This is a genomic window from Streptomyces sp. NPDC040622 (assembly GCF_055593965.1).
Genome location: NZ_JBVIXD010000010.1, coordinates 315,068 through 428,669, shown reverse-complemented (window position 1 = coordinate 428,669; position 113,602 = coordinate 315,068). Strand labels below are relative to the sequence as shown.

Sequence of the window (113,602 nt, the reverse complement as noted above, 5' to 3'; positions counted from 1 at the left end):
TGCTCCTGCCGGGGCGGTGGCGTGGCCGCCGGGGCCTGCTCCTGCCGGGGCGGTGGCGTGGCCGCCGGGGCCTGCTCCTGCCGGGGCGGTGGCGTGCCGGTTGGGCCTTGGTCCTGCCGGGGTACGGGAGCGCCGGTCGGGCCTTGGCCCTGTCGGGGTAGGGGAGTGCCTGTCGGGGGCTGCTCCCGCCGGGCCGTCGGCGGTCCCGCCGAGACCTGTCCCCGTCGGGCGGTCCGCGTTCTCGTCGAGTCTCGCTTCCGCCGGGCCGCCCGTGGCGCTACTGGCCCCCGCCTCCGTCAGGCCACCGGAGTGCCTGCTGCTCCCCGCTCCTGCCGGGTGGTTCGCGTTCTCGACGAGTCCCGCTTCCGCCGGGCCGTCGGCGCCCCCGCCAGGGCTCGTGCCTGCCGAGTTGTCGGTGTTCCTGTCAGGGCCCGTGCCTGCCGGGCTGTCGGTGTTCTTGTGAGGGCTCGTGCCTGCGGGGCTGTCGGTGTTCGTGTCAGGGCCTGTGTCTGCGGGGCTGTCGGTGTTCGTGTGAGGGCTCGTGCCTGCGGGGCTGTCGGTGTTCGTGTCAGGGCCTGTGTCTGCGGGGCTGTCGGTGTTCGTGTGAGGGCTCGTGCCTGCGGGGCTGTCGGTGTTCGTGTCAGGGCCTGTGTCTGCGGGGCTGTCGGTGTTCGTGTGAGGGCCCGTGCCTGGCGGGCTGTCGGTGCCTCTGCCGGAGCCCGCCCTCGCCGGGTTGTCGGTGTTCCTGTGAGGGCCCGTGCCTGGCGGGCTGTCGGCGCTCCCGCCAGAGCCCGCGCCTGCCGGGCGGTCGGTGTTCGTGTCAGGGCCCGTGCCTGGCGGGCTGTCGGCGCTCCCGCCAGAGCCCGCGCCTGCCGGGCGGTCGGTGTTCGTGTCAGGGCCCGTGCCTGGCGGGCTGTCGGCGCTCCCGCCAGAGCCCGCGCCTGCCGGGCCGTCGGCGCCCCCGCCAGACCCCGCCCCCGCCGAGACCTTCGTGGCTCCGTCGGACCGCTTCACCTGATGCCCCCTCCCGTTCGATTCCGCCCCGCCGCTCACCGTACGACCGGTTCCGGTGACGGGCGTACCTCCGGCCTTCTTGTGCTTCCCGTCATCGTTTCCCCTTGTGTTCATCAAATCCACGTTACATATTGAGTTTTGCGCGTTAAGTGGGCGTAACTCAAGAGTGAATGACACTTAACTGACGAGCCGTCGGCCATCGAGTGCCCCGGGCAGAGCGGAGATCCGTGTGGAGCGCAGCACCGCCACCACTCAGCAGACCGCCCCGCGAGCCGGCCCCGGACGGCGTGCGCTGCGCGGGCGGGCGGCCGAGGTGCTGTGGGCCAACTGGACGGGAACCTCGACCGTGCCCTCGCGGGAGCTGTATCCGCACCAGTGGTCCTGGGACTCCGCCTTCATCGCGATCGGCCTGCGCCATCTCTCGCCGCTGCGCGCCCAGTTGGAGCTGGAGACGTTGCTGTCCGCCCAGTGGGGCGACGGTCGCGTCCCGCACATCGTGTTCAACGACTCCGTCCCGCTCGACGCCTACTTCCCCAGCCCCGACTTCTGGCGCTCCACCACGGCGGGGCGCCGCGCCGGGGCCCCCGGCGACGTGCAGACCTCCGGCATCGTGCAGCCTCCCGTGCACGCGCTCGCCGCCTGGCTGGTGCACCGCGCCGACCCCGGGCTGTCCCGGGCCCGCTCCTTCCTCGCCCGGCTCCACCCGCGCCTCGCCGCCTGGCACCGCTATCTGCTGAGCGCCAGGGACCGGGGCGGCGCGGGCCTCGCAGCCGTGCTGCACCCCTGGGAACAGGGCATGGACAACAGCCCTTGCTGGGACGGTCCGTTGAGCCGCGTCGAGCCGGCCGCACCGGGCGACTTCCGCCGCGCGGACCTCGATCACGGCGCCCGCGAGGACCGCCCGACGGATCTGGACTACGGCCGGTACGTACGGCTCGCGGCGGAGTACCGCGACCGGCGGTACGCGGACGGCGGGGAGGCCGCGGAGGACAGGGAGGGCGCGGAGGGTGGGGAGGGTGTAGGGCGTGCGGATACCGCGCGGGCCGGTGGCGGGTCCGGGTCCGGGCCCGGTTCCGGCTTCCGCTTCCGGCTCGGCTTCTGCGTCGAGGATCCCTCCTTCAACGCCCTGCTCATCGCGTCCGAGTACGCCTTGGCCCTGATCGAGGGCGAGTTGGCGTCCGCCACCGTGCCCCGCCCCGCGGCCCGGCGGGCCCGCGCCGAGGCGCTGACGAAGACGCTCGTGGACCGGCTGTGGGACCCCGAGCGGCAGCTCTTCCTCTGCCGCGATCTGCGCTCGGGGCGGCCCGTCGCCGAGTACGCCGTCACGGGGCTGGTCCCGCTGCTGCTGCCCGCGCTGCCGCACACCGTCGCGGCGGGCCTGGTGCGCACCGCCCGAGGGCCGCACTTCGGGCTCGGCGGCGTGGCGCGTCTCGTCCCGAGCTACGACCTGACGGGCCCCGCGTTCGACCCGCACCGCTACTGGCGCGGGCCCGCGTGGTTCAACACCAACTGGCTCCTGGTGAAGGGGCTGCGGCTGCACGGCGAGCGGGCGCTCGCGGACCGGCTGCGGGAGGAGCTGCTCGACGTGGCGGGCACCTCCGGTTTCGCCGAGTACGTGGACCCGTACACGGGCCGGGGCCGCGGCGCGCGCGGCTTCGGATGGACGGCCGCGCTCACGCTCGACCTGCTGCTCGACGGGCGGGACGACGCGTCGGGCGGGGTGCGGAAGGCGCGCGCGGTGAGCGGGGCGAGCTCTCTGGAGGAGAGGTATGGGCATGGGTGATCGGCATCGACTGCTGGTGCGGGGGCGGACGTTCGCGGCCGTCGGCACGGGCGGCGACATCAGCGGTGTCGGCGGGGTGCGCGGCGGCGGCGCCGGCCCGGACGGCCTCTTCGTACGGGACGCCCGCCACCTGAGCCGCTGGCAGCTGACGGTCGACGGGGCCGTCCCCGAGATCCTCACTCCCGTGGACACCTCGGCCGCGGCCACCGGCGCCGCCCGCTGTGTCCTGGTGCCGCGCGGCGGACGTCAGGAGCCGCCCGCGTACACGCTCTTCCGGGAGCAGGCCGTGTCCGACGGCGCGTTCATCGAGTCGCTGCGGGTCGTGAGCAACCGGCCGGTGCCGACCCGGGTGCGGATCGTGCTGACCGTGGACGCCGACTTCACCGACCAGTTCGAGCTGCGCGCCGATCACCGTACGTACGCGAAGCCCGGCGCCGTGCGGTCCCGGCGGCCGCTGGACGGCGGCGGGCGCGAGGGCGCCGGGCGGGGCGGCACGGGGGACGAATGGCGCGAGGACGGCGGCAGGGGCGAGGGCGTCGCCGGGGTCGAGTTCGCCTACCGGCGCGGCGACTGGTGTTCGCGTACGACCGTCACCTCCGCCCCCGCGCCTGACGCCGTCGAGGAGACCGGTGCCGGCGCGCGCCGCCTCGTATGGAACCTGGGGCTCGACGCACACGGCTCGACACAGGTGGCACTGCGTGCCGCCGCCGATCCGCACGGGGAGTCCGCGGCGCGGGTGCCGGACTCGCCGGCCGAGGCGGCCCGCCAACTGGCCGCGTTGGAGGAGGACTTCGTGTCCTCGGTCGCGCTGCCCACCCGGTGGCCCGGCCTCGCCGACGCCTGTACGCGCGGGCTCGTGGACCTCGCCGTCCTCCAGGTGCCCGCCGTGGGCCCCGACGGCGAGGAGCTGAGCGTCCCGGGCGCGGGCGTGCCCTGGTTCCTCACGATGCTGGGCCGCGACGCGCTGCTGACCTCGCTCTTCGCGCTGCCCTACCTGCCGCGCCTGGCCGCCGCGACGCTGCCCGCGCTCGCCGCCTCGCAGGCCACGGAGGCCGTGCGGGGCGCGGTCGCCCAGCCCGGCAAGATCGTCCACGAGGTGCGGCAGGGCGAGCTCGCGCACTTCGGGCAGGTGCCGTTCGGGCGCTACTACGGCTCGGTCGACGCGACGCCCCTCTTCCTCGTACTCCTCGGCGCGTACACGGAACAGACCGGGGACAGCGCGACGGCCCGCCGCCTGGAGGCGCAGGCGCGGGCCGCCGTCGGCTGGATGCTCGACCACGGCGGGCTCACCTCGCGCGGCTACCTCGTCTACCGCGCGGACGAGGGTGGCCTCGCCAACCAGAACTGGAAGGACTCGCCCGGCGCGATCTGCTCCGCCGACGGCAGCGGGGCGACGGGGCCGGTCATGGCGGCGGGCGCGCAGGGGTACGCGTACGACGCGCTGCGGCGCACCGCGTGGCTGGCGCGGACCGTCTGGGACGACGAGGTGTACGCGGACCTGCTCACGCAGACGGCGGCCGACCTGCGCGACCGCTTCCAGCGGGACTTCTGGATGCCGGACCGCGACTTCCCCGCGCTCGCGCTCGACGGCGAGGGGCACCAGGTCGACGCGCTCGCCTCGGACGCCGGGCATCTGCTCTGGTCGGGGCTGCTCGACAAGGAGTACGGAGAGCGGGTGGGCCGCCGGCTCATGGAGCCCGACTTCTTCTCGGGCTGGGGCGTACGGACGCTCGCCGCCGGGCAGCCCGCGTTCCACCCCCTGTCCTACCACCGCGGGTCGGTGTGGCCGCACGACAACGCGCTCATCGCCCTCGGCCTGGCGCGCTACGGCCTGCACGACGAGGCCCGCGCGGTGGCCCGGGGCCTGGTCTCCGCCGCCGCCACTGCCGACGGCCGCCTCCCCGAGGTCCTGGCCGGCTACGACAAGACGGCGTATCCGGTGCCGGTGCCGTACCCGCACTCGTGCGTACTGGAGGCGCGGTCGGCGGCGGCGCCCTTGGCGTTGTTGACGGCGGTGGGCGGGGCGTGACGGTGTGACTACCGGGTGGACCTTAACCAGTCAATACAGAAAAGAAGTTCGAGTATTCACCCGTGTGTGATCCGCTGTTGTTTTTCCTAACGCGCCCATGGTGGCGTTGAGTTGCCCTGACGTGCGGGTGTCACGGACGGCCTGCTCCTGTCGTCGAAATGGTTCAGGAGTTCGTCCCTTCATCCCTTTGTGGTGCGTTCATGAGATGAGATGCGGTCGCGTGCGGTGCGATGCCACCATGATGCCGGATTCCCCGACCCACCTCTGCGGAACGGGCGTTGGCCGAAGGGTCGACGGCGGCCGCGCCTTTCCGAAGGGCCTCTCAGTCATGCCTTCATTCTCCCAGTCGGACCCCCCTGGTGACGAATCCTCCGAGGAACTCCGGCGCAAGGAACGGGAGCTGGCTGAAAAGGAGCAGGAGCTGACCGAACGGGAGGCGAAGCTGGCGCGCCGTGAGCGGTGGGCGAACCGGCTCCTGCTCATGAAGGCCGGTTTCGCCGCCGCCGAGGCCGCGACGGGCAACTCGGCCTACCGGGCGGCGCGTCACGCCGTCCAGTGGGCCGTCGACCATCTCCAGGACGAGTGATGCGAGGCAATGCATGAGCGAGGCCACAGCCGATGGGCCGTTCCCGATCCCGGTGTCCCGAGAGCTTCAAGAGGCATGGATCGAGGCCGTGTTGGCCACCGAGGGGGTGAACCTCCCACGCGGCGCCCTGGAGAACATCGCCCCCTTCATCGTCGACCCCGATGACATGCTGGGCGAGCCAGACGACCGGGGGCTGCGCAGGCTCAAGAGCGGCGCGGTCCGCCGTGTCCGGACGGACGCCGGTGACATGGTCGTCGCCGTCGTCAGGATGCACGGCGTGGGCGGCGTGCAGTGGGGGCACAACGAACGGATCAGCTCGATCTGGCGCTCCGTCGCGGACCCCACCGTCGGGCAGGGGACCGAGCGGACGCTGGCCGCGGTCCGGCCGTGGGCGGAGGTCGGCGACGACGGGCGCGAGACGTACTTCGCCGCGCTGGAGAGCACCGTGGCGGACCGGTGGGCGCTGGTGATGAACGCCGAGGACGCGGCGGACGCGCTGAAGCGGCGGGACCGGGTCCGCCCGTACGACCTGGAAGAGGATCTCGTCCTGAACGGGCAACAGGATCCCGGGATGTACGTTCCCCAGCAGGTGCGCCTCGAACAGAATCCGGAAAAGGACGCGGACGGCAATCCGCTGTACCCGGACGCCTATTGGGGATGGATGGCCGTTCGAGGGAATAATCGAACACAGAAAAGGCAATCGATTTTTCGTTTGACTTCCGGTGAGGTGCTGGCCGGTGTTCCGGCGGAGAAACTGGAGCGGGACGGGGACGAGGTGGTCTGCGACCCGCGGGTCTGGCTCCCCGAATTCTCCGCCGTACTCAACCGGGAATTCGCGGAGACCGCCGACAGCGAACTCGACCCGACGAGCGGTTCGAGGGCGCGGCGGGCCGCCGCCATCGCCGTGGTGGACGCGCATCTGGTGATCGGCACCCCGACCCCGCAGCGCCTCTACCGCATCGTCCAGATGAACAACCGGCGTGACCACGTCCACCCGCCGCTGGAGTTCGACGCCCTGGACCGCTCCCGCGCGCTGGGGCGGAGCGTGCTCGGCATGTACGTGGCCCAGCGGGTCATGGACGAGAAGACGGCCGAGGTCCTCTCCGGTCTCGCGCCGATCCGTGAACTGCCGGACGCGTCACCGGACATGACGGTCTCCGAGCTCCGCGACCTGCGCTCCATGCGCCTGCTCCAGGAGCTGTTCCCGGTTGATCCGCACAAACGCCACCTGTTGCGCCGTGCGCTCAGCGAGAACCCGCCGTCTCAGCTCAAGACGGGGGAGATCAACCAGCGGGCGCGCACCTGGTCCGCGCTGACGTCGGAGAGCTATCCGACGCCCTGGAACCCACGCGTGGGACAGGTCTTCTCCACGCGGGCCCGCGAAGGGTTCCTTCTCTCCGGGCGCAGGCTGCCGGACCTGCTGGCCGCCGCTGACGCCGACGACACGGCCTTCGACGAACTGGTCTCCTTCCGGGCGGCCCACTGGCTGGCGTCCTTCGGCATCATCGAGGCCGACCGCGGCTCGCTCGACGGACAGGAGGCGATCGGCGACACGGGGGAGCGGGTCCGCCGGTCCCGCAGGACCGTCATGAACTGTCTTCAGGCCCTGCGCCACGAGAAGAGCCGGCAGTCGGCGGTCGGCCTGCTGAGGTCACTTGCCGCGGCCATGGACGACGGCGACCGAAGGCCTTGGCGGGTCAGCAGCAACGGCAAGGAGACGCCGGGCCGGGAGATGACGCCTCTCTGGTTCGACTCCGAGTTCCCCAAGGACACCGGGACGAGGCCCCGAAAGACCGCCGCGCCGGCGCTGCCCCAGACCGCGCCCTCGGCCTCCTTCCTGGCCGCCCCCACGCCCGCACTGCCCGTGGGCGCGAGCGTGCCCTCCCCGGCGCCGTCGGCCCCGGCGGTGTCCGCGCCCGCCGCCGCGGCGCCCCTGCCCGCGCTGTCGCTCCCGGTCCGGGTCCCGGCACCGGCCTCCGGGAAGACCGAGGCCTCCGACACCGCCGGGGAACCACTCACCCCGAAGGATCTGGTGGACCGGGTCGAGGAGCGGATCCGACGGCTGCACGCGGCCTCCGGCGAGCTGGGCGACCTCCTCGGCGCGCTCGCGGAGCAGAGCCGGGCGGCGTCCGTCTCCCGGCCCATCGCCCGGCAGCGGGCCGACGTGGCGGTGCGCCTGCTGAACCAGTCCCTCTCCAGGCTCCGCAAACTCCCCGAGGTCATGGAGGACATGACGGAACCGGAGTGAACCGCCGCACCGCCACCCCTCAGTCGTCGATCCCCGACCGCTCCACCCCCGCCACGATCCACCGCTGGAAGAACAGGAACACCACGAGCAGCGGCACGATCGACACCGCCGCCGCCACGAACAGCTCGTGCAGGCGGATGACCTGCGACGTCGTGAAGGTGGCCAGGGCCACCTGGACCGTCCACGCGTCGCGGTCCTGGCCGATGACCAGGGGCCACAGGAAGGAGTTCCAGGCGCCGATGAAGACGATCGTGCCGACGGCCGCGAAGACCGGCCGGGAGTTGGGCACGACCACCCGCCAGTACGTGCGCCAGTAGCCGAGCCCGTCCACCCGCGCCGCGTCCTCCAACTCCCGCGGGAAACCCAGGAAGTACTGCCGGAAGATGAAGCAGGCGAAGGCCGAGAAGAGGGTGGGCACGATCAGGCCGCGCAGGGTCGAGACCCAGCCGAGCGAGGAGACCAGGACGAAGCTCGGCACGAAGGTGACGGCGGCCGGGACCATCATCGTGCCGAGGATCGCGTAGAAGACCTGGTCCGCGTACCGGTAGGGGATGCGGGCCAGGCCGTACCCGGCGAGCGAGGCGAGGACCAGCGTGCCGAGCGTCGTCGCGACCGCGATCAGCGTCGAGTTGAGCAGGGCGCGGGCCATCGGCACGGTGGGGTCGTCGAAGAGCTCGGAGAGGTTCGACCAGTGCAGGCTCGAGGGGAAGAACGTCCAGTCGGGGGACGTGATGTCGTCCTCGGACGCGAGCCCGTTGCGTACCAGGAGGTAGAAGGGGATCAGGAAGAGCAGCGCGAGGGCGACGAGCAGGACGACGCGCAGGGCGCGGCCCACCCGGACCATGGCGTCGTCCAGGGGCCTCTTCGCGGGTGCGGTCACGGTTCTTTTCGGGGGTGCGGGCGTGGGTGCGGTCACGGTTCTCAGTCCTCCTTCCTGCCGAGGCCGAACCAGGTCGCCTGGCCGACCGTCACCACCGCGATGATCAGCGCGAGGATCACCGCGCCGGCGCTGCCGAGGCCGAGGTTCTGCCCCTGGCCCAGTGCCGTGTAGTAGAGGTAGACGAGCGGCGGGCGGGCGTAGGGCGGGTAGCCGCGGGAGTCCGAGAGCAGGTTGTAGAACTCGTCGAAGGCCTGGAAGGCGTTGATGACGAGGAGCAGCGTCACGGCGACCGAGGTCGCGCGCAGCTGGGGGAGTGTGATGTGGCGCAGGACCTGCCAGCCGGGGCGGGCGCCGTCCACGGCCGCCGCCTCGTAGAGGGTGGGCGAGATCCGCTGCAGGCCCGCCAGGAACAGGATCATGTAGAAGCCCGCCTGGAGCCAGAGCCGCACGGTGACGATGACCAGCCAGTACCAGGGCGGGTCCGTGGTCGAGAGCCAGGCGGTCTGGTCGGCGCCGAACCAGCCGAGGACGGTGTTGGCGAGCCCGAACCGCACCCCGTTGAAGATCGACAGCTTCCAGACCAGGGCCGCCACGACGTAGCTGCACGCCGCCGGGAGGAAGAAGACCGACCGGAAGAACGCCTGCGCGCGGCGCATGCGGTTCACCATCAGGGCGAGCGCGAGCGACAGCACGAACGTCGTCGGCACGATGCACACGGAGAAGACCGCGAACGTGACGAGACTGTCGGTGAACGCGTCGTTCCGCAGCATCGACGTGTAGTTGTCGAAGCCGATGAAGTCCGTGGGCGAGACCGTGTTGTGGGCGTCGAAGAAGCTGAGGTAGACGCTCCAGCCCAGCGGCACGTACGTGAAGAGGACCAGGCCGAGCAGGAAGGGGCCGACGAAGACCCAGAACCAGAGCGTGCGGTTCTGGGTGCCCAACAGCCGCCTCACGACTTCTTCTTGACCCGGTCCAGCTCCGCCCGGACCTTCCGCACGACGGACTTGAGCTCGCTCTCCGGGTTCGCGCCGGACTTGATGATCCGGCTCAGCGCGTCCTGGTACGCGGTGCGGCTCGCCGGCGTCCACAGCAGCGGCTCCGCATAGCCGTAATCGGTGGAGTAGCGCACGGCGTCCGCCGCCGGCCCGTCCTTCAGCTTGTCGGCCTTCTCGGCGAGGGAGAGCCTCGCCGGGATGTGGAAGCCGTACGAGAGCGCGAAGTCCTCCTGGTACTCCGTGCGGTCGATCCACAGCCACTTCAGGAAGTCCTTCGCCTCCTTCTTGTGGTCGCTGCGGGCGCTCACGGCCGCGCCGTACGAGCCCACGGGCAGCGCCGGCTTGCCGCCGGGGCCGTCGGCGGGCAGCGCGAGCACGCCGAAGTCGTCGCCCAGCTCCTTCTTCACCGCGGGCAGCGCCCACAGGCCGCACCACTGCATGGCGGTCAGCTCCTGCACGAACGCCGACGGGTCCGACCAGTCCGCGGGCGCGCCGAGCAGCAGCGACTTGTCGGCGTACAGCTGGTGCAGCTTGCCGAGGGCGCGGGCGGCCGCCGGGTCGTCGAAGCCGACCTCGCCGTCCTCGGTGACGGAGGACAGGCCCGCCGCGTACAGCGGGGTGATGCCGAGGGCACCCGCGCCGCCGTCGTTGCCGAGGAAGAGTCCCTTCACCTTCTTCGTGGTGAGCGCCTTCGCCGCGTCGACCAGCTCGTCCAGGCTCTTCGGCGGCCGCACGCCCGCGTCGGAGAGCAGGCTCTTGCGGTAGTAGAGCAGGTGCATGTCGACGACCTGAGGGACGGCCCAGATCTTCCCGTCGTACGTCTTGGGGGCGAGGACCGACGGATTGAAGTCGTCCTTCACTCCCTCGAACAGGTCGGTGAGGTCGACGACCTGACCGCCCCGGATCTGGTCCAGGGACGGGCCGTTGACCTCGAAGACGTCGGGGCCGGAATCCGTGAGCAGGGCCGCTGCGGTCTGCTCGTCGTAGTTGCCGGGACGCCACTGGACGCTGACGTCGGCCTTCTCGTACGCGGCGGCGTACCGCTTCACGGCCTGCTCGGTGCCCGCCTCGCCGTACTGGTGGTACCACTGCGCGAGCCGTGGGCCCTTGCCGTCCGAATCGCCGCCGTCGCGCCCGGTGTTGGACCCGCACGCGGTGAGCAGGCCGAGCGCGGCGCCCGTCCCGAGCAGTGTCCTGCGGCTGATGGTCATGCTGGTCGTCCCCCTGCGTGATGTCGGAGCGTGCCGCCGTGGACCGGCGTCACCGCTGTACACGTCGGTGTGTGCCGGGCCCAACGATCAACCATGCAGAGGGATTACGACAGGGGTGTTGCGGCCGAGTGTCGCCCTCGGGGAGGCGGGGTCCCGTCCTTGGGGGAAGCCGGGTCCCGCCCACCGGGACACCGGGGTGCGGGGCTCCCGGAATCCCGCGTGCCGCGTCAGAGGTCCATCAAGGCGCACCCGACGCATGTATGCACCACGTCAACAGTGGTGACGCGGTCGGGCGAAGCGGATTACGGTGCCGCACATGGGACACAACAGGACGAGACGCGTCGCCGAGCGGCGGGGCCGGGCGCGGGTCGACGGCCTCCGGGGCCGGTCTCCGGGCGGCGGCCTCCGGGGCCCGCGGGGCGGGGCGCGCGGCTCGGGGATGCCGGGGGAGATCACGTCGGACCGCACCTGGGCGGCCGACGTGCGGACCGCCGTCCGCTGCGCGGTCGCGCTCCTCGTGCTCGTCCTCTTCGTCGACGGCGCCAACGGCACGCTCGACCCCCTGCGCGGCTGCCTGTGGGCCGCGCTCTCCGGCCTGCTGTACCTGGTGCTGCACCCCGTACGGGTGACCGCGGGGCCCGGCTGGCTGGCCGTGCGGGGGCTCGGGCGCCGCAAGCACGTCTGCACCGGCCTGCTGACCGCCGTACGGCACAGCGAGGGCGTCGCCGCGCGCCTGGTGCTGTGCGACTCGCTCGGCAACCGGGTCGAGCTCGACCCGCAGATCCTCCTCGACAACCCCCTGCTCCTGCACCGCCTCGACAAGGGTGCCCGTGCCGCCCGGGAGGCCGGGCTGCTCAGGACGGGCTGCACCGAGTTGGGCCGGCTCACCCGGCGCATCGACGACGCGGCGGCGAAGGCCGTCTTCGAGGCCTCCGACCTGCACTGAGGTCGCGCACTGAGTTCTCGCACTGAGTTCGAGGCCTCCGACCTGCACCGAGGGGGACCTTCGGCCCTGGGAGGGACCCGGTGGCGGGCGGACCGTGGAGACATGGACGCCCCACATCCCCCACATCCCCCGAATTCCCCGCATCCCCAGCATCCCCAGCACCCCGGACACCGCGAGGACATCACCTCCCGCGCCGACCTCGACGTACTCCTGCGCCGCTTCTACACCGCGGCCTTCGCCGACCCGCTGATCGGCCCCTTCTTCACGGAGATCGCCGGGACCGACCTGGACGTCCACCTGCCGCGCATCACCGACTTCTGGGAGCGCGCGCTGCTGCGCACCGCCGAGTACCGCCGCAACGCCTTCGCCCCGCACGCCGCGCTGCACTCGGCACGCCCGCTCACCGCCGAGCACTTCGGCCGCTGGACACAGCTCTGGCACGCCACCGTCGACGGACTGCACCGAGGGCCGAACGCGGACCGCGCCAAGGCGCAGGGGGAACGGATCGCGCTCGCCATGCTGCGGCGCCTCGGCGGCAAGGACGCGTCGACCGCCGGGGAAGGGCCCGGGTTCGTGCCGCTGGCGGCGGTGGAGCTGCGCGCGGCCGCGTGAACCTGAGGCGTCCGCTCAGTCCCGCACGGACTTCAACGCGTCGTAGCGCACGCCCGTCAGGTCCTCCGACGCGGCCCAGAGCCGTTCGCCGGCCACGTCGTCGCGCGTCCACTTGGCGCGCCAGGCAGGCGCGGGCGCCCCGCGGAGCCCGAAGCGGCCGGGCCCCGTGAACCAGTCGGGCCGCACCCCCGGCGCCGTCGCCGCGTACAGCGTGGGCAGCGCGCCGGACGCGGCGGACTGCGCGATGAACCGGTTGCCGAGCTCCACGACGCGCTCGGCGGCCTTGCGGCCCTCCATCCGTACGCCCGCGGTCTGCAGGTTGGTCGAGGCGTAGCCGGGGTGGGCCGCCGCCGCGACGACGTCGGAGCCGGTCGCGGCCAGGCGGCGCGCCAGCTCGTGGACGAAGAGGAGGTTGGCCGTCTTGGAACGGCCGTACGCGATCCAACGGCGGTAGCTGCGCTCGCCGTTGAGGTCGCCGATGTCGATGTTGGCGAGCGCGTGCAGCCCGGAGGAGACGGTGACGACCCGCGCCCCGGGGGTCTCCAGGAGGCGGGGCAGGAGCAGCCCGGTGAGCGCGAAATGCCCGAGGTGGTTGACGCCGAACTGCGTCTCGAAGCCATCGGCGGTGCGCCCGTGGGGCAGCGCCATCACGCCCGCGTTGTTGATCAGCAGGTCCAGGCCCGTGCTCTCGAACGACGCGGCGAACTTCCGTACGGACGCCAGGTCGCCGAGGTCGAGGCGGCCGAACTCGACGTGCGCGGCCGGCACTTCGGTCAGCATCCGGGCCACGGCCGCGCTGCCGCGCTTCTCGCTGCGGCACGCGAGGATCACGCGGGCCCCGCGACGGGCCAGCTCCCGTGCGGTGATGTAACCGAGGCCGCTGTTCGCCCCGGTGACCACGGCCGTGCGGCCGCTCTGGTCGGGGATGTCGTTCGCGGTCCATGCCGGCATGGCGGTGCTCCCTCTCCGTCGGTTACTTACCGCAGGGTAAGTCGCAAGAGGGAGCCCGCGACAGGGCACGCCGCTCAGGCCGCGGCGCCGCCGTCGATCACCAGGTCCGCGCCGACCACCGAGCCGGACTCGTCCGATGCCAGGTACAGGACGGCCGCGGCGACCTCCTCGGTCGTCGACACGCGGCCCAGCGGCGTGGCCTCCTTCATGCGGGCCGCCCGGTCGGCCTCGGTCTCGCCCGGACGGAACGACATGGTGGTGTCGGAGGAGCCGGGGCTCACGGTGTTGATGCGGACGCCGTCCCTGATGTGCTCGGCGGCGGCAGCGCGGCTCAGGGCGGAGACGGCGGCCTTGGTGGCACCGTAGGCGGCCGTGCCCGCCACGCTGGTGTGGGCGCCCAGGGTCGAGCCGATGTTCACCACGGCGCCGCCGCCGGGCTGCGTGCGCATCTGCTTCACCTCGGCCTGCAGGGCGAGCAGGACGCCGGTGACGTTGATGTCGAGCATCGTGCGCCAGTCCGCCTCGGGCAGTTCGGCGACCGGCCGGCCTGCCCGCAGGATGCCCGCGTTGTTCACGGCCACGTCCAGGGAGCCGAAGCGGTCGACGGTGGCGGCGACGAGCGCGGCCAGGTCGGCCGAGCGGGAGACGTCGGCGGTGACGGCGAGGGCGGTGCCGCCCGCACGCTCGATGAGGTCGACGGTCTCCTTCAGAGGGCCCTCGGAGCGCCCGGCGACGACGACGTTCGCGCCCTCGGCGGCGAACGCGAGGGCGGTCGCGCGGCCGAGCCCAGAGCCACCGCCGGTGACGAGGGCGGTGCGGCCGGTGAAGCGGGAGCGGGAGGAAGCAGTCATGACGGCAACTCTTTTCTTGACCGATCGGTTCAGTATGGAGACAGGAATGTGACGGCAGGTGTGTGACGGCGGGTATGTGACGGCAGGAAGGTGGCAGCGGGAAAGGGCAGGGAAGCGGCACGCGGGGCGGGCGGCGGGGCCGAAGCCGGGTCAGTCCAGCAGGGTCAGCGCCTGCTCCACCGCGTCCCGCACCCGCGCGGGGTCCTTGGAGGCCTTGCCCACCACCCGCAGCCCTTGCATCACGACGAGCAGCATGCGGGCGAGCGTCAGCGGGTCGCGGTCCGCGGGCAGCTCGCCCTGCGCCTGCGCCCGGACGAGCGCGGAGTGCAGCAGGGTCTCGATGTGGTCCCAGCTGCGCTCGACGCTGCGGGCGGCCGCCTCGTCGTGCGGGGCCAGCTCGGCCGCCGTGTTGGTGATGAAACACCCGGTCAGGCGGTCGCCTTCGGTGGTGGACTCCGCGCCGAAACGGCGCACCACCGCGCGCACGGCGGGCAGTGCGGGACCGGGTCCCGAAAGCTCCCCGAGCAGCAGCGGCTGCTGGATCTCGCCGTACCGCTCCAGCGCCTTCAGGTACAGGTCGTGCTTGTTGCCGAAGGTCGCGTAGATGCTGGCGCGCCCGATGCCGAGCGCCTCGACGAGATCCGCCATCGACGTCGCCTCGTAGCCGCGCCGCCAGAACAGCTCAAGGGCCGACTGCAGCGCGGCGTCCGGATCGAATTCCTTGGTCCTGGCCACGAGGGGAACGGTACGTCTTTCTGGAACGCTCGGTCAAGAGTAATTCTGGAACGAACGGTCAAGCGCGGCCCCCCGGATGCTGTCAGGCGATGCGCACCGGGTGCACCGCGACCGACACCTCCTCGTCGTCGAGGCACCGCCCCGTCTCCAGGTCGAACCGCTGCTTGAGCAGCGGCGAGGCGACGAACGGCCGCCCCCGCTCCGTGCCGAGCAGGCCGCGGGAGAGCACGGCGGCGCCCGTGAACGGGTCGCGGTTGTCGATCGCGTACGTACGGCCCTCGCGGTCCAGGAAGAGCGCCGCCTGGCGGCCGTCGGGCAGCAGCGCGGCCAGGCCCCGGCCCGGCATCAGCTGCGTGCGGTCGCAGATCGCCAGCCAGTCGTCGGCCAGGCGCAGATGGACGCGGGCGGCGGACGAATCCGCGGTCGAGGGGGCGGTGGTCGAGGGGGCGGTGGTCGAGTCGCTCATCGGGCGGCTCCTTCCAGGGGGCGGGGGCCGATGGAGAGAAGGGGGAGGTCCGGCTTGATCTGGTCGCGCTCCGGGACGAAGCCGACCGTCGGGTCCGGCACGCCCGGCGCGTTCACGAAGGACACGAAGCGGGCGAGCCGCTCCGGATCGTCCAGGGTCTCGGCCCACTCGTCGCGGTAGTGCGTGACGTGGGCGGCCATCAGCGACTCCAGCTCGTCGCAGATGCCCAGCGAGTCGTGGACGACGACGTCGCGCACGTGGCCGAGGCCGCCGTCGATCCGGTCGAGCCAGGCGGCGGTGCGCTCCAGGCGGTCGGCGGTGCGGATGTAGAACATCAGGAACCGGTCGATCAGGCGCACGAGCCCGGTGTCGTCCAGGTCCTGCGCGAGGAGGTCGGCGTGGCGCGGGGCGGCACCGCCGTTGCCGCCCACGTACAGGTTCCAGCCGCTCGCCGTGGCGATCACGCCGAAGTCCTTGGACTGGGCCTCGGCGCACTCGCGCGCGCATCCCGAGACCGCCGACTTCAGCTTGTGCGGGGCGCGCAGGCCGCGGTAGCGCAGCTCCAGGTCGATGGCCATCCGCACGGAGTCCTGGACGCCGTAGCGGCACCAGGTCTGTCCGACACAGGACTTCACGGTGCGCAGCGCCTTGCCGTAGGCGTGGCCCGACTCGAAGCCCGCGTCCACCAGGCGCGTCCAGATCATCGGCAGCTGTTCGACGCGCGCGCCGAACAGGTCGATGCGCTGGCCACCGGTGATCTTCGTGTAGAGCCCGAAGTCCCGTGCCACCTCGCCGATCACGATCAGCTTCTCCGGGGTGATCTCGCCGCCGGGAATGCGGGGCACGACCGAATAGGAGCCGTTCTTCTGGAGGTTGGCGAGGAAGTGGTCGTTGGTGTCCTGGAGCGCGGCCTGCTCGCCGTCCAGGACGTAGCCGCCCGCGCCGATCGTCGGGGCGAGCGACGCGATGATCGAGCCGACCGCCGGCTTGCACGTGTCGCAGCCCTCGCCGCCGCGCGCCTCCGGCCGGCCGTGCCCGTCGAGCAGCTCGCGGAACGAGGTGACCCGCAGGGCGCGGACGACCTCGTACAGCTCCTGGCGGGTCTGCGCGAAGCAGCCGCACAGCCCGTCGTCACCGCTCTTCGGGAGCAGCTGCCCGATCACCTTCAGGCAACTGCCGCAGCCCGTACCTGCCTTGGTGCACTTCTTCACCTCGGGCAGCGTGGCGCAGGCGCAGATCTGGTCCTTGGTGACGTTGTGGCAGTTGCAGATCACCGCGGATCCCGGCAGCGCCTCCGGGCCGAGCGCGACGGGCGCCCCCGCCCCGGCGGGCAGCACCAACTGCTCGGCGGGCACCGGCGGTACGGACCCGGTGAGCGGGCGCAGCACCCCGTACGCCTCCGCGTCCCCGACGAGGATCCCGCCCAGCAGCTCCCCGCCCGGCGCCATCACCAGCTTCTTGTACGTCCCCGAGCGCGAGTCGGTGTAGACGACGTCGAGGCTGCCCTCCGCCGTGCCGTGCGCGTCACCGAACGAGGCCACGTCGACCCCGAGCAGCTTCAGCTTGGTCGACAGGTCGGCGCCGGTGAAGCGCGCCTCCCGCGCGGCGATGGAGGCGGCCGCGGTCTGCGCCATCTCGTAGCCCGGCGCGACCAGGCCGTAGACGCGGCCGTCCGCCGCCAGCGCGCACTCACCGATCGCGTACACGTGCGGGTCGCTGGTGCGGCACCGCTCGTCCACCGTGATGCCGCCGCGCTCGCCGACCGACAGGCCGTGGTCGCGGGCGAGTCGGTCGCGCGGGCGCACCCCGGCGGAGAACACCACCAGATCCGTGTCGACCGTACTCCCGTCGGACAGCTTCATGCCGGTCACGGCGCCGTCCTCGCCGGTCACGACCTCCTGCGTGCCGGTGCCGGTGTGCACGGTCAGGCCCATGCCGGTGATGGTCCGCAGGAGTGCGGCGCCGCCGCCCTCGTCGACCTGCACCGGCATCAGGCGCGGCGCGAACTCCACGATGTGCGTGGCGAGTCCGAGCCCCTGCAGCGCGCCCGCCGCCTCCAGGCCGAGCAGCCCGCCGCCGACGACCGCGCCGGTCGTGGCGCGCCGCTTCGCGTACTCCTCGATGGCGAGCAGGTCCTCGATGGTGCGGTAGACGAAACAGCCCGTCGCGTCCTTGCCCGGCACCGGCGGCACGAAGGGGTAGGAGCCGGTGGCGAGCACGAGGGTGTCGTACGGGAAGACGGTGCCCGAGCGCGCCGTGACGGTCCGCGCCGCGCGGTCCAAGCCCTGTGCCGCGTCGCCCACGTACAGCTCGATGCCGTGCTCGTCGAGGAACTCCCGGTCGGTGAGGGAGAGGTCGTCGGGCGTGCGGCCCGAGAAGTACGAGGTGAGCTGCACGCGGTCGTAGGCGGGGCGCGGCTCCTCGCAGAGCACCACGATGCGGTGGCTCGCCGTGAGGCCCTGCGCGGCGGCGGCCTCAAGGAACCGCTGCCCGACCATGCCGTGGCCGACGAGCACGAGGGTGGGGCGGGGGCGCGGGGTCTGTCCGGGCGTTGGCATGTCAGTGGCCTCCGATGGGGGTCTCCCCTGGGCGGGCGAAGTCGAGGGTGCGGGGATGGGTGAGCAGGTGGAGCAGCGGGCTGTCGTCGTCGGGCAGTGGGTCGTCGGCCTCCCAGGCGCGGGCCAGCGCGCCGACCGCCGCGAGCTCGCCGAGCAGCACGCCCCCGACCAGGCGGCCGTCGCGGACGACGACCTTGCGGTACGTGCCGCGGGTGGCGTCGGCGAGCTGGACGACGTCGTCGTCGGGGCGGGGCTCGGGGTCGCCGAAGGCCGCCAGGTCCAGGGGGCCCGGACCGGCCAGGGTGAGGCGGGTGAGCGTGCGGGTGCCGGTGTAGGGCCGCGCGGTCGGGCGTGCGCGGCCGTCGGCGGGGGAGGCGGCGAGTGTGGCGCCGAGGGCGTCGGCGAGCGCCTCGGCCTGCTCGACGGCGGGCGTCGCCAGGCCGTACACCCGGCCCGCGTGCTCCGCGCAGTCGCCGACGGCCCGGACGCGCGGATCGGAGGTGCGCAGGAGGTCGTCCACGACGACGCCCCGGCGCACGTCGAGGCCCGCGGCCCGCGCCAGCCCGGTGCGGGGGCGGACGCCGCAGGCGAGGACGGTCAGATCGGTGTCCAGGAGAAAGCCGTCGGCGAGCTCGACGCGGCGTACCGCGCCGTCGGTGACCCCGACCCCGCGCACCCGGCACTCGGTGTGCACCTCGACACCGAGCTCCGTGAGGTGTCTGCGCACCAACTCCGAGGAAGCCGGGTCCAGTTGACGCTCCATGAGCCGTTCGGCCTGCTGGGTGAGGACGACCTGGGCGCCGCGCCGGGCGAGGGAACGGGCCGCCGAGACGCCGAGGAGACCGCCGCCGATGACGACGGCACGCACCCCCGGCGCCACCGCGGCGGACAGGGCGAGGCAGTCGTCCATGGTCCGGAAGGCGTGCACACCGCCCGGGAGTTCGCGGGCGTCCGGTGCGAAGAGCCCGCGCAGCGGGGGCAGGACGGGGTTCGAGCCCGTCGCGAGGACGAGGGTGCCGTACGGGACGACGCTGCCGTCGGCGCAGTGCACCCGGCGCTCCGCCCGGTCGACACGGACGGCACGAGTGCGGAGCACGGGGCCGGGTGGGCTCGGCAGGGCGATCACCTCCGGCCCGTAGCGGCCCGCGAGGACCTCGGCGAGCAGCACGCGGTTGTACGGGGCGTGCTCCTCCTCGCCGATCAGCACGGTCCCCGCGCCCAGGCGCTGCGCGACGCGAGTGCCGGCCAGGCCTGCGCCGATCACCACGACGGCGTCGGCGTCGGCGCCGGCGTCGGCGCCGGCGGTGGCCGGTGCGATGCCCGTGCCGGTACCGGTGGCCGGCGGCTGCGCTGAGGAGGTCATGTCCCGCAGCGTGCGGTGCCGGTGTTACCCGGCAGGATCGACGCTGTTTCCCTCGGGGAACGCTGCCCTCAGCGGAGGTGGGCCCCGGCTGTGAGGGCCCGTTGCTTAACCCCCGTTGAGCCGATCCTCAAGGGCGCCTTAAAGAACGGGCGAACGCCGCTGACCAGGAACTTCCGGCCCCTCACGGCGCCTAGTGTGCGGCCGTGACCACCGAGGCAGCCGACCCCCGACTCGACGCGTACCCCGCCCTGGCCGCGTACCTGCGCCAGACGGACCCCGCGGCGACAGCGCCGAGCGCGCGTACCCCGCAGGTGCCGGGTACGCGGACTCCGCGGACCTCCGAACCGTCCGGGCCCCGGACCCTGTGGGCGCCGGAGGCGCCCGACGCCCCCGCGGCCGAGGTGCCGCCGATGCCATCGGTGCCGCCACGCTCGGCGGCGTCCGGCGGGCGGCGCCGTGGGGGTGGGCGCGCCGACCGGAGCCGTACGGTTCAAAACCGCGCCGCCCGGGACCGCGCAGACCGATACCGCCCCGGCCAGCAGCGCCCCGCCCGGAACCGCGCCGCCCGGAACCGCCCCGCCCGGAACCGCCCTGACCGGAACCGCCCCGTCCCCCCGATCCGCGTCTCCCCCCGCGCCCTGCGCACCGGAGTCCTCGTCGGCGGCCTCGCCGTCATCGCGCTCTGGGCCGTCCAAGTGGAGCCGTCCGCCCGGCTCGACGTGCTCTTCGCCACCGGAGCGCACCTGACGGGGCTGCTCGCCGGGTACGGGATCCTCGTCATGCTGTTCCTGATGGCCCGCGTCCCCGGCGTCGAGCACGGCGTCGGCGCCGACCTGCTCGCCCGGCTGCACGCGCTCGGCGGACGGTACGTGCTGAGCCTCTGCGCCGCCCACGCCCTCCTCGCCCTGTGCGGATACGCCGTCCACTCCGACACCGACCTGCTGCACGCCGGCCTCGACCTGCTCGGCTACCCCGGCCTCGCCGCCGCCGCCGCGGGCACCGCGCTGTTCGCCGCCGTCGGCGTCACCTCCGCCCGCTCCCTGCGCCGCCGCGTCCCGCACGAGACCTGGCGGGCCGTGCACCTGCTCACCTACCTCGGCGCCGCCCTCGCCTTCGCGCACCAGCTCGCGGGCCCCGACGTCGCGGGCAGTGTCCTCAGTCTCTGGCTCTGGTCGCTGCTGCACGCCACCGTCGCCGTCCTCCTGGTCTGGTACCGCGTCGTCGTCCCCGTACAGCAGGCGCTGCGGCACAGCCTGCGCGTCATCGACGTGCGCGACGAGGGGCCGGGCGTCGTCTCCGTGGTCGTCCAGGGCATCGGCGTCGATCAACTCCGCGCCGAACCGGGACAGTTCTTCCGCTGGCGCTTCCTGCAGCGCAGGCTCTGGCGGACCGCGCTGCCGTTCTCGCTCTCCGCGCCCGTGCGCGACGACACGCTGCGCATCACCGTCAAGGCGGCCGGCGACCACACGCGGCGGATGCGGCGCCTGCGGCCCGGCACGCGCGTCCTGGCCACCGGCCCGTTCGGCGCGCTCACCGCGCACCGGCGTACCCGGCGCAAGGTGCTGCTCCTCGCGGGAGGCGTCGGCATCACCCCGATGCGGGCCCTCTTCGAGACGCTGCCGGGCGGCCCCGGCGACGTCACCCTGCTCTACCGCGCGGGCAGCGCCGAGCAACTCGTCCTGCGGGCCGAGCTGGAGGCCATCGCGGAGCGCAGGCAGGCCGGGCTGCACTACCTGCTCGGCCGGTCCGACGCCTCCTTCGACCCGCTCGCCCCGCAGGCCCTGCGCAACCTCATCCCCGACCTCGCCGAGCACGACGTCTATCTGTGCGGCCCGCCCGGCATGTCCGCGGCGGCGACGACGGCGCTCGTGCGCGCGGGCGTCCCCGAGGAACGCATCCACGCGGAGTGCTTCACCTTCTGACCCGAGCGTCTCGCGTGCGCCCCTGCCCACGCCCCCGAGCCACCCCCCGTCATCCCACCCCGAGTCCGAGTCCGAGTCCAAGTCCGCCCCGAGTCCAATCCGACCCGAGTCCGAGAAAGCTGGTCAGCAGGTCCATGGGACGCCACCGCAAACCCGTCGCCACCGCCCCGGGCCCCACCCTCCGGGCCCGCCGCAGGCTCGCCGCGAGCCTGGCCGGGGCGAGCGCGCTCGTCGCCACGGCCCTCTCCGTAGCCGTGGACCCGGCGGCGCCCCCGGCCCCCGACCGGGTACCGGCGGGCGTCCCCGCGCCCCAGGCCGCGCCCTGAAGCCCCCCGGGCCCCAATAGGGCCCCAGCCGTCCCACTGTCCCGACCGCCCCCCACTGCCCTCCCCGACCTCAGAAGACGCTCAACTCTCCGCGATTTCGTGGACGGCGTGATCACCGTGTCCATAAGGTCGCGATCATGCCTGACATATCCCTGACCACGGTCGTCGTCCTCTGCCTCGCCGCCCTCGCGGCCGGCTGGATCGACGCCGTGGTCGGCGGCGGCGGACTGCTGCTGCTCCCCGCCCTGCTGCTCGGCCTGCCGGGCTCCACCCCCGCCGCGCACGCCCTCGGCACGAACAAGGCCGTCGCGATCGTCGGGACGACCGGCGCCGCCGCCACGTACGTCAGGAAGACCCCCGTCGACGTGCCGACGGCCGTGCGGATCGGTCTCGCCGCGCTCGCCGGTTCGATGGGCGGCGCCTTCTTCGCGGCCGGGATGAGCACCGACGTCCTGAAACCCGTGATCATGGTGGTGCTGCTCGCCGTCGGCGCCTTCGTGATCCTGCGGCCCGCGTTCGGCACCGCGCCCTCGGCCCGGCCCGCCTCCCCGAAGCGGATCCTCGCCGCGATCGGCCTCGCGGGCCTCGGCATCGGCTTCTACGACGGTCTCATCGGCCCCGGTACCGGCACCTTCCTCGTCCTCGCCCTGACCGCCGTGCTCCACCTCGACCTCGTCGCGGCCTCCGCCACCGCGAAGATCGTCAACTGCTGCACCAACGCGGGTGCCCTCGCGATGTTCGCCTGGCAGGGCGCCGTCCTGTGGCAGCTGGCCGGTCTCATGGCCGTCTTCAACCTCGCGGGCGCCATGTTCGGCGCGCGCACCGCGCTGAAGAAGGGCAGCGGCTTCGTCCGGGTCGTGCTCCTGACCACGGTCTTCGGCCTGGTTGTGAAGATGGCGTACGAGCAGTGGCTGGCGTGAGGGGGCGGTGGCCGGCGTGAGACGGCGTGCGCGGGCCGGCGGCCGTCATGCGGGCGTCGGCGGTACTCAGCGAACCGCGGTGAGGTGGGCGAAGACCACCACGTTGCCCTGGTAGCCGGTCTGCTTCGAGTACTTCCCGCCGCAGGTGATGACCCGCAGCTCCGGCCGGGACGCGGGACCGTACACCCTCTCGTCGGGGAACCCCTCGGCGTCGTACACCTCGTTCGCGTAGACGGTGAAGACGGCCACGCTGCCGTCCCTGCGCTCCACCTCGATCGTGCGGCCCTTGCGCAGCGCGCCCAGCTCGTAGAAGACGGCCGGGCCGTCCTTGTTGTCGACGTGCCCCGCCACGATCGCGGTGCCCCGCTCGCCGGGCGTGGTGCCCGCCTCGTACCAGCCCGCGAGGTTCTTGCGCTCCGGCGGCGGCACGTCGAGGCTGCCCTGCGGGGTCAGACCGAGCCCCATCAGAGGCGTGTCGACGCCGATCGCCGGGATCCGCACGCGGTCGGGCGGGGACGGCGGCAGCGGCGCGGTGCCCGGGTCGTGGGCGCTCGCGGGTTCGTGGTGCGCGCCGGGGGACTCGTGGTGGCGGGTGCCGGGGCCCGCCGACGCGGCCTGCGCGGCCGAGGGCTGCGGGGGCGGGTGCGACTCGGTGCCGCTGGCCAGCAGCCACGCGCCGGCGCAGAGCGCCACGGCGGTGACCGCGCCTATGACGGCGTTGCCGGTCCTCCTGCGGGCACGCGGTCGCGTACGGGTGCGCGTACGGGACGTTCGCGCACGGGACTGGGATGCGTGGCGTGTACGGCGCATGCGGCGTCCCCCTCGGGTTCGGTCGGACCGGTCCCTCGTCCCCCTCCCGGCCCGCGAGGGGACACGGGCCGGGAGGGGGCAGGGGTGGCGGTACCGGTGGACAGCGGAGGGTGTCCGTCAGATCCTGTCGCCGCTCGCCCGGCGATGCAGGAGCCAGGTACCGCCCGCGGCGGCGACGGCGAGCGCCGCCACTCCCGCCGCGGTCTGTACGGGGTCGGGACCGAGCGCGCCGCCGACCCCCGTCTTCACGTGTCCCTTCGGGTGCCGCTGCTCACCGGCGGCCGCCGTGGAGGTGACGGTGACCATGAGATCGCCCGCCACCTGCTTGTTCTTCGCTCCGGAGCCGCCGGACCCGGAGCACTTCGCGACGATCTCGTACGTGCCGGGCTGTGCGGAGGGCGGCACCTCGAACCGGCCGGTCGCGGCCTCGCTGGTCTCCTGGTTCGGGCGCGGCGCCAGCGTGAACGTGCCCGCGCCCACCGCGCTGGCATCCCCCGTCGCCGTCCCGCCGGAGCCGCAGGCCGTGGTGTGCACGGTGACGGTGGAACCGGGGGTGACGGTGGACGGCTCGATCTCCAGACTCCCGGCGGGCGCGACGGAGACGCCGGAGACACCGGAGCCGCCGGAGACGCCTGACACGGCGGACGCTCCGGACGCGGCGGGGGAGGCGTGGGCGGCGGAAGCGGGGACGGCCACCAGGGCGCCCGCCGCCACGGCGAGGGCGGTACCGGTCAGCAGGCGGACGTTGCGCATGTGCTCGTTCCTCCGAGGGCCTTCGCGCAGGAACGGCCCGCGGCACCCCCAAGTGCCGCTGCGTCGGTCGAACCCCGCTCTTCCGAGGTAAGTGGCACTCGGCGCCCCGCGCCTCCTGATGGGCCATCAGGAATGTGGTGGGGTGGCGGTTTCTGACGCAGCGAAAGGCGCGTTCCAGCAGGTCACCGGCGTATCGGCGGACCGTTCCCGAAGAGCGCGGTCGGCGCCTGTGAATGGGTGACCCCGACCACCGGGCGGCCCAGTGAGCGGGCCGGGGGGCAGGCTGGTGGGTGGGCCGGTGACCTGACCGGTGGAGGGGCTCAGACGCTGTCCCAGGGCACCTCTTCGTAGGCCCCGGCCACCCGCGCCATCAGTTTCTCGTCGATCCCGTACGCCACGTCGTCGATCCGTCGCACGGGCCGCACTCCCCACGCGTTGGTGACGAACGCCGCCGTGTACGAGGGCAGGTCCGCGAGGGTGACCCGGGCGTGCCGGGTGGGGAGGCCCGCGCCGGGCAGGCGCGGCTCGAGCAACTGCATCGTGATGCCGTGCAGGTGCGGCGCGTCCGGCCACACGACCTCCGTGCCGTCGTAGAACGCGACGTTCGTGACCGCGCCCTCGCTCACCTCCCCGTCCGGACCGGTGAGCAGCGCCTCGTCGAAGCCCGCACGCCGGACGAGCTCGGCGTGGCGGGCCTGCGCGAAGCCGCCCAGGTGCTTGATGTGGGCGAAGGGCCGCTGATAGGCCACGGACTTCAGCGACTGCGCGCGCTCCGCGAGACCGGCGGGCAGCTCGGTGGGCGGCCGGACGGTGAGCATGAGGGAGGGTTCCCTGTCGGGGGCGTGGACATAGACGCGTACGGACGCCTCGGTGATGTCTCCCAGGTCGTCCGTGTGGTCCGGGCAGTCCGTGCGGTCCGCGTGACCGGGGAGACCCGCGTGATCCGGGCGGCCGGTGCGGGCGCGCAGGATGTGCCGGACCAGGCCGCGCACCCGCTCGCCGTCGACGCCCTGCCCGAAGAGTTCGCGCGTGGCCGCGTCCAGCCGGGCCAGATGGCGGTCCATGTCGCGCACCTTGCCGCCTCTGACCTGCATCGCGGTGAAGTGCCCCGTCTGGACGAGGGCCGGCCACAGCAGGCTCTCGGCGGTGGCGGGGCGCCCGTCGACCTCGACGCGCTGGACCTGCGTGGTGAGGGTCATGCCGACACGCTACGAGACGGCTTCCGACGCGAGGGCGGCACGGCACCCTTCGGCCTCCCCTTGGGTATCCGGGGCCTCCGGGACCTCCGGGACCTCCGGGACCTCCGGGGCCCCCTGGCCCCCACGGCTCTCCGGCGAGATCGTGCAGGCGTCGGTCGCGCGGGCGTCGGTCGCGCGGGCGTCGGTCGTGCAGGCGTCAGTCGCGCGGGCGTCGATCGTGCGGGCGTCGTCCGTGCACGCGTCGTTCGCGCCGGCGTCGTCCGTGCTGGGGATCTGCCGCTCCACCAGGCGGCGCGGCCCCGGGCCGCGCGTGCCCAGCTCGTCCCACGTGTTGGAGAGCGCGCACCGGGAGAGCGAGAGGCAGCCGCAGCCTATGCAGTCGGTGAGGTTGTCGCGCAGCCGCTGGAGGGTGCGTATGCGGGTGTCGAGGTCCTCGCGCCAGCACTCCGAGATCCTGGCCCAGTCCGCGCGGTTCGGGGTGCGGTCCTCGGGGAGCAGCCCGAGCACCTCGCGGATCGTGGCCAACGGCATGCCGAGCTGCTGCGAGGTGCGGATGAAGGCGACCCGGCGCAGGGTGTCGCGGCTGTAGCGGCGCTGGTTGCCCGAGGTGCGGCGGGACGTGATGAGCCCTTCGCTCTCGTAGAACCGCAACGCGGAGGGGGCGACTCCGCTGCGCTCGGCGAGTTCGCCGATGGTGGCTTCCTTGGCTTTCGGTGCGAGGCGGTGGGTCATGCGGTCAGCGTAGCCACTGAAGTACCCAGTCATGTAAGGGATTTGACCTGGTCAGGGTGGGCTGGTCAGGTGCTCCGGCGGGGCGGGCCGGCCGGGTCGTCCGGCCGGGTCGTCCGGCCGGGTCGTCCGGCCGGGGCGGCCGGGTCCGCTCACGCTCTCGGCAGCCGCATCACCGCGACCGCTCCGCCGTCCGCCGCGTTGGACAGCGACACCTGGGCGCCGATCACATGGGCCTGGCCGAGCGCGATGGTCAGGCCGAGGCCGGTGCCCTGCCCCCGTTCCCGCGCGCCGGTCTGGAAGCGTTGCGGGCCGTCCGCCAGCAGGTGGTCGGGGAAGCCGGGGCCGTGGTCGCGGACCGTGACCTCCAGGCCGTGCACCCGCACCTCGACCGGCGCGCCGCCGTGCCGGTGGGCGTTGCTGACGAGGTTGGTGAGGATCCGCTCCACCCGGCGCGCGTCGGTGCGCACGAACGTGTCGTACGCGGCCTCGGTGCCCCGCGCCGTGAACCCGGCCGCCGAACCGTCCGCGTGCTCCGCGATCGTCTCGACGAGCCGCCCCAGCGGATGCACGTCGAGGTCCGGTTTCTCCACCTCCGCGTCCAGGCGCGCCACTTCGAGCAGGTCCTCGGTGAGGGTGCGCAGCGCGCAGACCCGGTCGCGCACGAGCTCGGTCGGACGGCTCGGCGGCAACAGCTCGGCCGCCGTGTGCAGTCCGGTCAACGGGGTGCGCAGCTCGTGCGCGACATCCGCGGTGAACCGCTGCTCGGCCTCCAGGCGCTGCTGCAGGGAGGCGGCCATCGTGTCGACGGCGGTGGCCAGTTCGGCCACCTCGTCCTTGCCGTGCCGCACCCCGGGCGAACGCGGATGGTCGATGCGGGCGTCCAGATCGCCCAGGCTGATGCGGCGTGCGATGGCCGCGGCGGTGCGCAGCTCGCGGCTGAGCCTGCTGGACAGGCCGGCGCCGCCGAGCGCGGCGAGGCCGACGACGACGGCGCCCCAGCCCATCAGCTGCCGGTCGAACTCGGCCATCTCGTCGGCCTGTTCGCGCAGCGGCTCGCGGACGGACAGCACGTGGCGGGGGCGGTCACCGACCGGCCGTGCCGCCCAGACGCAGGGATCGTCCGACGCCATCTCCAGGTAGGTGGTGCGCTCACCGTCCAGCGCGGCGTGGCGCAGCGCCGTGGGCAGCCGGGGGTCGTCGAGGGCGGAGTCCGTGTCGTCCTGGTCGACCTGCCCGGTCAGCTCGTACAGCTGGCGTACGCGGACGAGCTGCGCGGTCGCCCCCGACCTGGCGTTGTCGGAGACCTGGTCGAGCCGCGCGTGGTGGACGAGCAGGCCGATGGCGAGGGCGACCACGGCGCAGCCCGCGGCGAGCAGGGCGGCGATCTTCCAGCGCAGTCCGAGGCTGTTGAGTGCGGCGCGGATCCCGGCCGTGGCTCCGGAGCGGCGTTCGGCCCCGGGCCCGGCGTCGGGCCGGCGCGGCATCAAGGGCCTCCGGGGGAGGGGCGTCCGGAGGGAACCGTGTCGTCGTTGGGGTCCGTGTGGTCGTTGGGGTCTTTGTGGTCGTTGGGGTCCGTGGGGTGACCTGACGGGTCGGTCCCGGCGGTCCCGGCGGTCCCGGCGGTCCCGTCGGTCCCGTCGGCCTTGCGGGTGGGGCTCGGGTCCGCGGGCGGGGAGGGCTCGCGCGTGTCGGTGGGCTGGGGCGGGCGCTTGTAGTTCTTGATGTCGCTGACCGTGGACATCCGCGCGCCGTCCCAGTGGAAGCGCACGGCCTGCTCGCCGCCCTCCGAGCACGGGGTGCGCACCAGCAGGTCGGGGCCGATCGTCTCCACGCTCACGTTCCTGCCGGAGGTGAACAGGATCGGGTAGACCTTGCCGCGGCGCTCGGTGTAGACGGCCAGGACGGAACGCCCGCTCTCGGTGTCGGCGGCCACCAGCATCTCGGGCTTCTTGTCGCCGGTCACGTCGAGGAACATCGGCGGGCGCAGCCCGGCCTGACCCGGCCGTTCGATCGTCCCCCGGTCGGCGAGCGGCTTGGTGCGCGGATCGGCCCGCAGGATGGCGCGCACGTCCATCGCGGCCAGCCCGCCCTTGCCGGTCTTCACCCCCTTCAGCGCCTTCGGGGGCGGCTGGCGCGTCGCCGCCCGAGCGCCCGGCGCCCGCGACGACTTGCCCGCCCAGGCGGGCCAGACCGGCTCGGGTCGGGGCTGTACGGAAACGGACGGCGCGGGCCCGCCGCGGCCGAGGCCGTCCGTGCCGGAGCACCCGGTCAGCGCGAACGCCGCCAGGGCGGCGAAGGAGGCCGCGCCCAGGAGGAGCAGGCGGCGGAGCATCGGATTCATGGGTGGCTGACCGTCACGTGAGGGGAGCTGGTGGTGGCCGGTCCAGGGGCTGCACCGGGGATTCGGCAGAGAACCGGCCACCGCTCTCGAAGGTAGGAACCATCCATCACAGAAAACGGGAGATTGTGTAACAGCTGCCACTAAGAACGGCGAAACGGAACGCTCGGGACCTTCGGCATGGGCACTCGCCCCTGCACCCCGGGTGGCCACCTCACCCCGGCACCCGCTCCTGCGCCCCGGAACTCGCCCCCCGCACCCCGGCGCACCCCGGCGCACGCGGCCACCGCCATGGCCACCGCCATGGTCACCGCCGCCGCGCCGCTGTGCACAATCGGCGTATGGACCAGGAAGCGCAGAACGCGCGAGTGCAGCACGCGCGAGTACTGACCGTGCTGACCACGACAGACACCGAGGACAAGGCGCGCGACCTCGCGCAGGGCGCGGTGCGGGCGCGCGTGGCGGCCTGCGCGCAGATCGCCGGGCCCGTCACGTCGGTGTACCGGTGGGAGGGCGCGCTGGAGTCGGCCCGCGAGTGGCAGGTGCTGCTCAAGACGGCGACCGGACGCTATGACGCCCTGGAGGCCTGGCTGGTCGGGGCCCACGACTACGACACCCCGGAGATCATCGCCACGCCGGTGGTGCGGGGGAGCGCCGCCTATCTGGAGTGGGTGGAGCGGGAGACCGCCGAGTGACGGGACGTGTCACGGCCCGGCTCCCGTTCTTCGTCTACGGCACGCTGCGCCCGGGGGAGTGCAACCACGGCCCGTACCTGCGCGGCCGCGCCGCGGTCGAAGGGCCCGCCCTGTTGCCGGACGCGGTCCTCTACGACGGGCCCGGCTACCCGTACGTCGTCGAGGAGCCCGGCGGCGGCCCGGTCCGCGGCGAGCTGGTGACCGCGCTGCCCGCTGCCCACGACCGGCTCCTCGTCGCCCTGGACCTCCTGGAGGAGTGCGTTCCGGGCGACCCCCGCAGCCTCTACGCGCGGATCGTGCGCGACGTGGCCCGCCCGGACGGGACGCGGGTGCGCGCCTGGGTCTACGTCGCCGCCCCGCGCGTCGCGGCCGGACTGCGCGCCTCGGGAACGGCGATAGCGGGCGGGGACTGGATCCCACACCGCCTCACGACCGGACCGACCACCGCGACCGGACCGACCAGCACGATCGGACCGACGACCAGCGCGACCGGACCGACCAGCGCGACCGGACCGACGACCAGCGCGACCGGACCGACCAGCGCGACCGGACCGACCAGCGCGACCGGACCGACGACCAGCGCGACCAGACCGACTGGCGCGCCCAGACCGACGACCAGCGCGACCAGACCGACTGGCGCGCCCAGACCGACCGGCGCGGCGGAATGGCTGCACGGGCCGACGGGACCGACCGGACCGACCGGTTCGGGCCGCAACTTCCGCCCCACCGGTCGCTGATCGCCCCACAAGAGCAAACCCGCAGCTCAAACGCTCACGCACTCGATCTGATGGCATGAATCACTCGTGCGAGCGACTTCGCGAGACTACGGACAGTAGCCGCAGCAATGCTCTCCGTGTGCACCTCCTGGTGCACGAGGTGGTGCGCGAGCACCCTGTCCAGAAGGAGTCGCCCCATGCGAGTTCGCCGTTCCCTCCCGGCCCTCATCGGCGCCCTGACCATCGGCCTCGGTTTGTCCCTGGCATCCTCGGCCTCCGCCGAACCGTCGGCCGTCAAGAACCCCTGCGGGTTCTACGAGACCGGCAGCGACGCCTACTACAACCACTGCACGAGCGACGGCTCCAAGATCCTGATCGAGATCGACGACTGGGGCCCCAACACCATCCAGTGTGTGGGTCCGGGCGTCACCTGGATCGGCGAGGCCGGAGACGTGGACGGCGCCTGGTACATCGGACGCACCTGCTGATCCCCTCCTAGGACCCCAGGATCTGCCCCGCTCCGCCGGACCCGCCCCAGTCCGGCCCGGTCAGGCCCTGGTCCGACGTCGGTGGGCCCGGACGCGCGGTGTCCCGGGCCCGCCCCACCTCCGCCACCCGTTCCAGCCGCACCGCGCACACCTTGAACTCCGGCATCCGCGACACGGGATCCAGCGCCGGATGCGTCAGGGAGTTGGCCCGCCCCTCACCCGGCCAGTGGAACGGCATGAAGACCGTGTCGGCGCGGATCGCCGACGTGACCCGCGCCGGGACCACCGCGCGGCCACGCCGTGAGACGACGGCGACCGGATCGTCCTCCCCGACCCCCAGACGCGCGGCGAGCCGCGGATGCAGCTCCACGAAGGGCCCCGGGGCGGCATCGTTGAGCTCGTCGACGCGCCGCGTCTGGGCCCCGGACTGGTACTGCGCGAGCACCCGTCCCGTCGTGAGCAGCACGGGATACTCCGCGTCCGGCTCCTCCGCGGCGGCCCGGTGGACCACCGGCACGAACCGCGCCCGCCCGTCCTCGGTGGCGAACCGGTCGAGGAAGAGCCGAGGCGTCCCGGGGTGCGGCCCCCCGCGACGGGGAACCTCAACACCGCCTCCGGCCGCCATCCCTTCACCGTCCGCACCCAGGTCACCATCCGCCCCCGCCCCCGCCCCCGCCCCCGCGGGACACGGCCAGAAGACCCCCTCGCCCTCTCCCGCCCGCAGCCGCTCGTAGCTGATCCCCGAGTAGTCCGCGGGGCCGCCCGCGCTCGCCCGGCGCAACTCCTCGAAGACCTCCTCCGGGTCGGCCGGGAACCCCTTCCCGTGGCCGAGCCGCGCCGCGAGCCCGTGCAGCACGTCCAGGTCGCTGCGCACCCCTGGCGGCGCGGACACGGCCCGGCGCCGCAACAGCACCCGCCCCTCCAGGTTCGTCACCGTCCCCGTCTCCTCGGCCCACTGCGTCACCGGCAGCACCACATCGGCCAGCCGGGCCGTCTCGGACAGCACCACGTCCGCCACCGCAAGGAAGTCGAGCGAACGCAGCCGTTCCTCCACGTGCGCGGCCCGCGGCGCCGAGACGACCGGGTTGGACCCCATCAGGAGCAGCGTCTTGATGTCGCCGCCCAACGCGTCGAGCAGCTCGTACGCCGACCTGCCCGGGCCCGGCAGGGACATTGGATCCACCCCCCAGACCTCCGCCACGTGCGCCCGCGCCGCCGGGTCGGTCAGCTTGCGGTACCCGGGCAACTGGTCCGCCTTCTGGCCGTGTTCGCGCCCACCCTGACCGTTCCCCTGGCCGGTCAGGCAGCCGTACCCGGACAGCGGCCGCCCGGCGCGCCCCGTGGCCAGGCACAGATTGATCCACGCCCCGACGGTGTCCGTGCCCTTGGACTGCTGCTCGGGCCCGCGCGCGGTGAGCACCATCGCCGCGTCGGGTTCGCAGAAGAGCCGTACGGCCTCGCGAAGTTCGGGCACCGCCACGCCGGTGATCCGCTCGACGTGCTCGGGCCAGTGCGCCATCGCCGCCGCCCGCGCCTCCTTCCATCCGCTCGTCCGCTCCTCTATGTACGCCCCGTCCGTGCGGCCCTCCGCCACGACCAGGTGCAGCAGGCCGAGCGCCAGGGCGAGGTCCGTGCCCGGCCGCGGTGCCAGGTGCAGGTCGGCCTCCTCGGCGGTCCGCGTCCGCCGGGGGTCCACGACGATCAACGTGCCGCCGTTCGCCCGCAGTTCCGTCAGGTACCGCAGGGCGGGCGGCATCGTCTCGGCGAGGTTCGACCCGACGAGGATCACGCAGCCGGTGCGCGGGATGTCCTCCAGCGGGAACGGCAGCCCCCGGTCCAGCCCGAACGCCCGCTGCCCGGCGGCCGCCGCCGACGACATGCAGAACCGCCCGTTGTAGTCGATCTGCGACGTGCCGAGCGCCACCCGCGCGAACTTCCCCAGTGCGTACGCCTTCTCGTTGGTCAGGCCGCCTCCGCCGAACACTCCGCACGCGTCCGCGCCGTGTTCCGCACGGGCGCGGGACAGCTCGTCGGCGATCCGGTCGAGCGCCTCCTCCCAGGTGGCCGGCGTGAGCCTGCCCGTGGCGTGGGACCGGACGAGCGGCTCCGTCAGGCGCACCCGGGAGGAGAGCACGGCGGGTGCCGTGCGGCCCTTGCCGCACAGGGCTCCCCTGTTGACGGGGAACCCCGGGCGCTCCACGACCTCCACCCCTCGGGGGCCCTTGATGAGGCCCATCCCGCATTGCAGTGCGCAGTACGGACAGTGGGTCGAAGTCGCCGTGGAGTGCATACGGTCAGCGTGCGCGGGGCTTGTTACGCGGCCCCGCGTCCGTTCGTTACCCGCGGGGTAAGCCCACCTCATCGCAGCTCGGGGCGCGCGGTGAGGTCCCCTCCTCCTCCGGCCGGTCGCGCAGTTCCCCGCGCCGCTTCAGCGTGTGCCCTCAGCGGTGCGAGGCGAGTGCCCGCTCCACGCCCGGCTCCCGTGGGCCCAGGAAGTGCGGGTCCGGGTGGAACGCCGCGTCGAGTGCCGCCTTGCCCGCAGCGAACACCTCCCGCGCCCCGCCGTAGTACCAGGTCGCGTCGTGCACGGCGTCCACCCCGACCCCGTACGAGGAGACACCCGCCGCGTCGCACAGCGCGACCGCCCTGCGTATGTGGAAGCCCTGGCTGATCAGCACCGCCCGGTCCACGCCGAATATCTTCTTGGCCCGCACGCAGGAGTCCCACGTGTCGAAGCCGGCGTAGTCGCTCACGATCCGCCGGCCCGGCACACCGTGCTTCTTCAGGTAGGCGCGCATGGCGTCCGGCTCGTCGTAGTCCTCGCGGCTGTTGTCGCCCGTGACGAGCACGACCTCTATCCGGCCCTTGCGGTACAACTCGGCCGCCGCGTCCAGCCGGTGGGCCAGATACGGCGACGGCTCGCCCTTCCACAGTCCGGCGCCGAAGACCATCGCGACCCGGGTGCGCGGCGCGTCCGCGACCGTGCCCACCTTGTCGCCCGTCGTCACGAACAGCCAGGTCGCGGGCAGCAGCGCGAGCACGCACAGGACCATCACCGCCTGCACGGACCGCCGCCGTTCCGTCCGCGTGCGCGGCAGGCGCAGCCACGCGGGCCTGCGCGGCCGACCAGGCCTGCGCAGCCATGCGGGTGGCCTCAGCCGCCCGGCCCGCCCCGGCCGCCCCGCACGGTCTCCGCCTTCCTCACGGCCTCCGCGCTCCTGACGTTCCCCATGCTGTTCCACCTGTGATCCGCCCCCGTACCCAGCCCATAGGCCGGCCCCGTGCCCACCGGATCTCCCCTGATCCGATCACTGCCACAACCGTAGACGGCCCCACCGGCGACCTCGGCGGTCCGTGTCCCCGAAACTCCCCCGAGAAGACCCTGACAACATCCCCGGGTCCACCGTGAACCCGGGGAAAACAGCCGTCACGGCCGCGCAACGCCCCCGCAATATGTCCCGGCCATCCTCGGTCCATGACGCCGTCGAACCCTCTGCGCGACGAGCCCGGTCCCACCCACCTCGACAGTACGGCGCACCTCATGGACCACATCACCAGCCAACTCGGCACCCAGCTCCGCCTTGTCTCGCTCAACGGCACCCGCCGCCCGGCCCCGCGGCCCGACCCCGGACCCACCCTCGTCCTGGTCGCCCACGGCAGCCGCGACCCCCGCGCCCTCACCACCGTCCTGGCCCTCGCCGAGCGGATCCGCGAGCAGCGCCCCGGCCTCGCCGTCCGCCCCGGCCACATCGAGCTGAACGAGCCGCTGCTCACCGACACCCTCGGCGAGCTCGCCGCGCACCACGACCGTCAGGCCGTCCTCGTGCCGCTGCTCCTGAGCCGGGGTCAGCACGTCAAGCGCGACATCCCGGCGGCCGCCGCCGACGTGCCGGGCCTCGACATCCGCGTCGCGGGGCCGCTCGGGCCGCACCCGCTGCTCGCCGAGGCGCTGCACGACCGGCTCGTCGAGGCGGGCTGGCCCGCACGGCTGCCGGGCGCGGGCGCACGACCGCGGCACGCGGTCGTCCTCGCCGCCGCGGGCTCCCGCGACCCGGAGTCGGCCGCCGACACACAGAGCGCCGCCGTGCTGCTCGCCGAACGCCTGGGCGTCCCCGTCGTCCCCGCCTACGCGGCGCCCACCGCGGCCTGCCCGCGCACCGTGCCGCAGGCCGTCGAAGCGCTGGCCGCGAAGGGGCGCACCCGCATCGCCGTCGCCGCCCACTTCACCGCGCCGGGCCGCTTCGCCGCCCAGTGCGCGGCCGTCGCCCCGTGGATCTCCGCGGCGCCCCTCGGCGCCCACCCGGCGCTCGCGCGTCTCGTCCTGCACCGCTACGACCAGGCACGCACCGCCCCGGCTCCGGCCCGCCGACGCCGCCTGACCAGCGTCTGACGGAGGCCGAATCCAAGGGGCCAGATCCCTGTTTGTCACTGCTTGCGTCTACTGTCGGTGCATGGAAGGCACAGCACCGAACGTGCGACACGAGGACTGCACCGCCTACAGCGCCTACACCGCCTACGACGAAGCGGCCGGCGAGCGGTGGGACGCCGAGCCCGACAAGAGGCCGGGGCGCACGGCTTTCCAGCGCGATCGCGCGCGTGTCCTGCACTCCTCGGCGCTGCGCCGGCTCGCGGGCAAGACCCAGGTCGTCACGCCCGGCACCAGGAGCCAGGCCTGGGACGCGAGCGCCCGCACCCGTCTGACGCACTCCCTGGAGTGCGCCCAGGTGGGCCGCGAGCTGGGCGCCGCCCTCGGCTGCGACCCCGACCTGGTGGAGACGGCCTGCCTCTCCCACGACCTCGGCCACCCGCCCTTCGGGCACAACGGCGAACAGGCGCTGAACGAAGTGGCGGCCGACTGCGGCGGCTTCGAGGGCAACGCCCAGTCGCTCAGGCTCCTCACCCGCATCGAGCCGAAGCGCTTCGTCCGCTCCGGCTCCACCGACGAGCTCGTCAGCGTCGGCCTCAACCTCACCCGCGCCGCCCTGGACGCCGCCACCAAGTACCCCTGGCCGCGCGGCGCCCACCCCACCGACCCGGATTCCCCCAAGTTCGGGGTCTACGAGGACGACCGGCCGGTCTTCGACTGGGTCCGCAAGGAGTCGCCGGGCCGGCGCACCTGCTTCGAGGCGCAGGTCATGGACTGGTCCGACGACGTGGCGTACTCGGTGCACGACTTCGAGGACGGCCTGCACGCCGGACACATCGATCCGAACGCCCTGCACGCCGAGCCCGAGCGGCAGGACATCTACGCGGTGGCGCGCGGGCGTTACGTACCCGAGGACACCGACCCCGAAGAGCTCGCCCAGGCGCTCGACCGCCTCCTGGACCAGGAGTGGTGGCCGCACGGGTACGACGGATCGGCCGTCGCCCAGGCCCGGTTGAAGGACGCCACCAGCCAGCTCATCGGCCGCTTCTGCCTGGCCGCGGAGACCGCCACGCGCGCGAAGTACGGGAAGGGGCCCCTCACGCGGTACGCGGCCGAGCTCGTCGTGCCCCGCGCCGCCCGGTACGAGTGCGCGGTCCTCAAGGCCGTCGCCGACCGGTACGTGATGCAGCGCCCCGCGCAGGAGCGGCTCCGCGCGGACCAGCGCGTCGTCGTCGCCGAGCTCGCCGAGGCGCTCACCGCGCGTGCCCCCGACGGGCTCGACCCGCAGTTCCGCGCGCTGTACGACGAGGCGGCCGACGACCGCGCCGCCCAGCGCGTCGTCGTCGACCAGATCGCGTCCCTCACGGACGCGGCGGCCCGCGCGCTGCACACCCGACTGACGGCGAGGCCCCAGTGAAACGACGGTGACCTCGCGGCGACCACAGGGCGTGACGAGATGTGGACAGTCGGGGCCGTGCCCCCTTCCCCCATCACGCTGCGTGCGGGACGCTCCCTGTGGCGGCAAAGACCTGTGTCAAGAGTGGCAAAGCTGTGTTCTTCCGGGGGACACCCCCGGTACCCCGGGCAAGGAGGCATCAAGTGGTCGACGCGGATCAGACGTTCGTCATTGTCGGAGGAGGTCTGGCCGGCGCGAAGGCGGCCGAGACGCTCCGCTCCGAGGGGTTCACCGGCCGGGTGATCCTCATCGGCGACGAGCGTGACCACCCCTACGAGCGCCCGCCCCTGTCCAAGGGATACCTCCTGGGCAAGGAGGAGCGCGACAGCGTCTTCGTCCACGAACCCGGGTGGTACGCGCAGGCCGACGTCGAGCTGCACCTGGGCCAGACCGTCGTCGCCGTCGACCGCGACGCGAAGTCCGTGCGCCTGGGCGACAACACCGTCATCCGCTACGACAAGCTGCTGCTCGTCACCGGCGCGGAGCCCCGGCGCCTGGACGTGCCGGGCACCGGCCTCGCGGGCGTCCACCACCTGCGCAGGCTCGCGCACGCCGACCGCCTCCGCCACGTCCTCGCCGCCCTCGGCAGGGACAACGGCCACCTGGTGATCGCGGGCGCGGGCTGGATCGGCCTGGAGATCGCGGCGGCCGCCCGGGAGTACGGCGCGGAGGTCACCGTCGTCGAGCCCGAGCCGACCCCGCTGCACGCCGTCCTCGGCCCCGAGGTCGGCCAGATGTTCGCCGACCTGCACGCCGAGCACGGCGTCCGCTTCCACTTCGGCGCGCGGCTCACCGAGATCGTCGGCCAGGACGGCATGGTCCTCGCCGCCCGCACGGACGACGGCGAGGAGCACCCGGCGCACGACGTCCTCGCGGCGATCGGCGCGGCCCCCCGCACGTCCCTCGCCGAGTCCGCGGGCCTCGACCTGGCCGACCGCGCGGCCGGCGGCGGCATCGCCGTCGACGCGTCCCTGCGCACCTCCGACCCCGACATCTACGCGGCGGGCGACGTGGCCGCGGTCCGGCACGCGCTCTTCGGCGCGAGCCTGCGCGTGGAGCACTGGGCCAACGCCCTCAACGGCGGCCCCGCCGCCGCCCGCGCGATGCTCGGCCGGGACGTCACGTACGACCGCGTGCCGTACTTCTTCTCCGACCAGTACGACGTGGGCCTGGAGTACTCGGGCTGGGCGCCCCCGGGCGCGTACGACCAAGTGGTGGTCCGCGGTGACGCGGGCAAGCGCGAGTTCATCGCCTTCTGGCTGCGCGACGGCCAGGTCCTCGCGGGGATGAACGTGAATGTGTGGGACGTCACGGAGCCGATCCAGCAGCTGATCCGGCAGGGCTCGCGCCCCGATCCCGACGCCCTCGCCGACCCGTCGACCCCCCTGGCGTCGCTGCTGGGGTGACGGCCCGGGCAGGAGTGTCACAGGCGAGCCGTAGTATTCCTACGTGGCCGGAAGGATCAATGACGAAGACGTGAAGGCGGTTCGGGACGCGGTCCCGATCGACGCCGTGGTCTCCGACTATCTCCAGCTGCGCAACGCGGGGGGCGGAAACCTCAAGGGCCTGTGCCCCTTCCACGACGAGAAGTCCCCGTCCTTCCAGGTCAGCCCGAGCAAGGGTCTCTTCCACTGCTTCGGCTGCCAGGAAGGCGGCGACACGATCGCCTTCGTGATGAAGATCGACCACCTCACGTTCTCGGAGACGGTCGAGCGCCTCGCCGCCCAGGCGGGCATCACGCTGCGGTACGAGGAGGGCGGGTACAACCCCGCGCACCAGCGCGGCGAGCGCATCCGCCTCGTCGAGGCCCACCAGGTCGCCGCCCAGTTCTACGTGGACCAGCTGGAGGGCGCGGAGGCCGAGATCGGCCGCAAGTTCCTCGCCGAGCGCGGGTTCGACCAGGCCGCGGCGGCGCACTTCGGCGTGGGCTACAGCCCCGCGGGCTGGGACCACCTCACCCGCTATCTGCGCGGCAAGGGCTTCACCGACAAGGAGCTGACCCTCTCCGGCCTCTCCCAGGAAGGCCGTCGCGGCCCCATCGACCGCTTCCGCGGCCGTCTGATGTGGCCCATCCGCGACATCGGCGGCGACGTCGTGGGCTTCGGCGCCCGCAAGCTCCGCGACGACGACAACGGCCCGAAGTACCTGAACACGCCCGAGACGCCGATCTACAAGAAGTCCCAGGTCCTGTACGGCATCGACCTCGCCAAGAAGGAGATCGCGAAGTCGAGCCGCGCCGTCGTCGTCGAGGGCTACACGGACGTGATGGCCTGCCACCTCGCGGGCATCACGACCGCCATCGCGACCTGCGGCACGGCGTTCGGCGGCGACCACATCAAGATCCTCCGCCGCCTCCTGATGGACAACGGCTCGGCCCGGGTGATCTTCACCTTCGACGGTGACGCGGCAGGACAGAAGGCCGCCCTGCGCGCCTTCGAGGACGACCAGAAGTTCGCCGCCGAGACGTACATCGCCATCGCCCCCGACGGCATGGACCCCTGCGACCTGCGCCTGGCCAAGGGCGACACGGCCGTCGCCGACCTCGTCGAACCCCGTACACCGCTCTTCGAGTTCGCCCTGCGCCAGATCGTCGCGCGCTACGACCTGGAGACCCCCGCGGGCCGCGCCGCCGCCCTGGACGAGGCCGCCCCCGTGGTGGCCCGCATCAAGAACAGCGGCGCGCAGCACGAGGTCGCCGTCCAGCTCGCCGGCATGCTCGGCATCCTCGACACCCAGTTCGTCGTCAAGCGCGTCGCCCAGCTGGCCCGCTGGGCCCGCGACCGAGGCGGCCGGGGCCCCGCCCCCGCCTCCCAGCGCCCCTCCCCGTCGTACGAGACCGCCCCGCAGGGCTTCAGCGGCCCCGCGCTCAACCTCCGCAGCCCCGCCCACCGCACCGAACGCGAGCTGGTCAAACTGGCCCTGCAGTACCCGCAGTTGGTCTCCCCGGCCTTCGACGCGTACGGCCTGGACGAGTTCACCGCCCCGCCGTACGCCGCGGTGCGCCGCGCCATCGAGGAGGCGGGTGGCGCGGAGTACGGCGCACAGGACCCGCAGGAGTACCTCGTCCGGGTCCGCGACGCGGCGCCGGACGACGCGGTCCGCTCGATGGTCACCGAGCTCGCCGTCGAGGCGATCCTGCGCAAGACCGTCGACGAGATGTACGCGGGCATCCAGCTCGTCCAGGTCAGGCTGCGCGCCGTCGACCGCCGCATCCGCGACGTCCAGGGGAGCCTCGCCCGCCTCGGCGCGGGCGGCGACCCCCAGCACCTGGCCGCCGTGCAGAACGAGTTGTGGGTCCTCCAGCAGTACGGGCAGGCGCTGCGCGAGCGGGGCGCGGACGCCCTCTGAGGCAAGCCCGAAGTCGCCCCTGAGGGGGAGTGCGGGGGTTCGCCCGGAGGCCCGGGGTTACCCGCCGGGTAACCACGCGGTCACGGAACGGACTCAAAAAGTCACCGCACGCCCCTCGTGGCGGCCGTGTGTCGTGCCCCACACTGGGTTCCGGTGCCTGAGTCCTCGGAGCGCGGCCGACCCGCAGACAGCGGGTCCGACACCCCCGCGGTTCCACACATCGTGTCCGGGACGGACAGCGGCGAGGCCGTCGTCCCTCTCCCGTTGCCGCACGCCTCAGCTGCGATCACCCTGGAGGTCGCCCCCGTGCAGACCCAGACCCTCACCACGACCGACGCCGCGCCCCGCGCGGAAGCGGATCCCGACGTCCTGGAGGCGGTTCCGCCGCAGAGCCGGGGCGCCCGGCACCCCGAGGCCGCGCAGACGCAGGAGACGGCCCGGGACGAGGCGCAGGCCCCCGGGCCGGCACAGACCTCGGAGGAATCGGCACAGAACCCGGAAACGGCACAGGAGCCCGAGGCGCAAGGGACCCGGGACGAGGCCTCTGACGCCCCCGAGGCCCTGGAGCCGGAGATCCTCGACCTGCCCGCACCCCGCAGCCGAGCCGACACCGGCGGCCCCTCGTCCGACCTGTTCCGCCAGTACCTGCGCGAGATCGGGCGGATCCCGCTGCTCACCGCGGCCGAGGAGGTGGAGCTCGCCCGCGCCGTCGAAGCCGGCCTCTTCGCCGAGGAGAAGCTGAGCAACACCCCCGACCTCGACTCCCAACTGGCCCTGGACCTCGACAAGCTGGTCGTCATGGGCCGGATGGCCAAGCGCCGCCTCATCGAGGCCAACCTCCGCCTGGTCGTCTCCGTCGCCAAGCGCTACGTGGGGCGCGGACTCACCATGCTCGACCTGGTCCAGGAGGGCAACCTCGGGCTGATCAGGGCGGTCGAGAAGTTCGACTACGCCCGCGGCTACAAGTTCTCGACGTACGCGACCTGGTGGATCCGCCAGGCCATGTCCCGCGCCCTCGCCGACCAGGCCCGCACGATCCGGGTGCCCGTGCACGTCGTGGAGCTCATCAACCGCGTCGTACGCGTCCAGCGCCGCATGCTCCAGGAGCGCGGGTACGAGCCCACGCCCGAAGAGGTCGCCGCCCACCTGGACCTGCCGCACGAGCGCGTCAGCGAGGTGCTGCGCCTGGCGCAGGAACCCGTATCGCTGCACGCCCCCGTCGGTGAGGAGGACGACGTCGCGCTCGGCGACCTCATCGAGGACGGCGACGCCACGAGCCCGGTGGAGTCGGCGGCGTTCCTGCTGCTCCGCGAGCACCTGGAAGCCGTCCTCTCCACGCTCGGCGAGCGTGAGCGCAAGGTCGTACAGCTCCGCTACGGCCTGGCGGACGGCAGGCCCCGCACCCTGGAGGAGATCGGCCGGATCTTCGGCGTCACCCGCGAACGGATCCGCCAGATCGAGTCCAAGACCCTCAACAAACTCCGCGACCACGCGTTCGCGGACCAGCTGAGGGGCTACCTGGACTGAGGGGCACCCCCAAGGGGCACCCCTCCCGGTCCCGCCGACTGCCCCGGTCGACCGCGTCAGTCGACCTCGGCGACGGCCTGCGCGAACTGCGCCGCGTACAGCCGGGCGTACGCACCCTCGGCCGCCAGCAGGGCGTCGTGCGTCCCCTGCTCCACGATCGCCCCGTTCTCCATGACCAGGATCGTGTCCGCGTCCCGGATCGTGGAGAGCCGGTGCGCGATGACGAACGACGTGCGCCCGTGCGCGAGGCGGGCCATCGCCTTCTGGATCAGCACCTCGGTACGGGTGTCGACGGAGCTCGTCGCCTCGTCGAGCACCAGGATCACCGGGTCGGAGAGGAACGCCCGCGCGATGGTGATGAGCTGCTTCTCGCCCGCGCTCACGCCCGTGCCGTCGTCGTCGATGACGGTGTCGTAGCCCTCGGGGAGCGTGCGTACGAAACGGTCCGCGTGGGCCGCGCGCGCCGCCTCCTCGATCTCCTCGCGCGTGACGTCCTTCGGCGCGCCGTACGCGATGTTCTCCGCGATGGTGCCGCCGAACAGCCAGGTGTCCTGGAGCACCATGCCGATCCCGGACCGCAGTTCGTCGCGGGACATCGTGGCGATGTCGACGCCGTCCAGGGTGATGCGGCCGCCCGTGACCTCGTAGAACCGCATCAGGAGGTTCACCAGCGTCGTCTTGCCTGCGCCGGTCGGTCCGACGATGGCGACCGTGTGGCCCGGCTCGACGACGAGGGACAGGTCCTCGATGAGCGGCTTGTCCTTCTCGTAGCGGAAGGACACGTGGTCCATGCCGACCTGCCCGCGCAGCTTCTCCGGCCGCTCGCCCGGTACCGGGTCGGCCTCCTGCTCCTCCGCGTCGAGGATCTCGAAGATCCGCTCGGCGGAGGCGACACCGGACTGCACGAGGTTGGCCATCGAGGCGACCTGCGTCAGCGGCATCGAGAACTGCCGCGAGTACTGGATGAAGGCCTGCACGTCACCGATGGACAGCGACCCCGAGGCGACCCGCAGACCGCCCACGACGGCCACGAGGACGTAGTTCAGGTTGGAGATGAAGAACATCAGCGGCTGCATGACACCGCTGTTGAACTGCGCCTTGAACCCGGCCTCGTACAGCTGCTCGTTCTGCTCGGCGAACGCCTTCGCCGACTCCTCCTGGCGCCCGAACACCTTCACCAGGGTGTGCCCGGTGTACATCTCCTCGACGTGGGCGTTGAGCTTGCCGGTGGTCTTCCACTGCTGCACGAACTGCGGCTGCGACCGCTTGCCGACCTTCGTCGCCACGAAGAACGACAGCGGCACGGTGACCAGCGCCACCAGCGCGAGCAGCGGCGAGACCCAGAACATCATCACCAGCACGCCGATGATCGTCAGCAGCGAGTTGATGAGCTGGCCCATCGTCTGCTGCAGCGTCTGGTTGATGTTGTCGATGTCGTTCGTGGCGCGGCTGAGCACCTCGCCGCGCTGCCGCTTGTCGAAGTACGACAGCGGGAGCCGCGACAGCTTCGTCTGGACGTCGCCGCGCATCCGGAAGACGGTCTTGTTGATGGCGCGGTTCGACAGCCGCGTCGCCACGGCCATCAGCAGGCCCGCCACCAGGAACGTGCCGAGCGCGAGCAGCAGGACCTCGCCGACCGCGCCGAAGTCGATGCCCTTGCCGGGCGTGAAGTCGACCCCGGAGAGCATGTCGGCCATGCCGCCGTCACCCTTGGCGCGCAGGGCGTCCAGGGCCTGTTCCTTCGTCGCCCCGTCGGGCATGTCACGGCCGACGATGCCCGCGAAGAGCAGGTCGGTCGCGCGGCCGAGGATCTTCGGGCCGACCACGGAGAGCGCGACGCTCAGGACACCGGCCACGAGCATCGCGTACATCGTGGCGCGCTCCGGCTTGAACTGCGCCAGCAGCCGCTTCCCCGAGCCCTTGAAGTCCATGGACCGCGCGTCGGGACCCATCATCGGTCCACCCATACCACCAGGGGGCATTACGCGGCCTCCGCTTCCGTCAGCTGGGAGAGGACGATCTCCCGGTAGGTCTCATTGCTCTCCATCAGCTCGTGATGGCGGCCCGTGCCCACGACCCGGCCCTCGTCGAGGACCACGATGCGGTCGGCGTCCCGGATGGTCGACACCCGCTGGGCGACGATGACGACGGTCGCCTCGGCGGTCTCGCGGCCCAGTGCGGCCCGCAGCGCCGCGTCCGTGGCGTAGTCGAGCGCGGAGAACGAGTCGTCGAAGAGGTAGATCTCCGGGCGCTGGACGAGCGTGCGCGCGATGGACAGGCGCTGGCGCTGGCCGCCGGAGACGTTGGTGCCGCCCTGCGAGACGGGCGCGTCCAGGCCCTCCTCCAGGCCCTCGACGAACGCCTTGGCCTGGGCGACCTCCAGCGCGTGCCAGAGCTCCTCGTCGGTGGCGTCCGGGTTGCCGTAGCGCAGGTTGCTGGCGACGGTGCCGGCGAACAGGTACGGCTTCTGCGGTACGAGGCTCACGGTCTTGGCGAGCAGCGCGGGCTCGACGGTACCCACGTCCACGCCGCCGACCAGGACCTCGCCCTCGGTCGCGTCGATCAGCCGCGGCACGAGACTCAGCAGCGTCGACTTGCCGCTGCCGGTCGACCCGATCACCGCGGTCGTCTCGCCGGGCCGCGCCACCAGGTGGATGGACTTGAGGACGGGCTCCTCGGCGCCGGGATAGCGGAAGCCCGCGTCCCGGATCTCCAGATGCCCGTGGCTGCGCAGTTCACGCACCGGGGCCGTCGGCGGCACCACGCTGCTGCGGGTGTCCAGGACCTCCTCGATGCGCTCGGCACAGACCTCCGCGCGCGGCACCATCATGAACATGAAGGTGGCCATCATCACGGACATGACGATCTGCATCAGATACGCGAGGAACGCGGTGAGCGCCCCGATCTGCATGCCGCCGCTGTCGATGCGGTGCGCGCCGAACCAGACCACCGCGATCGAGGAGATGTTCACGACGGTCATGACGATCGGGAACATCAGCGCCAGCAGCTTGCCGGTGCCGAGCGAGACGTCGGTCAGATCGGCGTTGGCCTTGCGGAAGCGCTCCTTCTCGTACGTGTCGCGCACGAAGGCACGGATGACGCGGTTGCCGGAGATCTGCTCGCGCAGCACGCGGTTCACCGTGTCCAGACGCACCTGCATGGTGCGGAACAGCGGTCGCAGGCGCCGCACGATCAGGCTCACGCTGATGCCGAGGACGGGCACGACGGCGACGAGCACGCCGGAGAGCGGGACGTCCTGGCCGAGCGCCATCACGATGCCGCCGACGCACATGATCGGCGCCGACACCATCAGCGTGAACGACATCAGGACCAGCATCTGGACCTGCTGGACGTCGTTGGTGGTGCGCGTGATCAGCGAGGGGGCGCCGAACTGGCCCACCTCGCGCGCGGAGAAGGACTGCACCCGGTCGAAGACGGCGGCCCGGACGTCGCGGCCGAGGGCGGCGGCGGTCCGCGCGCCGTAGAAGACGGCGCCGATGTTGCAGACCATCTGCACGACCGTGACGGCGATCATGACGCCGCCGAAGCTGAGGATGTAGCCCGTGTCCCCCTCGACGACACCGTTGTCAATGATGTCGGCGTTGAGGGTGGGCAGGTAGAGCGCTGCGCAGGTCTGCAGGAACTGCAGCAGCACCAACAGGGCGATGGGTTTCTGGTACGGACGCAGATAGGTCCGCAGAAGTCGTATGAGCACGCTCGGTCTCTCGAGGAGTCGGGTGTCGGCCGGTGGGCGAGGTCGCCCCCATACTCCGACACCCCACCCGCCGCCGTGCAACCGATTAACCCATGACCGGGTCAAATTTCAGCCCGGGTACAGAAGTGGGCCGACTTAAGGATCTAGGGCACCCCCGGAAGGCTCCCTTCCGGAAACGGGTGCCCTCCTGGGTGTTCTCCTGGGTGTTCTCCGGATGTCCTTCCGGATAGCGGGTGTCCGTCAGGAGGCCGGTGCCGTGAACGCACCGGGATGGGACTGTTCCCGCACCGTCGCGTACTGCTGGCGCACCGCCTGCCCCACCGTCAGCTCCTCGCCCGGCTCGAACACCTGCGCGGCGGCCCCCTGCCAGAGCGGCAGCTGCCCGGTCAGCGCCCAGGCGGCCTGCCGTGCGGCACCGATCGCCGCGTAGTCCGCGGGCTGCGGCACGACGACCTGCGTACCGAACAGCATCGGCGCCACGGCCTGCACGGCCGGCAGCTCGGCGGCGGCCCCGAGCAGGAACACCCGCCGGACCTCCACCCCGCGCCCCCGCAGTACGTCGAGCGCGTCCCCGAGCCCGCACAGCATGCCCTCGAAGGCGGCCCGCGCCAGGTGCTCGGGCTTCATCGACTCGCGCCGCAGCCCGGTCAGCGTCCCCGCCGCGTGCGGCAGGTTCGGCGTCTTCTCGCCCTCCAGATAGGGGAGGAGCACCAGCCCGTGCGCGCCCGGCGTGGACTTCACGGCCAGCGCGGACAACTCCTGAAGGTCGGTGACCCCGAGCATCTCGGCGGTGCCGCGCAGCACCCGTACGGCGTTCGTCGTCGGAACCACCGGCAGGTGCATCCCCGTGGCGTCCGCCAGCGAGGTGATGCTCCCGCTCGCGTCGGCCAGCGCCTCGTGGTGCACGGCCATCACCGAGCCCGAAGCGCCGAGCGACACCACGGCGTCGCCCCGCTGCACCCCGAGCCCGAAGGCCGCCGCCATCGTCTCGCCCGTGCCGGCGGAGATCAGCAGCCCCTCGGGAGTCGTCCCCGCGGCCTCGGCGGGTCCGATCACCTCGGGCAGCATCGCCTGGTGGCCCAGGGCCAGTTCGACGAGATCGGGACGGTACGAGCCGGTCGCCGCCGACCAGTAGCCGGTGCCGGAGGCGCCGCCGCGGTCGGTGGTGCGCCGGGCGGGCCGGCCGAGCAACTGCCACACCAGCCAGTCGGGCGCCTGGACGAGAGCGGCGACGCGTCGCGCCGCCTCCGGTTCCGTCTTCGCCAGCCAGCGCAGCTTCGTCACCGGCTGCGCGGACTGCGGCACGCACCCCACGGCCTGCGCCCAGGCCTCCCGGCCGCCGAGCCGGTCGATGAGGTCGACGGCGGCCACCTGCGCCCGCCGGTCGTTGCCGACGAGCGCGGGCCGCACGGTGTTGCCGTGCTGGTCGAGCGGTACGAGCGCGTTCTGCTGGGCGGACACGCCGATGGCCTGCACGCCTTCCAGCAGCCCGCCGCCGGCGGCCTCGCCGAGGGAGAGCAGCCACGCCTGCGGATCGACGTCGGAGGGCCTGCTGCCCTCGGCGCTCTCCGAAGGATGCGGGGCATACCCCTGCTTGAGTACGGCGCCCGTGTCCGTGTCACAGACCACGATGCGCGTGAAATCGGGCGAACTGTCCAACCCTGCGACTATCCCCATGTCTGGAATTCTGCCGCACCGCGGGCGACGTCCGTACCTGTGTTCGCTCCCCGTGATCGTCGCCCGCGTCCGCCGCCCGTGTCCGTCGCCCGTGTCGGCCGCCCGTGATCGCCGGCTAGGTGTTGCTGGTGCCCCAGTCGTCCTCGACGCCGCCCTGGCCCCGCTCGCGCAGGGAGCGGACCCGGCCGGCCACCGAGTCGGGCATCTTGTCCCCGACCTTCTCCGACACCGTGTGCAGGGCCTTGCCCGCCACCTCGCGCCCCTGTTGTGTCGCGGACTCGACGGTGTTGCGCACGGCCGGGTTCTGCGAGATCTCCCGGGCGGACTTCTTCAGCTGCTCGTAACGTTCGCGTCCGGCCTTGGTCCCGAGCACGTACCCGAGGGCCAGTCCCGCCACAAATGTGAGCCGGTACCGCATGGCTGCCACCCTTCCCTTGCGTCGGCTTCGCGCGTCTGTCGATCGCCGGTCGCTCGCTTGCTGATCGCTCCGTGCTCGCTCTGTGCCCGGTCTGAGATCGCTCTCGGATCGGCCGGGGGGAACCGATTGGCGGAGCACCCCCCTGCTTGCGCTAATGTATGTGTCGCAGCGAACGCCCGCCGCCCGGAGAGTTCCCAGGTAGGTGCGTTCGATGCAACGAGACGATCCCCTGTAGCTCAATTGGCAGAGCAGCCGGCTGTTAACCGGCAGGTTACTGGTTCGAGTCCAGTCGGGGGAGCTCGGTCTCCTGTAGCTCAATTGGCAGAGCAGCCGGCTGTTAACCGGCAGGTTACTGGTTCGAGTCCAGTCGGGAGAGCTGTACGGAAGGACCCCTGAGGACCCCCTCGGGGGTCCTTTTTCGTGCCTGTTTCGCGCCCGGTGGAACCATGCGGGCAGCGCTGCGGTCCTCATGGTCGAGCGATGCCGACCATCCGAAGCAGGAGATCGTATGAGCGGCTATGCTGCGGCAGACGGCGCGCACAAATGTGCGCGACGCGCCGTTAGGGGCGGTAGCTCAGCCGGTTAGAGCAGCGGACTCATAATCCGTCGGCCGTGGGTTCGAGTCCCACCCGCCCCACCAGAGCGTCGTGGCGCAGGAACGATTCCACCTGCGTCAACTGCGCAAACCCCGCAGGCGTCCTCATCCGGGCGATGCTCGGGTGATCGGCTGCTCGCCCGCTGCTGGCCCGAAGGGCTAATGATCTAGACACGCAGCGGCCCCGGCTGGGGGACATGCCCAGCCGGTGCCTGCTCTTCCACCCACCCCCAGAGCTACGGGGTGCGGGGCGGGCGGAAACCTTCGGGGATGCTGTCGCGCGCTGCCGCCCGCGCCGCCCGCAGTGCCTCGCTCTCGGGCGCCGGCGCCTGGCAGGGGCAGGGGCAGTCCTGTTCGGGGCCCACGATGAGATGCCCTCCGTCGATGGTCACGATCGTCGACAGGTTGCACTCATGCGACTCGGCAACTTTGTCCCGGACGAGCTGCCGCAGACACGGCGGGCACGGCAGGACGGTGATTGCCGGGCATGCCGGGGCGTGGATGAGCCGGGGCTCAGGTCCCCACGTCCGGGTCTCGTAAGCCTCGCCGTCTCGCACCGGGTAGTGGCACAGCCCGCACAGAGGCGAGTCCGGCACGGTCACGGCGCCTCCTGGGGCCGGGACGGCAATGGGTACCGCCGCACGTAACCCGCGGGCCCCGAGCAGCGCTGGTGTCTGACGAAGGTCGCACCTCCGGCGGAGACCGAGACCTTCGCGCCGGTCACCACCGTTTGCCCGGTAAGGATCGGCTCGTCGCAGGTCCAGCAGAGCCGCGTGCCCTCACTCATTTTCAGCCCGCGGTGCCGCCTTGGTGCCGTGTTCCTCGGCGTCCCGGAGGACACGCCGGGTGACCCGGAGCGCGCGCCGGATCCGGGCCGCCTCCGCACAGTCCGACCCGGCCAGGCAGGCGGCGCACTCCAGGGTGTGGGCGAGCTGGATCTCGTAGAGCGTCTGCTCGTGTTGCAGCAGGTCGTCGGTTTCCATCGGGGCGGTCACCGCAGACCTCCTGTGTACACGCTGGAGGCGATGTCGACGAGGGCAGCGACGGCTGGCACCGTGCACAGGTCGCCAGCGGAGCGGGGGCGCACGGCCCAGTGCAGCCCGATGGGACCGGTGAGGTCAGAGGCGGGCACGCTGAGGAACTGACCCGACCCGAGCATGGCGGCCTGGCCCCCGTAGACCCATCGGGCCGGTGGGTACGGCTCGGTGAGCGCGTAGTACATCCGCTGCGGGCTGTGGTGAATCACGGGGCCGTCAAGCAACTCGGCGAGCGTCCGTGTTACGACATCGAGTTCAGTGGTTCCGGCGCCCATATGGACGACCTTCGCGGACAAGCACACCGAGGTGAACCGGGTGCCGAGCGGAAGCAGTGCGGCGCCGTATTCCCGCCACTCCCGGTGCGCTTGCTGCGGCTCCTGCTGGGCGCGCGCCAGCCACTCGAACGCGGCGCCCACCAACGTGGGGGATGCGCCACTTCCCGGCGTGAGGCTTCGGCCCGTACCGTCAGTCATGTCGACTCCATCCAGTCGGCCATGCCCGGGGCCGTTCACGCGGCCGCCGGGATTTGTCGTGTCTACCGACGCTAGGAGTCGGGTGTGCAGGCACTCCACTGTCGTGCGTGGATGTGCACGGATTGAGGCTGCCTGCATCGATGGTGTGTTCGCGGCCTTGACCGGCAGGTGAGTCGAGGCGACGGTGGTGCACACCTGAGCACGGCTCATGAAGAGAGGGCAGCCATGGCCTTAGAGTTCATCGGCATTGACCCGAATACGGGGCAGAGCGGATCCCCGACAGCCTGGGTCGATACGGCAACCGCCGACATCGTTCTGCAGAGTTACACCGCTGACGAGGCGACCCGGGCCGACTGCGTCGAGAACACCGCCCCCGGCCACGCCAAGGGCATCCCCGCCCACGAGACGGTGATCCGGATTCCGGCTCACCTCGTAACGATGTTGAGGGAGGCATGCGATGTCGCCGAGCGCCGAGCTGCGCTTCAACGACCTGCTTGAGGCCAGCACGCGGTCAGCCGTCCACCTGGAAATGCGCGACGCCTACGGCGTTGGTGACGAGGCGGATGACTTTGAACACTGGCGCAGTACCGGCCAGAGGGACACGGACCCGTCCTCGGAGTACTGGGCGCCCTGGGTAGACCTGATCTCCAAGGCGAGCGCCCGCGGTGTGCAATGCCGGCGGGCGCGCATCGTGTCCGAGCCGGTGACCGAGTACATCCGGTACGAACACGCCGGCACGACCGTCAACGTTCAGGCGGGTGAGGATGTCCGCTGGCTGCCCCGCCGGCAGGCCGTCGAACTGCTTGTGCCCGGGTGCGACCTGTGGATCTTTGACGGTGAGCGTGTTCTGTTCAACCACTTCACCGGTGACGGTGGTTGGGCCAGTCCCGGGCTGGAACTGCGCACAGAACCTGACCTCGTTCAGCGCTGCGTCGACGCTTTCGAAGCGGTCTGGGCGCGGGCAATTCCTCACGCCGAGTACAAGATCTACTGACTCGGAACCAGACAGGCCAGCTCATGCCAAACTCGCCGTCATCATCCGCGCAGGACGCACGTGAAGCTGTCTCCGCGCGGCTGCGTGGCATCCGAAAGACCGCAGGGCTCACGGTTGTTGAGCTGGCCAGTCTGTGTGGGTGGCACCACGCCAAGACCTCACGGATCGAGCACGCCAAAACGCCACCGTCTCCGACAGACATCCGGCTTTGGTGCCGGAACTGTGGCGCCCTTGATCAGGTCGACGATCTGATCGCCGCGTCCCTCAACGCGGAGTCCCTGTATCGGGAGTGGAAGCAGCGCACCAAGCAGGGACTGCGCCAGCTGCAGGACGGCTACCTTGATCTGTACCGGGCGACCCGGCTTTTCCGCGTCTACTCGCCCACGCTGGTTCCCGGTCTTCTGCAGACAGAGGGGTACGCCAGGGCTCTGCTGAGTGCGAATGCCCAACTCCTCGACGTACCGAATGACGCAGAGGAGGCAGCGCTGGCGCGGGTCGAGCGGTCGGCCGTCATCCACCGGGCGGGCCGTCGTGTGCTCCTGGTGGTCGAGGAGGGAGCGCTCCGCTACCAGCTGGGTGACCGTGCCGCCATGGCCGCGCAACTCGGCTACCTGCTCACGGCGGGAGCGATGCCCGCCGTGTCCCTCGGCATCATCCCGGCCGCCGTGCCCGCTCGCAGCCTGCACCCGCAGGAGCTCTTCCACGTGTACGACGACACGCTCGTCTCGGTGGAACTGCTCTCTGCGCAGGTGAATGTCACGCAGCCCTCCGAGATCGCCCTGTACCTGAAGGCCTTCGAACAGCTGCGCAGCATGGCCGTGTACGGGCCTGAGGCGCGCGCCCTCATCGTGAGGGCCATTGGCGCCCTCGACCACACCGTCACGTGACGAAGGCCCCCTTCCCGCCCGGAGGCAGGAAGGGGGCCACGTCACGGACGCCACGGTGTGAGGTCGAGGTCCGCCGGGGGTTCCGGTGCAGGGCCTGCCGGAGTATCAGGCCCGACGCGCCTCGCCCATCGCCAGATCTCGATCACGTAGCTGGTCAGGAGGGACCACCCCCGCACGCGCGGGGACCAGCAGGGGCTGAACTGCGGGTTCATTAGGGGGGGTGATTTTGCTTGGTTTGCTTGAGTCTGACATTTGACCTATAGCGCCCTATTGGTTCCGGCCGGGGGGCGGGTAGGTCCTCCCGCCAGTTCTGAATCTAGCCCGGCTTCGGTGGTCCGGGTCGAGAACGAGGTGGGTCGGGGCGTTGCTGCGTGGGAGGGGGGGAGCGTGTGGGTCTCGGGGTTGGGGAATCCTCCAAGGCGGGTCGCATCTGCGATGGAGATCCCGCCCAAGTTTTCCAAATGCGAGCCGATCGGCCGTATCTTGTCGCACATGCAGTCCTACACAATTGGGCAGGCCGCGCGTCTGCTCGGGGTCAGCCCCGATACCGCTCGGCGGTGGGCGGATGCCGGACGGGTCGCCACGCACCGGGATGAAGGCGGACGGCGGCTCATCGACGGGCGGGATCTCGCCGCGTTCTCCGTCGAGGTCGCGCAGAACGGGGGTGCGGGCGAGGAAGACGTCTCGTACACCACCGCCCGCAACGCCTTTCCCGGCATCGTCACCGCCGTGAAGCTCGGTGACGTGGCCGCCCAGGTGGAGATCCAGGCGGGCCCGCACCGTCTGGTCTCGCTGCTGACCAGGGAGGCGGTGGAGGAGCTCGGGCTGGAGGTCGGCATGCAGGCCACCGCCCGGGTGAAGTCCACCAGCGTCCACATCGACCGCGCCTGACGTCCGTACCGACGCGTCTGACAGCTGTAGTGCGTCCACGGTGACGTGCCCGGTGGCTGTGGCGCGTCCGTGACGCGGTCGCGTCGCCTCCCTTCCGCTTCGCCCCGCCCTTCATGAGGAGTCCGTGCCATGTCCCCGAAGCCGACCGCCCGTACCCCCCGCCGTACCGCCGCCGCGGTCGTCACCGCCGCTCTCCTCGTCCCGCTCGCCGCCTGTGGCAGTGACGACGACAGCGACAGCAAGAAGGACGACGGCGGCAAGAAGGACGTGAGCCTCACCGTCCTTGCCGCCTCCTCGCTCACCGACGTCTTCGCCACCGCCGAGAAGACGTACGAGAAGGAGCACCCGGGCACGAGGATCACGGTCTCCGCCGCCGGGTCGCAGGAGCTCGCCGCGCAGGTCAAGCAGGGTGCGCCCGCCGACGTGCTCGTCACCGCCGACACCAAGACCATGGGCGGGCTCAATAGCGAGACCGGTACGCCCACCGTCATCGCCAAGAACCGGCTCGTCATCGCCACCCGCGAGGGCAACCCGGAGAAGGTCACGTCGCTCAAGGACCTCTCGAACAGCAAGCTGAAGGTCGTCCTCGCCGACGACACCGTGCCCGTCGGGCGCTACAGCAAGCAGGTCCTCGACGCTCAGAAGGTCGCCGTGAAGCCGGTCTCCAAGGAGGCCAACGTCCGTTCCGTGCTCAGCAAGGTCGAGCTCGGCGAGGCCGACGCCGGCATCGTCTACAAGACCGACGCCGCCACCGCGACCGACAAGGTGGACGCCGTCGAGATCCCCGACGACCAGAACGCCGTCGCCTCCTACCCGGCCGCGACCCTCAAGGGGTCGAAGAACGGTGACGCCGCCGCCGAGTTCGTGAAGTGGCTCAGCACCCCCGAGGCGCAGAAGATCCTCCGGGACGCGGGCTTCCAGAAGCCGTAGCAGCAGCGATAGCCCTCGCCATGTTCCGCTCACGCTCTCGCGCCCGTACGCGGCCGCCGTTCATGCTCGCCGTTCCCGCTCTGCTCGCCGTCGCGTTCCTGCTGATGCCGCTCGTCGGCATCCTCGCGCGCACCGAGTGGGGCGAGCTCGGCACGCATCTGAGCACCCCCGGAGTCACCCAGGCCCTCAAGCTGTCGCTTGTGGTGTCCTTCTGGGCGCTCGGGCTCTCCCTGCTCCTCGGGGTGCCGCTGGCCTGGCTGCTGGCGCGCGTGGAGTTCCGCGGAAAGGCGCTCGTCCGCTCCCTCGTGCTGCTGCCGATGGTCCTGCCGCCCACGGTCGGCGGTGTCGCGCTGCTCCTCGGGTTCGGGCGGCGCGGGCTGCTCGGGCCCTGGCTGGAGAACACCTTCGGGATCGTGCTGCCCTTCCACACCTCCGGTGCGGTGGTCGCGGCGACGTTCGTGGCGATGCCGTTCCTCGTCATCAGCCTGGAGGGGGCGCTCGGCGGGCTGCGGCCCGGTTTCGAGGAGACGGCCGCGTCGCTGGGGGCCTCGCCGGTACGGGTGTTCCTCACCGTCACCCTGCCGATGGTCGCCCCCGGGCTCGTCGCCGGGGCCGCGCTGACCTGGGCGCGGGCGCTGGGCGAGTTCGGTGCGACGATCACCTTCGCGGGCAACCTGCCCGGCACCACGCAGACCCTGCCGCTCCAGGTGTACCTCCTCCTCCAGGACTCGCCGGAGGCCGCCACCTCGCTGTCCCTCCTGCTGCTCGCCATCGCGATGGCCGTGCTGGCCGGGCTGCGGGGGCGGTGGACGGCTGGGGCGTCGGGGGCCGGGGCCGGGTCCGTACCGGTGCGTGAGCCGTTCTCTGAGGGAGAGGACGACGGCGCGGGTGGGGGTGCCGCTGTCTCTCAGGGGCCGGCAGACCTGGCCGCACCAGTAGCCAAGGAGTCCGCCTCCCGCACGACCTGGGCCCTGCACGCCGACGTCACCGGCCACAACGAGCTCACCCTCGACGCCGAGCCCGGCACCACCATCGCCGTCGTCGGGCCCAACGGCGCCGGCAAGACCACGCTCCTGCGTGCCCTGCTCGGGCTCACCCCGCGCGCCCACGCCCGACTGCGGCTCGGCGAACGCGACGTCAGCGACCTGCCGCCGCACCGGCGCGGGGTCGCCTGGGTGCCCCAGGAGGGTGCCCTCTTCCCGCACCTGAACGCGCTCGGCAACACCGCGTACGGGCTGCGCGCCCAGGGCGTACGACGTGCCGAGGCCCGCCGCGACGCGCAGGCCTGGCTCGACCGGCTCGGCGTCGGGCACCTCGCGCACCGCAAGCCCGCCCAGCTGTCCGGCGGGCAGGCCCAGCGGGTCGCGCTCGCCCGCGCGTTGGCCGCGCGGCCCCGGCTGCTGCTCCTCGACGAGCCGCTCGCCGCCCTCGACCAGACCACTCGCGCACACGTCCGGCACACGCTCCGCCGCCACCTCGACGGGTTCGGCGGCGTCTGCCTCATCGTCACGCACGACCCCGTCGAGGCGGTCTCACTGGCCGACCGGGTCCTCGTACTCGACGAGGGACGTACATTGCAGGACGCGCCGCCCGCCGACGTCACCCGGCACCCCCGCTCGCCGTGGGTCGCCCGCATGCTCGGCCGCAACGCCTGGCCCGGCACCGCGGGGGAGGACGGCACGCTCGCCCTCGCGGGGGAGGGGCGGCTCGTCGTCGCCGATCCGCTGGAGGCGGGGGTGCGGGCGCTCGCCGTCATCGCGCCGGAGGCCGTGTCCGTGCACCGCGAGAAGCCGGAGGGCAGCCCGCGGAACGTCTGGCCGGGGACCGTGCGCGAGATCACCACCGCCGGGAGCCGGCTGCGTGTCCTGATCACCTCGTGCGAGGCGCCCGACCTGGTCGCCGAGATCACCCCGCAGGCCGCGCTCGACCTCGGGCTCGCGGAGGGGGCGCAGATCTGGACGAGCGTGAAGGCGACGGAGGTGTCGGTGGTGGCGCTCTGAGGCTCGGGCGCGGATTCGGGCTCGGGCGCGGGTTCGGGCGCGGGCACGGGCTGGAGCTGGAGCTGGAGCTGGAGCTGGAGCTGGAGCTGGAGCTGTGGGTGGGGGTGGGGCCTGATCTGGGTCCCGGTCTCCCGGTCTGGGTCCGGCCCGGTCCCGGTCTGGGTCCGGCCTGGTCCCGGCTTGGGGCCGGCCTGGATCCGGGGCCGGGTCCGAAGGGGGCGATGCGTCGGTCCCGGCGACCCGTCGTCAGAGTGGTGCCTGCCACGTCGCCGTCGTGCCCGCCTCCACGCCGTCCGTCCGCCCGTCGTCGTACACCGTCAGGCGCACCCCGTCCCTGCCGTCCGGCAGCTTCGCCCGTGCGTCGACCGACACGTCCACGCGGGTCACGCCGGTCCTGCGCGAGGTGGTGGCCAGGGCGCGGCGCAGGGCGGCCAGCAGGTGGCCGTCCGCCGGTTCCGCGATCCGGCTGTCGACGGCGCCGGCGAAGTGCACGGACGGCTGGATGCCGAGCACTGCCGCCGCGCCCGCCGTCTCGCGCAGGACCTTGCCGCGGAAGGTGGCCGGGGCGTCGGCGGGCGGCTGCTGGAGCGCGAAGATCGCGGTGCGGACTTCCTGGATGGTCGACTCCAGTTCGTCCACGGCGTGGTCGAGGGTCGACTCGACCTTCGTCGACCGGGCCCTGCGGCGGGTCGACTCCAGCATCATGCCGGTGGCGAAGAGCCGCTGGACGACGAGGTCGTGCAGGTCACGGGCGATACGGTCGCGGTCCTCGAACACCGCGAGGCGCTGCCTGCTCTGCTGGGCGTCGGCCAGGACCAGGGCCAGCGCGGCCTGCGAGGCGAACTGGGTGGCGAGCAGGCGTTCGGCCGCGGTGTAGGCGGGCGCGCCGCGGCGGCGGGGCAGGGCGAGCGTGCCGATCAGCCGGCCGCCGGCCTGCAGCGGCAGCATCATGCTGGGGCCGAAGCGGGCGCGTACGTGGGTCGTCATGCGGGGGTCGGTCGCCGAGTCGTCGATGTACACCGGTTCGCCCCCGAGCAGCTGGGTCAGGACGGCGCTGCCCGGCTCGATGGTGGTGCCGATGAGATCCGGGTGGTCGGGATGGCCGGGGTGGCCGGGGTGGCCGGCGTGGGGTGCCGGTGCCGCCGGGGCGGTGCCGGGTGTGCGGGCAGGGGGTGCCGGCGGGGAGTCCGGACGAACGCCGTCCCCCGTCCCGCCGGAGGCCGCGGGCCCGCCCGCCGACGCCCCCCACCCGTGCGGCGCCCCGTCCGTGGCCGCCGCCACGATGCGCATGCCGCCCGCCTCCGTGGGCTGCAGGATCACACCCGCCGCCGCGCCCGCGAGGTTCCGCGCGCGGTCCGCGACCGTCATCAGGGCGTCGGCCGCCGCCTCGCCCGTGAGGAGGGCCGTGGTCACCGCCGCCGCCCCCTCGATCCAGCGCTCCCGCTGCCGGGCCGCCTCGAACAGGCGGGCGTTGCCGATCGCGATGCCCGCCTGGCTCGCCAGGACCTTCAGGAGCTGCTGGTCCTCCTCGGGGAAGGGCGCACCCCGCGCCTTGCGCGCCAGGAGCAGGTCGCCGAACGGCTCGTCATGGACGTGGATCGGCACGCGGACGACCGTGCCGTCCGCCGCCGGACGCACCGTCGGCACACCGTCGGGGAAGCGGCCGGGGCCGCCCGCCACGAACAGCTCGGCCGGCCCCTCGTGTCCGGGCGAGCTCACGGCGAGCGTGCCGAGCCCCGCCCCGGTCAGCCGGGCCGCGCTGTCCACGATGTGCTGGAGCGTGGCGCGGAGTTCGAGGTCCGTGCCGACGCTCAGGACCGCCTCGAGGATCGGCTGCATCGAGGGCGGCGGTACGTCCTCTCCTTCGGGCATCTCGGTCACGTACTACGTACTCCGTGGTCGGTGGAGGTGGAGGCGGGTGACTGGTCAGCCGGACAGCGGGTCCAGGACCAGCGGTTGGATCTTGCCCTCCAGCATCGCACCGAGTCCCAGCACGGCGCACACATCAGGTCGTTCCGCGATATGTACGGGCATTCCGGTCGCGTCCCGCAGCATCTGGTCGAGGCCGGGGAGCAGCGCGCTGCCGCCGACCATCATGATTCCGCGGTCCGCGAGGTCGGCCACCAGGTCCGGCGGGCAGTCGCGGAGCACCTTGCCGATGCCGTCGAGGACGGCGGTGAGCGGGGTGTGGATCGCGTCGCGGACCGCGGCCGTGTCCACCTGGACGGAGCGGGCCAGGCCCGTCGCGACGTCCCTGCCGTGGATCTCCGTCGACTCCGGACCCTGCGGTGTGAGGCCGTTGCCCCGCAGCGCGAGCTGGAGCGGGCGTACGGACTGGGACGGCAGCATCAACTCGTGGTGGTGGCGCAGGTGCTGCACGATCGCGTGGTCGATGGCCTCGCCGCCCACCGGGATCCGCTCGGCGGTCACGATCGAGCCCAGCGACAACACGGCGACCTGGGTCGTCGCCGCGCCGCAGACGAGGATCATCGTCGCCTCGGGGCGTTCCACGGGGAGGCCGCAGCCGACCGCCGCCGCGATGAGGGTGTCGACCAGTTCCACGCGGCGGGCCCCGAGCCCGACCATCGTCTCGACGGCGGCGCGCTGCGCCAGCGGGTCGGCGTCGTGCGGGGTGCACGCGGCGGCGCGCAGCCGGGGCTTGCGGCGCAGCGCGCGGCGGAGCTTCTCGCCGAGCAGGTGCCGCAGCATCCGCTGGGCCATCTCGATGTCGACGACGGTGCCGCCGGAGACGGGCCGCACCACACGGATGTACGAGGGCGTACGTCCCGTCATCTGCTCGGCGAACTGGCCGACCGCGATGAGCGCGCCCGTCCTCGTGTTCACGGCGGCGGCGCTCGGCTCGTCGACGACGAGTCCCTGGCCCTTCACGAACACCCGGGTCCTCGCGGCTCCCAGGTCGACGGCGATATGGCAGCGGCGCAACTGCTCCAGACTGACGGTCATGGCAGATCCTCCCGAGAGCGCAGACCGTACGGACCGTCGGACGGCGGTCCTGTCTCGCATCGTGCGGCGGGTACGCGCGTCCCGCGCGCTGAGCTGAGCCGGGCGGGGTGCCGCCGCACGGGTGGTGTTGACGGCGGTGCGATGCGGTGCGGAAGCAGTGCGGTGGTTCCAGTGGACCCGGAGGGCTCGCTACCCCAAAGGCGCATACGCGCCGATCTGACGCGTTTTCATGCGCCCTGCGGGAGCTGGTACGCCGGGGGCTGCGCGCGGCCCGTCGCGCCGGGGCGCCGGCTGGGGGGCCGGGCCTGCCGTGCCGGGGGCTCGACGCCCGACGCCCGGCGCCCGGCGCCCGGCACGCGACGCCCGGCACCCGATGAACGCGGCTCCGGCGGTGTTCCCCGTGCGGGGAGGCCCCGAACCTCGGGCAGCCCGGGGCGCCCCGGCGCGAGCGGGTCAGGGCCGGGCCGGGTCGGGTCGGGTCGGGGTGGGGCGGGGTCGGGTCAGGGCGGGGCTTCCTGGCGGGAAGGTGCCCTGGCGGCTTTCCGCCAGCTCCCGTCAACTCCCTTGTAACAAAAGGCCCCTGACACTCTTCGCAGCACTCGGACATCACCCCCGCCCGGGTCCGACGAAGGACGAAGAGAGGCAGCCTCCATGACCTCCCCCCTGACCAGAGCCCCCGCGACGCCCAAAGCCCCCGCGACGACCAGAGCCCCCGCGCGGCGAAGAGCCGCGCTCGTGGCCGCCGCCGGTCTCGCGTTCGCCCTGCTTCCCGCCGGGCAGAGCGCCGTGGCCGAAGGATCCGCGGGTGGCGCCCCCGCGCCGCCGCCCACCCGTACCGCGCGCTCCGCCCACACCGTCACCCTGATCACCGGCGACCGGGTCACCGTCACCCGGCTCCCCGGCGGCCGGCAGACCGTCACCGTCGACCGGCCCGCCGGGGCGAGCGGGGCGGTGCGCACCCAGCGGTCGGGCGGACACCTCACCGTCGTACCGGACGAGGCGCGGCCGTATCTGCGCTCCGGCGTCCTCGACGAGCGACTGTTCGACGTGACCGAGCTGATCCGGCAAGGGCTCGCCGAGCGGGGAAAGGCGGGTTCAGACAAGGCCGGAGCGGGGAAGGTCCGTGCCGGGCTGCCCCTCATCGTCACCTACGACGACAAGAAGGCCCGGGGCGCGCGCGAGCTCCCCCGCGGGGTGGAGCGGGTGCGCCCCCTGGGGAGCGTCGACGGCGTCGCCGTCAGCGCCGAGCGGCCCGACGCGCTGTGGCGCTCCGTGCGGGACAAGGCGTCCGGCATCGCGAAGGTGTGGCTCGACGGGCGCGTCGAGGCCGACCTGGCGCGGAGCAACGAGCAGATCGGCACCCCGAAGGCCTGGGAGGCGGGGCTCACCGGCAAGGGCGTGAAGGTCGCCGTCCTGGACACCGGGGTCGACGCCGGGCACCCGGACCTCAAGGGCCGCGTCGGCGAGAGCAAGAGCTTCATACCGGGCGAGGAGGTCGCCGACCGCAACGGCCACGGCACCCATGTCGCCTCCACCGTGGGCGGCAGCGGCGCCGCCTCCGAGGGCGGCAAGGAGAAGGGCGTCGCCCCGGGCGCCTCGCTCGCCGTCGGCAAAGTGCTCAGTGACGAGGGCTTCGGCAGCGAGTCGGAGATCATCGCGGGCATGGAGTGGGCCGCCAAGGACGTCGACGCCAGGATCGTGTCGATGAGCCTCGGCTCGCAGGAGGCCAGTGACGGCACCGACCCCATGGCCGCCGCCGTGAACTCCCTCTCCAAGGAGACCGGCGCCCTCTTCGTCGTCGCGGCAGGCAACACCGGCGCGCCCTCCTCCATCGGCTCGCCCGGCGCCGCCGACGCCGCGCTGACCATCGGCGCCGTCGACTCCGCCGACGAGGCCGCGTACTTCACGAGCCAGGGGCCGCGCGCCGGCGACCACGGCCTCAAGCCCGATCTGTCGGCGCCGGGCGTCGACATCCTCGCCGCCCGCTCACAACTCGTCGGCGGCGAGGGCTTCTACACCGAGATGAGCGGTACGTCGATGGCGACCCCGCACGTCGCGGGCGTCGCCGCCCTGCTCGCCGAGCGGCACCCCGACTGGACGGGGGCGCAGCTCAAGGACGCCCTGATGTCCAGTAGTCATGAACTCGACGCTTCCACCTACGAGTTGGGGGCGGGGCGGGTCAGTGTCCCCGACGCCATCGGCGCGAAGGTCACCGCGAGCGGCAGCGTCGACCTCGGTTTCCACGGCTGGCCCTACGAGAGCAACAAGCCGGTCACCAAGACACTTACGTACGCCAACTCCTCGGACGAAGAAGTCGAGTTGAGCCTTGCCGTGCGGGGTGCCGCCGACGGCGTCGTCACACTCGCCGACTCCACCCTCACCGTCCCGGCGCACGGCACCGCGTCCACCACCGTCACCGGGGACGGGACGAAGGCGCCCGTCGGGAACACCAGTGGCTCCGTCGTCGCGAGCGTCGGCGGCAAGCAGGCCGCGCGCACCGCGTTCGGCCTGGTCAAGGAGGAGGAGCGGTACACGCTCACCGTCCGGGTGCGGGACCGTGACGGAGCCGCCTCCCCGGCCGACCTCGTGGTGCAGCAACTCGCCGCGGGAACCGAGCCGTTCCCGGCCGCCGTCGGCGAATCCGGGAGTCTGGAGCTGCGCCTGAAGCCGGGCACGTACGCCCTCTCGACCTTCCTCGACGTGCGCGGCGCCAAGGGCAAGGACTCCTTGGGCCTCGGCTTCCTCGCCGACCCGCAGATCCGCCTCGACCGGGACCGCGAGATCACCCTGGACGGGCGCGAGCTGCGCGAGATCAAGGCCGAGGTGGACCGCCGCACCGAGACCAGGCAGCTCCTGATGGAGTACGACCGCAAGGCCGGCGGCGCCGACCTGATGGGCGCCGTCCAGGTGCCCGTGAAGTACGACAGCATCTTCGCCGCGCCCACCGAAAAGGTCACCGAGGGCAGCTTCGAGTACCGCACCGTCTGGCGCCTCGGCAAGCCCCTCGTGGACGTGAAGGGCCTGCGCGAGGCCGTCGCCCAGCCGGGCGGGACCCTCGCCGAGGGGCGCCGCACGTGGGCGCTCGTGGACGCGGGTGACGGCACCCCGGCCGCGTACGAGGGCAAGAACGTCCGAGGCAAGGCCGTCGTCGTGCGCCGCACGGAAGGGACCACCCCGGCGCAGCTCGGGCAGGCCGCGCAGGACGCGGGAGCCGCCGCCCTGTTCGTGACGGACGATCAGCCGGGGCGGCTCAACGCCTGGTTCGGCACGGACGACAACGCAGACCGGCCGCTGCAGATCGCCACGGTCGACGCGGCCGACGGCGCCCGGCTCGTCGCGGCGGCGAAGGCGGGTCGCCGGACCGAGAGCACGGGCACCCTCAACACCCCCTACCTGTACGACCTCTCCGAGGGGCACGAGGGAGCCGTCCCGAGCGACCTCGCCTACCGGCCCGGCAAGCGTGAACTGGCCGTCGTGGACAGCAGGTTCCACGCCGTGAAGCCGGCCGCGGGCGGCGAGTTCCGGTACTCGATCACCGACTCCTTCCCCATCGGCATCGGCTTCCAGGAGAAGATCGACTACCCGGCCGAGCGGACCGAGTACGTCTCCACGGGCCGGGGCCAGCTGTGGCACGAGTCCGTCTCCACCGGCCCCGGCGCCCTGGAGGAGCGCAGCGGCCTGGTCTCCTACAAGGGTGGCAGGCACACCGCGCTGAACTGGTTCAAGCCGGTCCTGCACCCCTGGCTCGGCACGGGTCTCGGCTGGGGACAGACCCGCAGCGGCAACAACCTGGAGTTCAACGTGCCGGGCTGGGGCGACTCGGGACCCGACCACACCGGCTTCGGCGACGTGTGGAACGAGGAGTCGATGACGCAGGTCAGCGAGGTCTTCGTGGACGGCGTGAGCGCCGACCGGCGCAAGAGCTCGGGCGTCTACGTGTGGGACGCGGACCCCGCCGAGCACACGTACAAGGTCGTGACCGACACGACCCTCGACCCGGCGCGGTGGAAGCTGGGCACGAAGGGGCACGCCGAGTGGACCTTCCGCTCGAAGGAGACCCCGCAGGACAAGAAGACGTTCCTGCCGCTGCTCAACCTCGGCTTCGACGTCGACACGTCCCTCGCGGGCGAGGTCCGGGGCGGCCGGACCCTCCCGGTCGGGATCTTCGCCGAGTACGTGAAGGGCGCGCCGGACACGGGAGCCATCGGGGGCGGAAAGCTCTCCGTCTCGTACGACGAGGGCAGGACGTGGAAGCCGGTCGCCCTGGACCGCGACGGCAAGAAGGCCGCCTGGGAGGGCAAGGTGAAGGTGCCGGGCGGCGCGACCTCCGTGTCGCTGCGGGCCTCGGCGAGCGACGACCGGGGCGGGATCGTCTCGCAGGAGATCGTTCGGGCGGTGGGGGTGAGGTAACCCCCGGGAATCGGTTCGGATTGCCGTCCCGGCCACCGCTCGGGAAAGGGAATCTGCGGCAGGCGCTTACGACCGGCGCCGCAGCCACGGCGTCAACGTGCGCGTCTGCCGCTCGATTCCCTCCTGCGCGGCTTGCCACCCTCGCTGCACCGGAGAACGTGCCCCTTCGGCGGGCCTGACTCCGTGCCCGAGTGCGGCACTCAGGACCACCAGTGAGGTTCCGTACATGCTCACGTTCGGGATGAAACCGTGGATGAGGTACGTCGCGCCGCCGGAAGCGAGGCTCACGGTCCCCGCAAGGATGAAGTGCCGTTCCGGAGCGCCGAAATACCAGAGGACCACCAGGCCGGCGCTGATCAGCGCCTGGACCACGACGATCCCGTCGAACCCGTCGTAGCCCCCGTTCCCGGCCGGAACAATGACACCCGCGAAAGCGACGATCGCTCCGGCGAGAATCGGCGAGTCGTGTCGGTTTTCCAGTACCGCAGCTATACAGAGGAACGTCATCGAACTCTGCAGCAGTCCCTGTTCCGGCGAGTTCAAGCCCACGTGGATCACCGAATACAGCCACAGGAAACCCAAGGCCAGTCCGGTGGAGAATCGGAGTTTCCGTGCACGCCGGGCCCAGCTCGAATCGCTTGCCACGAACGGACCGAGAACGCAGCTCATTGCGATCAGCGCGGCCAGGAACCCGGACCATTGAAAGAAGGACTCCGTCTGTGTGGAGTACGCGAAGCCGTAGCCGTCAGAGACGTCGTCCATCCATGCTTGCCAGGCAAGAACGGAGGACAGGGCCAGCAGGCAACTGGCCAGCAGGAAGATGCGCCAAGCCGCCCGATCGCCGAGTGAGGGCTGGGCGCGGCGCACACCTGAACCGGTGAATCCCAGACCGTGCAGCCAGGTCAGCGGCGGGCCGACCGGCGTTGCCTGTTCCTGCTCCACGGCCTCTGGTCGCGCGGGGCCGAGTGACGTGATGCGGCCCTCCACATCCTCCTCGCTCTGCCGCGACCAGCCTGGCCGCGTCGCGATGGTGGCGTCCCCCGCTCCGTTGAGCCGGCGCTGCGGCTGAGGGAGTTCCTTCGGTAGCGCTTTGACGGCGTAGTGGTACACGTCGTCCACAGTGAGCGCCGCCTCACCGGCGGATCGCGGCTCGGCGTTGCGCAGCCCTTCGACCAGTGCGTGGGTGAAGGGGCTCGGGCTGCCTGCCTTCTCCGCATCCGCTGCCCGTTGGGCGGGGCCCGATGCCGTCATGACGAAGCGGCCCTTGCCTGCGAGATGGTTCGGAGAGATCTGTGGCGGAGCTCCCTTGAAGGCGCCGGCGTGGCAGCAGTCCAGGATGACGATGACGCTCTGCGCCGGACTCGTCTCCATGTAGCTCTTGAGTTCATTTCCGGAGACGCTGGAGGACAGCAGCAGTTGAAGAACAGTGTCCCGGGCGCAGAGATGAAGGTTCGACCTTCCCGACTTGCCGTGACCACTGTAGTAGAACAGCAACACGTCATCCGGGGCGCACTCCTGGAAGAACCGGTTGGCTGTCCGCAGGATTTCGTCTTTCTCGCGCTCGAAGAGGACTTCTACGTTCTCCGGCGCGAAGAGACCTCCCTTCTCGCTGTCGGTCAGCGCGGACCACAGGACCAGACCGTCGCGTATCGGCCCGAGCAACTGCGGCAGATTCACCGGTTCGAACGGATACACCGAGTTGCAGATCAGCAGAGCCCGATACATCGCACCCCCCACGCTCTATGATCGGCCACAGGTTACTCGCTTCACGAGGGGGACGAGGAACACTCATGCGGCGAACGGAAGTTGCGGTGCGACTCGAGGTGGCGGGTGTTGATCCCGATCACCCACTCGCGCAGTACGCATTCGAAGAGTTCCGGGAAGATGCCGAAGCGGTCGCCGGGCTGACCTCCGAGGAACGAGCCACCCCTCTGGCCGGTCAGAAGGGTGCGTGGACGGAACTGGTGCTCATCTTGGGTTCACTGGGCGCCGGGCGCGGCACCATCAACCTGATCCGGCTGTGGCTGGAACGTGATCAGAAGCGTTCCGTCGAACTGACCGTCACGAAGCCAGGGGAGGAGCCCTTCACCGTCCGTGGGTCCGGCGAGAAGATCTCGCTCGGCCTGCTGGAACAGGCGGTGAAGGCCGCCGTCGAGGGTGCCACGGCCCATGGGCCCGCAGACGGAGAAGACGACGGGCAGCCCGTCGACTGAGGCCCTGGGAGCGCGTCTGACGACCTGGTTCTGATGCCTCCCCGCACCGGTCCAGGCGGAAACAGGGCCTGCCTCAGTCGCCGGCCGTGGTTTCGGGCAGCGACCGCTTCAGGATCTTCCCCATGTCGTTGCGCGGCAGCGCATCCAGGTACCGCACGACCCGCGGGCGCTTGTGCGGGGCCAGGCGGGATGCCACATGGTCGGCCAACACGTCCGCCTGCGGAGGGAGTTGGGGGTCTGCGGGGACGATCCACGCCACGACGCGCTCCCCGAGGTCGGGGTCCGGCTCCCCGGTGACCGCGGCCTCCTTGACCCCCTCGTGTTCGAGGAGCGCGTTCTCGATCTCGCCCGCGCCGATCTTGTAGCCGCCGCTCTTGATGAGGTCGGTGGCCTTGCGGCCGACGATGCGGACGTAGCCGTCGGGGTCCCGCACGGCCATGTCGCCGGTGCGGAACCAGCCGCCGGGCGCGAAGGCCCGGGCGGTGGCGTCGGGGCGGTTCAGGTACTCGGTGAAGAGATTGGGGCCGCGCACCTGGATCTCGCCGACCGCCTCGGGGGCGTCCGCCGCGATGTCCGCGTCCGCCTCGTCGACCAGGCGGAGTTCGACCCCCGGCAGCGGCACGCCGACCGCCCCCGCGCGCGGCTCGCCGTCGGCCCGCACGCTGGTGTTCATCAGCGTCTCCGTCATGCCGTACCGCTCGATGACGCGCCGTCCCGTGGCGGCCGCGATGCGCTCGTGGTCGTGGACCGGGAGCGCCGCCGAGCCCGACACCAGGAGCCGCGCCCCTGCCAGCGCCTTCGCGAGGGCGGGATCGTCCGGCAGGGTCTCGGCGATCCGGTGGTACATCGTCGGCACCCCGAACAGCATGGTCGCCCCGGAGCCGAGCTCGCGCGCCACGCCCTCGGTGCTGAACCGCCCCAGGTGCCGCACGGAGCCGCCGCGCCGCAGCGGGCCGAGCGTGCCGAGGATCAGGCCGTGCACGTGGAAGAGCGGCAGCCCGTGCACGAGGACGTCGTCGCCGGTCCACTGCCAGGCGTCCGCGAGGGCGTCCAGTGTGCGGGCGACGGCGCGGCGCGGCAGGACGGCGCCCTTGGGCGGGCCCGTGGTGCCGGAGGTGTAGACGATCAGGGCGGGGGATTCGGGGTCCGGCTCGTCGGGGCGGGCCGGCGGGTGGCCCGCGCCGTCTTCTCGTACGTCGACGTCGTGCCGTGCCAATTCCCGCACGGAGGACGGCAGTTGAGCGGCAGGTTCGGTGAGCACCAGCGAAGGCGTGCTGTCGCTCAGGATGTGTGTGAGCTCGGAGTCGCCCGACTTGGGGTTGAGCGGCACGGCGGGCACCCCGGCGAGCAGGGCGGCGACCACGCCGACGGCCGTCTCCAGGGAGGGCGTCGCCCAGACGGCGACCCGGCCCGCGTCGCGCAGCCGCAGGGCCAACGCTCCGGCCGCCGAGGCGAGTTCGGGGTAGCTCAGTGAGCGGTCGCCGAACCGGAGCGCCTCGCCGTGTGCGTCGTCCAGGGCCGGGAAGAGGGGATCCACGTGTCGTACTCCTTTGTCGTCTGTGCGTCTGCTCGTCTGCTCGTCTGTGCGTCGTCGCCGCGCGGGGCCACGCGCGGCACCGGCGCGGTCTCTGCACCGGCGCGTAATGAGAGTTTTACGCCGCCGAAGGTGCGGTGTCACAGTGATCGCTGAGGCTGATGCGGCGGTCACCGTACGCCTTCGCGCGTCCCGGTGATCCGGTCCTCCCCCCACGATCCGAACAGGACGGGACCACCTTCATGTCCGATCTCCTGAGGCACCCCGGCGCCTCCCCGCCTCCCTCGGCACCCGTTTCGGCCTCCCCTTCGATGCGTCCTTCGACGGTGCTCGTCCCGCACCAGTCCACCACCTCCGGCTCCGCTCCGCCCGGCACCCCCCACGTGCTCGCGGTCGGCGACCCCGGACCCGGCAGGGAACAGCTCACCCGCACCCTGCGTCTCACCGGCCACGAGGTCACGCACGCCGTCCCCGGCGACGTGCACCGCACGGTCCGGCAGGCCACGCCCGACGCGATCGTCGCCCTGGACGACGGGGCCGACGGGCGCAGTCAGGGCCGCGACGTCATCACCGAGGTGCGGTCCGACCCGGCGGGCCAGGCGCTTCCGCTGGTCATGGTCACCGCGGAGCCCGTCCCCGCGACCGTCGCCGAACTCCTGCGGCACGGCGCCGACGACTGCGTGGCGGAGGGCTCGGACCCGGACGAGCTGTCCGCCCGCATAGCCGCCAAGTTGCACCGGGTCCCGGTCCCCGTCGAGCAGTTGCTCCTCGACCCGCGCACCGGCCTGTACTCGGCGCCGCACTTCATGGCCGAGCTGGACCGCGAACTCCAGCGGCCCGCCGCCGCACGCCGCGGCGGCGTCCTCGCCGTGGTGCGCGTCGCCGAGACGGAGGCCCTGGAGACCCGGCTCGGGCCGCGCGTGCGGCGCGAGATCGCCGAGCGCCTCGCCCAGGTCGGCGACGGCGCGTCCGCGAGCCGTGCGGAGCCGGGCGCCGCGCGCCGTCTCGGCGGCGTCTGCGACCGGCTCGGCCGGGACGAGGAGGGTCGCCTCCTCGTCCTGATGCCGGGCGTCGACGAGGAGACGGCGAGCGAGAGCCTGCGGGAGTTCGCGGCCGCCGTGGCCGGCACCCGGTTCGTCGTCGCGGACGAGCACGTCCGGCTCACCCCGGCCGTCGGCTGGACCTCGCTGCCCGCCCGCACCGGCAGCGGCGCGGGAGCGCTCGCCGCCGAGCGGGCCCGGGACGCCGCGGAGGAGGCGCTGCGCCACCGCGACCTGCGGCCCGTGCGCTACGAGCCGTGGATGCGCGCCGCGGCCGCGCCGGGGGACCGCCGCACCCGGCCGGGGCTGCGCGGCCTGCTCTCCGCGTTGACGCCGCTGCTCTCGCCGGTCCTGATGCTGGCGCTCGGCGTGGGCGTACCGTTCCTGCTCTATCAGCAGGCGTACGGGATGGGCTGGGACGCGGCGGCCGTCGCGTACTGGGTGGTGGTCGCGGGTCTGGTGGCGTCCGCCCTGCTCATCGTCCTCGAATGCCTCTTCTCGCTCGACGCGACACCGCGGCCACAGGCCGCCGCGCAGCCCTGTCCGGTGGCGAGCGCGGTCATCGCGGCGTACCTGCCGAACGAGGCCGCGACGATCGTCGACACCGTCGAATCGTTTCTGCGCCTCGACTACCCGAACGAGCTGGAGATCGTCCTCGCCTACAACACCCCGCACCGGCTGCCCGTCGAGGAGACGCTCCGGGAGATCGCGCGGCGCGATCCGCGCCTGGTGCTCCTGCCGGTGGCCGGCAGCACGTCCAAGGCGCAGAACCTCAACGCGGCGGTGACCCGGGTGCGCGGCGAGTTCGTCGGCATCTTCGACGCCGACCACCACCCGGCGCCCGACGCGTTCCGGCACGCCTGGGACTGGCTGTCCCACGGCTACGACGTGGTGCAGGGGCACTGCGTCGTCCGCAACGGCGAGAGCTCGTGGGTCGCCAGGCTGGTGGGCGTCGAGTTCGAGGCGATCTACGCGGTCAGCCACCCCGGCCGCACCCGGCTCTACGGCTTCGGGGTCTTCGGCGGCTCCAACGGATTCTGGCGCACCGACCTGCTCGCCCGCACACGGATGCACGGCTCGATGCTGACCGAGGACATCGACTCCACCCTGCGGGCCCTCGGCGAGGGCGCGCGCATCGCCATGGACCGCACCCTCGTCTCGCGCGAGCTCGCCCCCACGATGCTGAAGCCGCTGTGGAACCAGCGTTCGCGCTGGGCGCAGGGCTGGCTCCAGGTCTCGCTCAGGCACCTGTGGCGCGCGCTGCGGTCGCCGGTCTTCACGCGCCGCCAGAAGGCGGGCCTGTTCGTGCTCCTCGGCTGGCGCGAGGTCCAGCCGTGGCTGACGCTGCACATCCTGCCGGTCCTGCTGCACGCGGCCTGGCGCGCGGGCGGTGCGGACCGGCTCGACTGGGCGGTGCCCGTCTGCCTGATCGCGGCGGCCGTCACGCTGTCGGCGGGCCTGGTGCAGGCGGCGTTCGCCTGGCGGCTCGCGGTGCCCGAACTGCGCCGCCGCAAAAGCTGGTTCTGGCGCTACCTGTTCGTCTCGACGTTCTTCTACACCCACTTCAAGAACATGGTGGCGCGGGCCGCCCACCTGAAGGAGGCGCTCGGCGACCGGCAGTGGCGGGTCACGCCGCGGGCCGCCACCGCTGCCGTCTCCGGTCCGTCCGGTACGGGAGGGGGTTCGTGACCTCGCCCATCGCCCCCGAGACGACGGCACCGCCTGTACCGCAGGAGCGCAGGGAGCCGTCGTCCGGAGGCCGTGCGCTCGAACTCCAGGGTTACCGGGGCCTGGCCGCGCTCAGCACGGTCGTCTTCCACGTGTGGCAGCAGTACGTCACCTACGACGCGGCGGGATCGCACCCGCCGATCGACAACCCCTACGTCGGCGCGCTGCTCTCCCTGGAGGTGATCGACCTCTTCTTTGTGATGTCGGCGTATCTGCTCACCCTCTCGTACGCGCGGGCGGCCATCGACGGTAAGGAGGGCTCGGTCAGGCCGGGCCGGGTGTTCCTCTTCCGGCGCGCAATCCGCATCCTGCCGCTGTACTTCCTGGCGGTCCTGGTCGTCTGGTCGACACGCAACCCGACGCTGCCGGGGGACTGGCGCGACCTGGTCGAACACCTCACGTTCACGCACGTCTTCGACCGCGAACGCATCTTCTACACGCTCGGCCCGACCTGGTCGCTCTCCCTGGAGGTCACCTTCTACCTGGTCCTCGTGGCGCTCGGACCGCTCGCCGTGCGGACCTGCCGGCGGCTGCGGACCCGGCGGGCCAGGGTGGCGCTCTGCGCGTCGGGCTGCGCGCTCCTCTTCGCCGTGCCGCTCGGGTGGATCTCCTGCGCGCACTACGTCTTCGACGTGCCGCACACCGACTGGCCGGTGTACTTCGGCCCGCAGGCCCGCTTCGGCGGCTTCGCGGCGGGCATGGCTCTCGCGGTCCTCCTGACGGCGCTCGGCGACGAGCGGGGCAGGCTGCGGGCCCGGTGGGCGACGGCCCTGTCGGCCACGGCCCTGACCGGCCTGCTCGCCCTGTCGCACCTGTCCGCACCGGAGAACTTCGCGCACACCTTCTACCACCCCATCGCCGCCGTGCTCTGGTTCGCGCTGCTGTACGCGACGCTGCACATCCGGCAGGCGGAGCGGCAACAGGTGTGGTGGCACGGCCTGTTGCGGGCCCGGTGGGTCACGGCGGTGGGGCTGGTCAGCTACAGCCTCTACATCTTGCACGAGCCGGTGATGCTCCGGCTCGACAGGTCCGGGCTGCTGCCGTCGTCGCAGGCGGGCTTCCCGGTCGCGGTGCTCGTCGTGGTCCTGGTGGCACTCGCGGCCGGCGCGGCGAGCTACTGGTTCGTGGAGTACCCGGCGAGCCTGCTCGGCAGGGCGAAGGACGCCGGGGGGAAGGCGCGGGACTTCTACCCGGAGGCCGCCGCGACCCGCTGAACCGGACGCGGACCTGAGCCTGGCGCGGACCGGTCCGGGCACGGAGACGGCGACGCCGCCTCCCGTGGGACCAGGGAGGCGGCGTCGCTGCGGACTGCTGCGGTGACGTCAGACCAGCCAGCCGAGGAAGTGGGCGAGACCGGCGACGACGTCAGTGATGAGGTTCATGGTGGTGCTTCTCCTTGTGGGACTCTCAGGAACGTCAGGACCCGGATGCCCGGGTCCAACTACCCGGCCCTGTATGGGACATGGACCGGGTGCGCGGTCACGGTCTGCAGCCCGTCGCTTGCGCACCGTAAGCATCGTCAATCACAGGGGTCCCGCGCAATTCCTGGCGCGACGATCACCTGTTCCAGGGAACAACTGCGCAGTCGTTCGCATTCGTTGTTCGCATCTTCACCGGACGCTGCTCTACTGACGCCCCGTCAATCAAGAGGTGTCCCATGGGATTTCGCGCGACAGTAAGCCTCGCCGCGAGCGCCGCACTGCTGGCCTCGGGCGCGACCGCGACCGCGACCGCGACCGCGACCGCGACCGCGACCACGGCGGCGGCGACCGCGACCGCGACCGAGAGCGCGATCGAGGCCGCGGCCGTGGGGTCCGCCCCCGTTCCGGCGGGCGGCTCCTGCTCGCCGAGGGTGTCCGTCGCCCGCTACTCGGACGCGCTGGACAAGACGGAGACCGGCGGCCGGCGCGTGGGCGGTCTCTCCGCGCTCGCCGTCGAACGCGACGGCTCGGTCAGCGCCCTCTCCGACCGCTCCGCCCTGTTCCGGATCGACGTGCGGGGCGACCGGCCCCGCGCCACCGGTCACACGCCGCTCGCCGACGGTGCGGGCGCCGCGCCGGACTCGGAGGGCCTGGCCGTCGACCGCGACGGCAGTCACCTGGTCACCGACGAGCGGGGCCCCGCGATCCGCCGGTACGGCCGGGACGGCGCCCTGCTCGGCCAGGTGCCGGTGCCGCGGCCGCTGCGGGTCGCACCCGAGGGCCGCGCCCGCGCGAACCAGACCTTCGAGAGCCTCGCCCTGCTCCCCGGCGGGCGCACCCTGATCGCCGGCATGGAGGGGCCGCTGGCGGACGACGGCACGGACACGGCGGGCCGCGCGCTGCACCGCGTACAGACCTGGCAACGCCCGCAGCGCGGCGGCCGGTTCACGCTCGGACGGCAGTACGCGTACGCCGTAGACCCGGGTCTCGCGCTCGTCGAGCCGGCGCCGACGGGCGACGGACGGCTGCTCGTCCTGGAGCGCGGCTTCACCCCGGAGTTCCGCATCGACGTACGGCTGTACGTGGCGGACCCGCGCGGCGCCGAGGACGTGTCCGGGGCGGCCCGCCTCGGCCCGGCACGCGCGCGGTGCGCAAGACGCTGCTCGCCGACCTCTCCGACTGCCCCTCGATGGGGGCGCCCTCGAAGCTGCCGCCCGGCAACAACCCCCTCGTCGACAACATCGAAGGGATGACGGTGACGGGCCGCGCCCACGGACCGGGCCGCGACCGGCTGCGGCTGCTCCTCGTCAGTGACGACAACGAGTTGCCGCAGCAGATCACGCGGCTGTACGACGTACGGGTCGCGCTGCCCCGCTGTCAGCCGGTCCGCGGGGCTCAGTACGTCAGCACCACGCCCACGTACGAGATCCCCGCGATCACGCCCCACGAGAGGAGCCCGAGCGCCGCGACCCGGCCGCCCGTGCGCGTCAGGGTCGGCAGGTCGACCGCGCTGCCGAGGCCGAACAGGGCGGCGGCGAGCAGGAGTTCCTGGACGGTCTGCGCGACGTCGATCGCGCCGCCCGGCAGCAGGCCGGTGGTGCGCAGGGCCACCATGGCGAGGAAACCGACGACGAAGAGCGGCACGAGCGGCGGCCGCTTGGTGCCCGCGGTGGAGGCGCCCGCGCGTCGCCGCGCCCGCACCGACAGGGCCACCGCCGCGACGAGCGGTGCGAGCAGCGCGACCCGCATCAGCTTGACCAGGACCGCGTCGCCGAGCGCCCCGGCACCCGCGGTCTGCGCGGTCGCCACGACCTGTCCCACGTCGTGCACGCTCGCCCCGACCCAGCGCCCGAACTCCGCGTCGCTGAGCCCCAACGGGTGCTGGAGCAGGGGCAGTACGGCGATCGCCAGGGTGCCGCACAGGGTCACGAGGGCCACCGAGGTGGCCGTGTCCCGCTCGTCGCTCTCGGACACCTCGCTGACCGCGCCGATCGCGGACGCGCCACAGATCGAGTAGCCGGTGGCGATCAGCAGCGGCTGGTCGCCGCGCAGCCCCATCCGGCGGCCCAGCCACCAGGTGCCGAAGAAGGTGACCGCGACCACGCACAGCACCATGCCGACCGAGGCCCAGCCGAGCCCCAGCACGTCGTCCAGGCTCAGCTTCAGGCCGAGCAGCACGACGCCGACCCGCATCAGCCGCTTCCCGGCGAACGTGAGGCCGGCCTTGCCGGGGCCGCGCACGAAGGAGCGTGCGGCGCCCGGCAGATGGGCGGCCACGATGCCGAGGACCACGGCGGCGGTGAGCATCGGGATGCCGGGCACGAGCCGGTGCACGCCCCAGGCGACGGCGACACCGAGCACGGCGAGCGCCAGGCCGGGCACCTTGCCGGGCGGTCGGACGGCGAGCGCGGCGACCGGTGCCGTACGGGACTTGGCGCGCTCCCCGAGCAGCGCCATTACCGGTCGGCCGGGAGCTCGTACACCCGGCGGACGCTGCTGCCCAGGCGGGCTATGTCCGCGCCGTAGACGTGGAGGGATATCGCGCGCGTACCGCAGGCGTTCCACACCCGGTGGATGTCGCCGGGCGGCGCGAAGCCGCAGACCGAGCCCTGCGGGTTGACGACGTCCTCCGTGGCGACGAGACGGGCCGCGCCACCGGTCCCGGCGGCGGGCACCAGGCGGTAGCGCCGCTCCTGCTCCTCGCCCTCGTGCACGCCCGTCACGCACCACGACACGTGGTCGTGGACGGAGGTCCGCTGCCCCGGCAGCCAGACCAGCGCCACGATCGAGAAGCTGCCGTCGTGCTCGGCGTGCAGGACGTGCTGGCGGTAGCGGTCGGGGTCGCCCTCGCTCTGCTCGTCGGTGAGCAGGTCGGCGGAGCCCAGGTGGGGTGCGAGGCGCTCGCCGACCAGATAGGCGGTCAGGTCGGGAGGCAGGCCGCGCCCCACGGCCTCGCGGATGTCGGCGACGAGGGTGTCGAGGCGCTCTGTGGTCCGGGCGGCCCGGTACGCGGTCGGAGTGCTCATACCGGCAGCGTGGCGCCGCGCGATCCATCACGTCCAACGACAGTCTTTTGGCCACCCTCCAAATCCTGCTTATGGAAAGGCGTGGACGATCAGCAGCCGACGCGGTTGGCGGCCACCGTCCTCAGCTCGTCCAGGACCAGGGCGGTGGCCGGAATGCGCAGATGGTCCTTGAGTACGTACGCCGAGACCTGGCGCCGCGACGCGGGATCCAGGGCGCGGCCCGTCACCTTGCGGTGGCAGAGGAAGTTGAGGACGAGCCCCGGCATCATCGCCACGCCGAGCCCCTCGGCGACCAGGCTCTGCACGACCAGATTGTCGTCCGTGGTGAAGGCGATCTCCGGCGCGAAGCCCAGTTCGGCGCACTCGTGCAGGAAGTTCGCGCGGCAGCGCGGGCAGCCCGCGATCCACCGCTCCTCCGCGAGCTCGGCGAGCTTGACCGACCGCTGGCGCGCCATCCGGTGCCCGGAGGGCAGCAGCACGGTCAGCTGGTCCTCCATGAGCGGTATCTCCTCTAGTTCCTCCGGCACCTCGTCGTGCAGACCGGGATACGTGAAGGCCAGCGTGATGTCGCACTCGCCGCGCACCACGCGCCGCAGCGACTCGGGCGGCTCGTCCTCCAGGAGCTCCACGCGCACCCCGGGGTGCCCCGAGGCGAGCCGGGCCAGGGCCTCCGGGATGAGGGTCGCGTTGGCGCTGGGGAACGCGCAGACCCGTACCCGGCCCGAGCGAAGCCGCGTGATCGCGGTCATCTGCTGCTGGGCGGCGGAGATGTCGTCCAGGATGATCCCGGCGTGCCGGGACAGCGCCTCGCCCGCCTCCGTCAGCCGCATGCGGCGGCCGACGCGGGTGAACAGCGGAGTGCCCACGGAGCGCTCAAGGGCCTTCATCTGCTGGGTGATCGCCGGCTGGGTATAGCCCAGCGAGCGGGCGGCGGCCGAGTAGGAACCGGACCGGACCACTTCGTGGAACGTCTTGATGTGCCGTGAATCGAACACGCTGAATCATAAGCAGATGTTGTAGACGTGGGCTGGCCCCTGGGCCTTGAACGGTTTACGTCCGCCGCTTCGCGGCAGGGGTGGGTTCCTCCCTGCGCGTCCGGGTGCGGGTGTGTTGTGGCTGGTCGCGCAGTTCCCCGCGCCCCTTAAAAGCCCACCCGCCGTTGCGGGGCGCGCTGCGTGGGCGGGTGCGGGTGTGTTGTGGCTGGTCGCGCAGTTCCCCGCGCCCCTAAAAGCGACAGCCCGCCGCGCCCGTACCCCTAAAAGCGACAGTCCGCCGCCCCCGCGCCCTGAAAGCAACAGCTCGCCGCGCCCCCCGCGAGGCGCCGCCCGCCGTGCCCCTGAGGCACCGCCCCGCCCAAAGTCCCCCCTGAGGCACCGCCCCGCCCGAGGCCCCCCGGGGAGGCACCGGCCCTGCGGGGCTTGCCCGAAGAAGCCCCACCGGGCCGCAGCCGCACGCGCGCCGGAGGGGGCGCGGGGGTATGTGCGCACGGAGCACCGAGCCAGCCATAGCGTCTTTGTTCGTGCAGCGTGGCGCAGGGATAGCGAGTACGTACATACCCCCGCGACCCCGCCCCACAGACGAACCCCAGGCGACACCGGCCCAGCGCAACGCTCACGTGCCCGCGACCTCGCCCCACAGACGCAGCAAAGGCGACACCGGCCCAGCGCAACGCTCACGTGCCCGCGACCTCGCCCCACAGACGCAGCAAAGGCGACACGAGCCCAGCGCAACGCTCACGTGCCCGCGACCCCGCCCCACAGGCGCAGCAAAGGCGACACGAGCCCAGCGCAACGCTCACGTGCCCGCGGCAGCGACCCGCTGCAGCAGCCCCCACGTGAACTCCGCCACACAGCGGCGCCGCACCCCACCCCCGTCCGGCGCCTCGAAGGCGAGGCCCCAGCGGGTCGGTGCGGTGCCCTCCATCGGCCGCGCCGGAGCGAACGCGCGGGCCGCCTCGTCGACCGTGCACGACCACGGAGTGAGGTCGTCGAGCGTGAGGAGAGAGGGAGGCGGCGACCCGGGCGCGCGTACGAGCCACTCGTTCCAGACCGCCTTGTTCGGCCCGAGCAGCACCTCGAAGCGCAGATCGGACCAGAGCGGCACCGGCCAGAGCAGCGCCTCGCACTCCAGGTCACCGATCCGCCGCCGCGCCGTCTGCGCGGGAGGCCCGAGGACCGAACGGTAGCGCGACGCCGCGCCCCGGGAGCGCGAGGAGCGGGTCATCGCCTGCCAGCGGCGGTTGGCCTCGCGCATCTCGGCGACGGAGACGCCGAGATCGTGCCGGGCGGCGTCCACCAGGTCGGCGTTGTGGTCGGCCATCCGTCGCAGCAGGACCAGCTGGAAGTCCAGCGCGGAGAAGGGGCCGGGGTCACGTGAGCAACTAGCGGGCATGCACCCCATCGTCGCGCACCGCGAGCGCTCCCGGCCGGTCGCCGTCGGGCAGGAAGAGGACCGAGTTCACGTACCGGGGACGGCGGGGCGTGAGCACCCGCCGCAGCAGCCCCTGCGACACGACGTACGACGTACGGGACTGGTGCGACTCCAGGTCGAAGGAGGCGAGCGGCACCCAGGTGGCGTGCGGCAGGACCCAGCCCCGGTAGCCGTACCGGCGGGTCAGGAGCTCCACGATCGGCTCGATCGGCTGGATGCGGGATTCCAGCTCGATGAAGAGCGCGGGACGGTCGCGGGCGATGAGCTCGCGCGCACCCCGCAGCACCCGCATCTCGTTCCCGTCGACGTCGATCTTGATGAAGTGGACGTCCCGCAGGCCGAGCCCGTCGAGGGTGAGGCACGGCACGTCGACGGCGGTGGTGTGGATGTCGCGGCGTACCAGCGAGGACACGCCCCGCTCGCCCCGGTCACCGTGCGGCAGCCAGAGCCGGGCGGTGCCGGGCCGGTCCGTGGCGGCGGCCTGGATCACCCGGACGTTGGCGGGCGTGGAGGCGGCGAGCAGCCGCGCCAGGTGCGGGACCGGTTCGACGGTCACCACGCGCCGCGCGCGGGGGGCGAGGCGGCGCGACCAGGGGCCGTACCAGCCGCCGACGTCCACGGCGGTCCCGCAGCCCGGCGGGCAGAGGTCGCCGAGCCGGGCGAGCTCGGGCTCGAAGCGGGGGTAGACGAGCCGGGCGAGGGAGGCGATCAGACGGTCGGGGACGTAGGGCGCGACGCGCGCGGCGAGAGTCATGGGCACCCTCTCGTCACGGGGACATTCGCTTGAGGAGCTGTTCGTGCTCGCCCTCGGGGACCTGCTCGCCGGAGGACGGCAGGAGCTGCGGGATGCCGTCGACGACCGGATAGCGCCGGCGCAGCCGGGGGTTGTACAGCGACTCCTGCGGTACGAGGGGTTCCTGCGCGGCGATCAGGTGCAGCGGCCCCTTGTCGAGGGGGCACGCGAGGATCTTCAGCAGCGGGTCGTCGTGGTTCATCCGCTGGTCAACTCCTTCGGGGAGGTGGCGGGTCGGGGAGCGGTCGCGTCGTGCTTCGGCATGGCGAGGAGCACGGACACGGCGAGCACCGTGCCCACGATGCGCAGCGTGAGCCGCACCGGCTCGTGCGGCAGCGCCTCGCCGAACGCCAGCGTGCCGAGCACCGCGGTGAACAGGGACGTCACCGTCGTGCACACGGGGACGATGAGCGAGGCCCGGCAGCGCTGCAGGGCGGCCTGCGACATGACCAGGCCGAACGCGCCGGTGAAGAGCAGCAGGTACGGGTAGGGCGAGCGCAGCAGGTCGCCGAGCGCGCCGCCGATGTCCTCCGTCGTCAGATAGCTGGAGACGCCCTTGATGGCCAGCGAGCTCACCCCGTACAGCAGGCCCACGGCCACGCCGTACTCGACGCCCGCCGTCGGCATGCGGTGCCGGTGCCTGGCCCGGCGCTCCGCGGAGCCGTACAGCCAGACGCCCGCCGCGAGCGAGGGCAGGCACACGGTGAGGATCAGCGGGACGGGCGCGCCGTGGCCGACGGTGTCGCTGTCCTCGCTGAGCGAGAGGACCACCATGAGCAGCGCGACGAGGATCGCGCCGACGGCGTACCGCTCGCGCCCCGAGGTCCGCTCGCCGAGCAGCACGGAGGAGAGAAGCAGCAGGAGGACGAGCCCTGAGACGAAGATGCCCTGCGCCGCGGCGATCGGCAGCGTGCGGTACACGGCGAGCTGCGCGCCGAAGCCCGCGGCCAGGGAGAGCGAACCGCCGATCCACAGCGGGCTGCCGAGCACCTGCCGCAGCAGCCGGGCGGGCTTGCGGACGCTGACCGACGGCATCGACGTCAACGCCCGCTTCTCCAGGACGAATCCGGTGCTGTAGAGCAGGTTCGCGATCAGCGCCGCGGCCACGCCCCACCACACGGTCAGGTCCTTCGGGCGTGCAGCAGGAGGATCGAGGCGGCGCTGGGCACGGCGCAGGCCAGCCGGTCCAGGGCGCGCAGCGGACGCGGCACGCCGTGGAAGGGCGCGCCGGTCAGCCGTACGACCTCGAAGCCGCTGGCCGCGACGAACTCCCGCAGCGCGCGGGCCGTGTAGAGCCGCAGGTGTCCGACGACCTCCTTGCCCGGGCGGCCGTGGACGGCGCGCAGGCTCACCTCGGAGAAGACGGGCTGCACTCCGGCCAGGAGCAGGCCGCGGTTGTACCAGGCGGCGAGGTTGGGGGTGGAGAGCATGAGGTGCCCGCCCGGCGCGAGGACCCGGCGCAGCTCGTCGAGGGCGCTGTCCGGGTCGACCAGGTGCTCGACGACCTCGCTGAACAGCACCGCGTCGGCCGCCCCGTCGGCGAACGGCAGCCCGCCGTCGGAGAGTTCACCCCGTACGACGTACGGGAGGCGGGCGTGGGCGCGCTTGAGGGCGTCCTGCGACCAGTCGACGCCGATGACGCGGTGGCCCGCGAGGAGCGGGGCCGCGGTGGCCGCCGCCGTGCCGTCGCCGCAGCCGATGTCGAGGACGGTGGCGGTGCGCGCCGTGGCGGGGCCGAGCGCGGCCGCGAGGATGCGGGCCTGGCGGATGCTGCGGGCGTCACCGGAGGCGACCGGGACGGCCGGGTTCTCGTAGAAGCCCCGCAGGCCGCCCGGTCGTTCGGCAGTCGGGGTGGTGGCGGTGGTCACTTGGGCCCCCCGTGGGTCTCGTGGGGTTCGGTGTGTTCCGTCGCGTGCAGGTAGTGCTCGAAGAGGTCGCGCAGGTGGGCCCCGTCGCCGTGGCTCAGGAGCGTCTTCGACCAGCGCAGGGCGAGGTGCAGTCGGCCCGCCGTCGACGCCGTGGTGACGGTGAGGCCGCGCGGCAGCCGGGCCGGGGCGGAGAACCACACGGCGTGCGCGCGACCCGCGTCGCCGAAGTCCAGGGCGTAGGGGACGCGCCCGATGTTGCTCAGGAGTGTCGTCGACGTCCAGGGCGCCGCCGCCCTGCGCAGGCCGCGGGTCAGGGCGGCCCGGAGGGTGACGGGCAGGACGGGGGCGGTCAGGAGGGCGGCTCCGCGGCCGAGTTGGGGGCGGGGCAGGGCCTTGAGGGCGCGGGTGCGGTCGGCGGTGCGGCGCAGCAGGTCCCGGGTCGCCTCGGGGGTCCAGTCGCGGTGCGCCAACTCATGCGCCGCGAAGGGGACTTCCACCAGGCGGGTGCCGTTGCCGATGGGCATGGTGGCGTCGCGGGGGCGGTCGTCGACGGGCATCGTGATGCGGAAGGGGCGCGGGCGGGCGCCGTGTTCGCGGTTCCAGTGGGCGATCATCAGCGCGGTCGCGACCATGAGCTGGTCGTTCACGGTGAACGGGGAGCCCTTGGGGCGGCGCGGCACGGGAAGCTCGGCGACGAGCATGCCGTTGCCGGGGGAGGGCTCCGGGGTGCCCCTCGCCACCCGCGCCGGGGGCGCCCAGCCGGAGGCCGCGTCGGGCGGGGGTTCGGGCGCGGCCTGCGGGTCGGCGGGCGCGCGGGACGGGGGAGCGGCCGGGGCGTTGTCCCGCCCGCCGTAGATCTCGGCGGCGGTGGCCAGGACGCGCAGGCAGGCGGGGCCGTCCAGGGCGGTGTGATTGATCGTCAGGAGCAGCACACAGCCGTTGGGTTCGACCGTTTCGGCGCCGGGCGCGGCATCCTCTCCGACACCGACACCGACACCGACACCGACACCGACACCGACACCGGTGCCGGGGGCGCGACCCTCCGCCTCGGACAGGGGGTTCGCCACCACTTCCAGGCGGATGGGCGGGGAGGAGGCCAGCGGCGGCGCCTCGGCGAGGGCCCGTTCGCGGGCGTGCTTGAGGGCGTCCCGTTCCGGGCGTGGGAAGGTCACCACCTCCACGTCCGGGCCGGCCGTCAGCTCCCACTCGTAACGCCGCCGGTACCAGGGCCCCCGCGCCTCCCGCATCAGGATGCGCGGGTGACGGCGCAGGGCCTCGCCGAAGGCGGACCGGAGGCGGTCCGGGTCCGGGGTGCCCGGCAGGTGCACCTCGATGTGCACGGTCTCCGGCTCCTCCTCCTGGAGGCAGTGCCGGGAGACCTCGTCGACGACGGGGAACGGCACGCGCGAGGGCGGCCGCCCGGGGCCGTCCGCGCGCCGTGCCGGATGTTCCAGTGCGGTCATCGCTGGGTGCCTTCTCCTGTCGTGGATGTCGTTGATGTCGTGGACGGACGCCTGCGCCGCATGAAGCGCGCCGTTCTGCGGCCCGGCGGCGCGGGCTCGGGCTGCGCGGAACCGGGCCCGCGCGCCGAGACGGTGTGCCCCGTCCCGTCCGAGCCCTCCGGCCCGTTCTCGCCCCGCTTGCGGCGGGGCAGCGGGGGCGCCTGCCCGCCCGGGTCGCGGTCCGGCCCCAGTGGCAGCGTCGTCGCCGCGGGACCGGGACCGGGACCGGGACCGGGGCCGTGGCCGGGCGCGGGTGCGTACGGCGGCGGGTTGCCGGGCCCGCCGGGCCCGTACTCCCTTGTGTCACCCCGGTCGCCCCGAGAACCCCCGTCGCCCGGGTCACCCGGGTCGCCCGGGCCACCTGCGCCGCGATCCGTGTGCCTGGCACGCGGCGCCGCGTCCCGCACCGTCACCAGCGCGGCGAACAGTGCGATGAGCGCGAAGAGCTGGGCCACGTGCCCGAACGCCCCCTCGTCGGCTGCGACGGACTCGCCCGCGCCCGTCGCCGCCGCGATGCCCGCCCCCGCCATCGCGAGGAACGCGAGGGGCACCAGGAGCGCGTGCCGCCACCAGGCCAGCAGCGCGAGCGCCGGGACCAGCAGCGCGAAGGGACCCGCGATCACCGCGGCGACCAGCGTGAGCGCCACCGTGCCGAGGACGATGCCCGGGGCGGGCGGCGCGGGGGCCGGCGCTTCCGGGTTGGGGTCGCGGCGGCGCACCAGGACGAGGGCCACCAGGGCCAGGACGCCGATGCCGGCGAGGATCAGGCCGATTTCGTAGACCTGCGACGGCTCGTAGCTCAGCTTGACCGTGCCGCCCTCGCCCTGCGGCACGAGCCAGCCCTGCTGCCAGCCGTCGAGCCGTACCGAGGTCAGTTCCTTGCCGTTGAGGGTCGCCTTCCAGCCGTCGTTCACGTTCTCGTACGTCGAGAGGTACGAGGCCGCTCCCGAGCCGACGGAGACCTCGCGGCGGTCGCCGAGCCAGTCCTTGATCTTCATCTCGCGGGAGGTCGTGTCGAGCGCGCCGGGCGTGCCGCGGGTCAGCGACGCGTCCATGACGGCCAGCGGGCCCGCATCCCCGGTCTCCACGGCGTGCGCCCCCGGGTCGAGCGCCACCGCGGTGTTCTTCCTGCCCTCCTGGCAGAGCGTGACCTCGACGGGCCGCCGGTCGGTGAGGTCACGGACCTTGCCCCTGGCGGCGGTCTGGAACAGCTCGCCGTCGACCGACATCGTCGGGCCCTGGCCGCACGGCAGCGAGAACGTGTCCGTGGCGTCGGGCTGCGGGGTGCGGTACTTGTCGAGCGCGGGGACGTACACCTCGGTGAGGCCCACCGGCAGCTGCAGGTCCGCGTCCGCCACCGGGTTGTGGACCGTCAGCGGGGCGGTCTCCGTGATGGTGATGTCCAGCTGGTCGGTGGTGATCGGGGTGAAGCGCGCGTTGCCGTTCTCGTCGACGCCCGCGGTCGCCGCGCCGTCCGGCGAGCTGATCTCGATCTTCACGGGGCGGGTGGAGAGGCCGCCCGCGGCGGGCAGCACGATCTCGCCGACCGGCTGTTTGTCCGGCCACTTGAGGTGGATCACCGGGCGGTTGGCGGAGCCCGCGATCCAGCCCGTGGTCAGGTCGCCGTCGGTGAGGTTGCGCGGCGAGAGGCCGGTGCCCAGCTTCGCCGTGGAGTCGGCCGTGGCGATGATCTGCTGCTGTTGCTCCGGGGCCACCTTGTAGAGGAGGTCGTCCAGTTCGGCGCCCGGCACGGCGACCGCGCTCGCCTTCATCTCGTACGGGCCCTCGCCCGTCGTCGTGAAGCGGCGGTGCAGGCCCGCCTCGGAGTTGACCGGGGAGAGGGCGCTCGGGTCGGAGGAGCGGTGCAGGGAGTAGGTCGTCGCCCGCGCGTCCGTCGACTTCTCCGCGTCCGTGGGGAGCTGGAGGAGCTTGGTGACGCGGACGTCGGGGATGCTGATCTCCGAGAAGCCCGCGCCGGTCAGGCCGGGGCGCGCCTCCTGGGAGTCCAGGATCGTGATCTTGATCCAGGCCGTGGAGCCCTCGCGGGCCTTGATGCGCTGGGCCATGCCGTTGGGCTGCAGGGGGCTGGTGACGCTGCCCTTCTCCGTCTCCACGCGCACCCGGGTGGGCGCCGGCCGCACGCCGTCCTGGGGCAGCGGCGTGACGCGGAAGGACGCGGGGACGTCGATCTTGGAGTTGAACTCGGCCTTGATCCACTCGCCTTCCGCCGAACCGGCGTTGCCCTCGGCCCAGGCGGTGGCCGGGTTCCCGTCGAAGGCGTTCACCGGGTCGTACTGCGGCAGGTGGAAGAGCCAGTTGCCGTAGCTGGACGCCGAGACCGACCTGGCGCCGCGCAGTTCCGCCGTCGTCTGGTGCTCCACACCCTTGGCCGGCAGGATCTGGTGCGGCTTCTTGCCGGGGTCCTGGGTGGCGTCGACCGCGTTCCGCTCGTCGCGTCCGTACGTGTACGAGGTGTTGGTGTTGACCAGGCCGAAGCGGGTGTCGGCGCGGCGCAGGCCGTCACCGACCGCCTGCAGACCGGGTGCGCCGATGCCCGGGTGGTTGTCGCCGGTCAGGACGGCAGGGCGGTCGCGCATCGAGGGGTCGGCGGAGAGCGGCAGCAGGGATTCCGGGCCGCCGCTGACGACCGCCGTGTTGGACACCGGCTTCAGGCCCGCCTGGCCGGGACGCTCGGCGCCCTCGCCGGGTGCGTAGATCTCCACCGCGCGCTCGCGCGAGTAGAGCCCCTCGACCTGGATCGGGGTGTCGTCGGCGATCTTCCCGTCGGTCGTCGTGGGGCCGAGGCCCTTGACGCGGCTGAAGCCCGACTCCTCCAGCGTGCGCTTCACGGTCGCGGAGGGGACGTGGCCGACCTGGTCGGGGTCGAGGTCGTTGCGCACGACCACGTAGTACAGGCCGGCGCGCGTCAAGTAGTCGCGCAGACCCGGGACTTGGCCGCCGGTCATCAGGGCCTGCTCGACCGCGTCCATCGCGCGGCGGTTGCCCGGCGTGCCGAACGGCACGTAGTCGCGCTGGGCCCAGCGGGAGTCGGCGAGCACGTCAAGGGGCTGGTCGATGGGGGAGCCCCAGGAGTAGATGCCGTGCGCGGTCGCGGGGACGACGAGGGCGCGCGAGTCGGGGGAGTACTTCTCCAGCCAGTCGGCCGTCGCCTGCCAGTACGTCGGCAGCTTCTGGAACGAACCCGGCTGCAGGATCGAGCCGTTGAGGTAGGGCCAGGCCAGGCCGGGCAGTACGAGGACCGCGGCGATCAGCGGCGCGTACCTGCGCCCACGCACCGGCCGCGCGCCGCGCGCCTGGGCGGCCACGCCCACCAGGTGCATCAGGCCGAGGACGAGGGCGAGTGCGAGGCCCGCCTGGAACTTGTAGATGTTGCGGAACGGCACGAGTCCGCCGTTCAGCCACGACTGCACGGTGTCGTGGAAGGGTGCCCCGAACGCGCCGCCGTACCCGGCGAGCGTGATCAGGACGACGGAGAGCACCGTCAGGACCAGCCAGCGCCGCTCCGGCAGGTCGCGTCGCGCGAGGCCCGCGAGGCCGAGCGCCGCGGCGAGCGCCGAGCAGACGATGGGGACGACGGCGGTCGCCACCGTCCAGCCGGCGGGCAGCCAGGCCTCGCCGAAGTGGAGGTACGCGACCCAGTTGCCGGCGCCGCGCAGCGTCTCGGTGGCCGACATCGTGCCGGTGGTGGTGGCCGAATTCTCCACGTACGGCAGGAAGTTCTCGCCGTAGATGCCGAGCATCAGCAGGGGCACGACCCACCAGGCCGTGGCCAGGAGGACGGCGGGCACCCACCAGGTGATCAGCTTCCGCTTGCGCGGGCCGTTCGGTCTGGAGAGGAGATAGAGGCCCACGGGCAGCAGCGAGGCGAGCGTGGCCGCCGCGTTCACGCCGCCCATGAACGGGATGATCAGCGCGGAGCGGCACGCGGCGAGGCGCGCGCTGATCCGCTCGTCGGTCAGCGGGAGCAGCACCCACGGCAGCATCGCGCCGGGCAGTGCGGCCGCCGACGTCGACCCGACGACCACGGTGAACGTCGGCCACAGCGCGTACACCAGCGCGCCGAGCAGCCGACTGTGCCGGCTGCCGACACCGAGGCGCTCGGCCAGGCGCAGGGCGCCCCAGAACGCCGCCGCGACGATGAGCGACATCCACAGCCGCTCGGCCAGCCACACCGGCAGCTGCACGAGCTTGGCCAGGCCGTAGAACGGCAGCATCGGGAACGCGTAGCCGACGTACTGGTCCTGGATCCCGCCGAAGCCGCCCCGGTCGTGCCACAGCTGGCCCAGGTCGGAGAGGAACTGCCAGGGGTCGACGGCGACACCGAGCTTGGTGTCGAACGTCATCCGCCCCGGTTTCACCGCGAGGAAGAGCACGAACACCACGGCCCAGAACCCCAGCAGCCAGCGCCGCGAGCGCGGCCCCTGCGAGGGTTCAGGGGCATCGGTCGTGGGCCGTACGGCCGCCGGGGGTGGGGCCTGGACCGTGGTCATGGACACCGCCTGAGGATGAGGAGGAGATTCCAGGTCGCGATCTCGCGCACACCCGGCACCTTGGTGATCGCTCCGGCCAGGAACGGCCAGTAGCGGGAGCGCGCCGACACGATCTCCACGTCGTCGCGGCCGCGCACCTGGCGCAGGGTGCTCCCGACGTGGTGGGCGAAGAGGTTCTCGCCGAGCGTGTGCTTCGCGGCCTTGCCGGTGCGCCGTTCGTAGCGGGCCCGGGCCCGTTCGGCGCCCAGGTAGTGCCAGGGCGCCCACTCGTGACCGCCCCACGGGGAGAGCCAGTTGGTGAACGACACGTAGATGAGTCCGCCGGGCCGGGTGACCCGGACGGACTCGCTCAAGAACGTCTGCGGGTCGGCCACGTGCTCAAGGACGTTCGAGGAGAAGGTGACGTCCGCGACGCCGTCCGCCAGCGGCAGCAGATACCCGTCGGCCACCACCGAGCCCTCGGGGGCCTTGGTCCCCAGCTCGGCGGGGTCCGGCTCGAAGAGGAAGCACTGAGCGCCGCGCCGCCGGAACTCCTCGGTGAAGTAGCCGCCCCCGCCGCCGATGTCGACGACGACGCGGCCGCGCACCGGACCGTACGCCTCGACCTGGTCGGCGGCGTCGCGGGCGAGGAGCGTGTAGCAGCGCTCGGGCTCCTGCTGCTCGCGCAGGAAGGCCCTGAACAGGGTGGCGGAACGGCGCAGCGAAGGGTCCCTCACACAGACCCCTGGGGCGTCGGGGGTCCCGGGGACACCTGGTGGGCGGCGAACGCCTCGCCCGCCACCGCCTGGAACTGCCGGACCGTGTTGCCCCAGCGGAACTGCACGGCCCGCTCGCCGGCCGCCTTGCCGAGGGCCCTGCGGCGCTCGGCGCTGAGGGCCAGCGTGCACCAGGCGGCCGCGAAGGAGCTCTCGCCCCGCGCGAGCAGGCCGGTCACGCCGTCCTCGACGGAGTCGCGCACGCCAGGGACGTCGAAGCCGATCGAGGGCGTGGACCGCGTCGCCGCCTCGGTGATGACGAGACCCCAGCCCTCCACGGCCGACGGGTGGAGCAGCATCCAGGCCTCGCAGAGCAGCCGGTGCTTCTCCGCCTCGGTGACGTGTCCCGTGAACTCCACGCCGGGGCCCGCCAGTTGTTCGAGGCGTCCGCGCTCGGGACCGTCGCCCACGATCACGAGCCGGCCGCCCGTGACGGGTCTGACGCGCTCCCACAGCCGCAGCAGCAGGTCGATGCGCTTGTACTCGACGAGCCGGCCCATCGCCAGGAACAGCGGCTCGTCGGAGCGGGCGTGCAGCGGCCCCGGCTCCTCGACGCCGTTGTGCACGACGCGGATGCGGTCCCGCTCGACGCCGATCGCCCGCAGCGCCGTGGCCGTCGACGGCGAGACGGCGACGAGCAGGTTGCCGCGCTGCGCGCCCGAGAGCGCCCAGTGTTCGAGTCTTCGGCCGATCCGGGCCGCGGGGGCGAGCGCACCCTGGAAGCGCATCCCCCACAGGTCGGTGTGGACGTGGTTGACCAGGCACAGGGTGGGTCCGCGGTGCCACAGTGGCGCCAGGTACGGCATGCCGTTGCAGACCTCGACGAGCAGGTCGCAGTCGCCGACCTGCCGCGTGAACGCGGAGCGGGCCCGCAGGAAGTGGCCGAGGTCGCCGCCCGCGGACACCACGCGGTAGTCGCGGTACGCGGCGGGTCCGCCGCACAACAGGGTGACCTGGTGGCCGAGTTGACTGAGCCCGTCGGCGAGCTTGTCGACGAGGAGTTCGGATCCGCCCGCGGCGGGATTGTCCAGGTCGCGGTGGGCGAGGAAAACGATCCGGCGCGGATGTGGGGGCGGCGCCGGAGGGCGCTCCGCGCGGCGTGGGGCGGCCGCGCGCAGCGAGGACGGTACGTGCTGGGGCATACGTGCTCCAACTCGTCTCAGGGTGCGGAACTGTGGGGGGTCCGGTCGGCGAAACGGTCCTGCTGGGTTCTGTGGGTTCTGTGGGTCCTGCGGGTCCTGCTGGGTGGGGCGGACCGGGCCGCGGAGCCGTGGGGGCCCGTCGCGAAGGTGCTTACCCGGCCTGTGCGCGGTGGTGCGGCGGTGCGGGGGTGCGGGGGTGGCGTGCGGGTCCTGCGGGGGACTGTGCTGGGGTGGTGCGGGGACTGTGCGCGGGTGGGGTGGACAGTTTTCGCCGCCCGGTACCGCGCGGCTACTCACCGAAGTGACAATTTCCGTGCCATTTGGAGCTGACGTCCCATCACATCGTGGTGCGCTGCAGGGCGGTCGGTGACGTCCCAGGATGCGGACTCCCCGGATCCGCCTCCGCTTCACCGGGCCTTCCCGGACCGTTCGCGCCGTCGTCACGGCGTCCTCGTACGACCAGTACGATTCCGGCCAGCGCGAGCACCCCGCCCAGTACCCCCGCGAGGAGCGGCAGCGTCTCGCCGACCAGCTTCAGCCGGCTGCTGTCGTCGTCCGCGAGCTTCACCTGGGCCTTCTGGGTGGCCGGCGTGAACGCGATCCGCTCACTGTCGAGCAGCACGGTGGCGTCCTTGTCCGAACCCGGCGCGCGCAGCGTCTTGCGGGGGCCGATCGCGGCGAAGATGATCCGGCCCGTGCGCCGGTCCGCGACCAGCTCGATCCCGTGGTTGGCGTAGTACTCATCCGCGATCACCTGACTCTTCCTCGGCTGGCCGACCATCAGGCCCGGTACCTGCCGAGTGCCCGTCTTGGTGGCTTTCACCGTGGCGGTGAAGCGGTAGCCCTCGTACCCCTGGACCTTCTTCGTGCCCCGGTAGGTCAGCGGCACGGTCGCGCCCAGCGTGTTGTCCCACCAGGTGTAGGACCGCTTCTCCACGTCGAAGGGGAACTTCAGGTAGGCCTCGCCCTCGAAGTAGGGCTCCTCCTGGCAGCAGTGCACCGGCGCGTTGGTCCTGCGGTCGGTGACCCAGCGCTCCAGCGTCCACTGCAGCGAGTCGTGCGGGTCCGCCGCGGGCAGCGACTTGTCCGGGTCGACGGAGGTGGACACGTCCCAGACCGCGCGCCCGCTGTCCTCGCTGTCCGCGACGTCGCCGCGCACCTGCCGGGTGATCGTGAGGTTCTTGTCGTGGACGGTCTTGATCTTCTCGGTGTCGAAGTAGCTTCCCTTGCCCTTGAAGACGGTCGTGATGTCGACGTCCACGGGCGTGCGTTTCGCGCGTGGCTCCACGTACCAGGCCAGCATCGGTGCCAGGACCAGAAGAAACGCGCCAAGCCCGAGAAGGATCAGCGACAGAGGAGAGGCGGTGCGGCGCATGAGGTCACTCCTGGGCTGAGGGCGGGAGAAGTGTTACCGAGCCGTATGGGCCGGGAACCGTAGGCGCACCCTTGACGAAGTGTCAATGCATTGCCGAGACTGGGCACTTGCCGGTCGGGGCCGGTACGGGCTGTGCGACCTGCGCTTGTGGCCAGAGCTGCTCGACCTGGCCGAGGGACTGCGTGACCAGGGTGGGGACGACCTCCGACAGAGAGGCTGACCCTCGCAATGCACCGACTGCTCGCCGCTTCACTCACCGTCGCCGCCGCGGCGCTCCTCGCCGTGGGCGCGGCACTCGGCATCGTCGCGCTCCTGAACGCCACGCCGGATCAGCCCAATACGCCGCTGGTGCATTACGAGACGCCTGCGCGGGGGCAGTGACCGCCTGTGTCCGCGACCCACGCCCAGGCGTCTGACGACCGGATGACGGACGGCCGGCCGGCCGACGGCGGACTGCCCGCGGACCGGCACGCGACCGCCGCCTCCCCGGCCCCCGCCCGCTCCGCCTGGCGCGACGTCCCGCCGCGCCAGGTACGGGAGTTCGCCGCCCTCGCCCTGGAGGAGGTGCCCGCGCTCGCCCAGGACATCCTGCGCGAGATACGGGCCGAGTACCCCGGTCTGCCCGTCGTCCTCGACGACTCGGGCGAGCCGATGGCGCTCGTCGGCATCCGCCGCGCCCTGGAGGGCTTCGTCCAGCAACTGGCGTCCCAGGAGGGCAGACCGCGCTACCACCTGGAGGTCTTCCAGGAGTTCGGCCGCGGCGAGGGCCTGCACGGCCGCAGCCTCGACTCGCTCCAGGCGATCTACCGCCTGGGCGTACGCCTGGCCTGGCGCAGGCTCGCCGAGATCGGCCAGCAGATAGAGATCCCGCCCCCTGCCATGTACGAACTCGCCGAGTCCGGCTTCGCGTACCTGGACGGGCTCGTCGACCAGTCCGTGCGCGGGTACGCGGAGGCCGCGGCCCGCGAGGCGGGTGAACGGCTGCGTCTGCAGCGGAAGTTGATGGAGCTGCTGCTGTCCGAGCGGCGCCCCGACGCGTCCTCGGGCAGCTCGCACCTCGGCGGCGGGGCGTCCGGCACCACCGCCCTCGGCAACGGCCTCGGCGAGCGTGCCGCCCGCGTCGGCTGGCAGCTGCCCGAACGCGTCGCCGTGGGCGTCCTGCTGCGCCCCGCGCGCGAGGCCGTCGCGCCCGCCGTCGGCCAGGGCGTGCTGCTCGACATGGAGGCCGAGCAGCCCCGCATGGTCGTGCCCGACCCCGAGGCGGCCGGGCGCCCCGAACTGCTGCGCCGCGCCATGGCCGGCTGGTCGGGTGCGATCGGCCCGCCCGTGGCGCTGGCCGACGCCGCGAAGTCGCTGCGCTGGGCGGAGGCCGCGGTGCGCCTGATGGAGCGCGGCCTGCTGCCCGCCGGTGAGGTCCTGCACTGCACGGAGCACACCGAGGCGCTGGTTCTCCTTCAGCCCGAGGAGCTCATCGAGGACCTGGCCCGCCGCTGCCTCGCCCCGCTCGACCACTGCGGGCCCGCCCACGGCCGCCGCCTCGCCGAGACCCTCCTGGCGTGGCTGGAGACCCGCGGCGGCGCCCCGGAGGTGGCGGCCCGGCTGGGTGTCCACCCCCAGACCGTCCGCTACCGCCTGCGCCAGATCAGAGAGCTCTGGGGCGACGAGGTGGACGATCCGGACCGCCGCTTCGAACTGGAACTGGTGCTGCGCGCCCGTCGGTTGCGGGGGCAGCTCGGCAGGGCGTGAGGGGGCGCGGCCGGGGTGTTTTCGTCGTACCGCAGCGCGCCCCGGACCCGCCCCGCGTCACCCGATGGTGGCCGGCACACCGGACGTTTCGATTCCGCACACAACTTTCACAGCGCCAACTTCCGTTGTCACCGACGCGGCACCTAGCCTCCATGCCTCATGGACTACTGCCACCCGTGCCGCAGGCACCTCAACGGCGCCCTCGCCTGCCCGGGGTGCGGCACCCCGGCCGACGCCTGCCGGGAGTACGCCCAGTCCGTCGCCGTGCCGCACGAGGAACCCGGCGCCCACGGCGACACCGACGACCTCCACGACGACGCGTCCCCGCGCGGTCGCGGCCGCCGCAAGGAGCGCAGCCGCAGGGCGCACCGGCGCAGGCGCCGCAAGGTCCTGTTCGTCGGCGCGGGCCTCGCGCTCGCGGCGGGTGGCCTGAGCCTCGCCGAGCTGGGCACCGAGAGCCGGTCCGAGGAGCCGGCCGCCGTGTCCGTGCCGGACTCCGCGAGCGATCCCGCCCCGGCGGACTCCGAGAGCCCGGACGGTGCCGCCGTCGGCGGTGCGACGGCCGAGGACGCGGTGGCAGGGCCGACCGAGACGTCCGGGGCACCGCAGAGCGCGGAGCGTCGGGCCGAGCGGGAGCGGCAGAAGCGCGAGGAGCGCGAGGGCGCGGGACGGCACGCGGAGGAGGGGCGCGACGGTTCCGACGGCGACGATCGGCCGGGACGCCCCGCCCCGACGACGGCCCCGGCACAGGGCGGCGGCCCCGCCACCTCCCGCCCGACGTCCCCGCCCGCCACCGGCGGGCCCCGCCCGACCAGGCCGCCGGAGCCGGAGCCGACCCGGACGTGCGACCGCTTCCTGTGGTGGTGCACGTAGGCGGGCCGTACCCGGCCGCCTCGCGCGCCCGGGGCCGGGGTCAGGCCTCCGGCGGCAGCGCCTGGGCGCCCAGCATCCTGCGCAGCAGCCCCCGCAGCGCGAGCCGCTCCTCGCGGGAGAGCTCGGCCAGCGGCTCGCGCGCGAAGCTCAGCGACTCGCGCAGGCTGCGGGCGACCTCGACGCCCCGGTCCGTGGGCGCCGCCAGCTTCACGCGCCGGTCGGCCGCGTCGGGCCGCCGCTCGACGAGGCCGCGTGCCTCCAGCCGGTCGACGATCCCCGTGATGTTGGAGGGCTCGCACTTCAGCTTCTGCGCGATGCGGCGCATGGGCATCGGTTCGAGGGAGAGCAGCCCCAGGACGCGCGCCTGCGCGCCGGTCAGCGAGTGCCCGGCGGCCGCCTCCTCGTACTCCTCGTAGTAGCGCGCCACGACCGTGCCGATGAGCTCGACGACTTCGAGCGTCAGCGGGTCGGTGCGGGGCGTGCGGGGGGAGTCACTGGTGGCCATGGTCTCCAGGCTACCCGGTTACTTGACATCATGAAATATTCAGGCGCATGGTTGTTTCATAACCTGAAACATTTTCGCACCCGCCGGGCGCGACCCGTGAGTACGCGGGATTCTTCGGGTACGCGAGACCCCCATGAACGCAGAACGCAGTAGGAGGACGCCCCCCATGTCCGTCACCCCCGAGCAGCTCCCCTCCGTCAGCCGCGAATGGCACCTCGTGCGCCGCCCGAACGGCTGGCCCGTCCCGGAGGACTTCGCGCTGCGCGAGGTTCCCGTCGAGGCCCCGGCCGAGGGCCGCGTGCTGGTCCGCAACCTCCACTTCTCCGTGGACCCGTACATGCGGGGCCGGATGAACGACGTCAAGTCGTACGTCCCGCCGTTCCAGCTGGACCGCCCCATGGAGGGTGGCGCGGTCGGCGAGGTCGTCGCCTCGAACGCCGAGGGCTTCGCGGTGGGCGACCACGTCCTGCACTTCGCGGGCTGGCGCGAGTACGCCTCCGTCCCCGCCCAGCACGCCACCAAGGTGGACCCCCAGGCCGCGCCGCTCTCCGCCTACCTCGGCGTGCTCGGCATGACCGGCCTGACCGCGTACGCAGGTCTGCTCGAAGTGGCCTCCTTCAAGGAGGGCGACTCCGTCTTCGTCTCCGGCGCGGCCGGCGCGGTGGGCGGCCAGGTCGGCCAGATCGCCAAGCTCAAGGGCGCTTCGCGCGTCGTCGGCTCGGCGGGCTCCGACGAGAAGGTGAAGCTCCTGATCGAGGAGTACGGCTTCGACGCGGCCTTCAACTACAAGGACCCCAAGCCGGTCGTCGAGCAGCTCAAGGAGGCCGCTCCCGACGGCGTCGACGTCTACTTCGACAACGTCGGCGGCGAGCACCTCGAAGCGGCCATCAGCCGCATGAACGTGCACGGCCGCGCCACGATCTGCGGCATGATCGCCGGCTACAACGACACCGAGCCGACCCCCGGCCCCCGCAACATGGCCATGATCATCGGCAAGCGGCTGCGCCTGCAGGGCATGCTCGTGCAGGACCACGCGGCCCTCCAGCCGGAGTTCGTCCGCGAGGTCGGCGGCTGGATCCGCTCCGGCGAGCTCAAGTACCGCGAGACGGTCGTCGAGGGCGTGGAGAACGGCGTGGAGGCCTTCCTCGGCATGCTCCGTGGTGAGAACACCGGGAAGATGATCGTCTCCCTCGGCTGAGCTCGCTCCTGGACGCATTTCCGGTATCCGATAACCTAATTCCACAAGCCGTGGTTGTGGGCGCGCACCACGTCACATCTCAGGAGGAACAGGCACTTATGTCCATCCAGAAGATCGACGTCAAGTACACCGCTGTCGCCACCGCCGAGAACGGCCGTGACGGCCGTGTGGCCAGCGACGACGGCAAGCTCGACGTCGTCGTGAACCCGCCGAAGGAGATGGGCGGCAGCGGCGCGGGCACCAACCCCGAGCAGCTCTTCGCGGCCGGCTACAGCGCCTGCTTCCAGGGCGCCCTCGGCGTGGTCGCCCGCAAGGAGAACGCCGACATCACCGGCTCGACCGTCACCGCCAAGGTCGGCATCGGCCAGAACGAGGCCGGCGGCTTCGGCCTGGAGGTCGCGATCACCGCCTCCATCCCGAACGTGGACGCGGCCACCGCGCAGTCCCTGATCGAGAAGGCCCACCAGGTGTGCCCCTACTCGAACGCCACGCGCGGCAACATCAAGGTCGAGCTCGCGGTCGCCTGACCCGTCCCGCCCACGCGCGAGGGCCGCACCCCACTGCGGGGTGCGGCCCTCGCGTCGTACGCCCGGTCAGCCGGCCGCGAGCGCCGCGTCGTGCACGGCGCGCACCAGCCGCTCGTTCTCCGGCGCCGCACCGCCCGGGAACGCGTACCTGCGCCGCGTGTACCCGTACGCGAGGCCGCTGCTCGGATCGGCGAACGCCTGCGAGCCACCTGCCCCGCTGTGCCCGACCGTGCCCGCGCCGAGCCACGGGTACCAGGTCTCCGCGGTGGCCTGGAAGCCGACCGCGAAGGCCTTGTGGGCCCGCGCCACCAGGTCGTGCCCGACCGACTGGAGCTGCCCGAACGCGGCGGCCGTCTCCGCCGTCAGGAGCGCCTGGCGGCCCTCGATGCCGGTGAAGGCCGCCGCGTACATCCCGGCGAGACCGCGCGCGGAGGCCACACCGCCCGCCGACGCCTGGCCCTTGGCGCGCACCGAGCGGCTGTTGGGCAGCGTCTCGATGTCGGTGGGCTCGGCCGCGTTGCGGTTGAAGGCGATGGCGCCCAGGGTGTGCGGCCCGCTCGGCAGCGATGCCAGCAGTGCCCGCTGCTCGGGCGTGGGGTCCATCGGCAGGACCGGGTGGAACCGGCCCTCGTGCTCCTCGGGCAGTCCCAGGAAGAAGTCCAGGCCGTGCGACGCGCGCACCCGCTCCTCGTACAGCTCCTGCAGGGTCCGGCCGGTGGCGCGGAACACCACCTCGCCGGCGAGCGCGCCGACGGCCAGGGCGTGGTAGCCGAACGCGGTGCCGGGTCGCCAGCGCGGGCGCTGGGCCGCGAGCCGCGCGGCGATGGCCCGGTCGTCGGCGACCTCGTCGGGCGAGAAGCCGGAGTCGGCGCCCACCACGCCCGCCCGGTGCGCGAGCAGCTCGCGCAGGGTCACGGAGCCCTTGCCCCCGGCGGCGAACTCCGGCCAGTAGTGCGCGACCTCGCGGTCCAGGTCGAGCGTGCCGTCCTGCACGAGCAGCGCGACGACGAGGTGGGCGGCGCCCTTGGTGGACGAGTACACCCCGTACAGGGTGTCGGCGTCGGTGCCGGGCCCCACCCACAGGTCGACGACCTTGCGTCCCTTGACGTACGCGGCCAGCTGGCCGGCGTGGCGGGGCTCCTCGGCGGCGAGGACGGCGGTGAACTCCTGCCGCACGGCCTCGTACCCCTCGGCGACCGTGCCCTGGACTCGGATCTCACGGGTCATGCGGAAGAGGCCTCCGGGACGCGTAGGGAGAGTCGGTACCCGACCGACATGATCAGTACCTTCTCGACCCACGCGCCCCGGCCGGTGTTTCCCGGCCTTGGCCGACGCGCAGCAGAGCCCGCCCCACCTGCGGGAACACTCCCTTGGGGTGGTCGCGGAAGAGCGGCTCGGTGCCGAAGAGCACCACGCCCGTGCGGCCCGCGGTGCCGCTGACGACCGAGGCGCGGCCCGCGGCGGCCGCGGGGCCCCCGCTGCCGTCCGCCAGCGCCCGCCAGTGCCCGGACACCAGCGGGTTGCCGGTGCCGTACTTCTGCTCCACGCGCACACCGGGGCCGAGGCCGGTGAACCACGTCGGCGCGTAGACGAAGCTGTGGTCCGGGGCGCCGCCGGTGACCGCGCCGCCCGTGTTGACCACCCGGACCACGCCGTTGGCGTCGCCGTTGCCCTCCACGGCCTTCGCGGCGAGCAGCTTCGCGTCGGCGTTCAGCGCGGCGCCGCCCGCGCCCCGCCCCACCAGGCCGCCGCCCCGGGCCAGGAAACGGTCGAGCCCGGCCTTCGCCGCCGCGTTCAGCTCGTCGTGGTCCAGCCCGGCCGAGACGAAGAGGGCGTCCGCCCTCTTCCAGTCGAACCCGGCGTTGAGCACACCGGTCGAGACCGGCACCACGTCGAAGTTCATCTCCCGCAGCGCGAACAGCTCACCCGGCGTGACGGCCGCCGCGACCCGGATGCGGTGCAGCGCGGCGCCGCCCTTGGCCTTCGTGGCGTCGAAGGCCACGTCGTACGTCTTGGCGGCGGCGCTCGCGGCGCGGCGCGCGGACGACGGCAGGACCGCGCCCCCGGCACGGTCGCTCCGCACCGGAATGCCCTTTTTCAGAAGGGAGTTGAGGGCGGCGAGCTCGCGCGGGTCGTCCAGGCGCAGCCGCAGGTTCCCGCGCGGCGCCACGTACCCGGCCCGGGACGCGGCGCGCACCGCGCGCGTGGGCACGCCGGCCAGGCCGCCGTCCTTGACCGTGTCGACGCTCGCGCCCCACAGCCGCCCGAGGCTCCACCCCGAGATGTCGTACATCGTCGACACCTTGTCGCTGATGTCCCGGCCGTCGGCGAGCATCACATTGGCCAGACCCCGCTTGGGCTGGTGCATGTCGACGACGTACGAGCCCTTCGCGTACGCCCGCCCGCCGAGCCGGAAGGAGTGCCGCGCCCGCTCCACGCGGACGTCGTTGGCGAGCAGATGGTCCACGAGCCGGGACGCGGCCGCCGCCGAACGCTGCCCGCGCCCACCCGCCGGAATCACGTACGCGCGCGGGAACTCGGTCGTGTAGACGTCCTCGGGCCCGATCCCCGGCACCCCCGGCACCGTCTCCTCCGAGACCGGCACCTGCGCGGCGCCCGTCGCGCCCCGCCGGAACACCTCGATCTGGTCGGCGATCACCGAGGTGCGGTGGCGGTCGGTGTGGTCGAGGGTGGCGCGCATCGCGGCGCCCGCGATGTCGACGTTGATGGCGGCCCTGCGCCGCAGCTCGGCGGCCGGCCGGTTCTCGTACTCCTCGTTGTTCACCTGCATCGGGAACTCGATGGTGTGCGTGGCGACCGCGCCGTGGAAGGGCATGTACTGCGGGGTGAAGATCGGCGGCCAGTCGTCCCAGCCCTCCGCCTGGTCGCGGAAGGGGATGACGGGCGGCTTCACGCCGTCCTTCTCCTCCGTGTAGCCGAGGCCCTTGATGGCGGCCTCCATGCCGAGGGCGTTGGCGTAGGAGTTCTTGAGGAAGAGGTCGTACTCGTAGTTCTCGCCGTGCGGGGGAGTGGTCGGCTCGATCAGCGTGCCGTTCACGTACCCGTGCAGGTCGATCATCACCGCGGGCTGCTTGTCGATGGCGATGTGCCGGACCGCGCGGGCCTCGGGCTGCGACGCGGTGATGAAGTCGCGGTTGAGGTCGAACCCGTTGGCGTTCGCGCGGGTGCCCGCTATGCGGCCGTCGGGGTTGGTGGTGATGTTGAAGTAGAGGCGGTTGTGTGCGAGGAGGTTCCTGCTCTTCGCGTCCTTCGCGCCCGCCAGCTTCCCGATGAGCTGCAGGGCCGCGTCGGTGCCCTCCCACTCGTTGCCGTGGATGTTGTTGTTGATGAAGACGGGCGTCTTGTACGAGGACTTGATCGTCCTGTCCTTCGCGGCCGCCGCGGGCGCGTTCTCGATGCGCTCGCGCATCCGCTCCTGCCGGGCCGCCTCGCGCGCCGACTCGGGCGCGGTGACGGTCACCAGATAGAGCTGGTGTCCGCCGGCGGACCGCCCGTTGAGCTCCACGCTCACGCGGTCGCCGATGCCCTGCAGCTCGTTCAGCTTCAGGGCTATGCCGTGGTACGGCGTCAGCCCCAGCTTGATCGACTTGTCCGCCGGGTTCACGGGAGGCGCGGTGAGCCTCCGCTCGCGCGGGTAGCCGCGGCCCTCGCCGCCGCCGGACTCCGGCGCCCCGGTGGCGTCCAGCGCGCGCCGGGCGGCCTCCGCGGGGGAGGTGGCGGCCCGGTCGGCGCCGAGCAGCGAGCCCTCGCGGACCGCCGGGCGCGGCGTCGGATCGGCCGTCGCGCTGCCCGGGGCGAGCGCGGTGAACACCAGGGCGCCCGCCGTGGCGGCGGTGGTGAGCAGAACGGGTCTTGATGGCCGGGATATACCCATACGTACCTCCGGGAGATCGGTAAGCGAGGTCTTACCCGGTCAACTCCCGGACAACAAGAGGGCCTTGTGTCACAGCTGTGACGCTCCCGCCGACTTCCCCGCACGAACCCCCGGCCACCTGCGGCTAAGGTGTGCCGCATGCGCGATCTGGGTGTGGGCTTCGGCTACTTGATGAAGGGGCAGCGCTGGGTCGCCCAGCACGGCAAGCAGTACGGATGGGGGCTGCTGCCCGGGCTCATCACGCTCGTCCTGTACGCGGCCGCGCTGGTCTCGCTGGCCCTGTGGGGAGCCGATCTCGTCGGCTGGGCCACGCCGTTCGCCGACGACTGGTCCTCGCCCTGGCTCGGTCTCTTCCGCGGCTTCCTGACCGCCCTGCTCTTCGCCCTCGCGCTGCTCCTGTCCGTCCTCACCTTCACCGCGGTGACGCTCCTGGTCGGGCAGCCCTTCTACGAGTCGCTGTCCGAGAAGGTCGACATCGCCGAGTGCGGTCACGCACCCGAGTCGGGCCTGCCGCTCTGGCGCGAACTGTGGATCTCCGCCAGGGACAGCCTCCGCGTCCTGGTGCGCGCCGCGCTCTGGGGCGTGCTGCTCTTCGCGCTCGGCTTCATCCCGGTCGTCGGCCAGACCGTGATCCCGGTGATCGGCTTCGCCGTGACCGGCTTCTTCCTGGTCGAGGAGCTCACCGCGGTCGCCCTGCAGCGCCGGGGCGTGGAACTGCGCGACCGGCTCGCCCTGTTGCGCTCCCGCAAGGGGCTCGCCTGGGGCTTCGGCACACCGCTCGCCGTCGCCTTCCTGGTGCCGTTCGTCGCCGTGTTCCTCATGCCGGGCGCGGTCGCGGGCGCGACGCTGATGGCACGGGACCTGCTGGGCGAGAACGGCTCGGGCGACGGCGGCGGTGCCGGCGCCGGCGGTGCGGGCGCCGGTGGTGCGGGTGCCGGTGGTGCGGGTGCCGCGGGTCAGGACGACGACGCGGCGGCGCCGAGGATCCCCCGCACCTGAGCGATGATGTCGAGCCGGTTCCGCACGAACTCGGGATCGGTGACCGCGCCCGTCGCCGGGTCCGTGTTCCCCGCCCCGAACTGCAGGACCGGCGTGTGCACATGGCCGCCGGGCAGCCGGTCGTGCAGGCCGAGCCGGTCGCGCAGCAGCGTCGCGCGGTAGGCGATCTCGTTCGACAGGTAGTTCCCGCCGCCGCCCTCGCGCGCCGTCGACCCCTTGGTGGGTCCGTCCGGCCGGACCACGGGCTCGGTGCCGCCCGCCGGGATCTCCGTCACCGACGTGTTGTCGTACACGGGGAAACGGCCGGTGTCCGCGGCCACGATGTCCTTGTACGGGAGGGTCGTCGACGTCCACTGGGGCTGGGAGGCGGGATCGGACACCGGGACGGTCTCGGTGCGTGAGACGTTGTCGTTGTCCGGGAAGCCGCCGCGCCAGGCGCCGTTGGTCCGCTCGACGTCGAACCGGCCGACGCGCCCCTGACTGATCGTGGTGAAGAGGTCGACGCGGGGGAGCTGCGGCCGCAGTGCCCGCTCCACGGCTCCGTCGGCGAAGTCCTGCCAGCGGACCGGGAAGATCACGGCCTCGACGCGCGCGGGCCCGTCGGCGGTCTTGATCGTCGTGCCGTCCAGGGCGAGGGCGGCGGCGCCCGACGGGTTGCTGATGCGCACGTCCCGGTCGAGCGTGAACGGGTCGAAGCCGGTGACGAGGATGCGCTTCACGTGCTTGCCGCCACGGGAGCCGTCCCGCTGTCCCCCATCGGACCGGCCGGTGTGCCCGCCCGGATAGGCGACCGTGTCCTGCCCGCGTGAGGAACGCTCCAGCTCGCCTATCAAAGTGGCGCGTTGGCCGTCAGTGAGGCGGAAGCGGCCCGGCTCCCACTGGCGCAGCTCCCGCGTCATCCCGAGCCGCGCCCAGTACAGCGGCCGGTCGTCGTCCCTGCTGAGGTCGATCCGGCCGCCGCGCCCCTGCGCCCGCGCGACGGCCCGCCGCCACAGTGCCTTCCCCTCGCCTGCGACCAGCCGCCGCGCCTGGCCGTAGGAGTGGGCCCGCTCCAGCGCACGCGCCAGCTCCGGGGCCACGGAGTCGAATCCGCTGCGCCGCAGGATCTCCTGGGGCGCGGCGCGGTCGAGCCGCGCCTCCTCGGCGGTGGGGGCCGTCCGTCCGGCCGGGGCGGCGGCCGATGCGGAGGCGGGTGCCGGGGCGGCGAGCCCGGCCAGCAGGGCGGCGACGCCGAGGGCGCCAAGTCGTGAGAGCACGCGAGTCCTTCCGTAACCGGTGGGGTGGCGGAAGTATCGCGGGGCGCGAGGGGCGAGCGCTACGTCACCTTCCGCCGCAGCCGGCTCCGCACGGCCGCGCCGAGCAGCGCACAGCCGACGGCGCCGACCACCAGATCCGTCCAGCTCGGGGCGCCGGCCTCCCGCAGCACGGCGGACACGCCGAACGAGGTGTCCCAGCCGGACTCGGTGATCGCGGAGCCGAAGCCCTGGACGAGCAGGACGACCCCGAAGAGGGCGAGGAGCCCTCCGGCGGACTTCTTGCTCCGCCCGCCCGCCTGCCCGTTCGCCCGCGCGAGGCGGATTCCCTGACGACCCCCCTGACGGGCTCCCTGCTCGCGACGGATTCCCCGCCCGCGCAAACCAGTTGCCGCTCCGGGCGCCTTCCAGCGAGGCTCGGCCCATGACCACGCTTCCGGCTGCTGCCGCCGCCCTGTCGCCGACCGCCCGCGTCGCTCGTCCGGCGCGCGGCCGGCAGCGGACCGGCCGACCGTGGAGGCCGATTCCCGCGCGTTCATGAGCGCGGTCCTGGTCGCGGGAGTCCTCGCCGGGTACGGGATCGCCATGCCGGTCGGCGGCGTCGCGGCCTACCTGGTCGCCCTCACCGCGCGTACGTCTCTGCGCATCGGCGCCTGCGCCGCCCTCGGCGTGGCCACCGCCGACGGCCTCTACGCCCTCGTCGCCGCGATCGGCGGCGCCTCGCTCACCGGTGCCGTCGAGCCGGTCATGGTGCCGCTGCGCGTGTCCTCGGCCCTCGTGCTCGTCGCGATGGCGGTGCGGGGCGCGGTGACGGCGGTCCGCGGGTACCGGGGGCGGGGCACGGCCGCCGCGAGGGCCGGCACCCCGCTCGGCCCCGCCCGTGCCTACGCCGCCCTGCTCGGCCTCACGCTCCTGAACCCCGCCACGGTGATCTACTTCGCCGCGCTCGTCCTCGGCAGCCCCGCCACCGCGTCGCTGACGCGCCCGGAACAGGCGGTGTTCGCGCTGGCCGCGTTCGCCGCGTCGGCGAGCTGGCAGCTCCTGCTGGCCGGTGGCGGGGCGTTCCTCGGGCGGTTGCTCACGGGCCACAGAGGCCGCCTGGTCACGGCGCTCGCGTCGAGCGCGCTGATCACGGGTCTGGCGGCCTGCATGCTGGTCGGCGCCGGGTGAGGAACGGCCGGCGGTGCGAGCGTCAACTAGCCGCCCAGCTCCGTCAGTTGGCCCACGGCCCGGCGCGCGATGCGGGCCATCACGGGGTTCGTCTCCCGGTAGTACGAGAGCTCGACGAGGGAGATCGTCAGGGCCCAGCCACGGCCCCGCGCCCACATGGCGTCGTCCGCGGCCGGACCGAGGGCGTCCCGGAACGCCTCGCGGGCCTCGGCGTCCATCAGGTACCAGGCGCAGATCAGGTCGACCGCGGGGTCGCCCGACCCCATGCACCCGAAGTCGATGACGGCGCCGAGCCGGCCGCGGTCGACCAGGACGTTGCCCGGCTGGAGGTCGCCGTGCACCCAGACGCCGGGCCCCTGCCACGCGGGCGCGCGCAGCGCGGCCTCCCACACGGCGGTCGCGGCGCGCTCGTCCACGAGCCCGCGCAGCCCCGCGAGGACCGCACGCGTGTCGTCGTCGCGTCCCGCCAGCGGGTCGCTGCGGTAGGCGGCGGGCGCGTCTGCTGCGTCCACCTCGCGCAGGGCGATCAGGAACTCCGCGACGTCCTTGGCGAACAAGCCGGGCTCGGCGAGGGGCTGTTCGGGGTCGCGCGTCGTGCCGTCCAGCCACCGGAACACGGACCACGGGTACGGGTACCCCTCGCCCGGTGCGCCCTTGCCGAGCGGCACGGGGATCGCGACGGGCAGCGCGGGCGCGAGCCGGGGCAGCCACCGGTGCTCCCGCTCCACGTCCTGGGCGGAACCCTCGACGCGCGGCAGGCGCACGACCATGTCCGCGCCGAGCCGGTACATGGCGTTGGACGTCCCCGCGGAGTCCACGCGCTCCACCGGCAGCCCCGCCCACGCCGGGAACTGGGCGTCGATCAGCCGGCGCACCAGCGCCTCGTCGGTGTCGGCCTCGTTGGCGTGCATCTTGCCTGTGCTCACGTGTCCCCCTGGTCGGTCCGGCCCGGTCGGGTGCGGCCCGGTCCGGCCCCGAATGGAAGCGGGTGGCGGGGGTGCGGGTCAACTCCGTTACGTAGGGTCGGCCGCAGAGAGCCGACGCGGTGCGCGCGGCGCCCGCCCGAGCGGAAGTCAGGTGACCGCACGTGATCCAGTCCGACCAGTCCGACCAGTCCGACCAGTCCGACCAGTCCGACCAGTCCGACCAGTCCGACCAGTCCGACCAGTCCGACCAGTCCGACCAGTCAGGCCGGTCCGACGAGTCCGGCCCCGTCGCGCCGGGGCTGATACTCCGCCCCTGGCACCAGGACGACGTCCCCGCCCTCCTCGCGGCCCACCGAGACCCGCTCCTGCGCCGGTGGCTCCTGACAGGTTTGGAGAGCGAGGCGGACGCGCGCCGCTGGATCGAGGAGCAGGGCGAGGCGTGGGCCGAGGGCACGTGCTTCAGCTTCGCGGTGGTCGTGGCGGGGGCGGGCGCCGGGACCGGGGCCGAGCCCGTTGAGGGTGCGGCCGTCGGCCGGCCCGTGGGCCGGGTCGCCCTCAAGGTGCGGCCCGACAACTCGCGCCCCGGCGCCGCGTCGGAGGTGGGCTACTGGACCGCGCCCGAGGCCCGCGGCAGGGGCGTGGCCCCGCGCGCCCTGGACGCCGTCTCCCGCTGGGCGTTCGCCTCGCGGCGACTGGCGCGGCCCGGCCGACTCGAACTGCTGCACTCCGTCGCCAACCAGGGCTCCTGCCGCGTCGCCGAGAAGAGCGGGTACGCCCTGCACTCCGTGCTGCCGCCCTTCCCGCCCGACTATCCGGGCGAGGGACACCTTCACGTCCGTACGTGCGACGCGGAGTAGGCGGGGTGGGTCCGGGGCCCGTCCGGCGGAACTCGCCGGAAGAGTACGCGACTTGGTGCGGCAGCGCGCCAACAGCAGACGGCCGCGCCGCTCCACCGGGTTACGGCGTTGCCGCTCCACCGGGTTACCGCGCCACCGCGCCACCCGTTCACCGCGCCACCGCTCCGTCCCGCAGTCCCCTCGCCGCCTCCCGGAGCGCCGCCAGAAACGGTCCCGCCGCGGGTGCAGGTGCGCGGCCCCGCGCCGTCGCCACGTACACCGCGCGCGGGGGCGCCCCCGCGTCCCGTACCGGTACCAGCGCGATGTCCGCTCGTACTCCCTCCGCGGCGAGCGCGGGGACCAGGGCCACGCCGAGCCCCGCCGCGACGTACCCCTGCTTCGCCGTCCACTCCGCGACGACGTGCGCGACGCGCGGCCGGAAGCCGTGGCGCAGCGCCGGGTCCAGGAGCGTTCCCTCGACGCGGGCGCTGCCCGATATCCAGTCCTCGTGCGCGAGTTGGATCAGCCGCAGCTCGGGCTCGCCCGCCAGCGCGTGCCCGGCGGGGAGCGCCACGTACAGAGTCTCGTCGAGCAGGTGGTGCAGCTCGTACGTCTCGTCGGACGGTGTGCCGGACGTCGTCGACACCACCGCCAGATCGAGGTCGCCCTCCGTGAGACGGGTCAGGAGCGCGGGCGTCAGGCCCTCCTCGCGGGTGAGGACCACGCCGGGGTGGCGGGCGCGGAACGCGGCGATCGCCCGCGGCACGAGCCCCGCGTCGGCCGTCGCGAACGCCCCGACCCGCAGCAGCCCGCCCGCCGCGTCCCGCAAAGCCGCCAACTCCCGTCCCACGGTGTGCAGTCGGGACAGCAGCTCTTGTGCGTGCGGCAGCAAGGTGCGGCCCTGCGCGGTGGGGCGCACCCCGCGCGGCAGCCGGTCGAAGAGGGGTGCGCCGCCGAGTGCCGCCTCCAGCGCGGAGATCTGCCGCGACACGGCGGACTGCGTCCACCCCAGCTCCCGCGCCGCCACCGTGAACGACCCGTGCCGGGCCACCTCCAGGAAGGTCCGGAGCCAGACGGTCGACAGGTCGGGGGGTGCGGACGGCGGCCCGGCAGGGGAGGCCGGCCGGGCGGCGTCCGTGTCGCGTACGGCATGCGGGTTCGGCATGGCTCGCATGCTAGACATTCGCTTGTCGCATCCCGTGCCCGGGCCTAGCGTCGGACCCATGGAAAAGATCGCATTCCTCGGCCTCGGCCACATGGGTGAGCCGATGGCCCGCCAACTGCTGCTCGCGGGGCATCCGTTGACCGTATGGAACCGCACCCCGCAGAAGGCCGACGCCCTCGTGAAGGAGGGCGCCAAGGCCGCCGGGGACCCCGCCGACGCCGTGCGCGATGCCGACGTCGTCATCACGATGCTCGCGGGGCCCGACGCCGTGCGCGAGGTCGCCGACGCCGTCGCCCCCGCGCTGCGCCCCGGAGCGCACTGGGTGGAGATGTCGACCGTCGGCCCGGAGGTGGTCCGGGAGCTGGCGGAGCGGGTCCCGGCCGGCGTCACTCTCGTCGACGCCCCCGTCATGGGCAGCACCGACAAGGCCGCCGCGGGGCGGCTCGGCATCCTCGCGGGCGGCGACGCGGCGGGCGTCGAGCACGTCCTGGCCCGCTTCGGCCCGGTCACCCGCACCGGCGCACTCGGCACCGGCGCCGCCCTCAAGCTCGTCGTCAACACCGCCGTCATGGGCGGGGTCGCCCTGGTCGCCGAGGCGATGAAGCTCGCCGACGCGCTCGGCCTGGACGAGGGCACCGCCAAGGACGCCCTCGCCAAGGGCCCGCTGGGCGGAGCCGTCCCCCGCGCCTTCGCGACCGACGTGCACTTCGGCAACGACCTCGCCGTCAAGGACATCACCCTGGCCACCGAGGCCGCCCAACTGCCGGTGATGGAAGCGGTGTTGCGTCACTTCACGGCGGCCGCCGCCGACCCGGACGTCGCCCGCGAGGACATCGCCCGCGCCGTCCCGCACATCCGCGCCCGGCGCTCGGGCTGACGCGCCACCCGACCGCCCGCCCCCCTGGGGCCCGCCACGAACCGCCCGCCCCGCCCCGCTTCGCCCACAAGGAGTACGCCGCATGCAGGTCACGATCGACAACCCCGCCGCCGCCCCGCGGCCGCAGGGCCCCTACTCGCAGGTCGCCCGCGTCGAACACGCCGACGGCGGCGTCCTGTTGTACCTCTCGGGACAGTGTGCCCAGGGCGACGACATGGCCGCGCAGACCCGCGCCGTCTTCGAGACCCTGGAGCTCCTGCTCAAGGCGCACGGTGCGGGGCTCGACGACATCATCAACATCCGCACGTTCCTGACCGACATGGACGCCTTCGCCGCGTACGCCTCCGTGCGCCAGGAGTTCCTCACCGGGACCCCGCCCACCAGCACCACGGTCGCGGCCCCGCGCCTAGTCCCGCCGCGGGCCCTGGTCGAGGTCGACGTCGTGGCCGCCGTCGCCGCCCCCGGCCGCGCCGCCTGATTCCCCGCCGTCCGATCCCCTGCCGTCTGATTCCCCGCCGAGGAGCGCGAGGAAGTCCCTGAACGCCCCCGGCATGTCCACCGAGCCGGGGTCGAGCAGCCACTGGTACTGCAGGCCGTCCATCACCGCCACCAGCAGCGGGGCCGCGGCCTCGGGAGTGAGCCCGCCGGGCAGCCGGTCGCCGTACTCGGCGCGCAGCACCGCCGCGAAGTTCTCCCGCACCGCCGCGTACCGCCCGGTGAAGAAGGCGCGCGCCGGATGCCCGTCCGTGACGCTCTCGCCGAGCAGCGCGGAGAAGGTCTGCACGACGCCGGGGCGCATCGCGTTGTAGTCGACCAGCGAGCCGAGCAGGTCGATCCGCCACTCGCCGCGCGGCACCGCGTCCCACTGGTCGCGGGCCTCCAGGACGGCGAGCAGCAGGGCCTCCTTGGTGGGGAAGTAGTGCAGGAGGCCCTGCTGGGTGAGTCCGACCCGCTCGGCGACCGCCCCGAGGCTCGCGCCCCGGTAGCCGCGCTCGGCGATCACCTCGAACGCCGCACGGAGGATCTCCGCGCGCCGCTCCTCGCTCCTGGCCCTGGCCGGCATGGCCCGCCCCTCTTCCGTACGTCGTCGCCCGGAGGACGGTACGACATCTTCGTATAACGACAAGATAACAAAACCTACCTCTCTACAGGTGGCCGATGCAGGATGGAGGGGCCGGCACGGACGGACCGGTACGGAACGGACGACACGACGGATGAATCGAGGCATCGCCATGGCGGAAAGCCGGCCCACCGGGGCCACCGGCGGCATCGCGGCGGACATCACCGGCGGCAACGGGACAGGCAGGAGCACGGACCGCCCGGACCCGGAGCGGGAGCGCGCCCGGGAGGCCGTCGTCGAGGCCGCCCTCGGCAAGCTCGACCTGGACGCCAAGGCCCGCCTCCTCGGCGGCAGGAACATGTGGGCGCTGCACGCCCTCCCGGAGATCGGCCTCGGATCCCTCGTGATGTCCGACGGCCCGATCGGTGTGCGCGGCACCCGCTGGACCGCCGACGACCCGTCCATCGCGCTGCCGTCCCCGACCGCGCTCGCCGCCACCTGGGACCAGGACCTGGCCCGCCGCGCCGGCACGCTCCTCGCGCAGGAGGCCCGCCGCAAGGGTGTGCACGTCCTGCTCGCCCCGACCGTCAACCTGCACCGCTCCCCGCTCGGCGGCCGCCACTTCGAGGCGTACAGCGAGGATCCGTACCTGACGGGCGTCATCGGCACCGGCTACGTCCAGGGCGTGCAGTCCGGCGGGGTCGGCACCACCGTCAAGCACTTCGTCGCCAACGACGCCGAGACCGACCGCTTCACCGTCGACAACAAGGTTCCCCCGCGCGCCCTGCGCGAGCTGTACCTCGCGCCCTTCGAGGCCATCGTCACCAACGCCCACCCCTGGGGCATCATGACCGCCTACAACCAGGTCAACGGCGTGACGATGACCGAGCACCGCCACCTGGTCGAGGGCGTCCTGCGCGGCGAGTGGGGCTTCGACGGCTCCAACGTCTCAGACTGGATGGCCGCCCGCTCCACCGTCGGTGACATCGAGGGCGGACTCGACGTCGCCATGCCGGGCCCGCGCACGGTGTACGGCGAACCGCTGGCCGCCGCCGTCCGCGCGGGCGAGGTCGCCGAGGAACGCGTCGACGACGCCGTCCGCAACGTCCTGCGCCTCGCCGCCCGCGTCGGCATCCTCGAAGGCGCCGAGCCGGTCGTCGCCCCGGCCGGCCTCCCCGCCGCGGTCGACGGCGAGGCACTGGCCCGCGAGGTCGCCCGCCGCGCGTTCGTCCTCGTACGCAACGAGAACCGGGTCCTCCCGCTGAGTGCCACCGGCACCGTCGCCCTCATCGGCGCCGCCGCCCGCGACGCCCGCATCCTCGGCGGCGGCTCCGCCACCGTCTTCCCCGCCCGCGTGATCTCCCCGCTCGACGGCCTGACCGCCACCCTGCCCGAGGGCGCGCTCACGTACGCGGTCGGCGCCGACCCCAGCGACGAACTCGCCCCCGCCGACAAGGGGTTCGCGCTCCGCGCCGTCTGCCGCGACAGCGCGGGCGCCGTCCTCGGCGAGGGCAACCTGCCCACCGGCCAGGTCCAGTGGATCGGCGACGACCTGCCCGACGGCGTCACCCACGAGGCCCTCGACAGCATCGAGCTGGTCGGCACGTTCACCCCCCGCGAGAGCGGCGAGCACGTCTTCGGCACGCGCGGCCTCGGCGCCTTCACGCTCACCGTCGACGGCGAGGTCCGCTACGACGGCGTCCAGGGGATGGGTGCCGCGTCCGACCCGTTCGAGGCGTTCTTCGGCTCGCCGGTCGAGCGTGCACGGGTCGCGCTCACCGAGGGCGAGACCGTCGAGATCTCCCTGAACCATCCCCTCGACAAGCAGCCGAAGGCGCCGCTGCAGGGCGTGGTGTTCTCCCTCGTCCACCTCGGCCCGCGACGGGACCCCGACGAACTGATCGCCGAGGCCGTCGAGGCGGCCCGCGCGGCGGACACCGCCGTCGTGGTCGTCGCCACCACCGAGAGCGTCGAGTCCGAGGGCTTCGACCGCAAGGACCTGAGGCTGCCGGGCCGCCAGGACGACCTGGTCCGCGCCGTCGCCGCCGCCAACCCGAACACCGTGGTCGTCGTCAACTCCGGCTCCCCGGTGGAGCTCGTGTGGCGCGAGGACGTCGCCGCGGTGCTGCTCGGCTGGTTCCCCGGGCAGGAGGGCGGCGCCGCCCTCGCCGACGTCCTGCTCGGCGCCGAGGAGCCCGGCGGCCGACTCCCCACCACCTGGGGCGACCTGGCGTCCGCGCCCGTCACCCACGTCACCCCCGAGGACGGCGAACTCGCCTACACCGAGGGCGTGTTCATCGGATACCGGGCCTGGGAGAAGGCGGGCGCCACGCCCTCCTACGCCTTCGGGCACGGCCTCGGTTACACCGACTGGACGTACGAGTCGATGACCGTCGAGGGCACGACGGTCACGGTCCGCGTCCGCAACACCGGCGACCGCACGGGCCGCGAGGTCGTCCAGGTCTACCTGGCGGCGACCCCCGGCAACGCCTCCGCCGCGGACCGCCCGGCCCACTGGCTGGCCGGCTTCGCGGGCGCGGTGGCGGCCCCCGGCGAGACGGCCGAGGTCACCGTGGAACTGCCGCGCAGGGCCTTCGAGACCTGGGACGAGCCCACGAACTCCTGGACGTACCGAACGGGCACGTACGAGGTCCGGGCGGCCCGCTCGGCCACGGACACCCGCTTGACGGAGACGCTGGTGGCCTGACGCGGCGGCGCGGGGAGGTCCTCAAGGGGCGCGATCGGCCACAGAGAACCCGTACACCGTCTCCGAGGCGTACACCCCCTCCGGCCGCAGAACCGTGGAGGGAAACCGCGGCCGGTTCGGGGAGTCGGGAAAGTGCTGGGTCTCCAGCGCGATCCCGTCGCCCGGCGCGAACGGCAGGTCCGCCGCGAAGTGGTCCGCCGTGTACAGCTGGAGCCCCGGCTCCGTCGTCGCGACCGTCAGGACCCGGCCCGACAGGGGATCGCACAGCTCGGCCACCTCGACCGGCCCTGCCGTGACGCCCTTGTCCAGCACGTAGTTGTGGTCGAAGCCGGGCCCGGCCCCGCGCGCCTCGCGGAAGTCGAACCGCGTCCCCGCCACCTCCTCGTACACCCCGGTCGGAATCCCGGTGTCGTCCGTGGGGGTGATCCTGGACGCGGCGATCCGCAGCGTGTGCCCGAGCGCGCCGCTGCGGCCGTCCGCGCCCGCCAGGTTCCAGTACGTGTGGTGGGTGAGGTTGACGACGGTCGGCGCGTCGGTCGTCGCCTCGTAGGCGATCCGCAGCGCGCCCGACTCCTCCAGCGTGTACGTCACCGAGACCGCGAGCCGCCCGGGATAGCCCTCCTCGCCGTCGGGGGAGACGCGCGAGAGCCGCACCCCGTGCCCGCCCGCCGGTTCCGCGTCCCAGAGCCGCTTGTCGAAGCCCAGCTCGCCGCCGTGCAGGCCGTTGGGCCCGTTGTTCCGCGCGAGCGGGTACGTGCGCCCGTCGAGGGTGAAGGAGCCGCCCGCGATCCGGTTCGCGTACCGCCCGACCAGCGCCCCGAAGTACGGCCCCGGGTGCCCCAGATACCCGTCCAGCCCCTCGAACCCCAGCGCCACCGGCGCCGTCCGCCCCGAGCGGTCGGGAACCTCCGCCGACTGCACGATCCCGCCGTACGTCAGGACGCGCACCCGCACCCCGGCCCGCTCCAGGGTCCAGCGGTGGACGGGGCTGCCGTCGGGAAGCGTCCCGAAGAGTTCACTGCGCATGATCGTGACCCTACGCCGGGCCGCGGGACACCACGCGCCGGGTTGCCGCGCCTACGCCACGGGCTTCTTCGACGTCACCCGCCGGTAGGCGAGCTCGGCCAGCCGCGACTGGCCGTCCCTGCTCGGGTGGAACCAGTCCCAGTGGCTCAACTGGTCGCCGTCGAAGCGGTAGTCGAAGACCGCCCCGCCGTCGTAACGGCACCGCCGGTCCTTCTCGCACACGTCTTCGAGCACCTTGTTGTACGCGACCACGCGGTCCCGCACGCTCTCGCGCCGCTGCGTCGCCGCGGTGTTCAGGTCGTCAGGATCGGCCAGCATCGAGGAGCAGATGCCGAGCTTCCACACCTGCTTGCCCAGCGGGTTGGTCCGCCCCTGCGACCAGAGCCGCTTCAGATCCGGCACGGACGCCACGTACACCTGCGTCTTGGGCAGCTCGCGCCGCAGCGTGCGCAGCGCCTCGCGGAAGTCGGCGCGGAACTCGGCGACCGGCGTCATCGAGGAGACCGAGGGGCGGCACGCGTCGTTGGCGCCCGTCATCACCGTCACCAGCTCGGGGCGCTCCGCCGCGGCCTGCTCGATCTGCCCGGTGAGATCCGCCATCCGGGCGCCGGTCTTCGCGTGGTTCCAACTGTGCGAGGCGGCCCGCTTCTTCCCCAGGAGCCGGCTCGCCAGGCTGTCCACCGCGGAGTCCGTGCCGGTCGCCCAGGACGCCTCGGGGCAGTCGGAGAGCACCGAGCAGGCGTCGAAGCCGCGGGTGATGGAGTCGCCGACCGCGGCCATCGAGCGGGGTGAGGTGTCCCACGTGGGGGTGGGTTTCGGCGACGGCTTGTCTTGGGCCGACGGGCCGCCCGGCGCCCCGGAGTTGTCCCCCTGCGCGTCACAGGCGGTGAGTGCCCCGCCGCAGAGAAGGGCCGTCGTCGCCAGGGCGACGACGGCACGCGAGCGGTGCCTGCGGTTCCGCATCCCCTGCTCCCCTCGGTCGTTCAACGTGACGTCGTGCGTGTGCCCGGGGTTGCGCCCCGCCGGGTGAAAGGTCGGACTTTCCTGGCCCTGGGACCGACGGTACGTCACACTCCTTGCGCCGCCGCACGGTAGCCTCGGCCCGTAGCCGCCGGACCACCGCTGTCACGGCGGTGACAGGGCGGGTGGTCCACCCGGTGGCGACCCGTTGCAGTGGTTCCGCTAAATTACATCACGTCACATCTGTCCCCTTTTCCCAGGTTTATCTAGTATTTGGGAAAACTGCTCGGCACGGGCGCGAGGCCGCTGGGGAAGGCGAACCTCGACCCACACTGGAGGTCCCGGTGACGACACGTGGAGTTCTGTACGTGCACTCCGCTCCGCGCGCGCTGTGCCCACACGTCGAGTGGGCCGTCGCGGGCGTGCTCGGTGCGCGTGTGAGCCTCGACTGGATCAGGCAGCCCGCGGCGCCGGGCACCTGGAGATCCGAATTCTCCTGGCAGGGCTCGGTGGGCACCGCCTCCAAGCTCGCCTCCGCCCTGCGCGGCTGGGATCTGCTGCGCTTCGAGGTCACGGCGGAGCCCTGTGCCAGCGCCGAGGGCGAGCGCTACAGCGCCACGCCCGAGCTCGGCATCTACCACGCCGTCACGGGCATCCACGGCGACATCCTGATCCCCGAGGACCGGCTCCGCGCCGCGCTCGCCCGCTCGCAGCGCGGCGAGAGCAACCTGGAGTCCGAGCTCGCCAAGCTCCTCGGCAAGCCCTGGGACGACGAGCTGGAGCCCTTCAGGTACGCGGGCGAGGGCGCGCCCGTGCGGTGGCTGCACCAGGTCGTCTGACGCCCGCCCGCACTCCGTACGCGAAAGGGCCCCCACCGCATGGTGGGGGCCCTTCCGGTTACCGCGTACGCGCGGCTCAGACGGACCGGAACGCCAGGACGACGTTGTGGCCGCCGAAGCCGAACGAGTCGTTCAGCGCCGCGATCCGGCCCTCGGGCAGCGGACGGGCCTCGCCGCGGACGATGTCCGCGTCGACCTCGGGGTCGAGGTTGTCGATGTTGATCGTCGGCGGGGCGATGCGGTTCTTGAGCGCCAGGACCGTGGCCACGGTCTCGACGCCGCCCGCGCCGCCCAGCAGGTGACCGGTCATCGACTTGGTGCTGGAGATCGCCATGTGGTCGACGTCGTCGCCGAACGCCTTGCGCAGCGCCTTGATCTCCGCGACGTCACCCTGCGGCGTCGAGGTGGCGTGCGCGTTGACGTGCACGACCTCGGCCGGCTTCAGGTCCGTCGTGTCGACCAGGTTCTGCAGCGCGGCGGCGATGCCGTTGCCGGACGGCTCGGGCTGCGTGATGTGGTGGGCGTCGGCCGAGATGCCCTGGCCGACGGCCTCCGCGTAGATCTTCGCGCCGCGCGCCTTGGCGTGCTCCTCGGACTCCAGGACGATCACGCCGGCGCCCTCGCCGAGCACGAAGCCGTTGCGGCCGGCGTCGTAGGGACGCGACGCGCCCTGCGGGTCGTCGTTGCTCTTCGACATCGCCATCATGTTGCCGAACGCGACGATCGGCAGCGGGTGGATCGCCGCCTCCGTGCCGCCCGCGACGACGACGTCGGCGCGGCCGGTGCGGATCATCTCGATCGCGTAGCCGATGGCCTCCGCGCCCGAGGCGCAGGCCGACACCGGGGTGTGGACGCCCGCGTGGGCGCCCAGCTCGATGCCGACGTTGGCCGCCGGGGAGTTGGGCATCAGCATCGGCACGGTGTGCGGGGAGACGCGGCGTACGCCCTTCTCCTTGAGCACGTCGTACTGGTCGAGGAGCGTGGTCACACCGCCGATGCCGGACGCGATGACCGCGCCCAGACGGTGCGGGTCCACGGACGCGTCCTCGCCCGCCTTGGCGGTGTAGCCGGCGTCCGCCCAGGCCTCCTTGGCCGCGATCAGCGCGAACTGCGCCGAACGGTCCAGCTTGCGCGCCTGCGGGCGGGGGATGACCTCGCCGGGCTCCACGGCGATCTGACCGGCGATGCGGACCGGCAGCTCGGCCGCCCAGTCCTGTTCCAGCGCGCTGACGCCGGAGCGGCCCGCGAGCAGGCCCTCCCACGTCGACGCTGCGTCGCCACCCAGCGGTGTGGTTGCGCCGATACCGGTGACGACCACGGTGCGATTGGTCGAGTTCACAGGAAATTTCTCCACGGTGTTGAGGGGATCAGCGGCGCCACCGCCGGGTGGCGACAGAGCTCGGGGCCGGGTCAGCCCTGGTGCTCGAGGATGTACTTGGTCGCGTCGCCGACCGTCTTGAGGTTCTTGACGTCGTCGTCGGGGATCTTGACGTCGAAGCGCTCTTCGGCGGCGACGACGACCTCGACCATGGACAGCGAGTCGACGTCCAGGTCGTCGGTGAAGGACTTGTCCAGCTGGACGTCCTCGACCGGGATGCCGGCGATCTCGTTCACGATCTCCGCGAGACCGGCGACGATCTCTTCCTGAGTGGCGGCCATGTTGGCGCTCCTTCTATGTATCCAGAGGGTGTGCGGCTTCTGTGCGGATCGGGTGATCCGTACAGAGATGCCTAGGGGAGGGTAACGACCGTGGCGGCGTACACGAGACCCGCCCCGAAGCCGATGACGAGCGCGGTGTCGCCGCTCTTCGCCTCGCCGGTCGCCAGGAGCCGCTCCATTGCGAGCGGGATCGAGGCGGCCGAGGTGTTGCCGGTGGTGCGCACGTCACGGGCGACCGTGACGTGTTCCGGCAGTTTCAGAGTCTTCACCATCGAGTCGATGATCCGCTCGTTGGCCTGATGCGGAATGAAGACATCCAGGTCGTCCGCGGTGATTCCGGCCGCGTCCAGCGCCTGCTGGGCGACCTTCGCCATCTCGAACACGGCCCAGCGGAAAACCGCCTGGCCCTCCTGCGTAATGGCAGGGAACTTGTCGGGCGCGCCGTTGCGGTAGACGTCCCAGCTCTCGGTCTGCTTGATCGTCTCGGCCTTGTCGCCCTCCGAGCCCCAGACCGTCGGACCGATCCTCGGTTCCTTGGACGGGCCCACGATCACGGCGCCGGCGCCGTCACCGAACAGGAACGCCGTGGCACGGTCGTGCAGGTCGGTGAGGTCGCTCAGCCGCTCCACACCGATCACCAGGACGTACTCGGCGGACCCCTCGACGACCATGCCCTTGGCGAGGGTCAGACCGTAACCGAAACCCGCGCAGCCCGCGGAGATGTCGAACGCGGCGGGCCTGCCCGCGCCGACCTTGTCCGCGATCTCGGTCGCGATGGCCGGGGTCTGCTTGAAGTGCGAGACGGTGGACACGATCACGCCACCGATCTGCTCGGGCGTGATGCCGGCGTCGGCGATCGCCTTGCCCGCCGCCTCGACGGACATCGCGGCCACGGTCTCCTCGTCGGAGGCCCAGTGGCGGGTCGCGATGCCGGAGCGGGAGCGGATCCACTCGTCGGACGAGTCGATCGTCTCCAGGATCACCTCGTTCGGCACGATGCGCGTGGGACGGTAGCCGCCGACACCCATGATCCGCGCGTACGGGTGGCCTTGACCGGCCTTGATCTTCGACATGCGCTACGGCTCCTTGTCTGTCGTCGGCTCAGGAATGCTCGGCGACGAGCGCGCGGGCCGCGTCGAGGTCGTCGGGGGTCTTCACCGCGAGGGTCTTGACGCCCGGCAGGGCGCGCTTGGCCAGACCGGTCAGCGTGCCACCGGGGCACACCTCGATCAGCGCCGTCACGCCGAGCTCCTTGAAGGTCTCCATGCACAGGTCCCAGCGGACCGGGTTGGCGACCTGACCGACCAGGCGGGCGACCACGTCGGCGCCGTCGGTGACCGTCCTGCCGTCACGGTTGGAGACGTAGGGGATCGTCGGGTCGGCGACGGTGAGGCCGGCGGCGGCCTCCTCCAGGCGCGCCACGGCGGGCGCCATGTGCTCGGTGTGGAAGGCGCCCGCGACCTTGAGGGCGACGACCTTGCGGACGCCCTCGGGCTTGTCCTCCGCCAGCGCGGCGAGCTGCTCCAGGGTGCCTGCGGCAACGATCTGGCCCGCGCCGTTCACGTTCGCCGGGGTCAGGCCCAGCTTCTCCAGGTGCGGGACGGTGACCTCGGGGTCGCCGCCGAGCAGCGCCGCCATGCCGGTCTCCGTGACGGCGGCGGCCTCGGCCATCGCCAGGCCGCGCGTACGGACGAGGCCGAGCGCGGCGTCCTCCGTGAGCACACCGGCGTACGCGGCGGCGGTGATCTCACCGACGCTGTGACCGGCGACGGCGCCCGGCGTGATGTCACCGAGTGCCGCGGAGGAGAGCAGTCCGGCGGCCACCAGCAGCGGCTGGGCCACCGCGGTGTCGCGGATCGCGTCCGCGTCGGCCTGCGTGCCGTAGTGGGCAAGGTCGAGCCCCATGGCGTCGGACCAGGCGGCGATGCGGTCTGCGGCGCCGGGGAGGTCGAGCCAGGGAGTCAGGAAGCCGGGCGACTGGGCGCCTTGGCCGGGAGCGACGAGTACGAGCACTCTTACACTCTCTCTTGTGGACGGTGGGGGCCGCCCGTGGGGACAGGGACGAAGAACGGCTGGGCAAATTGTAGGGGCCCGACAAAACCCTACGACTGGGGATCTCCGTCGGCCAGGCGCCCCAGGATCAGCGCGATACGCAGAGTGAACGCGGAGCGCACGTCGGAAGGCGACCAACCGGTGACGTCAGTCACACGTCGGAGCCGGTAGCGCAC

The 113,602-nt window shown here is 72.8% G+C and carries 94 protein-coding genes, 3 tRNA genes and 1 pseudogene (1 of these 98 only partly in view); 43 read left to right on the top strand and 55 right to left on the bottom strand.

The window, feature by feature from the left end; translation table 11 throughout:
- Positions 1–1,243: 1,243 nt before the first annotated feature.
- The 4 genes from ACZ592_RS29845 (at position 1,244) to ACZ592_RS29830 (ending at position 7,660) form a co-directional block, all read left to right on the top strand.
- A complete protein-coding gene (locus tag ACZ592_RS29845) occupies positions 1,244–2,797 on the top strand; it encodes an MGH1-like glycoside hydrolase domain-containing protein (RefSeq protein WP_471584752.1) in 1,554 nt (517 codons plus the stop codon).
- Positions 2,790–4,826 carry an amylo-alpha-1,6-glucosidase gene (locus tag ACZ592_RS29840; protein ID WP_471584751.1) on the top strand — a complete coding sequence of 679 codons (2,037 nt, stop codon included), beginning with the start codon at positions 2,790–2,792 and terminating at the stop codon, positions 4,824–4,826. The genes ACZ592_RS29845 and ACZ592_RS29840 overlap by 8 nt, the downstream gene beginning before the upstream one ends.
- Positions 4,827–5,154: 328 nt before the next feature.
- Positions 5,155–5,412 carry a hypothetical protein gene (locus ACZ592_RS29835; RefSeq protein ID WP_471584750.1) on the top strand — a complete coding sequence of 86 codons (258 nt, stop codon included), beginning with the start codon at positions 5,155–5,157 and terminating at the stop codon, positions 5,410–5,412.
- An 88-nt stretch (positions 5,413–5,500) separates the two neighbouring features.
- Positions 5,501–7,660 (top strand): hypothetical protein, encoded by a 2,160-nt coding sequence (locus ACZ592_RS29830; RefSeq protein ID WP_471584749.1) that lies wholly within the window; start codon positions 5,501–5,503, stop codon positions 7,658–7,660.
- A 19-nt stretch (positions 7,661–7,679) separates the two neighbouring features.
- On the opposite strand, the gene ACZ592_RS29825 is transcribed toward ACZ592_RS29830, so the two are convergent.
- The 3 genes from ACZ592_RS29825 to ACZ592_RS29815 all read right to left on the bottom strand — a co-directional run bounded on the left by ACZ592_RS29825 (position 7,680) and on the right by ACZ592_RS29815 (position 10,746).
- Positions 7,680–8,516 carry a carbohydrate ABC transporter permease gene (locus ACZ592_RS29825; RefSeq protein ID WP_471584829.1) on the bottom strand — a complete coding sequence of 279 codons (837 nt, stop codon included), beginning with the start codon at positions 8,514–8,516 and terminating at the stop codon, positions 7,680–7,682.
- A 65-nt stretch (positions 8,517–8,581) separates the two neighbouring features.
- Positions 8,582–9,493, bottom strand: a complete 912-nt coding sequence (locus ACZ592_RS29820; RefSeq protein WP_471584748.1) for a carbohydrate ABC transporter permease — start codon at positions 9,491–9,493, stop codon at positions 8,582–8,584.
- Positions 9,490–10,746, bottom strand: a complete 1,257-nt coding sequence (locus ACZ592_RS29815) for an ABC transporter substrate-binding protein (protein WP_471584747.1) — start codon at positions 10,744–10,746, stop codon at positions 9,490–9,492. The genes ACZ592_RS29820 and ACZ592_RS29815 overlap by 4 nt, the downstream gene beginning before the upstream one ends.
- Positions 10,747–11,062: 316 nt before the next feature.
- Between ACZ592_RS29815 and ACZ592_RS29810 the strand changes: the two genes are divergently transcribed.
- On the top strand, positions 11,063–11,692 hold the full coding sequence (locus ACZ592_RS29810) for a hypothetical protein (RefSeq protein WP_471584746.1): 630 nt from the start codon (positions 11,063–11,065) through the stop codon (positions 11,690–11,692).
- Between the two features lie 102 nt (positions 11,693–11,794).
- Positions 11,795–12,304: a group III truncated hemoglobin gene (locus ACZ592_RS29805; RefSeq protein WP_471584745.1), complete on the top strand. Its 510-nt coding sequence runs from the start codon at positions 11,795–11,797 to the stop codon at positions 12,302–12,304.
- Between the two features lie 15 nt (positions 12,305–12,319).
- Here the strand turns inward: ACZ592_RS29805 and ACZ592_RS29800 are convergent, their stop codons facing one another.
- The 6 genes from ACZ592_RS29800 to ACZ592_RS29775 form a co-directional block, all read right to left on the bottom strand.
- Positions 12,320–13,255, bottom strand: coding sequence for an oxidoreductase (locus ACZ592_RS29800; protein WP_471584744.1), 936 nt, complete (start codon positions 13,253–13,255; stop codon positions 12,320–12,322).
- A 74-nt stretch (positions 13,256–13,329) separates the two neighbouring features.
- On the bottom strand, positions 13,330–14,106 hold the full coding sequence (locus ACZ592_RS29795; protein WP_471584743.1) for an SDR family NAD(P)-dependent oxidoreductase: 777 nt from the start codon (positions 14,104–14,106) through the stop codon (positions 13,330–13,332).
- 150 nt (positions 14,107–14,256) lie between these two features.
- A complete protein-coding gene (locus ACZ592_RS29790) occupies positions 14,257–14,841 on the bottom strand; it encodes a TetR/AcrR family transcriptional regulator (protein WP_471584742.1) in 585 nt (194 codons plus the stop codon).
- 82 nt (positions 14,842–14,923) lie between these two features.
- The gene (gene nirD / locus ACZ592_RS29785) at positions 14,924–15,307 is read right to left on the bottom strand and encodes a nitrite reductase small subunit NirD (protein WP_471584741.1); all 384 of its coding nucleotides are present in this window, start codon (positions 15,305–15,307) and stop codon (positions 14,924–14,926) included.
- Positions 15,304–17,865: a nitrite reductase large subunit NirB gene (nirB, locus tag ACZ592_RS29780; protein ID WP_471584740.1), complete on the bottom strand. Its 2,562-nt coding sequence runs from the start codon at positions 17,863–17,865 to the stop codon at positions 15,304–15,306. The genes nirD and nirB overlap by 4 nt, the downstream gene beginning before the upstream one ends.
- Position 17,866: 1 nt before the next feature.
- Positions 17,867–19,228 carry an NAD(P)/FAD-dependent oxidoreductase gene (locus ACZ592_RS29775; protein WP_471584739.1) on the bottom strand — a complete coding sequence of 454 codons (1,362 nt, stop codon included), beginning with the start codon at positions 19,226–19,228 and terminating at the stop codon, positions 17,867–17,869.
- Between the two features lie 203 nt (positions 19,229–19,431).
- Here ACZ592_RS29775 and ACZ592_RS29770 point away from each other — a divergent pair, with 203 nt between their 5' ends.
- The 3 genes from ACZ592_RS29770 to ACZ592_RS29760 all read left to right on the top strand — a co-directional run bounded on the left by ACZ592_RS29770 (position 19,432) and on the right by ACZ592_RS29760 (position 22,396).
- Complete coding sequence (locus tag ACZ592_RS29770) at positions 19,432–21,150, top strand: ferredoxin reductase family protein (RefSeq protein ID WP_471584738.1); 1,719 nt, start codon at positions 19,432–19,434, stop codon at positions 21,148–21,150.
- A 134-nt stretch (positions 21,151–21,284) separates the two neighbouring features.
- Entirely contained in the window at positions 21,285–21,476 is a 192-nt protein-coding gene (locus tag ACZ592_RS29765) for a hypothetical protein (protein WP_471584737.1), read from the top strand.
- Between the two features lie 137 nt (positions 21,477–21,613).
- Positions 21,614–22,396, top strand: a complete 783-nt coding sequence (locus ACZ592_RS29760; RefSeq protein ID WP_471584736.1) for a sulfite exporter TauE/SafE family protein — start codon at positions 21,614–21,616, stop codon at positions 22,394–22,396.
- Between the two features lie 66 nt (positions 22,397–22,462).
- Here ACZ592_RS29760 and ACZ592_RS29755 read toward each other — a convergent pair whose 3' ends face one another.
- The 6 genes from ACZ592_RS29755 to ACZ592_RS29730 all read right to left on the bottom strand — a co-directional run bounded on the left by ACZ592_RS29755 (position 22,463) and on the right by ACZ592_RS29730 (position 28,231).
- Positions 22,463–23,206 (bottom strand): class F sortase, encoded by a 744-nt coding sequence (locus ACZ592_RS29755; protein WP_471584735.1) that lies wholly within the window; start codon positions 23,204–23,206, stop codon positions 22,463–22,465.
- 117 nt (positions 23,207–23,323) lie between these two features.
- Positions 23,324–23,959 carry a hypothetical protein gene (locus ACZ592_RS29750; protein WP_471584734.1) on the bottom strand — a complete coding sequence of 212 codons (636 nt, stop codon included), beginning with the start codon at positions 23,957–23,959 and terminating at the stop codon, positions 23,324–23,326.
- 320 nt (positions 23,960–24,279) lie between these two features.
- Entirely contained in the window at positions 24,280–25,158 is an 879-nt protein-coding gene (locus ACZ592_RS29745; RefSeq protein ID WP_471584733.1) for an aminotransferase class IV, read from the bottom strand.
- 9 nt (positions 25,159–25,167) lie between these two features.
- On the bottom strand, positions 25,168–25,890 hold the full coding sequence (gene soxR / locus ACZ592_RS29740; protein ID WP_471584732.1) for a redox-sensitive transcriptional activator SoxR: 723 nt from the start codon (positions 25,888–25,890) through the stop codon (positions 25,168–25,170).
- A 149-nt stretch (positions 25,891–26,039) separates the two neighbouring features.
- The gene (locus ACZ592_RS29735; RefSeq protein ID WP_471584731.1) at positions 26,040–27,374 is read right to left on the bottom strand and encodes an ATP-binding protein; all 1,335 of its coding nucleotides are present in this window, start codon (positions 27,372–27,374) and stop codon (positions 26,040–26,042) included.
- Positions 27,374–28,231, bottom strand: coding sequence for a hypothetical protein (locus ACZ592_RS29730; protein WP_471584730.1), 858 nt, complete (start codon positions 28,229–28,231; stop codon positions 27,374–27,376). Before ACZ592_RS29730 ends, ACZ592_RS29735 begins: the two co-directional genes overlap by 1 nt.
- Positions 28,232–28,569: 338 nt before the next feature.
- On the opposite strand from ACZ592_RS29730, the gene cutA reads away from it, so the two are divergent.
- From cutA to ACZ592_RS29715, 3 genes and pseudogenes are all read left to right on the top strand, one after another.
- The gene (cutA, locus tag ACZ592_RS29725; RefSeq protein WP_471584729.1) at positions 28,570–28,923 is read left to right on the top strand and encodes a divalent-cation tolerance protein CutA; all 354 of its coding nucleotides are present in this window, start codon (positions 28,570–28,572) and stop codon (positions 28,921–28,923) included.
- Positions 28,920–29,336, top strand: a pseudogene (locus ACZ592_RS29720) (gamma-glutamylcyclotransferase family protein); the annotation flags it as partial. The gene cutA and the pseudogene ACZ592_RS29720, both read left to right, overlap by 4 nt.
- 500 nt (positions 29,337–29,836) lie before the next feature.
- Positions 29,837–30,127: a DUF6355 family natural product biosynthesis protein gene (locus tag ACZ592_RS29715; RefSeq protein ID WP_471584728.1), complete on the top strand. Its 291-nt coding sequence runs from the start codon at positions 29,837–29,839 to the stop codon at positions 30,125–30,127.
- Positions 30,128–30,134: 7 nt separating this feature from the next.
- On the opposite strand, the gene ACZ592_RS29710 is transcribed toward ACZ592_RS29715, so the two are convergent.
- Together ACZ592_RS29710 and ACZ592_RS29705 are read right to left on the bottom strand one after the other, a co-directional pair.
- A complete protein-coding gene (locus ACZ592_RS29710; RefSeq protein WP_471584727.1) occupies positions 30,135–32,417 on the bottom strand; it encodes a molybdopterin oxidoreductase family protein in 2,283 nt (760 codons plus the stop codon).
- Positions 32,418–32,568: 151 nt separating this feature from the next.
- Positions 32,569–33,267 carry a SanA/YdcF family protein gene (locus tag ACZ592_RS29705; protein WP_471584828.1) on the bottom strand — a complete coding sequence of 233 codons (699 nt, stop codon included), beginning with the start codon at positions 33,265–33,267 and terminating at the stop codon, positions 32,569–32,571.
- 335 nt (positions 33,268–33,602) lie between these two features.
- Here ACZ592_RS29705 and ACZ592_RS29700 point away from each other — a divergent pair, with 335 nt between their 5' ends.
- The 5 genes from ACZ592_RS29700 (at position 33,603) to ACZ592_RS29680 (ending at position 40,824) form a co-directional block, all read left to right on the top strand.
- On the top strand, positions 33,603–34,517 hold the full coding sequence (locus tag ACZ592_RS29700) for a sirohydrochlorin chelatase (RefSeq protein WP_471584726.1): 915 nt from the start codon (positions 33,603–33,605) through the stop codon (positions 34,515–34,517).
- 61 nt (positions 34,518–34,578) lie between these two features.
- Entirely contained in the window at positions 34,579–35,910 is a 1,332-nt protein-coding gene (locus tag ACZ592_RS29695) for a deoxyguanosinetriphosphate triphosphohydrolase (RefSeq protein WP_471584725.1), read from the top strand.
- 182 nt (positions 35,911–36,092) lie between these two features.
- Positions 36,093–37,355 carry an NAD(P)/FAD-dependent oxidoreductase gene (locus ACZ592_RS29690; RefSeq protein WP_471584724.1) on the top strand — a complete coding sequence of 421 codons (1,263 nt, stop codon included), beginning with the start codon at positions 36,093–36,095 and terminating at the stop codon, positions 37,353–37,355.
- A gap of 43 nt (positions 37,356–37,398) precedes the next feature.
- Positions 37,399–39,297, top strand: a complete 1,899-nt coding sequence (gene dnaG / locus ACZ592_RS29685; RefSeq protein ID WP_471584723.1) for a DNA primase — start codon at positions 37,399–37,401, stop codon at positions 39,295–39,297.
- Positions 39,298–39,450: 153 nt separating this feature from the next.
- Complete coding sequence (locus ACZ592_RS29680; RefSeq protein ID WP_471584722.1) at positions 39,451–40,824, top strand: RNA polymerase sigma factor; 1,374 nt, start codon at positions 39,451–39,453, stop codon at positions 40,822–40,824.
- 56 nt (positions 40,825–40,880) lie between these two features.
- Here ACZ592_RS29680 and ACZ592_RS29675 read toward each other — a convergent pair whose 3' ends face one another.
- The 4 genes from ACZ592_RS29675 to ACZ592_RS29660 form a co-directional block, all read right to left on the bottom strand.
- Entirely contained in the window at positions 40,881–42,791 is a 1,911-nt protein-coding gene (locus tag ACZ592_RS29675; RefSeq protein WP_471584721.1) for an ABC transporter ATP-binding protein, read from the bottom strand.
- A gap of 14 nt (positions 42,792–42,805) precedes the next feature.
- Positions 42,806–44,539 carry an ABC transporter ATP-binding protein gene (locus ACZ592_RS29670; RefSeq protein ID WP_471584720.1) on the bottom strand — a complete coding sequence of 578 codons (1,734 nt, stop codon included), beginning with the start codon at positions 44,537–44,539 and terminating at the stop codon, positions 42,806–42,808.
- 240 nt (positions 44,540–44,779) lie between these two features.
- Positions 44,780–46,216: an FGGY family carbohydrate kinase gene (locus ACZ592_RS29665; protein ID WP_471584719.1), complete on the bottom strand. Its 1,437-nt coding sequence runs from the start codon at positions 46,214–46,216 to the stop codon at positions 44,780–44,782.
- A gap of 115 nt (positions 46,217–46,331) precedes the next feature.
- On the bottom strand, positions 46,332–46,634 hold the full coding sequence (locus tag ACZ592_RS29660) for a YtxH domain-containing protein (RefSeq protein WP_471584718.1): 303 nt from the start codon (positions 46,632–46,634) through the stop codon (positions 46,332–46,334).
- Between the two features lie 225 nt (positions 46,635–46,859).
- Between ACZ592_RS29660 and ACZ592_RS29655 the strand changes: the two genes are divergently transcribed.
- From ACZ592_RS29655 to ACZ592_RS29645, 3 genes are all read left to right on the top strand, one after another.
- Positions 46,860–46,932 (top strand) — tRNA-Asn (locus ACZ592_RS29655).
- Between the two features lie 5 nt (positions 46,933–46,937).
- Positions 46,938–47,010, top strand: a tRNA-Asn gene (locus ACZ592_RS29650).
- A gap of 187 nt (positions 47,011–47,197) precedes the next feature.
- Positions 47,198–47,274 (top strand) — tRNA-Ile (locus ACZ592_RS29645).
- A 734-nt stretch (positions 47,275–48,008) separates the two neighbouring features.
- Here ACZ592_RS29645 and ACZ592_RS29640 read toward each other — a convergent pair.
- Together ACZ592_RS29640 and ACZ592_RS29635 are read right to left on the bottom strand one after the other, a co-directional pair.
- The gene (locus ACZ592_RS29640) at positions 48,009–48,224 is read right to left on the bottom strand and encodes a hypothetical protein (protein ID WP_471584717.1); all 216 of its coding nucleotides are present in this window, start codon (positions 48,222–48,224) and stop codon (positions 48,009–48,011) included.
- Positions 48,221–48,739 carry a hypothetical protein gene (locus tag ACZ592_RS29635; RefSeq protein WP_471584716.1) on the bottom strand — a complete coding sequence of 173 codons (519 nt, stop codon included), beginning with the start codon at positions 48,737–48,739 and terminating at the stop codon, positions 48,221–48,223. Before ACZ592_RS29635 ends, ACZ592_RS29640 begins: the two co-directional genes overlap by 4 nt.
- 225 nt (positions 48,740–48,964) lie before the next feature.
- Here ACZ592_RS29635 and ACZ592_RS29630 point away from each other — a divergent pair, with 225 nt between their 5' ends.
- The 6 genes from ACZ592_RS29630 to ACZ592_RS29605 all read left to right on the top strand — a co-directional run bounded on the left by ACZ592_RS29630 (position 48,965) and on the right by ACZ592_RS29605 (position 54,441).
- Positions 48,965–49,237: a hypothetical protein gene (locus tag ACZ592_RS29630; protein WP_471584715.1), complete on the top strand. Its 273-nt coding sequence runs from the start codon at positions 48,965–48,967 to the stop codon at positions 49,235–49,237.
- Positions 49,197–49,733, top strand: a complete 537-nt coding sequence (locus ACZ592_RS29625; RefSeq protein ID WP_471584714.1) for a DUF6879 family protein — start codon at positions 49,197–49,199, stop codon at positions 49,731–49,733. The genes ACZ592_RS29630 and ACZ592_RS29625 overlap by 41 nt, the downstream gene beginning before the upstream one ends.
- 23 nt (positions 49,734–49,756) lie before the next feature.
- Positions 49,757–50,620 (top strand): helix-turn-helix domain-containing protein, encoded by an 864-nt coding sequence (locus tag ACZ592_RS29620; RefSeq protein ID WP_471584713.1) that lies wholly within the window; start codon positions 49,757–49,759, stop codon positions 50,618–50,620.
- 492 nt (positions 50,621–51,112) lie between these two features.
- The gene (locus ACZ592_RS29615) at positions 51,113–51,511 is read left to right on the top strand and encodes a TOBE domain-containing protein (protein ID WP_471584712.1); all 399 of its coding nucleotides are present in this window, start codon (positions 51,113–51,115) and stop codon (positions 51,509–51,511) included.
- A gap of 129 nt (positions 51,512–51,640) precedes the next feature.
- Positions 51,641–52,441 (top strand): molybdate ABC transporter substrate-binding protein, encoded by an 801-nt coding sequence (modA, locus tag ACZ592_RS29610; protein ID WP_471584711.1) that lies wholly within the window; start codon positions 51,641–51,643, stop codon positions 52,439–52,441.
- A 20-nt stretch (positions 52,442–52,461) separates the two neighbouring features.
- Positions 52,462–54,441, top strand: coding sequence for an ABC transporter permease (locus ACZ592_RS29605; RefSeq protein WP_471584710.1), 1,980 nt, complete (start codon positions 52,462–52,464; stop codon positions 54,439–54,441).
- A gap of 246 nt (positions 54,442–54,687) precedes the next feature.
- On the opposite strand, the gene ACZ592_RS29600 is transcribed toward ACZ592_RS29605, so the two are convergent.
- Together ACZ592_RS29600 and mreB are read right to left on the bottom strand one after the other, a co-directional pair.
- Entirely contained in the window at positions 54,688–56,313 is a 1,626-nt protein-coding gene (locus ACZ592_RS29600; protein ID WP_471584827.1) for a GAF domain-containing protein, read from the bottom strand.
- A 54-nt stretch (positions 56,314–56,367) separates the two neighbouring features.
- The gene (gene mreB, locus ACZ592_RS29595; protein WP_471584709.1) at positions 56,368–57,405 is read right to left on the bottom strand and encodes a rod shape-determining protein MreB; all 1,038 of its coding nucleotides are present in this window, start codon (positions 57,403–57,405) and stop codon (positions 56,368–56,370) included.
- Positions 57,406–58,056: 651 nt separating this feature from the next.
- Here mreB and ACZ592_RS29590 point away from each other — a divergent pair.
- A complete protein-coding gene (locus tag ACZ592_RS29590; protein ID WP_471584708.1) occupies positions 58,057–61,815 on the top strand; it encodes a S8 family serine peptidase in 3,759 nt (1,252 codons plus the stop codon).
- A gap of 66 nt (positions 61,816–61,881) precedes the next feature.
- On the opposite strand, the gene ACZ592_RS29585 is transcribed toward ACZ592_RS29590, so the two are convergent.
- Positions 61,882–63,540 carry a caspase family protein gene (locus ACZ592_RS29585; RefSeq protein ID WP_471584707.1) on the bottom strand — a complete coding sequence of 553 codons (1,659 nt, stop codon included), beginning with the start codon at positions 63,538–63,540 and terminating at the stop codon, positions 61,882–61,884.
- A 65-nt stretch (positions 63,541–63,605) separates the two neighbouring features.
- On the opposite strand from ACZ592_RS29585, the gene ACZ592_RS29580 reads away from it, so the two are divergent.
- Positions 63,606–64,028, top strand: a complete 423-nt coding sequence (locus ACZ592_RS29580) for a hypothetical protein (RefSeq protein ID WP_471584706.1) — start codon at positions 63,606–63,608, stop codon at positions 64,026–64,028.
- Between the two features lie 73 nt (positions 64,029–64,101).
- On the opposite strand, the gene ACZ592_RS29575 is transcribed toward ACZ592_RS29580, so the two are convergent.
- Positions 64,102–65,565: an acyl-CoA synthetase gene (locus ACZ592_RS29575; protein ID WP_471584705.1), complete on the bottom strand. Its 1,464-nt coding sequence runs from the start codon at positions 65,563–65,565 to the stop codon at positions 64,102–64,104.
- Positions 65,566–65,873: 308 nt separating this feature from the next.
- Between ACZ592_RS29575 and ACZ592_RS29570 the strand changes: the two genes are divergently transcribed.
- The 3 genes from ACZ592_RS29570 to ACZ592_RS29560 all read left to right on the top strand — a co-directional run bounded on the left by ACZ592_RS29570 (position 65,874) and on the right by ACZ592_RS29560 (position 71,004).
- Positions 65,874–68,291 carry a glycosyltransferase gene (locus tag ACZ592_RS29570; protein ID WP_471584704.1) on the top strand — a complete coding sequence of 806 codons (2,418 nt, stop codon included), beginning with the start codon at positions 65,874–65,876 and terminating at the stop codon, positions 68,289–68,291.
- Entirely contained in the window at positions 68,222–69,544 is a 1,323-nt protein-coding gene (locus tag ACZ592_RS29565; RefSeq protein WP_471584703.1) for an acyltransferase family protein, read from the top strand. The genes ACZ592_RS29570 and ACZ592_RS29565 overlap by 70 nt, the downstream gene beginning before the upstream one ends.
- Before the next feature lie 443 nt (positions 69,545–69,987).
- Positions 69,988–71,004 carry an esterase-like activity of phytase family protein gene (locus tag ACZ592_RS29560; protein ID WP_471584702.1) on the top strand — a complete coding sequence of 339 codons (1,017 nt, stop codon included), beginning with the start codon at positions 69,988–69,990 and terminating at the stop codon, positions 71,002–71,004.
- A gap of 142 nt (positions 71,005–71,146) precedes the next feature.
- Here ACZ592_RS29560 and ACZ592_RS29555 read toward each other — a convergent pair whose 3' ends face one another.
- The 13 genes from ACZ592_RS29555 to pgfA all read right to left on the bottom strand — a co-directional run bounded on the left by ACZ592_RS29555 (position 71,147) and on the right by pgfA (position 87,153).
- Positions 71,147–72,208 (bottom strand): YeiH family protein, encoded by a 1,062-nt coding sequence (locus ACZ592_RS29555; protein ID WP_471584701.1) that lies wholly within the window; start codon positions 72,206–72,208, stop codon positions 71,147–71,149.
- Entirely contained in the window at positions 72,208–72,777 is a 570-nt protein-coding gene (locus ACZ592_RS29550; protein ID WP_471584700.1) for a cysteine dioxygenase family protein, read from the bottom strand. Before ACZ592_RS29550 ends, ACZ592_RS29555 begins: the two co-directional genes overlap by 1 nt.
- 89 nt (positions 72,778–72,866) lie before the next feature.
- Positions 72,867–73,772, bottom strand: a complete 906-nt coding sequence (locus tag ACZ592_RS29545) for a LysR family transcriptional regulator (RefSeq protein WP_471584699.1) — start codon at positions 73,770–73,772, stop codon at positions 72,867–72,869.
- Positions 73,773–74,571: 799 nt separating this feature from the next.
- A complete protein-coding gene (locus ACZ592_RS29540; protein WP_471584698.1) occupies positions 74,572–75,177 on the bottom strand; it encodes a hypothetical protein in 606 nt (201 codons plus the stop codon).
- Positions 75,158–75,961, bottom strand: coding sequence for an FkbM family methyltransferase (locus ACZ592_RS29535; RefSeq protein WP_471584697.1), 804 nt, complete (start codon positions 75,959–75,961; stop codon positions 75,158–75,160). The genes ACZ592_RS29540 and ACZ592_RS29535 overlap by 20 nt, the downstream gene beginning before the upstream one ends.
- A gap of 13 nt (positions 75,962–75,974) precedes the next feature.
- Positions 75,975–76,202 (bottom strand): Trm112 family protein, encoded by a 228-nt coding sequence (locus ACZ592_RS29530; RefSeq protein WP_471584696.1) that lies wholly within the window; start codon positions 76,200–76,202, stop codon positions 75,975–75,977.
- Positions 76,199–77,107 carry a hypothetical protein gene (locus ACZ592_RS29525; protein ID WP_471584826.1) on the bottom strand — a complete coding sequence of 303 codons (909 nt, stop codon included), beginning with the start codon at positions 77,105–77,107 and terminating at the stop codon, positions 76,199–76,201. Before ACZ592_RS29525 ends, ACZ592_RS29530 begins: the two co-directional genes overlap by 4 nt.
- A 14-nt stretch (positions 77,108–77,121) precedes the next feature.
- Positions 77,122–77,868: a class I SAM-dependent methyltransferase gene (locus ACZ592_RS29520; RefSeq protein ID WP_471584695.1), complete on the bottom strand. Its 747-nt coding sequence runs from the start codon at positions 77,866–77,868 to the stop codon at positions 77,122–77,124.
- Complete coding sequence (locus ACZ592_RS29515; protein ID WP_471584694.1) at positions 77,865–79,331, bottom strand: condensation protein; 1,467 nt, start codon at positions 79,329–79,331, stop codon at positions 77,865–77,867. The genes ACZ592_RS29520 and ACZ592_RS29515 overlap by 4 nt, the downstream gene beginning before the upstream one ends.
- Positions 79,328–83,881 carry a DUF3367 domain-containing protein gene (locus tag ACZ592_RS29510; RefSeq protein WP_471584693.1) on the bottom strand — a complete coding sequence of 1,518 codons (4,554 nt, stop codon included), beginning with the start codon at positions 83,879–83,881 and terminating at the stop codon, positions 79,328–79,330. Before ACZ592_RS29510 ends, ACZ592_RS29515 begins: the two co-directional genes overlap by 4 nt.
- The gene (locus ACZ592_RS29505; RefSeq protein WP_471584692.1) at positions 83,878–84,597 is read right to left on the bottom strand and encodes a class I SAM-dependent methyltransferase; all 720 of its coding nucleotides are present in this window, start codon (positions 84,595–84,597) and stop codon (positions 83,878–83,880) included. The genes ACZ592_RS29510 and ACZ592_RS29505 overlap by 4 nt, the downstream gene beginning before the upstream one ends.
- On the bottom strand, positions 84,594–85,778 hold the full coding sequence (locus tag ACZ592_RS29500) for a glycosyltransferase family 4 protein (protein WP_471584691.1): 1,185 nt from the start codon (positions 85,776–85,778) through the stop codon (positions 84,594–84,596). The genes ACZ592_RS29505 and ACZ592_RS29500 overlap by 4 nt, the downstream gene beginning before the upstream one ends.
- A 337-nt stretch (positions 85,779–86,115) precedes the next feature.
- Positions 86,116–87,153: a cell envelope lipid trafficking protein PgfA gene (pgfA, locus tag ACZ592_RS29495; protein ID WP_471584690.1), complete on the bottom strand. Its 1,038-nt coding sequence runs from the start codon at positions 87,151–87,153 to the stop codon at positions 86,116–86,118.
- A 228-nt stretch (positions 87,154–87,381) separates the two neighbouring features.
- Here pgfA and ACZ592_RS29490 point away from each other — a divergent pair, with 228 nt between their 5' ends.
- The 3 genes from ACZ592_RS29490 (at position 87,382) to ACZ592_RS29480 (ending at position 89,772) form a co-directional block, all read left to right on the top strand.
- Positions 87,382–87,534: a hypothetical protein gene (locus ACZ592_RS29490; protein WP_471584689.1), complete on the top strand. Its 153-nt coding sequence runs from the start codon at positions 87,382–87,384 to the stop codon at positions 87,532–87,534.
- 42 nt (positions 87,535–87,576) lie between these two features.
- Positions 87,577–88,899 carry a PucR-like N-terminal domain-containing protein gene (locus ACZ592_RS29485; protein ID WP_471584825.1) on the top strand — a complete coding sequence of 441 codons (1,323 nt, stop codon included), beginning with the start codon at positions 87,577–87,579 and terminating at the stop codon, positions 88,897–88,899.
- A gap of 159 nt (positions 88,900–89,058) precedes the next feature.
- Positions 89,059–89,772, top strand: coding sequence for an SCO2400 family protein (locus ACZ592_RS29480; protein WP_471584688.1), 714 nt, complete (start codon positions 89,059–89,061; stop codon positions 89,770–89,772).
- A 40-nt stretch (positions 89,773–89,812) separates the two neighbouring features.
- Here the strand turns inward: ACZ592_RS29480 and ACZ592_RS29475 are convergent, their stop codons facing one another.
- Positions 89,813–90,277, bottom strand: a complete 465-nt coding sequence (locus ACZ592_RS29475) for a MarR family winged helix-turn-helix transcriptional regulator (protein ID WP_471584687.1) — start codon at positions 90,275–90,277, stop codon at positions 89,813–89,815.
- A gap of 166 nt (positions 90,278–90,443) precedes the next feature.
- Between ACZ592_RS29475 and ACZ592_RS29470 the strand changes: the two genes are divergently transcribed.
- Both ACZ592_RS29470 and ACZ592_RS29465 read left to right on the top strand, forming a co-directional pair.
- Positions 90,444–91,475 (top strand): NADP-dependent oxidoreductase, encoded by a 1,032-nt coding sequence (locus ACZ592_RS29470; protein WP_471584686.1) that lies wholly within the window; start codon positions 90,444–90,446, stop codon positions 91,473–91,475.
- A gap of 98 nt (positions 91,476–91,573) precedes the next feature.
- Entirely contained in the window at positions 91,574–92,002 is a 429-nt protein-coding gene (locus ACZ592_RS29465) for an organic hydroperoxide resistance protein (protein ID WP_471584685.1), read from the top strand.
- Positions 92,003–92,068: 66 nt separating this feature from the next.
- Here the strand turns inward: ACZ592_RS29465 and ACZ592_RS29460 are convergent, their stop codons facing one another.
- Both ACZ592_RS29460 and ACZ592_RS29455 read right to left on the bottom strand, forming a co-directional pair.
- On the bottom strand, positions 92,069–93,229 hold the full coding sequence (locus tag ACZ592_RS29460) for a serine hydrolase domain-containing protein (RefSeq protein WP_471584684.1): 1,161 nt from the start codon (positions 93,227–93,229) through the stop codon (positions 92,069–92,071).
- A 52-nt stretch (positions 93,230–93,281) separates the two neighbouring features.
- A complete protein-coding gene (locus tag ACZ592_RS29455; RefSeq protein WP_471584683.1) occupies positions 93,282–95,897 on the bottom strand; it encodes a M14 family zinc carboxypeptidase in 2,616 nt (871 codons plus the stop codon).
- A 138-nt stretch (positions 95,898–96,035) separates the two neighbouring features.
- Here ACZ592_RS29455 and ACZ592_RS29450 point away from each other — a divergent pair, with 138 nt between their 5' ends.
- Positions 96,036–96,896 carry an EI24 domain-containing protein gene (locus ACZ592_RS29450; protein ID WP_471584682.1) on the top strand — a complete coding sequence of 287 codons (861 nt, stop codon included), beginning with the start codon at positions 96,036–96,038 and terminating at the stop codon, positions 96,894–96,896.
- On the opposite strand, the gene ACZ592_RS29445 is transcribed toward ACZ592_RS29450, so the two are convergent.
- Positions 96,854–98,152: a pyroglutamyl-peptidase I gene (locus ACZ592_RS29445; RefSeq protein ID WP_471584681.1), complete on the bottom strand. Its 1,299-nt coding sequence runs from the start codon at positions 98,150–98,152 to the stop codon at positions 96,854–96,856. The two genes, ACZ592_RS29450 and ACZ592_RS29445, sit on opposite strands and share 43 nt — an antisense overlap.
- A gap of 59 nt (positions 98,153–98,211) precedes the next feature.
- Positions 98,212–98,532 (bottom strand): hypothetical protein, encoded by a 321-nt coding sequence (locus ACZ592_RS29440; protein WP_471584680.1) that lies wholly within the window; start codon positions 98,530–98,532, stop codon positions 98,212–98,214.
- 154 nt (positions 98,533–98,686) lie between these two features.
- Between ACZ592_RS29440 and ACZ592_RS29435 the strand changes: the two genes are divergently transcribed.
- Positions 98,687–99,319, top strand: coding sequence for a LysE family transporter (locus ACZ592_RS29435; RefSeq protein ID WP_471584824.1), 633 nt, complete (start codon positions 98,687–98,689; stop codon positions 99,317–99,319).
- A 26-nt stretch (positions 99,320–99,345) separates the two neighbouring features.
- On the opposite strand, the gene ACZ592_RS29430 is transcribed toward ACZ592_RS29435, so the two are convergent.
- Positions 99,346–100,230: an aminoglycoside phosphotransferase family protein gene (locus ACZ592_RS29430; protein WP_471584823.1), complete on the bottom strand. Its 885-nt coding sequence runs from the start codon at positions 100,228–100,230 to the stop codon at positions 99,346–99,348.
- Positions 100,231–100,406: 176 nt separating this feature from the next.
- On the opposite strand from ACZ592_RS29430, the gene ACZ592_RS29425 reads away from it, so the two are divergent.
- Positions 100,407–101,102 (top strand): GNAT family N-acetyltransferase, encoded by a 696-nt coding sequence (locus ACZ592_RS29425; RefSeq protein ID WP_471584679.1) that lies wholly within the window; start codon positions 100,407–100,409, stop codon positions 101,100–101,102.
- 148 nt (positions 101,103–101,250) lie between these two features.
- On the opposite strand, the gene ACZ592_RS29420 is transcribed toward ACZ592_RS29425, so the two are convergent.
- On the bottom strand, positions 101,251–102,255 hold the full coding sequence (locus tag ACZ592_RS29420) for a LysR family transcriptional regulator (protein WP_471584678.1): 1,005 nt from the start codon (positions 102,253–102,255) through the stop codon (positions 101,251–101,253).
- 49 nt (positions 102,256–102,304) lie between these two features.
- Here ACZ592_RS29420 and ACZ592_RS29415 point away from each other — a divergent pair, with 49 nt between their 5' ends.
- Together ACZ592_RS29415 and ACZ592_RS29410 are read left to right on the top strand one after the other, a co-directional pair.
- Positions 102,305–103,123: an NAD(P)-dependent oxidoreductase gene (locus ACZ592_RS29415; protein ID WP_471584677.1), complete on the top strand. Its 819-nt coding sequence runs from the start codon at positions 102,305–102,307 to the stop codon at positions 103,121–103,123.
- 82 nt (positions 103,124–103,205) lie between these two features.
- On the top strand, positions 103,206–103,601 hold the full coding sequence (locus ACZ592_RS29410; RefSeq protein ID WP_471584676.1) for a RidA family protein: 396 nt from the start codon (positions 103,206–103,208) through the stop codon (positions 103,599–103,601).
- Here ACZ592_RS29410 and ACZ592_RS29405 read toward each other — a convergent pair.
- Positions 103,530–104,186: a TetR/AcrR family transcriptional regulator gene (locus ACZ592_RS29405; protein ID WP_471584675.1), complete on the bottom strand. Its 657-nt coding sequence runs from the start codon at positions 104,184–104,186 to the stop codon at positions 103,530–103,532. The genes ACZ592_RS29410 and ACZ592_RS29405 overlap by 72 nt on opposite strands.
- Before the next feature lie 151 nt (positions 104,187–104,337).
- On the opposite strand from ACZ592_RS29405, the gene ACZ592_RS29400 reads away from it, so the two are divergent.
- Positions 104,338–106,890 carry a beta-glucosidase gene (locus ACZ592_RS29400; protein WP_471584674.1) on the top strand — a complete coding sequence of 851 codons (2,553 nt, stop codon included), beginning with the start codon at positions 104,338–104,340 and terminating at the stop codon, positions 106,888–106,890.
- 21 nt (positions 106,891–106,911) lie between these two features.
- Here the strand turns inward: ACZ592_RS29400 and ACZ592_RS29395 are convergent, their stop codons facing one another.
- A complete protein-coding gene (locus tag ACZ592_RS29395) occupies positions 106,912–107,916 on the bottom strand; it encodes an aldose epimerase family protein (protein ID WP_471584673.1) in 1,005 nt (334 codons plus the stop codon).
- A 51-nt stretch (positions 107,917–107,967) separates the two neighbouring features.
- On the bottom strand, positions 107,968–108,879 hold the full coding sequence (locus ACZ592_RS29390; RefSeq protein WP_471584672.1) for an SGNH/GDSL hydrolase family protein: 912 nt from the start codon (positions 108,877–108,879) through the stop codon (positions 107,968–107,970).
- 341 nt (positions 108,880–109,220) lie between these two features.
- Here ACZ592_RS29390 and ACZ592_RS29385 point away from each other — a divergent pair, with 341 nt between their 5' ends.
- Positions 109,221–109,715: a DUF3145 domain-containing protein gene (locus ACZ592_RS29385; RefSeq protein ID WP_471584671.1), complete on the top strand. Its 495-nt coding sequence runs from the start codon at positions 109,221–109,223 to the stop codon at positions 109,713–109,715.
- 76 nt (positions 109,716–109,791) lie between these two features.
- Here the strand turns inward: ACZ592_RS29385 and fabF are convergent, their stop codons facing one another.
- From fabF to ACZ592_RS29360, 5 genes are all read right to left on the bottom strand, one after another.
- The gene (gene fabF, locus ACZ592_RS29380) at positions 109,792–111,054 is read right to left on the bottom strand and encodes a beta-ketoacyl-ACP synthase II (protein ID WP_471584670.1); all 1,263 of its coding nucleotides are present in this window, start codon (positions 111,052–111,054) and stop codon (positions 109,792–109,794) included.
- Between the two features lie 71 nt (positions 111,055–111,125).
- Positions 111,126–111,374, bottom strand: a complete 249-nt coding sequence (locus tag ACZ592_RS29375) for an acyl carrier protein (protein ID WP_016642582.1) — start codon at positions 111,372–111,374, stop codon at positions 111,126–111,128.
- A gap of 71 nt (positions 111,375–111,445) precedes the next feature.
- Positions 111,446–112,447, bottom strand: coding sequence for a beta-ketoacyl-ACP synthase 3 (locus ACZ592_RS29370; RefSeq protein WP_471584669.1), 1,002 nt, complete (start codon positions 112,445–112,447; stop codon positions 111,446–111,448).
- A gap of 28 nt (positions 112,448–112,475) precedes the next feature.
- Positions 112,476–113,387 carry an ACP S-malonyltransferase gene (locus ACZ592_RS29365; RefSeq protein WP_471584668.1) on the bottom strand — a complete coding sequence of 304 codons (912 nt, stop codon included), beginning with the start codon at positions 113,385–113,387 and terminating at the stop codon, positions 112,476–112,478.
- Positions 113,388–113,476: 89 nt separating this feature from the next.
- Positions 113,477–113,602, bottom strand: the 3' end of a protein-coding gene (locus ACZ592_RS29360; protein ID WP_471584667.1) for a PucR family transcriptional regulator. 1,095 nt of this gene lie beyond the right edge of the window; only the last 126 of its 1,221 coding nucleotides appear in the window; the start codon falls outside the window, past its right edge; it ends in the stop codon at positions 113,477–113,479.

What these genes read in the sequence shown, in the direction of transcription:
- ACZ592_RS29435 (WP_471584824.1), top strand. Translation starts at nt 98,687, where the DNA reads ATGAGCGCGGTCCTGGTCGCGGGAGTCCTCGCCGGGTACGGGATCGCC.
- ACZ592_RS29460 (WP_471584684.1), bottom strand. Translation starts at nt 93,229, where the DNA reads ATGACCCGTGAGATCCGAGTCCAGGGCACGGTCGCCGAGGGGTACGAG.
- ACZ592_RS29400 (WP_471584674.1), top strand. Translation starts at nt 104,338, where the DNA reads ATGAATCGAGGCATCGCCATGGCGGAAAGCCGGCCCACCGGGGCCACC.
- ACZ592_RS29470 (WP_471584686.1), top strand. Translation starts at nt 90,444, where the DNA reads ATGTCCGTCACCCCCGAGCAGCTCCCCTCCGTCAGCCGCGAATGGCAC.
- ACZ592_RS29490 (WP_471584689.1), top strand. Translation starts at nt 87,382, where the DNA reads ATGCACCGACTGCTCGCCGCTTCACTCACCGTCGCCGCCGCGGCGCTC.
- ACZ592_RS29515 (WP_471584694.1), bottom strand. Translation starts at nt 79,331, where the DNA reads ATGACCGCACTGGAACATCCGGCACGGCGCGCGGACGGCCCCGGGCGG.
- ACZ592_RS29805 (WP_471584745.1), top strand. Translation starts at nt 11,795, where the DNA reads ATGGACGCCCCACATCCCCCACATCCCCCGAATTCCCCGCATCCCCAG.
- ACZ592_RS29750 (WP_471584734.1), bottom strand. Translation starts at nt 23,959, where the DNA reads ATGCGCAACGTCCGCCTGCTGACCGGTACCGCCCTCGCCGTGGCGGCG.
- ACZ592_RS29415 (WP_471584677.1), top strand. Translation starts at nt 102,305, where the DNA reads ATGGAAAAGATCGCATTCCTCGGCCTCGGCCACATGGGTGAGCCGATG.
- ACZ592_RS29480 (WP_471584688.1), top strand. Translation starts at nt 89,059, where the DNA reads ATGGACTACTGCCACCCGTGCCGCAGGCACCTCAACGGCGCCCTCGCC.
- cutA (WP_471584729.1), top strand. Translation starts at nt 28,570, where the DNA reads ATGGACCAGGAAGCGCAGAACGCGCGAGTGCAGCACGCGCGAGTACTG.
- ACZ592_RS29760 (WP_471584736.1), top strand. Translation starts at nt 21,614, where the DNA reads ATGCCTGACATATCCCTGACCACGGTCGTCGTCCTCTGCCTCGCCGCC.
- ACZ592_RS29570 (WP_471584704.1), top strand. Translation starts at nt 65,874, where the DNA reads ATGCGTCCTTCGACGGTGCTCGTCCCGCACCAGTCCACCACCTCCGGC.
- ACZ592_RS29500 (WP_471584691.1), bottom strand. Translation starts at nt 85,778, where the DNA reads ATGCCCCAGCACGTACCGTCCTCGCTGCGCGCGGCCGCCCCACGCCGC.
- mreB (WP_471584709.1), bottom strand. Translation starts at nt 57,405, where the DNA reads ATGACCGTCAGTCTGGAGCAGTTGCGCCGCTGCCATATCGCCGTCGAC.
- ACZ592_RS29375 (WP_016642582.1), bottom strand. Translation starts at nt 111,374, where the DNA reads ATGGCCGCCACTCAGGAAGAGATCGTCGCCGGTCTCGCGGAGATCGTG.
- ACZ592_RS29370 (WP_471584669.1), bottom strand. Translation starts at nt 112,447, where the DNA reads ATGTCGAAGATCAAGGCCGGTCAAGGCCACCCGTACGCGCGGATCATG.
- ACZ592_RS29765 (WP_471584737.1), top strand. Translation starts at nt 21,285, where the DNA reads ATGGGACGCCACCGCAAACCCGTCGCCACCGCCCCGGGCCCCACCCTC.
- ACZ592_RS29580 (WP_471584706.1), top strand. Translation starts at nt 63,606, where the DNA reads ATGCGGCGAACGGAAGTTGCGGTGCGACTCGAGGTGGCGGGTGTTGAT.
- ACZ592_RS29745 (WP_471584733.1), bottom strand. Translation starts at nt 25,158, where the DNA reads ATGACCCTCACCACGCAGGTCCAGCGCGTCGAGGTCGACGGGCGCCCC.
- ACZ592_RS29735 (WP_471584731.1), bottom strand. Translation starts at nt 27,374, where the DNA reads ATGCCGCGCCGGCCCGACGCCGGGCCCGGGGCCGAACGCCGCTCCGGA.
- ACZ592_RS29635 (WP_471584716.1), bottom strand. Translation starts at nt 48,739, where the DNA reads ATGACTGACGGTACGGGCCGAAGCCTCACGCCGGGAAGTGGCGCATCC.
- ACZ592_RS29755 (WP_471584735.1), bottom strand. Translation starts at nt 23,206, where the DNA reads ATGCGCCGTACACGCCACGCATCCCAGTCCCGTGCGCGAACGTCCCGT.
- ACZ592_RS29815 (WP_471584747.1), bottom strand. Translation starts at nt 10,746, where the DNA reads ATGACCATCAGCCGCAGGACACTGCTCGGGACGGGCGCCGCGCTCGGC.
- ACZ592_RS29410 (WP_471584676.1), top strand. Translation starts at nt 103,206, where the DNA reads ATGCAGGTCACGATCGACAACCCCGCCGCCGCCCCGCGGCCGCAGGGC.
- ACZ592_RS29675 (WP_471584721.1), bottom strand. Translation starts at nt 42,791, where the DNA reads ATGGGTGGACCGATGATGGGTCCCGACGCGCGGTCCATGGACTTCAAG.
- ACZ592_RS29420 (WP_471584678.1), bottom strand. Translation starts at nt 102,255, where the DNA reads ATGCGAGCCATGCCGAACCCGCATGCCGTACGCGACACGGACGCCGCC.
- ACZ592_RS29695 (WP_471584725.1), top strand. Translation starts at nt 34,579, where the DNA reads ATGGAAGGCACAGCACCGAACGTGCGACACGAGGACTGCACCGCCTAC.
- pgfA (WP_471584690.1), bottom strand. Translation starts at nt 87,153, where the DNA reads ATGCGCCGCACCGCCTCTCCTCTGTCGCTGATCCTTCTCGGGCTTGGC.
- ACZ592_RS29660 (WP_471584718.1), bottom strand. Translation starts at nt 46,634, where the DNA reads ATGCGGTACCGGCTCACATTTGTGGCGGGACTGGCCCTCGGGTACGTG.
- ACZ592_RS29560 (WP_471584702.1), top strand. Translation starts at nt 69,988, where the DNA reads ATGGGATTTCGCGCGACAGTAAGCCTCGCCGCGAGCGCCGCACTGCTG.
- ACZ592_RS29550 (WP_471584700.1), bottom strand. Translation starts at nt 72,777, where the DNA reads ATGAGCACTCCGACCGCGTACCGGGCCGCCCGGACCACAGAGCGCCTC.
- ACZ592_RS29450 (WP_471584682.1), top strand. Translation starts at nt 96,036, where the DNA reads ATGCGCGATCTGGGTGTGGGCTTCGGCTACTTGATGAAGGGGCAGCGC.
- ACZ592_RS29395 (WP_471584673.1), bottom strand. Translation starts at nt 107,916, where the DNA reads ATGCGCAGTGAACTCTTCGGGACGCTTCCCGACGGCAGCCCCGTCCAC.
- ACZ592_RS29700 (WP_471584726.1), top strand. Translation starts at nt 33,603, where the DNA reads ATGACGCCGTCGAACCCTCTGCGCGACGAGCCCGGTCCCACCCACCTC.
- ACZ592_RS29625 (WP_471584714.1), top strand. Translation starts at nt 49,197, where the DNA reads ATGTCGCCGAGCGCCGAGCTGCGCTTCAACGACCTGCTTGAGGCCAGC.
- ACZ592_RS29485 (WP_471584825.1), top strand. Translation starts at nt 87,577, where the DNA reads ATGACGGACGGCCGGCCGGCCGACGGCGGACTGCCCGCGGACCGGCAC.
- ACZ592_RS29605 (WP_471584710.1), top strand. Translation starts at nt 52,462, where the DNA reads ATGTTCCGCTCACGCTCTCGCGCCCGTACGCGGCCGCCGTTCATGCTC.
- ACZ592_RS29405 (WP_471584675.1), bottom strand. Translation starts at nt 104,186, where the DNA reads ATGCCGGCCAGGGCCAGGAGCGAGGAGCGGCGCGCGGAGATCCTCCGT.
- ACZ592_RS29465 (WP_471584685.1), top strand. Translation starts at nt 91,574, where the DNA reads ATGTCCATCCAGAAGATCGACGTCAAGTACACCGCTGTCGCCACCGCC.
- ACZ592_RS29795 (WP_471584743.1), bottom strand. Translation starts at nt 14,106, where the DNA reads ATGACTGCTTCCTCCCGCTCCCGCTTCACCGGCCGCACCGCCCTCGTC.
- ACZ592_RS29475 (WP_471584687.1), bottom strand. Translation starts at nt 90,277, where the DNA reads ATGGCCACCAGTGACTCCCCCCGCACGCCCCGCACCGACCCGCTGACG.
- ACZ592_RS29810 (WP_471584746.1), top strand. Translation starts at nt 11,063, where the DNA reads ATGGGACACAACAGGACGAGACGCGTCGCCGAGCGGCGGGGCCGGGCG.
- ACZ592_RS29710 (WP_471584727.1), bottom strand. Translation starts at nt 32,417, where the DNA reads ATGCACTCCACGGCGACTTCGACCCACTGTCCGTACTGCGCACTGCAA.
- nirB (WP_471584740.1), bottom strand. Translation starts at nt 17,865, where the DNA reads ATGCCAACGCCCGGACAGACCCCGCGCCCCCGCCCCACCCTCGTGCTC.
- ACZ592_RS29585 (WP_471584707.1), bottom strand. Translation starts at nt 63,540, where the DNA reads ATGTATCGGGCTCTGCTGATCTGCAACTCGGTGTATCCGTTCGAACCG.
- ACZ592_RS29535 (WP_471584697.1), bottom strand. Translation starts at nt 75,961, where the DNA reads ATGACTCTCGCCGCGCGCGTCGCGCCCTACGTCCCCGACCGTCTGATC.
- ACZ592_RS29530 (WP_471584696.1), bottom strand. Translation starts at nt 76,202, where the DNA reads ATGAACCACGACGACCCGCTGCTGAAGATCCTCGCGTGCCCCCTCGAC.
- ACZ592_RS29730 (WP_471584730.1), bottom strand. Translation starts at nt 28,231, where the DNA reads ATGAATCCGATGCTCCGCCGCCTGCTCCTCCTGGGCGCGGCCTCCTTC.
- ACZ592_RS29715 (WP_471584728.1), top strand. Translation starts at nt 29,837, where the DNA reads ATGCGAGTTCGCCGTTCCCTCCCGGCCCTCATCGGCGCCCTGACCATC.
- ACZ592_RS29430 (WP_471584823.1), bottom strand. Translation starts at nt 100,230, where the DNA reads ATGCACGCCAACGAGGCCGACACCGACGAGGCGCTGGTGCGCCGGCTG.
- ACZ592_RS29540 (WP_471584698.1), bottom strand. Translation starts at nt 75,177, where the DNA reads ATGGGGTGCATGCCCGCTAGTTGCTCACGTGACCCCGGCCCCTTCTCC.
- ACZ592_RS29835 (WP_471584750.1), top strand. Translation starts at nt 5,155, where the DNA reads ATGCCTTCATTCTCCCAGTCGGACCCCCCTGGTGACGAATCCTCCGAG.
- ACZ592_RS29800 (WP_471584744.1), bottom strand. Translation starts at nt 13,255, where the DNA reads ATGCCGGCATGGACCGCGAACGACATCCCCGACCAGAGCGGCCGCACG.
- ACZ592_RS29775 (WP_471584739.1), bottom strand. Translation starts at nt 19,228, where the DNA reads ATGACCTCCTCAGCGCAGCCGCCGGCCACCGGTACCGGCACGGGCATC.
- ACZ592_RS29390 (WP_471584672.1), bottom strand. Translation starts at nt 108,879, where the DNA reads ATGCGGAACCGCAGGCACCGCTCGCGTGCCGTCGTCGCCCTGGCGACG.
- ACZ592_RS29555 (WP_471584701.1), bottom strand. Translation starts at nt 72,208, where the DNA reads ATGGCGCTGCTCGGGGAGCGCGCCAAGTCCCGTACGGCACCGGTCGCC.
- ACZ592_RS29620 (WP_471584713.1), top strand. Translation starts at nt 49,757, where the DNA reads ATGCCAAACTCGCCGTCATCATCCGCGCAGGACGCACGTGAAGCTGTC.
- ACZ592_RS29665 (WP_471584719.1), bottom strand. Translation starts at nt 46,216, where the DNA reads ATGGGGATAGTCGCAGGGTTGGACAGTTCGCCCGATTTCACGCGCATC.
- ACZ592_RS29590 (WP_471584708.1), top strand. Translation starts at nt 58,057, where the DNA reads ATGACCTCCCCCCTGACCAGAGCCCCCGCGACGCCCAAAGCCCCCGCG.
- ACZ592_RS29630 (WP_471584715.1), top strand. Translation starts at nt 48,965, where the DNA reads ATGGCCTTAGAGTTCATCGGCATTGACCCGAATACGGGGCAGAGCGGA.
- ACZ592_RS29600 (WP_471584827.1), bottom strand. Translation starts at nt 56,313, where the DNA reads ATGCCCGAAGGAGAGGACGTACCGCCGCCCTCGATGCAGCCGATCCTC.
- ACZ592_RS29510 (WP_471584693.1), bottom strand. Translation starts at nt 83,881, where the DNA reads ATGACCACGGTCCAGGCCCCACCCCCGGCGGCCGTACGGCCCACGACC.
- ACZ592_RS29615 (WP_471584712.1), top strand. Translation starts at nt 51,113, where the DNA reads ATGCAGTCCTACACAATTGGGCAGGCCGCGCGTCTGCTCGGGGTCAGC.
- nirD (WP_471584741.1), bottom strand. Translation starts at nt 15,307, where the DNA reads ATGAGCGACTCGACCACCGCCCCCTCGACCACCGCCCCCTCGACCGCG.
- ACZ592_RS29455 (WP_471584683.1), bottom strand. Translation starts at nt 95,897, where the DNA reads ATGGGTATATCCCGGCCATCAAGACCCGTTCTGCTCACCACCGCCGCC.
- ACZ592_RS29840 (WP_471584751.1), top strand. Translation starts at nt 2,790, where the DNA reads ATGGGTGATCGGCATCGACTGCTGGTGCGGGGGCGGACGTTCGCGGCC.
- soxR (WP_471584732.1), bottom strand. Translation starts at nt 25,890, where the DNA reads ATGACCCACCGCCTCGCACCGAAAGCCAAGGAAGCCACCATCGGCGAA.
- modA (WP_471584711.1), top strand. Translation starts at nt 51,641, where the DNA reads ATGTCCCCGAAGCCGACCGCCCGTACCCCCCGCCGTACCGCCGCCGCG.